Source organism: Fundidesulfovibrio putealis DSM 16056, assembly GCF_000429325.1.
In the GTDB taxonomy this organism is placed as follows: Bacteria; Desulfobacterota; Desulfovibrionia; order Desulfovibrionales; family Desulfovibrionaceae; genus Fundidesulfovibrio; species Fundidesulfovibrio putealis.
In genome coordinates this window covers 1-114,004 of record NZ_AUBQ01000017.1, presented here as the reverse complement: position 1 = coordinate 114,004, position 114,004 = coordinate 1, and the positions used below count along the sequence as shown (strand labels likewise).

The following is a 114,004-nucleotide window of genomic DNA, read 5'->3' as shown; positions in this document are numbered from 1 at the left end:
AGCGCCAGGTCGATCTGGGCCAGGGCCTGGTTGGTGAAGCTGTTGGACATGACGAAGCTGGGGTGGCCGGTGGCGCAGCCCAGGTTCACCAGACGGCCTTCGGCCAGCACCAGCACGCTGCGGCCCGACTTCAGGGTCCACTTGTCCACCAGGGGCTTGATCTCTTCCTTGGTGCAGCCGTTGTTGCCCTCAAGGTAGTGCATGGCGATTTCGGAGTCGAAGTGGCCGATGTTGCAGATGATGGCCCCTTCGCGCATCTTTTCCATGTGCGCGCCGGTGATGACGTCCGCGCAACCGGTGGCGGTGACGAAGATGTCGCCCTGGGTGCAGGCCTCGGCCATGGTGGTGACTTCGTAGCCTTCCATGGCGGCCTGGAGGGCACAGATGGGGTCGATCTCGGTGACGATCACGCGCGCGCCGTAGCCGCGCATGGAGCTGGCGCAGCCCTTGCCCACGTCGCCGTAACCGGCCACGACCACGACCTTGCCGGCCATCATCACGTCGGTGGCGCGCTTGATGCCGTCGGCCAGGGACTCGCGGCAGCCGTACAGGTTGTCGAACTTGGACTTGGTGACCGAGTCGTTGACGTTGATGGCCGGGAACAGCAGCTCGCCGTCCTTCATCATCTGGTACAGGCGGTGGACGCCGGTGGTGGTCTCCTCGGAGACGCCCTTGATCTTGGCGGCCCAGCCGGTGAAGCGGGTCTTGTCGGCGGCCACGGAGGCGGCGAGGCGCTCCAGGATGATGGCGAATTCCTTGTTGTCGGTGGCCTTGTCCAGGATGCTGGGGTCCTTCTCGGCCTTGACGCCGTGGTGGATGAACAGGGTGGCGTCGCCGCCGTCGTCCACGATCAGGTCGGGGCCGGAGCCGTCAGGCCAGGTCAGGGCCATCTCCGTGCACCACCAGTAGTCTTCCAGGGTCTCGCCCTTCCAGGCGAACACGGCGGCGGTTCCGGCCTTGGCGATGGCGGCGGCGGCGTGGTCCTGGGTAGAGTAGATGTTGCAGCTGGCCCAGCGCAGGTCCGCGCCCAGTTCGTACAGGGTCTCGATGAGCATGGCGGTCTGGATGGTCATGTGCAGGCTGCCGGCCACCTTCAGGCCCTTCAGGGGCTTTGACGGGCCGTACTTGGCGCGAACGGCCATGAGGCCGGGCATCTCGTTTTCGGAGATGATCATCTCCTTGCGGCCCCATTCGGCCTGGGACATGTCGGCGACTTTGTAGGGAAGGCTCAGATCAAGGGGCTTGATGGTCATGCGGTTTCCTCCGGGTTGGGCCTGCGGGCTACGTACAGCCCAAGTTTCAGGCCCAGTTTTACTGGTTTCGTGTCGATGGTGTGTACGGTGAATCCGGCCTGGGTGAGCCAGCCGGACAGTTCCTCGGGATCAAAGCCCAGCCAGCGGTCGCCGAAGCGCTCGCGCATCAGCTCGCTTGCGTGCTTGAGGTAGTCCACCACCACAAGCGTGCCGCCGGGGGCCACCACGCGCCGGGCTTCACGCAGCGCGGCGGCGGGGTCGGAAAGATGGTGCAGGGTAAGGCTCAATACCGCCGCCTGCACTTCGGCGTCGGCCAGGGGCAGGTGCTCGAGCTCCCCGACGCGAAGGCTCGCCCCGGCCAGGGCCACCTTGCGCCGGGCCAGCTCCAGCATGGCCGGAGAGGCGTCCACGCCGATCAGCCGCCCGGCCTTGGGGGCCACGGCGGCCAGAAGCTCGCCCGGCCCGCAGCCCAGGTCCGCCACGGCTTCGCTGTCGGGCAGCAATTCCAGAATCAGGGCGTCCAGGTCCACGTCGCCCAGCACCTCGCGGCGCATGGCGTGCCAGTCGGGAGCTATGGCGTTGAAGAAGCGCCGGGTCTCGCTGTTGCGGGCTTCCAGGGCCTCGCGGGCGCGCACGAGGTCTTCCGGGGGGCCGCAGTCGGCGATGTGCGGGGCCACGGCGTCCAGGAAGGCGGATTTCTCCGCACCATAAAACACCCACAGGCCGTCGCGTCTAGCGGAAAGAAGCCCGGACTCCACCAGGATGCGCAGATGGCGCGAGATGCGCGACTGGCCCATGTCCAGAACACCAACGATCTCGCCCACGTTCAGCTCGTAGCGCACCAGGATGCGCATGAGCCGAAGCCGCGTTTCATCCGCCAGGGCCTTGAAGGCCGCCAGGGGGACGCAGGGGCTCACGCGCGCCTCGAAGAAAGAATCCTGTCCGCCGCCAGCCCGCCCAGAAGCCCCCAGAAGGCCGAGCCGATGCCGAAGAAGCTCACGCCGGATACTGTAATGAGCAGCGTGACTAGCGCGGCCTCGCGGCGGTCGGCGTCCTCCATGGCCTGGGTCAGGCCCGAGGAGATCGCCCCGAACAGGGCAAGCCCCGACACCACGGAGATAAGCGCGCCCGGAAGCGCCGTGAACACGCCCACCAGGGCCGCGCCGAACACGCCCACCGCCAGGTAGCACGCGCCGCAGGCCACGCCCGCCACGTAGCGCTTGTCCGGGTCGGGGTGGGACTCCTGCCCGGTGCAGATGGCGGCGGTGATGGCCGCAAGGTTCACGCCGTGGCAGCCGAACGGAGCCAGCACCAGCGAGCACAGGCCGGTCAGCGTCACCATGGGGGTGGCCGGGGTGTCGTAGCCGCTGGCGCGCATCACGCCCAGGCCCGTGGCGTTCTGGCCGGTCATGGTCACCAGGAAGAGCGGCAGGCCAAGGCCGATCACCGCTCCTAAGCTGAACGAGGGCATGGTGAACACCGGCACGGCCAACGAGGCATCCACCGTGCTGAAATCAAGCCCGCCCGTGAGCCCGGCAGCCGCGAACCCCGCGCCCAGGGTGCACACCACGGAGTAGCGGGGAGTCAGGCGTTTGGCCGCCAGATACGTGGCGATCATCACGCCCGCCAGCAGCGGCGCGTTCTTCAGCCAGGCGAACACGTCCACCCCGAACTTGAACAGGATGCCCGCCAGCATGGCAGAGACGACGGGCTTGGGGATGCGGTCCATCATGGCCTGGAACAGGCCGCTGGCTCCGGTGACGGTGATGAGCGCGGCGGACACCACGAAGGCCCCGATGGCCTCGGGGTACGGATAGGCCGCCCAGCCAGCCGCCAGGAGCGCCACGCCCGGCGTGGACCAGGCCGTGATGACCGGCGCGCGGTAGCGAAGCGACAGGTAGATGCCCGTGAGCCCGCTGCCGATGGAGATGGCCCAGATCCAGCTGGAAAGCTCCTGGGGCGACAGCCCGGCCACCTTGGCGGCCTGGAAGATGATGGCCGCAGGGCCGCCGAAGGACACGGCCACCGCCACCAGTCCGGCGGTCAGGGCGGAGAGGGAAAAATCGCGCGGGAGCGAACGTGGTGCGGCTACGGCTTCCATGTATGTGTGCATCCTCATATCAAGATATGTTGATATGAGGAAATACTGAATCAGGAAAGTGAGGTCAAGCGGGAAATCATGCATTTGGAGATGATGCTGGGCTCCGCCCAGACCCGGCGGGCTCCGCCCTGCACCCGCTGGGGGAGAGGCCTCCCCCAGACCCGGCTTTCCGCTTCGCGTCGTGGGCGGTTGGTTGGGCTGAGATTGGGGCTGTGGGCTGGATGCTGTCCCGTTCGTGTCCTGGCGGGCGGGCTAGAACCGATTTGAAGACGATTCGTCGCCCGCCCGCCAGAACCCGACCGTGACAGCACCAAGCCCACAGCCATCGTCGAAGACGGCAATTTCAAGAATAAATAAGCCATGAAGCGCGGCTTTGCGCGCTTCAAGGCTCTCTTGCGAAATATCTGAACAGTAACGATGCTGCCCGCGAAGCTAATTGCAGGGTCCAGGGGGATCATCCCCCTGGCGGGTCCGGGCGGAGCCCGGCTCTTATCCTCTGGCCGCCTCTCCCCATGTAACATGACGAATTTGTAGCATGTTTCATTTTTGTGGTGCTGTTTGTGTTTGTGTCGACTGCTAATGTGCCGATATGATTCAAGTTAGCCTGTGGCAGGCTCTTTGCTCTGCATCGGCATGGCCACATTCGTACTCATCCACGGGGCCTTCACGGGAGGCTGGATCTGGCGGCGCACAGCCAGGGCGCTGACAAAGCTCGGCCACGAGGCGTTCCGCCCCACGCTGACCGGCTGCGGCGAGCGCTCGCACATGTTGCGCCCGGAGATATCGCTCTCCTGGCACGTGGAGGACGTGGCGCAGCTTCTTTTCCACGAGGACCTGGAACGGGCCATCCTGGTTGGGCACGGGTACGGCTCCATGATCGCCTCGGCGGTGGCGCACCGGCACGGCGGCAAAGTCGGCGGCGTGGTGCACCTGGACGGCGTGCTGCCGGAGCGCGGCGCATCGTTCCTGGATGTGGCCGGGCGGACAGGCATGAGGGGCGCGGGCAGGCAAAGCGGTTCGGACTGGCTGGTGCCCGCCCCGCCCGCCGAGAGCTTCGGGCTCACCTGCCGGGAGCTGGCGCGCTGGTTGTCGGTGCGGCTTCAGCCGTTTCCCCGGAGCTGCCTGACAGCGCCGTATCCCTACGGCAGGCGGGACAGGCAGCTGCCAGGCGTCTATCTGCGCACTGTGGGCACGGTATCGAACGCGGAGGAATCGGCGCTGAAGGCCCAGGCCGCCAAGGCGACGCTCATGAAGATGCGCGTGGCCGAATTGCAGACCGGGCCGCTGCCCATGGTCAGCAATCCGGGCCGCATGGCCAAGGTGCTCCAGGCGGCGGCGATGGAGATGGGACTTGGCTCGGACGGAGGAGGCTCAGGCGTCACGCCCAGGAAAAACGACCGCAGCTGCGCGCGACAGCAGGGCGACGCGTAACCACACGAGGAGTACCCGCATGAAACGCCTGGTCATTATTTTGTTCATATTGGCGGCAGTGGGACTGGCTTTCGGCACGGCGACCCGCTCGGAGGCGATTTCCCAGGATCCAGGTCGGCACGAGGCCCAGAAATACGAGGTCCAAAAGCCGTAAAGAGTAAAGAGTTGTTCAGCGGGGGGGATTCTGGTTAGATTGCGGGGAAGGGCGAGGCGCAAGGCCGCGCCCAGCCAACCCCCAACGCAAGGCCATACCCGCCATGGACGTAGCAGAAATCGGCAAAGCCCCCATCTCCGCGGCGCAGCCCGCCGGAGCCGACCCGTCATACGAGCCGGAGTTCGAGAAGCTCCAGGCAGAAATCGACAAGCTTTCCATGCCCACCATCGGCGGCCAGGGCATCGACTGGGAAAACGTCGCCAAGCTGGCCACCACCATCCTGACCACCAAGGGCAAGCACCTGCCCACCGCGGCCTACATGGCCGTGGCGCTCTTCAAGATGAACGCCATCCCCGGCATGGCCGACGGGGTGACGCTCCTCGCCGACATGACCACCACCTTCTGGGAGGACCTGTCCCCCCCGAAAAAACGCATGCGGGGTCGCGTGAACGCCCTGGTCTGGTATCGCGACCAGGTGCAGGCCTATTTCGACGCCTACAGCACCGACGCCGCCTTCCCCAAGGACGTGGTGGACCGTCTGGTGGGCGGGTTCAGCACCCTGGACGAGTTCATAGCCCAGAACGCCCCGGACGGGCCGGGCATGCGCGATCTGGCCGAGTTCGCCAAGCGGCTTCCGGTGGAAGCGCCTCCGCAGGAGGCCCAGCCGCAGCCGGAGCCCACGCCCGCAGCAGGCGGGCAGCCAGAGCAGGTGCAGACGGCTGGAGCCTCAGGGGCTTCGGCGAGTGCGCAGCCTCGTCCCGCAGCGCCTCCATCCGGCCCGGTATCGACCGATCCGGCGGTAAGCCTGGACGCCTGCCTGAGCCAGATGACCGGCACGGCAGCCCTGCTGCTGGCAGCCGACTGCGGCGACCCGCGCGCCTATACGCTGAACCGCCTGGGAGCGTGGCTCAAGGTGGACGGCCTGCCCCCGGCGGACAACGGCCAGACCATGATCCCCGCCCCGGACGAGAACATCAAGTCGTCCATTGCCCAGTTGGTGTCTGGCCGCCAGTTCGAGGAGGCCGCGCGCCGGGCCGAATCGCAGGTGCCGGTGTACTTGTTTTGGCTGGACCTCTCACGTCTGTCGGCCCAGGCCCTGGACTCGCTGGGGGCCAAGGGCGCGCCCGCCCTGGAGGCGCTCAAGTCCCAGACCGCGCTGTACGTGTCGCGCCTGAAGGGCATCGACAAGATGAGCTTCTCGGACGGGACACCCTTCGCTGACGCGGAGACCAAAACGTGGCTGAAGTCCATCGCCCTGGGGTCCGGGCAGTCCGTGGAGGCGGGGCCGTCGGATTCGCCGCTGGCCAAGGCCCTGGAAGAGGCCCAGGCCCTGTCCGCCCAGAAGAAATTCATGGAGGCCGTGACCCGTTTGCAGGAGGCGCTTCGCCAGTCGCGCTCCGGGCGGGAGCGCTTCGACGGCCTGATCGCCATGGCCGGGATGCTGTCCCAGTCGGGCAGGGCGGACCTGGCCGGACCAAACATCGAGGAGCTTCTTGATCTGGTGGGGCAGTACAAGCTGGAGCTGTGGGAGCCGGACACGGCGCTACGCGGCCTGCTGGCCGCCTACGACGTGCTCTCCGTGGACGCAAGCGAGGAGGGCAAGGCCCAGCTGCATCAGGTGCTGTCTCGCATCGCGCGGATAAATCCGGCGGCGGCCATGCGGGTGAGCGGGTAGGGCCGTAGCCGAGCGGTCGGCGCGGAGCTGACGATCCGGGGGGGGGCGGCAAGTGCGTGCTTCAGGCGCGAAAGGATCAAGCCACGAGAGTCCTGGCGGTGACGGCGTCAACAGGCGGGGCTTACATCAGGTGTTGTCCACCAGCACGGCCATGGGGGCCAGCTGCTTCAACACGGCGATGGCCCTGCCGAGTCCCTCCGGCGTGGGGAAGAGTGCACTCACACCGATGGCCTCGCCGGACTCTCCGAGAAAGTTGAACGCAAAATGTCCGTGTTCGTTGCGCTGCACAGCGTAGCGACCGTCTTCCATCACACCTCGCCGGAGCGTCTCGGCGTCTTCAATTGCCTTGCTTTTGCTTTTGCGGGGTTCGCATTCCAGGATGCAATCCCCGTCGTGCGTGGTGAACCGGAGTCGGTAAGTATCCGAATTCACCGCTTGAATAATCATTTTTGCAGACATAATCCGTCTCCACGTGCGAAATAATTCAGCTGTGCGCATGTCGGGCTGGTGTTTTCTATATATGGCTGATCTCGCCAAAGGTAAGGTAGGGTTCCCCCCGTTTTGATACGTGCCACGAGCAATTTAATGAACGCCAGAAAATGTCTGCCGTGCTCGGGATTGGCTTTCAGGCGAAATGGCGCTAGAAGATGTCAGCGATCCAGACGTGGGTCTCGTTTTTTAAAGATAATAATTACGGGTGTTTAAATAATGTCTGATTTCGTTCATCTGCATTGCCACACCGAATATTCCCTGCTGGACGGGGCGATCCGCATCGGCGACCTGATCAAGCGCGCCGGTGAGTTCGGCTGTCCGGCGGCGGCCATCACCGACCACGGCAACATGCACGGCGCGCTGGTCTTCTACGAATACTGCAAGAAGGCGGGCATCAAGCCCATCGTCGGCTGCGAGGTCTACGTGGCCAAGGGCAGCCGCAAGGACAAGAACGCCCGCTCCGTGCGCGACGCGGGCTATCATCTGGTGCTTTTGGCCCAGAACGCGGTGGGCTTTCGAAACCTGCTGAAGCTTTCCTCCGAATCCTACCTGAGCGGCTTCCACTACAAGCCGCGCGTGGACAAGGAGCTCCTGGCCGCCCACGGCGAGGGCATCATCGCCCTGTCCGCCTGCCTGAAGGGCGAGATCCATCAGGCGCTCCTGAAAGAGGGCATGGACGCGGCCCGGGACATGGCGCGCCAGTACATGACCCTCTTCCCCGACCGCCTGTACATGGAGCTCCAGGCCAACGACCTGCCCGAGCAGGCCCGCCTGAACGAGATGGTGCTCGAACTGGCCGACGAGATGAAGCTGCCCCTGGTGGCCACCAACGACTGCCACTACCTGAACGCCGACGACGCCAGCGCCCACGACGTGCTCTTGTGCATCCAGACCCAGGCCAAGGTGGACGACGAGAAGCGCATGCGCTTCACCACCCAGGAACTCTACTACAAATCGCCCGAGGAGATGGCCGCCGCCTTCGCCCACGTGCCCCAGGCCCTGGCCAACACCTGCGAGATCGCCAGCCGCGTCAACCTGGAGTTGGATCTCAAAACCTACCACTTCCCGGTCTACGAGGTGGCAGAGGGCAAATCCCTGGACGACGAGATGGCGGACATGGCCCGCCAGGGCCTCAAGGACCGCCTGGCCAAGCTGGGGCCGAAAACGCCGGAAGAAGAGAAGAAATACTGGGACCGCCTGGAATATGAGCTGGGCGTCATCAAGACCATGGGATTTCCGGGATATTTTCTCATCGTCCAGGATTTCATCAACTGGGCCAAGCGCCAGGGCATCCCCGTAGGGCCGGGGCGCGGTTCGGCCGCCGGTTCGCTGGTGGCCTTCGCGCTGCGCATCACCAACCTGGACCCGCTGCCCTACGACCTGCTGTTCGAGCGCTTCCTGAACATCGAACGTATCTCCATGCCTGATATCGACGTGGACTTCTGCGAGCGCCGCCGCACCGAAGTCATCCGCTACGTGTCCGAGCGCTACGGGCGCGACTCAGTGGCCCAGATCACCACCTTCGGAACCATGAAGGCCAAGGCCGTGGTGCGCGACGTTGGCCGCGCCCTGGGCATGACCTTCCCTGAGACCGACCGCATCGCCAAGCTCATCCCCGAAGATCTGAAGATGACCATTGACAAGGCCCTGGACAAAGAGCCGGAGCTCTCCGTGCTGGCCTCCCAGGACGCCAGGATCGGGCGGCTGATCGACGTGTCGCGCAGGCTGGAGGGGTTGTCGCGCCACGCCTCCACCCACGCGGCGGGCGTGGTCATCTCCGACAAGCCCATGACCGAGTACGTGCCGCTCTACCAGGGCAAGAACCAGGAAATAGTCACCCAGTGGGACATGAAGCGGGTTGAGAAGATCGGGCTCATCAAGTTCGACTTCCTGGGCCTTAAAACCATGACCGTGATCCAGGACGCCCTGGACATCATCCGGGAGATGGGCCACGAGCCGCCTGATCTCGACAACCTGCCCCTGACCGACGCGGCCACCTACGAGCTCTTCTCCAAGGGCGACACCGACGGCATCTTCCAGGTGGAATCCGACGGCATGCGCAAGTACCTGCGGCAGCTCAAACCCAACTGCTTCGAGGACATCATCGCCATGCTGGCCCTGTACCGCCCCGGCCCCCTGGGCTCGGGCATGGTGCAGGAGTTCATCGACCGCAAGCACGGGCTGGTGGAGGTCAAATACCCCCATCCGGACCTGGAGCCGGTGCTCAAGCCGACGTATGGCGTCATCGTGTACCAGGAACAGGTCATGCAGATCGCCCAGGTGCTCTCGGGCTATTCGCTGGGCGAAGGCGACCTGTTGCGCCGGGCCATGGGCAAGAAGAACGCCGAGGAGATGGCCACCCAGCGCAAGCGCTTCCTGGAGGGCACCGCCAGGAAGGACATCCCCGCCGACCAGGCCAACGAAATCTTCGACTTGATGGAGAAGTTCGCGGAGTACGGCTTCAACAAATCCCACTCCGCAGCCTACGCCCTCATCTCCTATCATACGGCCTTTCTGAAGACCCACTTCCCGGTGGCCTTCATGGCCGCGCTCATCACGTCGGACATCGAAAACCAGGACAAGGTCCTGAAATACATCTCCGACAGCTCGGACCGGGGCATCGAGGTGCTCCCCCCGGACGTGAACCTGTCCATGCGCCACTTCAGCGTGAAGGACGCCCAGATCGTCTACGGGCTGGCGGGCATCAAGAACGTGGGCGGCGAGGCCATAAACGAGATCGTGCGCGAGCGCGGGGAGAACGGACCTTACCTGAGCCTCGTGGACCTCACCTCCCGGGTGAACCTGCGCAAGGTGACCAAGCGGGTGCTGGAGTTCCTCATCAAGGCCGGGGCCATGGACTCCTTCGGCGCGCCGCGCGCCGCCCTGATGGCCGGGCTTGACCGGGCCGTGTCCCAGGGGCAGAAGCGCGCCGAGGAGCGAAACTCCGGGCAGCTCTCGCTCATGGCCCTGGCTCCGGTCCCCCAGAACAAGACCCCCGGCCTTGGCATGAGCTGCGAGGAGGCCTCGGTGCCCGAATGGGAGCACCAGGAGCTGATGGCCCGCGAGAAAGAGGCCCTGGGCTTCTATCTGACCAGCCATCCGCTGAAGTCCTTTATCCGCGACATGCGCCGCATGGGCATCAAGACCCTGTCCGAGTGCAAGGGATACGCGCCCGACTGCGAGGTGAAGGTGGCGGCCATCATCACCACCAAGAAGGAGCACATCACCAAGAAGGGCGACCGCATGGCCTTCTGCGGCCTGGAGGACATAGCGGGCGACGGCGAGGCCATCTTCTTCCCCGAGGCCTTCGCCAAATGCCGCGAGCTGCTCGAAGGCGACCAGCCCCTGCTGCTCACGGCCAAGATCGGCAAGGAGATGGAGGAGGCGGGCGACCACCCCGTGAAGCTGAAACTCATGGTGCAGTCCGCGCGGCCCCTGGGCGAGGCCGTGGCCGCCGGGGACGAGCCCGTGGAGGTGCGCGTGGAGGCCAACACCTGCACCACCCTTGCGGGACTCAAGGAAATCTTTCATAAGTACCCAGGTTCGGCCAAGGTCAGGCTGCGCCTGGTCTACGACGACCTGGAATGCCTGACTTCGCTCTCCGAAGAGCTGTGCGTGGGGCCGTGCCCGCAGTTCTGGCAGGCGGTGGACGACTGTCTGGCCAACGCCGGAAAGGCGACGGTATAAACAAGGATTACACAATTATGACGACAATACCTGCATCCGAGCGCAAACCCCTGCGCCGTGGCGTTTTCAAGCTGACGATAACGGACGAGTTCTCCTCCTCCCACTGCCTGCGCAACTACGACGGGCCGTGCGAGGCCCTGCACGGGCACAACTTCGTGGTGGAGGCCGTGTTCGAGGGCGAACGCCTGACCCAGGACACGGAAATGCTCATGGACTTCAAGGACTTGAAGGCCCATCTCAAGGCCGTTACCGACAAGCTGGACCACACCCACTTGAATAACGTCCCCTATTTCCAGCGTAGAAACCCCACCGCCGAGAACCTGGCCCGGTTCATCTACTGGGAACTGGGGAGGCTGATGGCCGGGCTGCCCGCCACGGTGTACGAGGTGAGCGTCTACGAAAAGTCCACCAGCAAGGCGACGTATTCCGAGGTCCTGTGAGGCTTATTCTCCAGCGCGTGTCCCAGGCGCACGTGGACGTGGCCGGGGAACGCGTGGCCGCCGTGGGGCCGGGGTTCCTGGTGCTGGCCGGGTTCGGCCCGCAGGACGGCCCGGACTCTCCGGATGCTCCCTGGTGGCGGGCCATGCTCGAAAAACTGGTCAAACTGCGGGTTTTTCCCGACGAGGCGGGCAAGATGAACGTGAGCCTCCTGGACGCCGGGGGCGAGGTGCTGCTCGTCTCCCAGTTCACGCTGTACGCCGACTGCCGCAAGGGCCTTCGCCCGTCGTTCTCCCAGGCCGCGCCGCCTGCGGTGGCGCAGGCCCTGTTCGACAAGCTCTGCGACGACGTGCAGGCCTTGCTTCCTGAAGGACGCGCGCAGCGCGGCGTGTTCGGGGCGGACATGGCCGTGGGGCTGGTGAACGCCGGGCCGGTGACCATCATGCTGGACAGTCGGGACTTCGCCTGATGGCAACACCCGAAGACATCCGCGTCCTGGTGGTGGACGACTCCAAAACCGTCCTTCGGCTCCTGACCTACATCCTGGGCAGCCACTACCGGCTGCACGCCGCAGAGGACGGGCAGGAGGCCATCGAGGCCCACGGCGCGTTCAAGCCGGACGTGATCATCCTGGACATGAACATGCCCGTGAAGTCGGGCCTCGAGGTCATGGCCCACGTACGCGGCACGGCCCAGGACCACGACGTGCAGATCATCGTGCTCACCGCGCAGGACACCAAGGCCCTCAAGGCCAAGGCCTTCGCCGCAGGAGCCAACGACTTTCTGGGCAAGCCCTTCGACCGCGAGGAGCTGCTGGCCCGCGTGGGCGCGGCCGCAAGGCAGGTGACCCTGACCCGCCGCCTGCGCCAGGCCTACGACCGCATCAGCCGCGAGATCGACCTTGTGGCCGGGTTGCAGCGCCGCCTGCTGCCGGACTGCTCGCCAGTGCTTGGCGAGACCACAGTGGAGTGCTTCTACCGCCCGTCAGGACGGGCCAGCGGCGACTACTACGACTTCTTCACCCTGCCCGACGGCTCCATCCGCGTGGTCATGGCCGACGTGTCCGGCCACGGCGCGCGGGCGGCCTTCCTCATGGCCGTGGTGCGCACGCTGGTGCGCGTGTCCAAGACGCACTATTTCTCGCTCTCGGAGATGCTCTCACTGGCCAGTCGGCATTTGTTGTCCTCCATCGGCGAGGAGCCCGACTTCGTCACCCTGGCCGCCGCCGACATCGACCCCGACGCCGGCACCATCACCTACGTCAACGCCGGGCACTGTCCCCCGCTGGTCTGGAGCGACGGCAAGCCCACCTGGCTGGACGCCACCGCCTCGGTGCTGGGTTTCTTCGACCAGGAGTTCACCACCAGGACCATCACCTTCGAGCGGCCCGCAGGCCTCTTCTTGTACACCGACGGCTGGTACGAATGGCGCGGCCTGGATCACCAGATGTTCGAACTGGAGAACTTCAAGATCCTGAGCGAAAAGCTCCTGGCCGAGAACCGCTTCTCCCTGGAGACGCTCCTGGAGAACCTCTGCGGAGAGCGCACCGGCCCCGTGTTCTCCGACGACGTCACCGCCCTGTGGGTCAGCGTCGGCAGCCCCCTCATCCGCATCTTCACCGCTCCGTCCTCCCCGTCGGCCAGCCGCAACCTGGCCAAGGACGCTGTGGCCGCCGTGGCCCGGTTCGTCTCGGACGAGGACACCCTCCACGACCTGGACATCGTGCTCACCGAGGCCTGCGCCAACGTCACCCGCCACGCCTACGCGGGCGGGGAGGGGCCTATGGAGGTCCGCCTGCGCCTCAATCCGGGGCGCTCCGTGGAGTTCGAGGTGGTGGACTGGGGCAAGGGCTTCGGCAATTCCATCTCCTTCGAGAACGCCCCCCCGGATTCCGAGTGCGGCCGGGGCATGTTCATCATCTGCAAGCTGTCGGACTCATGCGAACTCACCACACGCGGCAAGGAAAACGTGCTGCGTGTGGTCAAACAGATAAGGAAGGACCTGTGGAAAATCTGACCTGGACCCACGACGGCCCGTGCCTGACCGCCAGATACGTCGGCGAGATAACCATGGAAGTAACGCAGGACTTCAAGCACGCCGTGGAGAAGAACCTGGAGGACGCCAACGCCGCCACCCTGGTCCTGGACCTCTCCGAGGTCAGCTTCATGGACTCCTCCGGCATCGGCTTCCTGGTTGCCTGCAACACCCGGCTCCAGACCTCGGGCAGGACCCTGGTGCTCTTCAAGCCCAGCTCCCAGGTGAAAAAGACCCTGGGGCTTGTGCAGCTCATGCAGTTTTTCACGGTGGCCGAGTCCGACGAGGAGCTCGCGGCGCTCGCAGCCCAGGCCGCCAAGTGATCCCGCGTGGCTGAAGCCCCAAGGGTGCTGCTGATCACCAGCCGGTTCTTCCTGCTGGGCGAGATCATGACCGCCTTCGACCGCATGGGGGTCCGCTACCGCTACCTGGATACCGGCGGCGACGAACTCGGCCTGGACGAGTACCTGCGATCGCTCATCACCGCCATCAAGGAACTGCGCCCCCACTTTGCCCTGACCGTGAACCACCTGGGCGTGGACCACGAGGGGCTGCTCACCGGGCTTCTCTCCAAGCTGGACATCCCCCTGGCCTCCTGGTTCGTGGACAACCCGGCCCTGGCTCTGGCCCTCTATGCCAATCCGGCGGCCAAAAAGACGGCGGTCTTCACCTGGGACGCGGACAACCTGGAGCCGCTTGGCGCCCAGGGCTTCGACAACGTGTTCTATCTCCCCCTGGCTGCGGACGAGCGCCGCTTCGTCCCGCCTGACCGGCCCGCGCCGCCGGATCATCCCTGGCGCGCCAAGGTCAGCTTCGTGGGCAACTCCATGGTCGTAAAGACCGCCAAACGCCTGGAGTATGCCAATCCCGGCCCGCAACTGCTGGAAGCCCTGCCGACGCTGGCCGAGGCCTTCGGCCAGCATCCCGAGTGGAGCGTGCGGGCATTCATGGCCGGGCACTTCGCGCACCTCATGCCAGCCTTCGAGGCCCTGGCCACGCCGCAGCGCCAGCTGGCCTTCGAGACCGCCGTCATCTGGGAGTCAACACGGCAGTACCGCGCCCTCTGCCTGGGGCAGGTCATGGAATTTTCGCCCCTCATCGCCGGGGACGAGGGCTGGCTGCTCACCTTTCCCGACGAGGGGACGCGCTGGCGCAGACTTTCGGAACTGGCCTACTATGATGAATTACCGGGCTTTTATCCGCACAGCGATGTGAACTTCAACTGCACCAGCCTCCAGATGAAGGGCGCGGTGAACCAGCGCGTGTTCGACGTGCCCGCGTGCGGCGCGTTCCTGCTGACGGACCACCGCGCCCAGATGGAGCGCCTGTTCGAGCCGGGGCGCGAGGTGGCCGTGTATGGCGACCCGCAGGAGATCCCGGAGCTCGTGCGGCACTATCTGGCGCATCCCGAAGAACGGGCCAGGATCGCCCGGGCCGCCAGGAAGCGTGTGCTGGCCGAGCACACCTACGTCATCCGGATGGGGCAGCTGTTGGATGTGATGAAGAGGACGTTCGGGTGAAGCGTGAGACTGTTTCTGTAACTGTAGTGGTGTTGGAAGAGAAAGGCGGTCCGTATGGCGATTCTTGAATGGGACGACAGCATGGCTGTTGGCGTGTATCTGATTGACGAGCAGCACAAGGAACTCGTGGTGCTCATCAACAACATAGCCGAGGCGGTTCAATCCGGAGCCAGCGTCTCCGAGGTGTCCCGCTTCATCCGCCGATTCTACAACTATACCATCGTCCACTTTCAGACGGAAGAGTCCCTCATGGACCACAACAGCTACGCGGACTACTTCACACAGGTGCGCGAACACCTGGATTGCTCCACAAAGGCCCTGGAATTCCATCGGCGGTTCGTGGAGGAGGCCGAATTCGATCTGGTTGAATTTTTGGAATACATCGTGGGCTGGTTCAGGAGCCACACCACCGGTATCGACCAGGGCCTGACCGAGTATCTGGTGGAGCGCGGCCTGACCCACCTGGAAAAAAGCGGCAAGGCCTGAGCGACTCCCCATGCCCTGGCTGCTGGAGGAACTTCCCGAAACCCTGCGCACCGCCCTGGTTCACGGAACCGAGGGGGCGGGCCATCTGCGCGGTTGCGCGCGTCTGGCCGCGCAGGCCGGGCGTGCGCGCCTGTCGGGCGAACTTCTGCTGGCGGCCTGGGCGCAGTCGCCCCTGGACGCGGTGTTGGCCGGGGAAGCCGCGTCCCTGCCGGATATCCCTGCCTCCGTGCGGGGGGTGGCCGCCTTCGTGGCAGAAAATTCCCGCCCTCCGGTCAACCCGGGTGATCTGGGCTACTACCAACGCCTGGCCCAGCGCCGCGAGGCCGTAAAGATAGCCCATTATCTCGAACGGCAGCTGGAAGCCGATCCGGGCAACCTCTTCTGGGAGCGCCTCTCGCTCACCCATGCCCTGGACGCCGAAGACTGGGACGCCGCAGGGGCGGTCATCGCCCGCCTGCCAGAGCCCCTGGCCCGGCTGCTGGGCGGCGACGCGGCCATGATGCGCGGCGCGCCCGAGGCGGCCCTGGCCAACTACGCCCGCTGCGTCCGCCTCTGGGAATGCCCTGGCCTTACGGCGCGCCTGGGCCTGGCCTGCGTTGCCCTGGGCCAGCGCGCCGAGGCCGAGTCCTGGCTGCGCGCAGGGCTCACGCGCGAGCCCTGGCAGGTGCACGCCCTGCTGGCGCTCTACGATCTTCTCTTCGCCGGTCCCGGCCTGCGCTCGCTGCCCGAGGGCGAGACCGTGGTCCTGCTCTACACCTGGAACAAGGCCCGAGACATCGGCCTCACCCTGGAGAGCCTCGCGGCCAGCGAGTTGGGGCAGGCGCACATCATCGTGCTGGACAACGGCAGCACGGACGACACCGCGCAAGTGCTGGACTCCTGGGGCGGCAAGCTCGGGCCGGAACGCTTCTCGACAGTGAGCCTGCCCGTGAACGTGGGCGCTCCTGCCGCGCGCAACTGGCTTATGTCGCTTCCGGTGGTGAAACAGTCGCAGTGGACGGTGTTCCTGGACGACGACGTGTCCCTGCCGCCGGACTGGCTGGGGCTGCTGGGAGCGGCGGCAGGCCTGTATCCCCTGGCGGGAGTCTGGGGGGCGCGGGTGCGCGATTTTTCGCGCCCGGCGCACGTGCAGTCCGCCGACGTGTTCCTGGACGCCGCGTTCGGATCGATAGGGGCTCGCGACGCCGGGGAAGGGCGGCGCTTCAGCCTGAGCTCCTGCCATCACCAGACCCTGGACCGGGGGCAGTTCGCCTACGTGCGCCCCTGCGCCACGGTCACGGGCTGCTGCCACATGTTCCGCACGCGGACGCTGGCAGGGCAGGGCGGTTTCGACCTGCGCTATTCCCCCTCCCAGTACGACGACCTGGACCACGACATCCGGCTGCTGCTCTCGGGCCGCACGCCCGTCTACCAGGGGCATCTGGCCGTGGGACATTTCAAGTCCACAGGCAGCCAGGGCGGGGAGGGGCAGGCGCAGTATGGCGTGGGCTGGGCCAACCAGTACAAGCTCCACCAGAAATTCGACCAGGACACCTTCCGCCGGGCGGCTTCCGTGGCCGACCGCGCCGCCTGGGAGGACGCCCTGGCCAAATGGCGCGCTGTTGCGCCGCAGTGAGGGGCCGTCCGGGCATCTGCTCCCTTGTTTTTTCCCCCGCGAAGACACTACAAGGCCTGAACGCGAAGCGCCTCCAACATGACCAACAATCCTGCCCTCATACTCCAGATGCAGCGCATGGGAGACATCATCCTCTCCTTCCCGCTGTTCCTCTGGGCTGCGCGCACCGCGCCGGAGCGCCCCATCTGGGTGGTGGCCGAGCCTCATTTTTACGAGGAGTTGCTCCACGTCTCCCCGAAGGTCACCTATCTGCCCTGGACAGCCATCAAGGAGCTCTCCGCGCGGGAATACTCCATCATCGTGAACCTGAGCCACCGGCCTGAGGCCGCAGAGCTTGCCGGGAAACTCTCTGCGCGCTTGAAGTTCGGCCCGCTGAAGGACCCCCAGGGCCTGCATGTCAGCGGGCGCTGGCAGCTGTACCGGGCCGCGCTCACCGGCAACAACCGGCACAACCGTTTCCACTGGGCGGAGCTGAACGCCCTGGACTGCGTGGACAATGGCTGCTTTTCGGCCACCCATTTCGACACGCCGCGCATCCTGCCCTCCACCAACCAGGCCGTGGGGCTTTTCCTGGGGGCCAGCCAGGTGGAGAAGCGCCCGGACCCGCCGTTCTGGGCGGCCCTGGCCAAGGAACTGGAGCGCCGGGGCATGACCGTGGTGCTCATGGGCGGACCCGCCGAGGTTCCGCTTGGCGAGGAGGTGCGCCGCCTGCACGGCGGAAGGCTCCTGGACACCTGCGGCACCTTAAGCCTTCGCGAATTCATGGCCGTGGGACAGACGCTCTCGCTTCTGGTCACGCCGGACACCGGCCCCATGCATCTGGCCGCGTGGTCTGGCCTCCAGACCCTCAACCTGTCCATGGGGCCGGTGAACCCCTGGGAGACCGGGCCGTTCCAGCCCGGACACCACGTGCTTCGGGCCAGCATGTCCTGCCTGGACTGCTGGCACTGCCGCTTCGACCGCCCCCACTGCCGCGACCGCTTCGACCCGGCCCAGGTGGCCTATCTGGCCTGGCGTCTGGCCCGCCCAGGCGGCTCCCGGCGTTTCGCCGCACCGCCGGGCATGCGTCTGTACCGCACCGGGCGCACCCCGGAGGGTTTCTACGATCTGGTCCCGGTGGGACGCGCGGCCACGCGCGCCTCGGACTACCTGGGCGAGTGGTGGCGCGGCGTGTTCGGGGCCTTCTTCGGGCTCTGGGACGAGACCCGGCCACGCAGCACCTGGACGCGGCTGGCCGCGGAGCACCCACGTCTTGCGGCGGCCTTCAACCGGGCGCTATTGGAGCTGGCGCGGAGGGTGCGCGAATGCCTGGTGTCCTGCGCCGCGCCGGGCGAGGAGTTCTGGACCGGCGCTCCGCCCATGCTTCGTCCCCTGGCAGGCTACATCCATATGTCCTTTGAAAACGCGGACTTCTCCCGCGAGGCCTTTGCCGAGGGCCTGGGCATGATCGAGCGCGTACGCACCCTTACGGCCTGATCCGCGCCCTCTCATCCTCCCCATCTGGCGGGAGGAAAAAGCTGCCTGCCGCCTGATTATGCCAACTGCTCGATAATGCATGCTTTCGTCCTGGAACGACTCTTGAAGAACAGGGGCCGTCAGGAGGAAAAAGATGCAGATCCTTCCCAGTCAGAAATCCACTGCCGGATTCAATATCCTGGACAGTTTCCAGAGCAGCTTCTCTTCGAGCAAGGGCGGCGACCTTTTCGCTGACCTGCTCAAGTACAGCGCAACGACCTCCGCGTCCTTGCCGGCGCTTGCTCCAGCCTATGCCGACCCGTTGCAGATCGCCCCGAGTTCCTCCACGGTGTCCGCCTCGTCGGCCCGGCTGGAAGAGCCCTCCATGCCCGCAAGCCACGCCGACGATTCCCTGCGCAACGTCAAGATGAGCAGGGAAGATTATGCCGGGGTGCGCGATAAGCTCGAGCAGGCAGGCGTCTCCAAGGAGAAGCTCGAAGAGCTGGACAAGAAGGTCCAGAGCCCCGAAGGCATGACCTGGGGCCAGCTCATGCACTCGGTGCGCGAGGCGACCCTGGAAAAGATCAGCAAGCCCGCCGAGCTCACCGAAGAGGACAAGGCCGCGATCTCCTCGCTGCTCACGCGCATCGGGTTCGACCCCAAGCAGGCCGAAGAACTCACGGCGGGTCTTGCCAGCGGTCAGCCCGCAAAGGCCTTCGCCGCCGTTTCCGCCAAGCTCAAGGAGCTGGGCGCGGACCAGACGCTCTCCCTGTCCAAGGAGGAGATGGGAGCCCTGGCCAAGGCCCTGAAGCTCTCCGACAGCGCCAGCCAGCGCCTGATGGCCAAGTTCGGCTCCTCTGAAAAGGTGCAGCTGACTCCTGAGGGCATGCGCCAGGCGTTTCTTTCCGTGAAGGAAGAACTTTCCGGCCAGCTGACCCAGAGCAAGGACGCCCTGCAGTCGGTCCGCGACGCGCTGCACCCGGCCATGGAAAAGGCCCGCCAGCAGCTCGAAATCGCCAGGCAGGCCACGGACGGCCAGGTCGAGTCCTCCCAGGTGAAGCCGTCTTCGCTCCTGAAGGACCCCCAGGACCACGCCCAGGTGGGCAAGGACGCCCAAAACGGATCAGGCAAGGCCACCGGCGCCAACGCGCCCCAGGTGGACCCTGCCGTGGCGGCCAGGGACGCCCGCCAGCAGAATCAGCGCTTCACGGGCCAGGACGGCTCCGGCGCCCAGAACGGCTCCCAGCAGGGCAAGACCGCGCACGACAAGGCCGTGGGCGAGTTCACCGGCAAGCTGCGCGCGGAAGGCGAAGGGCATACCTTCGGCGATTCCCGCTTCGGCATCGGGCAGACCCTGGGCGCGGCGTCTGCGGCCCAGGCCAAGGGCGACGCCAGCCAGGTGCTCAAGGGCCAGAACACCCAGGTGCTCAGCCAGGTGGAGTCGGGAATCCTTCGCAATATGGGCCAGGGCGTTAAGCAGCTCACCCTCGAGCTGACCCCTGACAACCTGGGCAAGCTGAACGTCATGCTCACGGTGAAGGGCAAGGATGTCCAGGCCGTGATCAGGGCCGACAGCCCCGAGGCCGAGAAGGTTCTGGCCGAGAACCTCCAGCAGATCAAGCAGAGCCTGGAAAACCAGGGGCTTACCGTGTCCAAGATGGAAGTGCGCCCTGGCATCTCCCAGGATTCCAACCTGGGCCAGCAGTGGGCCGGAGCCGAGAAGCACAACCAGTCCCAGGACCGCCGCGACGCTCTGGAGCGTCTGCGCGCCTCTTCCCTGCTGGCCGATGTTGCCGGTGGAACCGGGTTGGCCCAGGGCATGCAGAACACGGGTGCTGAGGTAAAAATTTCCCAGGGCGGATTGGACATAATGGCCTAGGCCGCCCAGAGGTACCCCCATGAGCGTCTCATACACCGGAGCAAGCGCAGGACTGTTCGGCCAGGCCGAGTCACAGTACCAGGCGAACAAAACCTCGGGAAATCCGAGCCTGGGCAAGGATGCGTTCCTGAACCTTCTGGTCACCCAGATGAAGTATCAGGACCCCCTGAACCCCACCAGCGACAAGGAATTCCTGGCCCAGCTGGCGCAGTTCTCCAGCCTTGAGCAGCTCACCAACATCAACGCCAGCATGGACAAGCTGAACACCGCCACCACCCAGCAGCAGATGTTCTCCGCGGTGAGCTTCATCGGCAAGGAAGTGAAGGCCTCGGGCGACTCCCTCTCCAAGTCCGGAGAAACAGTCAGCAAGCTCTTTTACACCCTGCCCGAAGCGGCCACCAAGGTGTCCATCAACGTCATGGACGACAACGGCAACTTCGTGCGCACCGTGGAAGTCGGCGCCAAGGCTGCGGGAGAGCAGAGCTTCCAGTGGGACGGCAAGGACTGGAACGGCAAGTCACAGCCGGACGGCGTCTACCGGGTGGGCATCACCACGCAGAAGGCTGACGGCAAGTCCATGCTGGTGGACACCACAGTGACGGGCCTCATCTCGGGCGTGTCCAGCGAGAACGGCAAATTCCTGCTGACCACCAAGGACGGCAGGCAGGTATATTTCACGGACGTGAAGGGTGTGGTCACCCCCGGAACGTCCTCATAGGTAAAATTTTCCGGATTATCATCTCGGAGGTGGATCATGGGTCTTTCGACATCAATGTGGTCAGGCGTGACGGGCCTGCTCGCCCACGGCGACAAAATGGGCGTCATCGGCAACAACCTGGCCAACGTCAACACCGTCGGCTACAAGTCCGCGCGCATGGACTTTGAGGATCTGGTATACACCAACATTGGCACCGCCACAGGCACCCAGCAGCTGGGCCAAGGCGTGCGTGTAGAAGGCATCCTCTCCGACTTCACCCAGGGCGGTTTCGAGACCTCCAACGAGACCACCGACATGGCCATCTCCGGAATGGGCTTCTTCACCGTTCGCGACCGGGTCAACCTGTCCACGCACTACACCCGCGCGGGCAACTTCCGCTTCGACCGTGACGGCTTCCTGGTGGACCCCCACAACTTCGCCCTCCAGGGCTGGCAGGTGGACGCCGCCTCCCTGAGGGCCGCCCGAGCCACCGGAGCGGTGATAAACCAGGTGCCCATCAAGGGCTCCGTCACCGACGTGCGCCTGGACACCCTGGCCCTGGCCGCCCAGAACACCAACGCGGTGTCTCTGGTCTCCAACCTGGATCCCAGGACGGCCAGTAAGTCCAGCAGCACCACCAACCCGTTCTTCTCTCTCTATCAGAACTACAATTACAACCCCCTGCGCCCCGACGATCCGCCGCTTGCCGACACCTCCTTCGGGTTCCAGAACACCCTCAAGGTGTACGATCAGCGCGGCGGTGCGCACGACCTGACCGTCTACTTCGACAAGGTGTCGGACGTGGGCGGGCGCGAATACTGGGAGTACATGGTCACCACCACTCCCGGTCAGGACGGCCGCGTGTTCGATGTGAACGGCAACACCGTGAACATGGCCTCCAACTCCAAGGGCGGCGTGCTGATGCTCGGGACCCTGGTGTTCGACGACTCGGGCGGATTGCAGAACATGACCGCCTACACGCTGAACGCAAACAGCTATACCACTTCCGTCAGCAACCTGGGCAACTGGTCGCAGGCGCGCATATCGAGCTCCGGCTATCCGGTGTTCACCGCCAACTACAGAAGCGTTTCCGGCGGCAGCATCACCACGGCGTCCAACTCGGTGTCCATGTCCCTGAACCTGGGCATCCGCAACGGCAACACCACCTGGGCCAGCACTGCGACCACCGCCGACATGATCGGCTTCGCGCACCTGACCGATCCTGCGGAGCTGCAAGGGTTCGACACCGACACGCTGACCATCAACAACCTGCAAACCACCAACTACGAGGCGGCCTCCTCCACGCTGTTCGTCTCGCAGGACGGCTACCCCCCGGGAACGCTGCAAAGCGTGTCTGTCTCGGCCGACGGCGTGCTCACGGGCCGCTACTCCAACGGACAGGTGCAGGAACTCTACGTGGTGGCGCTCACGGACTTCGCGAGCCCCTGGGGACTCAAGCGAGACGGCGGCAACCTCTTCTCCCAGACCAGGGAGTCGGGCGACGCCCTGGTGGGCCGGGCCAACACCGGCAGACTCGGAGCCGTGGCCAGCAACTCGCTGGAAACCTCCAACGTGGACATGGCCCGCGAAATGGTCCAGATGATCCAGACCCAGCGCGGCTTCCAGGCCAACTCCAAGGTCATCACCACGGCAGATACAATGCTGTCGGAAGTCATCCAGCTGAAGCGTTAAGACTTACTCGGCTGAACTGAACTGAAAATGAAGCGCCGGATGCGAAAGCATCCGGCGCTTTTGTATGGGGATAGGGGCGTCATGATGAGGACAAGACGACAAGCCTGGAGCGCAGGCGGGTCAGGCCGTGGGGATGGTCCCTCCGTCGATGACGTACTCAGTGCCTGTGATTGATGCCGCTCGCGGCGAAACCAGGAACGTGATCAGGTCGGCAACCTCTTGGGGGCGGGCCGGGCGGCCAAGTGGAATACCGCCAAGGGATTCCATGATGATCTTTTTTCCGCCCTCGTAGTCTGTTCCTGCCTGATCCGCGAGGCGCTCCGCGAGACGGACGGCTGCTTCGGTCTCAATCCAGCCCGGAGAGACGCGCACCACCCGGATGCCCTTTGGCGTCACTTCCTTGGACAGACTCTTGCTGTAGGTTGAGAGCGCAGCCTTCGCCGCAGCGTAGGCGGTGGTCGATTCCGGCAGCGGCAGCTGACGTTGTATGGACGTGACGTGGATGATGACGCCAGATCCCTGGGCGATCATTGATGGGAGCAACGCCCTGTCGAGGCGCACCGCCGGCATCAGGTTCCGGTTGATCGCGGCCTCCCACTCACTGTCATTCAGGCTCGCGAAGCCGCCAGCGGGCGCGCTTGACCCTCCGAGGACATTGACGATGATGTCTATGCCGCCGAAACGGTCCAGCACGCAATCCGCCACGTCCTGGCACCCCTTGGCTGTTGTCAGATCAGCGGCGACATACATCACGCCATCGGGCGATACGTCGGGAACCGAACGCGCCGCTGCCGCGACTGTCACCCCGGCATTGCGCAAGGACTCGACGACGGCAGCACCCACGCCCATCGTCCCGCCCGTAACAAGCGCCCTGCGCCCTGCGAGATCCAGGTGGAAGCTCATAGGGTGATTTCCAGGGATGCGATCTTGCTGCCATCGAGACGAAAGAAGTATCGAAGATCAACGGGGCTGCCGGGGAAGTTGCCGGTCACCCGGCTGGTGACGATGGTAATGCCGTCCTTTTCGTCGCATGCGAATGGTGCGACGGTGTATGTGTATTTATTTGAAGAGTCTGTTTTCCATTGCTTTATGGCGGCAAGACCGTTGTAAGTGTGGCCTTCGTCCTTCACAACGGCGTTCTCGGTGAAGCACAGGGAGACAGCCTCGCTGTCACCTTTGTCCGCTTTAAAATAGGCGTCGATGGGTTCTGGTAGTTTGATAGACATGTGGATTGCTCCTTCGTGGATTATCGGATCGCCTTGTGCGATCGGAATTGATACGTAAGAAGGATAAGGCTATGTTCAGGGAAGAACAAGAACGCACTAAAAAGTAAGGTACACACTAAAGAGTATGGGAAAAAAATGGACACCCACCTCGGCCGCACATGCTGTCGGGCAGGCGCTCAAGATCCTCGAAGGGAAGTGGAAGATGGTGATCCTGTTTCATCTGTTCGGAGGGAATATGCTGCGATTCTCCGAACTTGAAAAGGCAATTCCTTCCATCACACAGAAGATGCTGATCCAGCAGCTACGCCAAATGGAAGTCGACGGAGTTGTCCGGCGTATTGTCCATCATCAGGTGCCGCCGAAAGTTGAATACGGTCTGACTGATTGGGGGCAGGCGCTTTGCCCGGTGCTCGATTCGCTGCTCAAATGGGCCGATCTGCGTGAGGAGCGCAGCGAGGACGACGCCTGATTACAGTCAATGAAGCCGTGGGATGCTTGTCGACAGTGCTGTAGCGGCGAGTCTTTCCAGCCTTTCGATTCAGCCACGGAATGGCTGGACGCGAACTCCCGTGGTGGATTCGGTCTGCAGGCCCCCGCCACCGCCAACTCTTTGAAACCTGGCCGGTTTCACCCGCATTTCAGCGCGGCAACTTTGACCCGCAGCGGCCAAAATAGGCGGAAAAAACAACCGTGCCAGTTTTAGTTAACTGATTTAATTGGTGTATTTTGTCTTGGCACGGATCAAGCAATAGGAGGTCAACAACAAGGAAAGTTGCCTTATCACACGGAGGTAATACCATGTCCCTGGTCATTAACCACAACCTTATGGCGATGAACGCCGCTCGGAACCTTGGCGATTCGTACGATCAGCTCGGCGTCTCCACCCGCCGACTGTCTTCGGGACTTCGCGTAGGAACCGCAGCTGACGACGCCGCCGGTCTGGCCATCCGCGAGCTCATGCGCGCGGACATCAGCTCCCTGAACCAAGGCGTGCGCAACGCCAACGACGCCATCTCCATGATCCAGACGGCGGACGGAGCGCTCGGCGTCATCGACGAGAAGCTCATCCGCATGAAGGAGCTGGCCACGCAGGCGGCCACGGGCACCTACACATCCGACCAGCGCCTGATCATCGACTCGGAATATCAGGCCATGGCCTCGGAAATCACCCGTATCGCTTCCGCCACGGACTTCAACGGAATCTATCTGCTGAACGGGAACCTTTCCAGCAACGTGCACAACGGCACGGGCCTGAATCCCATCGGCAAGATCAAGATCCACTTCGGCACCGGCAACTCCAGCGCCGAAGACTACTATTTCATCAACATCGGCACGTCCACGGCGTCGGCCTTCGGTCTGGGCCTCGGAGCGGCGGCCACCTCCCCCGGAGGCCGGGCCATCTCCACCCAGGCGCTTGCCCAGCAGGCACTGGACCAGATCAACAACGCCATCGTGTCCAAGGACAAGATTCGCGCGCAGCTCGGCGCCACCCAGAACCGGCTGCAAAATACCATCCAGAACCTGCAGATCCAGGCCGAAAACCTGCAATCCGCAGAGTCGCGAATCTCCGACGTGGACGTTGCGACCGAAATGACGCAGTTCGTGCGCCAGCAGATTCTCACCCAGTCTGCGGTTGCCATGCTCGCCCAGGCCAACAGCCTGCCGAAGATGGCCATGCAGCTGATCGGCGGCTAAACGCCGGCCTGATCTCTCTATGGACAGGACCAGGGAGGGGGGGGCGATGGTACGCCCCCACCCTGGCCTGCGTCAGGAAGGATTTTCCAGCATGTCCAGGGCAATCCGGGCGGCTGTCTGTTCAGCCTTCTTCACGCTGGGGCCTTTGGCCAGAAGCGTCTGACCGTCCGGCAGGGAAAGCTCCACCTCGAAGAGTTTCTCGTGCTCCGGCCCGGAACTGCCCAGCAGCCGGTAGATGGGCCGCGTGCGGTGGCAGCGCTGCGTCAGTTCCTGCAACCTGCTCTTGAAGTCGCGGGCCTTGGGCGGCTCCACGTCCTGGGGCCAGAACGGGGCGAACAGCCCAGACACCACCTGCTTGGCGGCCGCGTAGCCGCCGTCCAGAAAAACCGCTCCCAGAAGCGCCTCGAAAGCGTCGGACAAAAGCGAGTCGCGCATACGTCCGCCCTGGCTTTCTTCTCCCTTTCCCAATTTCACGTGCTCTTCCAGGCCAAGGTTCTTGGCCATCTCCGCGAGGCTCGGCATGCTCACCAGCCGGGCGCGCAGTTTTGTCAGAACACCTTCCGGCGCATCGGGAAAACGGGTGTACAAAACCTCGGAAACGGTCAGCTCGAGCACCGCATCACCCAGGAATTCCAGGCGTTCGTTGTGATCGCAGCTGCGCTCGTTGGCGAAGGAGCTGTGGGTCATGGCCATGTCCAGCAGCTTGACTTGGCGGAAGCTATAGGAAATAGCTTCCTGAAGGCTAGTGAACGCATCTTCCGTCATTACAATGCCTTCCTTCGGGGCCGCATGGAAAGAAACGACCAGTTGAAAGCGCTCTTTGATCCGCAGGCAGTTGCGGTCATAGGAGCATCGCGCACTCAGGGCAAGGTGGGGCATCTCGTGGTGTCCAACCTGCTTGCTGCGGGTTATCAGGGGAAAATTTTTCCGGTCAACCCCCACGGAGGAGAAATCCTGGGTTTGACCGTAACTTCTTCCATCGAAGGGCTGCCTCGCGGCCTGGACTTGGCCGTGATCTGCGTCCCCAGGGCCGAGGTCATCGAATCCCTGGAGCGCCTCGCGGCCATCGGGACACGCGCCGTGGTGATCATCACCGCAGGCTTCAAGGAAGTGGGGCGCAAGGGCTACTACCTCGAAGAGGAAGCCGCAAGCATTTGCCGCCGCCATTCCATGATAATGCTCGGCCCCAACTGCCTGGGCCTCGTGAACACCGCCAACGGACTGAACGCCACCTTTGCGGCGGGCAACCCCGAAAAGGGGTCCATCGCGTTCTTCTCCCAGTCCGGGGCGCTGTGCATCGCCATCCTGGACGCGGCCCTGGGCAAGGGCATCGGCTTCTCCAAGTTCGTGAGCCTGGGCAACAAGGCCGCCCTTGACGAGACCGACATGCTGCGCGCCCTGAAGGACGACCCGGACACCAAGGTCATCCTGGGCTACGTGGAGAACATCAACGACGGGCAGGCCTTCCTGCGCGCCGCTCAGGAAGCTACCATCGAGAAGCCGGTCATCATGATAAAGTCCGGCACCACTCCTGCGGGCGCGCGCGCCGCGTCCAGCCACACCGGGGCCATGGCCGGGGCCGAGGACGCCTACCAGGCGGCCTTCACCCAGTCGGGCATCATCCGGGTGCGCGGCGTGGAGGACATGTTCCATCTGGCCATGGCCTTCTCCACCCAGCCCACGCCCACAGGCCCCAACCTGTGCGTGGTGACCAACTCCGGCGGTCCTGGCATCCTGGCTGCGGACGCCGCCGAGCGCTCCAAGCTGAACATGGCCCCGCTGCGCGGCCAGACCGTGGACCAGCTCAAGGAATTTCTGCCCAACTACGCGGCGCTGTATAACCCGGTGGACATCATCGGAGACGCCGACGCCTCGCGTTTCTCCAAGGCGCTGGAGGTGGTGATCGCCGACCCCATGGTGCACATGGTGCTGGCGCTCCTGACGCCCACCCCCGCCGTGGACGTGGAGGCCGTGGCCCGCGCCGTGGCCGCACAGGCGGCGGTGTGCGGCAAGCCCGTGGTGGCTTGCTTCATGGGCGAATCCAAGGTGTCCGGGGCGCGCGAGATTCTGCGGCGCGCCCACGTTCCCTGCTACAACTATCCGGATTCCGCAGTGATGGCCCTGGACGCGCTGTTTCGCCACGCCGAGTGGAAAAAACGTCCCCTGCCCGTGGAAATCTGCTACATGTCCAACACGTTCCACGCGCGCGACGTGCTGGACCGGGCCAAGGCCAAGGGCTTCACGGAGCTCGTGGAGTTCCAGGCCCAGGACGTGCTGAAGGCCTACGGGCTGCCCGTTCCCAAGACCATCCTGGCGCGCACCTCGGACGAGGCGGCCCAGGCGGCCAAGTCCATCGGCTATCCGGTGGTGCTGAAGATCGCCTCGCCGCAGATCTCGCACAAGTCCGACGTGGGCGGCGTGGTGGTGGGCATCGACAACGAGGAGGACCTGCGCAAGGCCTTCCTGTCGGTCACCAACCGGGCCAAGCGCGTGAAGGAAGCCTACGTGATGGGCTGTCTGGTGCAGGAGATGGCTCCAAAAGGCTCGCGCGAGGTGTTCGCGGGGTTCAAGCGCGATCCGCAGTTCGGGCCGCTGGTGCTTTTCGGACTGGGCGGCGTGTACGTCGAGGTGTTGCGCGACGTGTCCGGGCGCCTGGCCCCGCTGTCGCTTCTGGACGTGGGGGAGATGGTGCGCGAGATCAAGAGCTACCCCATCCTGCGGGGAGTGCGCGGAGAGCCGCCGGTGGATTTCCGCGCCATCGAGGACGTTCTGCTGACGTTGTCGCAGATCGCGGTGGATTTTCCCGAAATCGAGGAATGCGATTTCAATCCGGTCATGGCCTATCCCGGAGGGGCGCTCGTGGTGGACGCCCGCTTCACTTTGGGCAAGCCCGTGGCCGAAGAGAGTTGATCACGGGGCATCAAACGGTCTACAATCGCGCTCTGAGCCGTCAGGCGGCACGTGTGCGGTAAAACTTCTAGGGCACAGGGTTGGGAGGAAGCCATGGCGGGCATCTACATAGGTTCCACATCGGGGTATTCCGGCAAGAACATGGTCACCATGGGCCTTGGGCTCAAGTTCCAGAAGGAAGGCTACCAGGTAGGCTATTACAAGCCCGTTGGAGCCATGCCCAAGGAAGTGGCCGGCAAACTCGGCGATGACGACGCGAACTTCGTCCAGGGCGTGCTCGGCCTGGAGGAGGACCCCGCAGAGGTCACGCCGGTGGTGGTCACCCAGGACTTCAAGGTCAAGGCCTTCTCCGGCCAATGCGAAGACCTCATGACCAAGATCTCGGCGGGCTACAAGAAGCTCTCCAAGGGCAAGGACGTGACGCTGGTGGCCGGTTCCGGCTCCATGTACTCCGGCAAGTACTGCGGCGTGGACGGCGTGAACGTGGTCAAGACCCTGGACATCCCGGCCATCGTCATCGACCGCTTCCAGAAAGAGCTCAACTACGACTATCTGGTGATCCTCAAGGAAGCCCTGGGCGACCACCTGATGGGCGTGGTGCTAAACGACATCACCCCCAACTTCCTGGACGAGGTGGAGTCGCTCATCGTGCCCTTCCTGAACCGAAGCGGCGTGAAGGTGCTGGGCGTCATCCCCAAGGACCCCCTCATGGGGGCCATCAAGGTGGCGGATCTGGCCGAAAAGCTGGGCGGCAAGGTGATCTCGGCCCAGCACAAGGCCGAGCGCATCGTGGAGAGCTTCCTCATCGGCACCATGCAGGTGGAGAACTTCCTCACCCACTTCCGCAAGAACAAGAACGCGGCGGTCATCGTGGGCGGCGACCGCTCCGACGTGCAGCTGGTGGCCCTGGAGGGCGACAGCCCCTGCCTGGTGCTCACCGGCAACCTGTATCCCAACGACATCATCCTCACCCGCTCCGAGGTGCTGGAGATCCCCATCATTGTGGTGCGCGACGACACCTTCTCCGTGGCCAAGAAGATGGAGACCATCCTGCAGCGCCACAAACTGCGCGACATCATAAAGATCAAGCAGGGCGCGCAGCTGGTGAGCTCCAACATCGACTTCGAGTACATCAAGAAGGCGCTGGCTCTGAAATAGCCCCGCCTGGACGAACCTGATTCACGGACGCCACCGCGCAAGCGGTGGCGTTTTTTGTTTGGCATGGGCGGATTGTTCATGGGATAACTACCGAAATAATCAATCATCCTGACGGGTACGACGAAGGAGCCACGACCATGCCGACAGCGCAATACGCCTGGATTTTCCTGATTCTCGCCGGACTTTTCGAGATAGGCTGGCCCGTTGGGCTGAAGATGGCGCAGACGCCGGGAAAGGTGCTGCCGGGGGTCGCTTTTGCCGTGTTCTGCATGGCTGTGAGCGGGGCGCTTTTGTGGCTCGCGCAGAAGTCCATCCCCATGGGTACGGCCTATGCGGTCTGGACGGGCATCGGCGCTGCCGGAACGTTCGTCCTTGGGCTGGCGCTGTACGGCGACCCGGCGAGCGTCATGCGCATCGTCGGCGTGCTCTTGATCATCGGCGGGGTGGTCACGCTGAAGATGGCGTCCTGAGTTGTGGTGGGAAATGTTCCTATCTGGGATGTACTTTGGATGTATGGCGCAATGTCCTGATTTGTGTTGAAATGAATAACCCAAGGAGATACGTTTAGGAGCACGAAGTTTATAGTGCAAATGCCACTTTGGAGGTCGAATTTGAAGAGAGCCCTTCCCATTCTGCTGTTTCTTGTCCTGGTGTCGAATGTGTCCTCCTCCTTGGCCTCGGAGGTGAAGATGGTCGGCGACTCCCGCGTCCACGCCACCTCCTTCACCCAAAGAAACTTCACCGGCTGGAACGCCAACGCCACCCAGACCGAGGACGCGTTCACCATCTGGCAGCGCTTTCGCCTGCGCACGGATTTCATCGCCAACGAGAACCTGAAATTCCGATTCAGCATGCGCGTCAACAACACCGCCTGGGGCAACGGCACCTACACCGTGGACAACCCGGCGGTCGCCATCCAGGTCTGGCAGGCCTATCTTCAGTTCAAGTGGCCCGGAACGGACGCCGAATTCATCGTCGGCTACCAGGACTGGGCCTTGCCGATCTCCTCCGACGCCATCTTCAATACCAACCCCGTGTTCGGCGGCACACGCTCGGCAGCGGCAGTGTTCAACGTGCCGGTGGCAAACGGGGTCAAGGTCGTGGGCGGGTTCAGCCGGTTCATCGATTCCAACAGGGACTTCGACCCTACCACCACCCAGGTTTCCGACGAGATCGACGGCTATTTCCTGACGCTCCCCATCACCCTGGAAGGTTTTTCAGCCACGCCCTGGGCCATGATCGGCGTGGTCGGGCGCGACGCCGATTTCCTCACCGGTATAGGCCTTGCCAACAGCAGCGTGGGCCAGACCCTGGCCAGCAACCTCCTGTCAGCCGGAACCGTGGTGGCCCCCCTTGGCTTCCGCAACAACCAGAACCTCTACTGGTGGGCTGGCGCGGCCCTCTCCCTGACCGCGCTCGATCCGTTCAAGTTCTACGCGGACGTGATGTACGGGCAGGGCAACGCCTCGGACAGGGGCAAGAACCTGCGCGGCGGCCTGTTCTTCGACGTGGCCGCCGAGTACACGGGGTTTGATTTCATGACCCCCCAGGTGGCCTTCTGGTATTCAACCGGCGAGGACAGCTCCACCACCAACGGCTCGGAGCGGATGCCTTCCGTGGTGGGTTACTGGGGACCGTCCACGTCGTTTCTCTTCGACAGCAGCCAAGCCTACAACCGCAGCGTCATGGGCGTGAACAACGTGGGCAACTGGGGCTTTTCCGCCTCGCTGAACAAGGTCTCCTTCATCCAGGATCTCACCCACCGCCTGACTTTCACCTTTGTTCGCGGCACCAACTCTCCCCGCGCCCTGCGCACCGCGAACCGGCTCACCGGCATGGGGGTCTACGTCCAGATGGGCCGGGACCTGACCACCGAAGAATACCTTGTGGCCGTCAACTTCGACCATCAGTACAACATCTACGAGAATCTCGCGCTGATCGTGGAGACCGGGTGGGCGCATGGAGATTTTCAGCAATCGGTGTGGGGACGCCGCCTCGTCCAGGCGAACAACAACGGCGACCCCATCAAGGTGGCGGTGGGCTTGCGCTACCAGTTCTAGCGCCGCTCATGGGCAGAGGCCGGTCGGGGGTTCCTGGCCGGCCTTTTTTTTGCCGGTAGAAGGGGGATGTCCGGGGGCAAGAATTTCCGGCGGGTGTAGCCGGGCGGTGTGTAGCGTGTGCGGGAGTGACGGAAATAAACAGGCGGAAAATTTCAGGTTACACAAAAATAAGTTCAAAATTTCCGAAACAGGGTCATGGCTGCTCGATGGCTCGATGGCTCGATGGCTCGATGGCTCGATGGCTCGATGGCTCGATGGCTCGATGGCTCGGCGTTCATGCCTGCGGCTGTCTGCCTGCCTGCTCCCTGCGTCCGTCGCCCTCTCTCGACTTCCCGGACGCGATCCCCGAAGGGATTGGAGCGTGTGGCATGCTTTTTTGCGGAGCGTGACGCTCTAGGCGGCCGTCTCGCCGCTGGAGGCGGTGGAGTAGTAGCTGCTGGCGGAGGAGCCGCTGCTGCTGGAACTGGACGTGCTGATGTTCATTCCGGACAGGACGCTGGACACCACGGACTCCATCACGCCCATGGGGCCGCCGCTGCCGCTCTGCTGCTGGCCCTTGAACTTCATTGCGGCACTCTGGGAAGAGTTCTGGGCGCCGCTGGGAGGGGCCTTGGGCTGGAGGCTGGACATGTCGCCGGTTTCGGCGGCCTCGGCCCACTGCGAGGACATGTCGCTCAGCGCGGAGGACTCACCCTCGTCCGAGGAGTTCTTGGCGGCTTCGGCCAGCTTGTCCGAGATTTCCTGGGCCGCTGCCTTGAACTTCTCCGGGTCGGACGTCTGGAGCTTGCTGAGCTGGCTCATCTGCTGGCCGCCCTTGGACACCTTGGCCTCGTCCAGGCCCTGGCCCTGTGCCAGAAGGCTGCTGGCCGAAGTGTTGGACGAGTAGGTCGTTCCGGAAATCAGGCTCGTGGCCGTGGATGAAGTGGTTATTCCTGAGATGCTCATTGCGTTATCCTCCTGTTGGGATGTGAAACACTGAAGCTCTTTTCGGCCCCTACCCGGATAAGTTTAGCTCTCTGCTTGCGGAACCCCTTGTGTTCATTAGTACTTTTCATGTGTGCCGAACTAAGGAGACGGTGCCACGTTCTGGCGGTGTTCCTCTGTGATTCAAGGCCCTTGTATTTTCTGTCAGGCAGCCTGCGCGGGTGATTTGTCAGGATTTAGGTAACAATTTGAAAAGGTTACAATAATTACAATACGGTAATGTTTAATTTTTCCGGATGTGTGCGGGAAAAATATGCCCACCTCCCATTTGGAGCTAATGCTCTGAATAAATTGATTTTACTCTCCACGGTGCAGGGAAGGTGCCCCGAAGGGGGCGGCCTATGAAAGGTTACACCAGGTAATATATTGAAATAGCAGGATAATTATGTATGGCGCGAAGGCGTCTCCCTTGCACTCCCCACGACAATGCCGGGCAGGCATGGCCGGGAGCCTCCATCCTCCTGGTCCCGATCATCCCAACAGGAGGACTTCCATGAGCATAAGCGGCATTACCAGTTATGGGCAGTTGTCCCAGCTCTCAAGCGTCTCTGGCCTGGAGCAGTACTGGAAAAACGACGACTCCACGACCTCGGGCGTCTCCAGCACCACCTCGGACAGCAGCAGCATGTCCCAGATGGGCCAGATGATGAGCCAACTCATGCAGCTGTCGTCCACGGACACGGATAAATTCAAAGAGGTGGCCCAGCAGATCGCCGACGATCTGGCCGAACAGGCCGAGAGCGCCACAACCATCGGGCAGAGCAACATGCTCACCCAGATGTCCGCGAATTTCGCCACGGCGGCGCAGACCGGCAGCATGGAGAGCCTGAAGCCCCAGGGGCCGCCCCCGTCGCCCCCATCCGAAGGTTCAAGCGGTTCCGGAGGCGGGGACGTCTTCAGCGCCATTAGCGACGCCATTGCCGAGAGCTTGTCCAACGCCGGGCTCAGCAGCGAGTCGTCCGCGTCCTACACTGGCGGAGACCAGATGAAGGTTTTGATGGACGAATTGACCAAGCTCCAGGAGAGCGACCCCGCAGCCTTCAAGGAAGTGGCCGCCCAGATCGCGGAGCAGCTCAGTTCGCAGTCCGGGCTGACCTCGGACAGCGGGGAGAGCAGCATGCTCTCGGACATGTCCACACGCTTCGCCGAGGCAGCGCAGAGCGGCAGCATGGACAGCCTCAGGCCGCAGGGCTCGCCGCCGCCTCCCCCTCCGCCGTCGGCCTCAGGCTCGGACTCCGGGAGCACGGAATACAGCGCATCCACCACGGCCAGCAGTAACCAGGAGCTGTTCGCCATGCTCCAGAACCTTATGGGCTCGACATCCTCGTCGCTCACAGACGCAACCTCCTGGAGCAGCTTCCTGGCTGCCCAGAACGCCTACCAGACGAGCCTGTGAGCTGACTCTTCAAGGAGCTTTCCGGATCGGCTGAGCCTTTCCCGGATGCGCCTTCCAGACTCGAATCGCGTCCCGGCCCGGGAGTTGGGAGACGCCGGGGCGCGATTCGGGCGCGGATAGGCCTCGCCAGGCGGCTCCGGCATGCGACGTGAGGCCGTCAGCGCTGAGTCAGCGCAAAGCCGGTGCCGGAGTCGATGCGCGTTGCCGCGCCGGAGCACATCAGGCAAGCGCTCTGGCAAGCATCCCGGCAAGCGGCTGCCTTTGCAGGCGCGCCATGAGATCGGACCGGAAGGTCCAGCCTGTGCTGTCCCTCCGGGTCAAGGCCCGGAGGTCGCGCTCCTGGCGTCCGGCGCCCTCTCAAGCTTCCCGGACGCACCCGCATGGGGCAGGAGCAACAGCAAAGGGGGATGCCCTCGGGCATCCCCCTTCTTTGTTTCAATTCCTGGATCGTGGCCGGATCATGTCCGGGCCGGGCCGGGCCGGGCCGGTCCGGGTCGAGGCAGGCAGGCAACTTCGGCGCTGTCTCAAGGGAACAGGCCAGGAGACGTCTAGGGCTTGTAGCCCGTGTCGGGTGCCAGCTCGCGCCCCTGGGCGGCGCGGCGGGCCAGTTCGTCGCAGCGCTCGTTCTCGGGATGTCCGGTGTGGCCGCGCACCCAGCTGAACTTCACTTTGTGTTTGGCCAGTAGACCGTCCAGCCGCACCCACAGGTCGCGGTTCTTCACGTCGGTCTTGGCGGCGGTCTTCCAGCCGTTGCGTTTCCACTTGGAGAGCCAGCCCTTCTCGATGGCGTCGCGCACGTACATGGAATCCGTAACCACCTGCGCGTCGCAAGTCTCGGTCAGGGATTCCAGCGCGGCGATCACGGCCAGGATCTCCATACGGTTGTTGGTGGTCAGCTTGTATCCGCCGGAAAGCTCCATGTTGTGGCCGTCGCAGGCCAGCACGGCGCCGTAGCCGCCGGGGCCGGGGTTGCCAAGGCAGGCGCCGTCGGTATGGATCAGCACGCTGCGAAGTCCCGCGCAATTGGGAGCGGCGGTTGAATCAGGTGGGGTCACGCAAAGCCTCCAGAATGGTGAGCACGCAGGCGTACAGCCCTTCGGGCCATGCGCCTGCGGCGAAGTAGGGCTGGAAGTAGTCGTTTGCCAGGCTTTGGGCAAGCCCGGCGGGCAGCGCCCGGGCCAGAAGCGGCGGAAGCTGCACGACTGCTTTTCCGGAGGCGGTGTCCAGGCCGATGAACAGCGTCTTGGAGTCTGGCTCGGGAGGCTGCACCGGCCCCGTGCGCACCTGCACCCGCAGCGTGATGCCGTAGGCCTCGCGCATGGCCTGGCCCGCGTCGCGCAGCAGGGCCAGGCGCTCGGGCGGCAGCTGCCCGGTCTCGTCAAAGATGGCGTCCTGAGACTTCAGGCGATGGGCCAGGTTCTCGAAGTGCCAGGAATAGGCCCAGACCGTGCCCAGCACCACCATGACCAGGAGCAGGATGCGCCATATGGCGCGAGGCAGGGCGCAGCGCGACGAGTGCGTGGCGAATTCGATGCGTTCGCCACCCAATTCGCCCGAATCGCCAGATTTTCCGGATCTGCCGGGCTCGTCCGAATCGCCGCCGCGCGTCAACGCAGCTCCTCCACCACGCCGTCCTCCATGTGGGCCACGCGCCCGCAGCGCTCGGCCAACCCCGGATCGTGCGTGACCAGCACCATGGTCGCACCGGACTCCTGCGCCAGGGAGAAGAGCATGTCCACCACCTTCTGTCCCGTGGCATGGTCCAGGTTGCCGGTGGGCTCGTCGGCCAGGATCAGGCGCGGCGAGGCCACCACGGCCCTGGCCAGGGCCACGCGCTGCTGCTCGCCGCCGGAGAGCTGGGCCGGGTAGTGCTTCACCCGGCCGCCCAGTCCCACGCGCTCGAGCGCCCTGGCCGCCAGATCGAAGGCGCCTTCGCGGCGGGCGAACTCCAGGGGCAGGGCCACGTTCTCCAGGGCGGTCATGGCCGGGGCCAGATGGAAGCTCTGGAACACGATGCCCACATTCTCCAGGCGGAATTTCGCCAGCTGGTCCTCGTCCATGCCGGTAAGCTCCTGCCCGGCCACGCGCACCGTGCCGGACGTAGCCCGCTCGAGGCCGGACATGAGCATGAGGAGCGTGGTCTTGCCAGCTCCGGAGGGACCCACCACGGCCAGGTGTTCGCCGGCCCCGGCCCGCAGGTTGGCCCCGCGCAGGATGTTGACCGGGCCTGCCTGGCTTTGTAGGGTCAGGGATACGTCACGAAGAACTATCATTTCGCTGTCCATGCGCTCATCATGGCACGAGAAAAGCGGGGATGGCAACGTGCTTCGAAAACTGGCCGGTATTGTGTTCCTTGTCCTTGTATTCTCTGGAGTTTCCATGACCGTTCACGCCGGACCTGGGCCTTTGCGCATCGCGGCCCTGGGCGACAGCCTCACCGCCGGATACGGCCTGAGGCCGAATGAGGCTTTCCCTGCCGTCCTCCAGCACGAACTGGCCGCGCGCGGCCACTCTGTCGAGATGATAAATTTCGGCATCTCCGGCGACACCACCGCCGGGGGCGTGTCTCGCGTGAGCGCGGTGATCCGGGCCAGGCCCGACGGCGTGATCCTGGAGCTCGGGGCCAACGACGCCCTGCGCGGCTTCGACCCCGCCCTGGCCGAAGCCAACCTGGACCGCATCATAAGCATGCTGCGCGCGGAGGGCATCCCGGTGATGCTGACGGGCATGCGGGCGGTCATGGGTATGGGCAAACGCTACGGCGAGGAGTTTGCGGCCATCTACCCCAGGCTGGCCGCCAAACACGGCCTGCGGCTCTATCCGTTCTTCCTTGAGGGCGTGGCCGGGGACCCCGCGCTCAACCTGCCGGACGGCCTGCACCCCACCGCGCAGGGCATCCGGGAGATCGTACGGCGCATCCTGCCGGACGTGGAGGCCTTCCTGAAGGACATTGCGGCCAGGAAGTAGACCAGGGAGGACGGTTTGTCGTCCCTGGGGCCTTGGCCCCGGGAGAATGATGCTTATCTCCCGGGTACAGATGAAGTTTGCCGCTGTGGACGTTCAGGCGCGGCAAATGCGGCTCCGGACGTCCCGGACGGGGGACGGCGCGTGCAAGTCGCGCGGATTTCCGATTTTATGACAGGTTTTTAAGTTGCCAAACCGTGGGGTCGCGCTTAGGTTCCCGCCACGGCAAAACGTTCGGCGCGCACGCGCAAGGAGAGGCTTATGGGCGCTTTTTCCATCTGGCATTGGGTCGTGGTTCTGGCAATCGTTCTTCTGCTCTTCGGACCCGGCCGCCTGGGCAATCTTGGGCGTGACCTGGGCAAGAGCATCAAGGAGTTCAAGGGCGCCATGAACGACAAGGACATCACCCCGGACAAGATCGACAGCCAGTCCACCCAGGCTTCGGCCACGGTGAACCAGTCCGAAAAGTCCAAAGTCTAGCCGGAATTTTCGGTCGATGCTAGGCCATTGCTTTTGTCATCTGCCCGGCGTCGGTCCCAAAAGCGAATCCTCCCTGTGGGATGCGGGCATCCACACGTGGGAGGATTTCCTTTGCGCGGCCAGCCCGCCCGTGAGCGCGGCCAAAGCCGCCTCCATGCGCCCGGGCCTTGAAGCCTCGCGCGAGGCCCTGGAGGCGGGCGAGGCCGACTGGTTCGCCGCGCGGCTGCGCACCGCAAATTCCTGGCGGCTCTTTCCGCATTTCCTGCCCCACGCGGGCTACCTGGACATCGAGACCGACGGCGAGCGCGACCCCGTGGTCACGGCCGTGGCCCTGTACCATCAGGGGCGGGTCACCACCTACGTGCACGGCCGCAACATGGCCGACCTGGAAGAGGACCTGGCCCGCGTGAAGGTGCTGGTGACCTTCAACGGCAAGTGCTTCGACGTCCCCATCATCGAGCGGGTGCTTGGCATGCGCTGTCCCAAGGCCCACGTGGACCTGCGCTTCGTGCTGAAGTCGCTGGGCGTTTCCGGGGGGCTCAAGGCCTGCGAGAAACGCTTCGGGCTGTCGCGGCGGGAGCTTGACGGCGTGGACGGCTGGAGCGCGGTGCTCCTGTGGCGAGAGTTCGAGCGCTCGCGCAGCGAGAACGTGCTGGAGACGCTCCTGGCCTACAACGTGGCCGACGTGTTGTCCCTGGAGGTGCTCATGGCGCACGCCCTGGATGAGCTTCTGCTGACCACCCCCTTTGCCGCCCGCAAGTCCGTGGCGATCCCGTCCATGGCGGAGAATCCCTTCGCAGCCGACCCGGACGTGGTGGAGATGGTGCGCGGCGTGGTGCAGCGGCCCTTCTACTAGACCAGAAAGAGCATTCCCACTGTTGTGTTGCTGCTGGATCATGGCAGCCCGGACGGCGTCGTCGAAAATCCGCCGGACGTGCTGATGCCATGTTTCCGACGGGCTCTTGAACGGCGGATGCCCCGGCCTACCAGTCCTTGTGGCGCTTCTCGAACTCGGTGAAGGCGTTGCTCTTGTCCTTGTTGCGCTTCTTCAATCCGTCCATGAGCGAGCCCCGGATGTCCTCCAGGTCCTCGGGAGTGTAGCGGGGCGGAGCGGTCCTGGCGGGTTCGGGAATTTCTTCAGTTTGTCCGAAAACAGGCCCGAAGCCCTTAAGCTGGCTTCCCGCCTCGATAACCGCGCCTGCGCCCTGTGGAGCGGCCTGCCCGGAACGTTCCAGGGTGTAACGAAGTTGCCTGATTTCATTGAGCATTTCTTTATTGACGGCGATAAGTTCCCGCAGAAGATCTTCCATGTGAGCGGCTCCGGACGGTCGGTTGGCGGTTGCCTTTTTCGTCGTGTGGCGTAAAATGCCTCCACAAGCCGAGAGGGTGCCCCCGTGTCAGGGGGCTGCCGTTTCAACCGTCTGATTTTGTTGATATGTTTGGTGTAGCGCTCCGCACCTGCAAGGTCTGGCGCGTTTGAAAGAGTGTAACACACGCGAGGCTGCGTCAAGCCCATCGTTTTCAGGAACCATCGCAGGATTTCATCATGATTTTCGCCTCTCGCCGCCATGCAGCTTCTTAGCCTCGAATTCGCAGCCTTTTTCCTGATCGTCCTGGCCCTGGCCTGGACCCTTCGTCCATATTCCACAGTGTTCCGTGCTCTTCTGCTGGCAGCGTCGTATATTTTTTATGCGGGCTTCCATGCCGGATTCGCGCTCCTGCTGCTGGGCGTCAGCCTTGCCACCTGGGGCACGGCCCTTGGCTTGGCGCATCTGGCCCGCGAGGAGGGCGGACAGCCGCCGTCCCGGAAGGCCAAGAGTCTTGTGGCCGCTTATCTGGCCGTGGTGCTGGGGGAGCTGTGCTTCTTCAAGTACTACGGGCTTGCGGCGGAACTTACAGGAGTGCTGCCGGAGCTGGCCATCGTCCTGCCCGTGGGCATCTCCTTCTTCACCTTCCAGGGCATCGGCTACGTGGTGGACGTGTACCGCCGCCCGGGCGAAGTCGTGCGCTCTCCCCTGGACGTGCTCCTGTTCATGGCCTTCTTCCCCACAGTACTCTCAGGGCCGATCCTGCGCGCCAGGGATTTCATCCCGCAGCTGCGCGCCGCCGCTCCGTCCTGGACCGACGCCAACCAGGCCTTCTGGCTGATCATCGTGGGGCTCTTCAAGAAGGTGGCCCTGTCCAGCTACATATCAGAGCACGTCACCCGCCAGCTGTTCAGCGCCCCGGACGACTTCTCAAGCCTCGGTGCGCTGGTGGGCGTGATGGGCTACAGCGCCCAGATCTACTGCGACTTCTCCGGCTACTCCGACCTGGCCCAGGGGCTGGCCGGGCTCATGGGGCTTCGCGTGCCCGACAACTTCAACCAGCCCTACAAGGCGCGCAACCTGCGCGAGTTCTGGCAGGGCTGGCACATAAGCCTGTCCACCTGGCTGCGCGACTACCTGTACATCCCGTTGGGCGGCAGCCGTTGCGGGCCGGTGCGGCGCAACCTGAACCTGCTCCTCACCATGGGGCTTGGCGGGCTGTGGCACGGAGCGAGCCTGACCTTCCTGGCCTGGGGCGCGCTGCACGGGGTGGGGCTCATGGTCACGCACGCGTTGGCCGGGCGCGTGGGCGCCACGCTCACGGGCTGGCAGGCGCGCGTTCGCGACGCCGCCTTCTGGGCCTGCACCTTCGGGTTCGTCACCCTGGCCTGGGTGTTCTTCGCTGCTCCGGATTTCGCCACCGCCTCCCAGGTGCTGGCGCGCATCGTCAGCTTTGATTCCGCAGGAACCGGGCCTACCGTGACCCTCACGGCGATCACCCTTGGAGTGATCGGCTTCCAGACATTCCGGCTGAACTGGCTGCGCACCTGTCCGGCGGGGCTGTCGCGCCTTCCGGCTCCGGCCATGGCCGCCGCCCTTGGAGTGCTTGGGGCCTTGATCGTTCGCATGGGACCCGACGGCGTGCTGCCGTTCATTTATTTTTCATTCTAGGCGAGAGGTGTTCGGTTCCATGAAAGGCGGACGCATCATAGCGATATACGCGGCAGCCCTGGCCATCGGGGTGCTCCTGCAGTTCGACCGGATAGAGCCCTGGCTGGCCGGAAAGTTCGCGGACGGCCTGCCCGAGGGGCTGGCCGCAGTGGTGAACGTCGGCGAGTCCCTGCATTCGGCCATGGGGCTCACCGGCATGGGACTGGCCCTGGACTGCTCCACCTCGGGCATGTTCGGCGGCACATACAAAAAAACCTACCGCTGCCACGAGGCAGCCCTGGTGGACGCAGCGCCTCCGGCCCCCTCGGGAGTGTCCCTGGCCTCTGCCTCTCTCGATGCGCCGACAGACTCCGGCCCGTCCGGGCAGCAGCCCGCCAAGGCCCAGCCCAAGCTGATCCCGCCCTGCAACGTGCTGGTGGTGGGCGACTCCCTGGCCGTCACCCTGGCCGTCAGCCTGGAGAAGGCCCTCAAGGAGTTCGACGGGCTGACCATGATTCCCAAGGGCAAGATCGCAAGCGGGCTCCAGAACCCCCAGTACTACAACTGGGAGCAGGCCCTGCGTCAGTTCATGGCCGAGTACGACCCCAAACTGGTGGTGGTGATGATGGGGGCCAACGACGCCAAGTACCTGAGCCTGGACCCGGAAGCCCCGGAACCGGCGGCCGCAGCCGACAAGCGCCGCGCCGCATACGAAGCCAGGCTAGCAAAATTTCTTTCAATCATGGACGAACGCGGCGTGACGTCGTATTGGATTGGTCTGCCCGTCATGGGCGACCAGGAACTCTCGGACAAGAGCCGCGCCCTGAACGCCATTGTGCGCGCGGCCTGCCAGGGTTCCTCCCATGGCCGTTTCCTCTCAACCTGGGAGCTCCTCGCGGGGCCGCAGGGCAGCTACGCCCAGCACATCCAGGACGCCGCTGGACACAGGGTCCGGGTGCGCGAGGGGGACAAGGTTCATTTCTCCACGGCGGGCGGAGACATCATCGTCAAGGCGTTCCTGCGTGACGTGGAAGAGGTCATCGAGCTTCGTCCCAAGGGGGCGAAACAGGTGGCCCAGGCCGCGCACGCGGCTCCGGTCAGCCCCCAGTAGGCTCTTCCGGCCTTGACGGCGGCCCCTTTTGGGGTCACACGGAGGCGCAATGCGTTTTTCATCCTTTTTCCGCAAGCTGTCGCTGGTTCTGGTTTGGGTGCTGCTGGGCGGGTGCGCCGGTCTGGACGGAGGCGAGAACTCGGCCTTCGCCAAGTCCAACCGCAAATCCCAGGCCCTGGCCGCCCTGGAGCGTCCCAAGCTTGGTCCCAAGGACCTTTTCTCCAACCGTCTGCCCCGCCGCCAGATAAACACCCTGGCCGTGGCCGGGGATTCCCTGTCCATCGGGCTGGCCTCGGAACTCGAGAAGAACCTGGCCTCGCGCCCCAAGTTGGGCTTTGCCAAGCTTGGCAAGGTCTCCTCCGGGCTTGCCCGCCCCGATTTCTTCGACTGGGACCGCCATATGGAGGATCTGGCCCGGCGCTATCGGCCAGACGCCGTGGTGGTCATGCTCGGCACAAACGACAACAAACACCTGCGCATGCAGGACGGTTCCCAGATTGCCTACGGCACGCCGGAGTGGAACCGGACCTACATGGGGCGCGTCCAGCGCATCGTGGACATCATCCGCGCCCACAATCCCACGGCCACGGTTTTCTGGATGGGCGCGCCCGTCATGGCCGACCCGGACTTGAGCCGCGACCTCAGGCACATCAACGCGCTGGTGCGCAAGGTGATGGCCGCCGGGCGCGACTGCCACTTCGTGGACACCTGGGCGCTGTTCGCAGATTCCAGCGGCGGCTTCGCCTTTTCCAAGCCCGACGTTGAGGCAGGGGCCACCTTGCGCGCCCGCGACGGCGTCCACCTGACCACCGCCGGGGCCCAGGCCCTGGCTGAGCGGTGCATGGCCGCCCTGGAGGCGCGAATCGACCTGGAGGCGTCCGCGCCCGGGGGCACTCCCGTGGCGGCCACAGGCTTCTAACCGACGAGGAACCCGCATATGAGACGTCTAATCCTGCTGGCAGCACTGGCCATCGCTCTATTCGCCGGTCCCCTGAACGAGTCGGCCCAGGCACGGCTTATCAAGGAGATGCAGGTCACCCGCAGCGGCAAGGTCGCCGTGGTCACCGATGGACAGGCCAGCGTCTACCGCCTGTTCCTGGCCAACAACAAGCTTATCGTCATCGGCGACCGCGAGTTCTTCCCGCCCGCCACCCGCGCCGCGCTGGACCAGGCCGTGGAACGCAAGCTGACCGTGGAGATCGTGGGCCAGATGCTCATCTTCAACGATCAGGCTCCGGTGTTCACGCTGCCGCTTGGCAAGCTGGACATCAAGGACCTGAACCCCACGTTCACGCCGTCCCCTGCGTCAACCGCATCGCCTGGAACTCCCTCCGCAGATTCCGGCGACGCCGCTCCCTTCAAGGACGCCAAGCTCAAGTTCAACGCCTCCGTGCCCCTGGGGCAGGCCCTCGACAACTACGCCTTCTTCTCGTCGCGTTCCTGGAAAGTGCTCGGGCCGGACAAGGCAGAGTTCCGGGGCGACATCGACCTCTCCAGCGTCACCGAGTTGGACAGCCGCTACGTGTCGCGGCTGCTCTCCAAGGACCTGCGCGAGACCTTCAAGTCGCTTACCTTTGTGGCCGTGGTCACCCTGCAAGGCGGCACGGCCAACTGCCCCGACCCGGCGGTGGAGGCCGTCTTCCAGGACGGCGTCAAGGACCGGCTGGTCTGGAAGGACCCGCCCAACTACTATTGGGACAAGATCTACCGCAACAAGAAGCTCACCGTGGACTACTTCCTGTCCAAGGCGGCGCTGAATCCCAAGTACGGCAAGGGTATGAGCCAGCCCGCCCAGTAGCCGTCCATTAAGCAGCACACGCACCAAACACACCCGAGGAGATAGCATGAAGAAGACCAAGGCCGCCCCGCAGGACAAGCAGCACGCCCAGCCGCCGCAGGGCATGGTTCTCAAACGCAATGCGGCCGTGTTCGCCGTGGCCATGCTTATGGCAGGCGTTTTCATGGGTTGGCAGGGCGCTGTGGTCGTCTTCAACCAGGACGCGCTGCAAGGCGGCAAGCCCGGCATGCAACAGTCTTCCGCGTCTCCCCAGATGCCCCCGGGCATGCCTGGCGGGATGCCCGGCCAGCAGGGCGGCAACCCCATGACATCGCCGCTCATGGCCCAGGCCAAGGCCATGGAAGACCAGGCCGCCAAATCGCCCAACGACCCCGTGGTATGGGCCAAGCTCGGCGACACCTACTTTGACGCGGAACTGCCCGAGCGCTCCGTCATGGCCTACCAGAAGTCCCTGGCCTTGAAACCCAACCAGCCCAATGTCTGGACCGACATGGGCGTGATGCTGCGCATGATGAACAAGACCGAGGACGCCCTGAAGGCATTCGAGCAGGCCGCGTCGCTCGACCCCAAGCACGAGCAGTCGCGCCTGAACATCGGCGTGGTGAAGCTCTTCGACCTGAAAGACACCCCCGGAGCGATCGTCGCCTGGAAAGGGCTGATCGCCGTAAACCCCGAGGCCAAGATGCCCGATGGCAAGCGCGTGGCCGACGCCCTGAAGGAAATCAGCAAGTAGCCGGGAAGCTGCCAGGGCTCCGCCCTGGACCCGCAAGGGCTCTGCCCTTGACCCGGCGGGCTCCGCCCTGCACCCGCCAGGGGGATGATCCCCCTGGACCCTCAGTGGGCTTCGCGTAACGTCCTGCTACGAATCAGTATTGAGCCAATAAAAAGACCTGAAGCGCGCAAAGCTGCGCTTCAGGTCTTTATTTTTCTTTGTCGTCTTCGGCGGGGGCTGGCGAGATCTACTGACTTGAATGCTTCTGACTTCCACCTGCTTCTCAGCATTCACTCGCGTTTCGTCGCGTAGAAAGTGCATTCTGCGCGGCTGAGCGTGCTTTCAGCAGGTGCTGGGGGTTGTCCCGGTCGGGGCCTTGCGGGCGGGCGACGAATCGTCTTCAAATCGGTTCTAGCCCGCCCGCAAGGACACGAACGGGACAGCCTCCAGCACCAACCCTGACAGCTCAATACTCCCGCAGACGACGCGAAGCGGAAAGCCGGGTCCAGGGGAGGCTTCTCCCCTGGCGGGTGCAGGGCGGAGCCCGCCGGGGTATGGGGCAGCGCCCCATCTCTCCCCTACATCTTATCTCTATCGACGATGGCGGCGGTCAATTCGGCTTCGCAGGCCAACTCACCGTTGACAGTGGCGCGGCCTTTCATGCGCCAGAGGCTGAGCTTCTGCTTGGCCTCGAAGCATTCCAGGGTCAGCTGGTCGCCGGGCACCACGGGCCGCCTGAACTTGGCATTGTTGATGCCGGTGAACATGAACAGCTTGTCGCCGAGCCCTTCGCGCGACAGGCCGAGCAGCAGTCCGCCAGCCTGGGCCATGGCTTCCAGGATGAGGACGCCTGGCATGATGGGCTTGTCCGGGAAGTGCCCCTGAAAGAAGGGCTCGTTGAATGTGACGTTCTTGATGGCGGTGAGGGAGGAGTCCTTCTCGTAGGCGAGGACGCGGTCCACCAGCAGGAACGGGTAGCGGTGCGGAAGGAGCTTGAGAATTTCGGTGACGGGTATGGGCAGTTGGGCCATGTCGCCTCCTGTAGGGTAAAAAAAAGGCGGCTCCCGGCAGGGAGCCGCCTGTTGATGAGCGTGTGACTATTTCGAGCGCTTGGCAGCGGCGTCGAAGTCCTTGGTGATGTCGGCGGTCACGTCGAGGCCGGCGCCGTAGTAGAGGGCGGCGCGCTTGTCGATGATGAGCGAGAAGCCGTTCTTCTTGGCGTAGTCGCCGACGACCTGGGTGAACACCTTGAACAGGGGCTCCATGAGCTTCTTCTGTTCGACGTCGAGCTGCTGGGCAAAGCCCTGCTGGTCTTCCATCATCTTACGGGCCTTGGTCTCCAGTTCGGACTGGGCCTTGGCGCGGGCTTCGGCGGACAGGGCGGCGCTCTTCTTCTGGTAATCCTCGCCGAGGCGCTTGATCTCTTCGTTCTGGCGCTGGATGTCGCGCTCCTTGCTTTCGACCTTGGCCTTGAGGTCAGCCATGGTCTTCTTGCCAACTTCGGAGTTCTGGAGAACTTCGTCGGAGCTCACGACGCCGACCTTGTCTGCGGCGTTGGCCAGGATGGGCATGGCGACGATAACGGTGGCAAGCAGCACATATTTCAGCACATTACGCATTTTTCTCATTCTCCTTGTGTATCCTGGCGGTTCGCGGTGCCAAGCCCAGGTCCTTCCCGGTGGCACGGCGATGCTCACATACCCTTTTGCAGTGAAAGTCAAGCCCTAGTTAGAACGTATTGCCCATGGTGAAGCCGATCTGGAACTTCTGCTGGTTGTTCTGGATGTTGTCCAGAGCGTAGCCGCCTTCGACCCGGATCAGGCCCATGGGCGAGAACCAGCGGATGCCAGCGCCGACGGACTTCATGAACGAGATGTCGAAACCGTCGCGCATGCGCCAGATGGAGTTACCGGCATCGAAGAAGCCCAGGCCGTAGACGCCGTACTGCTTGCTGATGGGGAAGATGTACTCCAGGTTGGCGAAGTAGGTGGTGTCGCCGCCGATACGCTCGCCGGTGCGGTGGTCCTTGGGGGAGATCTTGTCGGTCTCGTAGCCGCGGACGTTGCCGATGCCGCCCAGGTAGAAGCGTTCGAAGACGGGGATGTCGCCGAAGCCGTTCTGGAAGAGGAAGCCGGTCTGGGCGCGGGCGTGGAAGACCGTATCCCAGAACAGGGGGTAGTAGTAGTTGAAGGCGTAGTAGGTCTTGACGTAGCCCCGGTCGCCGCCGAGACCGGCGTATTCGAGGGAAAGCTCGTTGATGGTGCCCTTGGTGGGCTTGGTGCGGCTGTCGGTGGTGTCGCGCGAGGCGCCCACGATGACCGCGCTGGTCCAGTGGATGCCCTTGGATTCCTGGATGACGTAGGAGGCCAGGGGGTTGGTGTGGTACACGTCGTCGCGGGTGAGGCGGTAGTCGAAGCGAAGGTTGGTGTATTCGCCCAGGGGGTAGGCGAAGCGGAGCATGCCGCCCTGCGACTGCTTGTAGTAGTCCGAGTAGGCCCGGAAGGTGCTGAAGGCGTCCACGCCAGCGGAGAGCTGCGAGTCGTAGACGGCGGGGTTGGTGAAGGAGAGCACGAAGCGGTTGGTGATGCCCGAGAACATGCCCTGAAACTGCGCGCCGTAGCCCTTGCCGAAGAGGTTGCGCTCTTCGACGGAGCCGCCCACGAACACGGAGTCGTAGGTGGAGTAGCCGACGCCGGCGGAGATGGAGCCGGTGTTCTTGTCCTTGACCTTGACGCGGATGTCGACCTCGGCGGGGTTCTCGGTGGGGACGGTCTCCACGTCGACCTTCTCGAAGTAGTCCAGCTTGTTCAGGCGCTCGTTGGAGCGTTTGAGCTTGGTGCCGGAGAACAGGTCGCCGTCGGAGAGGCGCAGCTCGCGGCGGATGACGTTCTCGCGGGTGCGGTCGTTGCCTTCCACGGTGACGCGGCGGACGTAGACCTTCTGGCCCTTGCTCAGGATGTAGGTGACGTCGACGATCTTTTCGTCGCCGCGCTTCTGCATGTCGATGTCGGTCTCGGCGAACGCGTAGCCCATGTCGGAGTAGGCTTCGTTCAGCTTGGTCATGTCGTCGCGGACCATGGAGCGGTCGAAGTAGTCTTTCTTCTTGGAGGCGGCGTCCAGCTTGGAGAGCTCGCGCAGCTTGGCCTCGTCAAGCAGCAGATCGCCCTTGAAGCCCACGTTGCCCAGCTTGTAGCGGTCGCCTTCCTCCACCTGGATGGTGATGGTGATGCCGTCGTCGGCGATGTCCACCTGGGGCTGGCCCACGCGGGCGTCGATGAAGCCCCGGTTGGTGTAGTAGTTCTCGATGGCGGCGGAGTCGCGGTCGAGCAGCTCTTCCTTGAGGACGCCGGTCTGGAGCATCCAGGAGAGGAAGTTCTTCTCCTTGAGGCCCATCTGGTCTTTCAGATCGGAGGTGTCGACCTGCTTGACGCCCTGGAAGACGATCTTCTTGATGTAGAGCTTCTTGGCTTCCTTGATCACGATGTTCAGCCTGGCCAGACGCGGGTCGGTCTGCTCCAGCTTGTAGTCCACGGTGGTCTGGTAGTAGCCTTTCTTGCGGTAGAGCTCGCGGATTTTTTCCAGGTCGTCGGCCAGCACCTGCATGTTGAGCACCGAGCCTGCCTTGGTGCCCATGGCCTCCTGGATGTCGCTCTTCTTGATTTCGTCGTTGCCCACCACGCTGATGGCTTGGATGCGCGGCTTTTCCTTGACCACGAACACCACGCGCTTTCCGCCGCGCATGTCGTCCACGCGGATCTGCACGTCGTCGAAGTAGCCGAGTTCAACGAGTCGTTTCAGGTCCTCGTTGACGGTTTTGGAGTCGAAGGGGTCGCCCACCTGGGTCTTGACCTTGAGGAGCACCACGTCCTTTTCCAGGGCGTTGTTGCCTTCCACGTCAAGCTCCACGACCTTCATGCCGGAAGCGGAGGGGGCGACGTCGGGCTTGATCTTCTGGGCCAGCTCATCCACGGCGGAGGGCAGGGCCATGACGCCGGGACGGGTGACGACGATCGCTGCCGGTTCGTCGGAGCCGGAGGCGCTGACGGTCTTGGCGTCGATGGAGATGGCTTCGCCCACCTGGCTCACCGTGCCGAACACGGCCAGCGCCGCTCCGGCCTGCCGGGCGGCCTGCCGGGCTTCGGAAGCGGAAGTCACTTCCTTTTTGCCCTTCAAAGCTGAAGCGGCCGCGGCGGAATCCACCACGGCCACGCCCTGCTGTTTCAGGCGTTCGACCAAGAGCTGGCTGACGCTTTTGCGTAACGTTTCCTTGTCGCCGGGGGCGTTGACCGCGAAGGGCAACACCAGCACCTTGCCTGCGCCGGCCTGGGCGAAGGCCTGCCCGGTGAGGCACAGGAGCAGGGTGGCGAGAAAGGCGAGGGTCAGACCGGTACGCTTAGGGCCGCGCAGAGAGTTCTCCACCATGCAGTTCCATCCGTCGGCCCATGAGTCGGGCCAGGTTTTGGTTGTGGGTGACCACCACCAGAGTCATGCCAAGATCACCGTTGAGCGAGGCCAGCATTTCGCCGACACGCTCTCCGGTTGCTTCGTCGAGATTGCCTGTGGGTTCGTCCGCAAGCAGGACCTTCGGGTCCAGCAACACGGCACGGGCTATGGCGGCGCGCTGACGCTCCCCGCCGGACAGCGTTGTTACCCTGTGAAGCAACCTTTGTTCAAGCCCTAAAAGCACCAATGCGCGCCGGGCTTTCTCCAGTGCCTCGTCTTTGTCGATGCCTGCGATAAAGGCCGGCATCGCCACGTTTTCCAGGGTCGTGAATTCCGCCAGCAGATGGTGGAACTGGAACACGAACCCTATGTCGCGGTTGCGCAGCTGGGCCGCTTCGGCGGGGCGCAGCCTGGAGATGTCCTTGCCGTCGAACTCCACCGTGCCCCGGGTGGGCGTGTCGAGCGCCCCCAGCATGTGCAGCAGCGTGGACTTTCCTGAGCCGGAAGCGCCCAGGATCGCAAGGGATTCACCGGGGAGGATGTCCAGGTCGATGGAGCCCAGGATGCGCACGGGCTCTTCGGGACCGGCGTAGTCCTTGCCCAGGCCGCGAAGCGAGTACAGCGGCCTAGTCATGGCGCAGGGCCTCCACAGGTTTAAGAGAGGCGGCCTTGCTCGCCGGATACAGGGTCGAGAGAAAACAGAGCACGAAGGCCGTGGCCGCGATGATGGCCATGTCCGACCACACCAGCGCCACCGGCAGGGTGTCCATGGGGTAGACGCCCGGCGGCAGCTTGATGAACTGGAATTCTTTCAGCAGGAGCGCCACGGACACGCCGAGCGTGAGGCCCATGAGCGTTCCCACCGCGCCGATGATGCTGCCCTGGAGCAGGAAGATGCGCCGGATGGCGTCCGCCGTGGCGCCCATTGACATGAGTATCGCGATGTCGCGCGTTTTCTCCATCACCAGGAGCACAAGCGAGGTGATGATGGAGAACGACCCCACCAGCACGATCATCATGAGCACCACGAAGAGCCCCAGCTGTTCGAGTTTCAGCGCGGCGAAGATGTTGCCGTTCATGTCGATCCAGGTGCGGGCGTAGTAGGGCATGCCGCCCAGGGCCTTGACGATCTCGTTGGAGATTTCCGGGGCCTTGTCTGGGTCCTTCAGGCGCACGTCCAGGTACAGGACGGCGTCGGACTTGAAGCCGAGCATCTCCTGCGCCGCCGCCAGGGAGATGAAGGCCGAGGAGGAGTCGTACTCGAACATGTGGGTCTTGAAGATGCCTGCCACCTGGAAGATCTTCACCTTGGGGGTGAAGCCCACGGCCGAGCCGCGAAGCGACGGGGTGAGCACGTTCACCGTGGAGCCCACGGCCACGCCCAGGCGCGAGGCCAGCTCGGAGCCCAGGAGGATCGGCGGGACTTCGGACGCCCTGGACAGGGCTTGGTCGTCGCCCTCCACCATGTCCTTGTGCAGCGTCAGGACGTTTCGGGCGCTCGCCGGGTCGATGCCGCGCAGGATCACGCCCTTGGGCGCTCCCGCCTTGGAGAGCATCACCTCGGAGTACACCACCGGGGTGACGGCGGTGACGCCCTCGACATTGGCGACCTTCTCCATCTGGGCCGGATAGTTGCGCAGCGGAGCCCCGGCCACGCCGGTGATGACGTGGGAGGACAGGCCCAGGAGCTTGTCGCGAAACTCCGTGGAGAACCCGGTCATCACGGCCATGGTCACGATGAGCGCCGCCACTCCAAGGCCCACGCCCAATACGGACATGAGCGAGATCACCGAGATGAAGGAGTGCTCCCTCTTGGTGAGCAGATACCGGAGGGCGATGAACAGCTCGAATTTCATTCGGTCGCGACGCTCTCAGGTTTCAGCAGGGGGAACAGGATGACCTCGCGGATGGAGGCCGAGTCGGTCAGCAGCATGACCAGACGGTCGATGCCGATGCCCTGGCCTGCCGCCGGCGGCATGCCGTACTCCAGGGCGCGGACGTAGTCCTCGTCCATGTAATGGGCCTCGTCGTCGCCTGCGTCCTTTTCGGCCACCTGCTCCTCGAAGCGCAGGCGCTGGTCCACGGGGTCGTTCAGCTCCGAGAAGGCGTTGCCCATTTCGCGCCCGCAGATGAAGAGCTCGAAGCGGTCGGTCACGTCGGGGTTGGCCTCGTTGCGCCGGGACAGGGGCGAGATGTCCGTGGGGTAGCCGTAGATGAAGTGCGGCTGAATGAGCTTGGGCTCCACGAACAGGTCGAAGAGCTTGGCCTGGAGCTTGCCGAGCTTCTCGCCCTTGAGGACCTTCTCGCCGTGCTTGAGCACGTGGGCCTTGCAGGCTTCGTAGTCGGTGTAGATACCCGGGGACACGCCGCCGATTTTCTCCAGGGACTCGTGGAACTGCACGCGCTGCCAGGTGCCGGCGGTAAGGTCGATGTCCTGGCCCTGGTAGGTGATCTTTGTGGTTCCGCACACGTCCTGGGCCAGGGTGGCGTACATCTGTTCGGTCAGGTCCATGAGGTCGTCGAACCGGGCGTAGGCCCAGTAGAACTCGCACATGGTGAATTCCGGGTTGTGCCGGGTGGAGATGCCCTCGTTGCGGAAGTTGCGGCCTATCTCGTAGACCTTCTCGAAGCCGCCCACCAGGAGGCGCTTCAGGTACAGCTCCGGCGCGATGCGCATGTAGAGCTGGAGGTCCAGGGCGTTGTGGTGCGTCAGGAAGGGTTTGGCCGATGCGCCGCCGGGTATGGCCTGCATCATGGGCGTCTCCACCTCGACGAAGCCGCGCTCGTCCAGGAAGCGGCGCAGGCCGGAGACGATCCGGGTGCGTATCTTGAAAATCTCGGCGGTGCGCGGGGTGACGATCAGGTCCACGTAGCGCTGGCGGTAGCGGATCTCCATGTCCTTCAGGCCGTGGTACTTCTCCGGCAGGGGGCGCATGGACTTGGTGAGCAGGCGCACGGTGGAACTTGAAAGCGTCAGCTCGCCGGTCTTGGTGCGAAACAGCTTCCCGGTCACGCCGACCACGTCGCCGATGTCCAGCTTCTTGAAAAGGCCGTAGGCCGCCTCACCCATGTCTTCGCGGGCGGCGTAGCACTGGAGCCGGGCGGAGGCGTCCTGGATGTGGAAGAACGCCACCTTGCCGAAGGAGCGCATGGCCACGATCCGGCCTGCCACGGAGAAGACCCGGTCCAGGGCCTGGAGGGCTTCCTCGTCCAGGGCGTCGTGGTCCGTGAGGGTGTGCCCGAGGTCGTCGGTTTTGACGAAGTCGTTGGGATAGAGCGGGATTTCCGCGTCGAGGTACTGGCAGGCTTTGGCCACCCGGTTCTTGATGACCTCGTTGAGTTCATCGCGGTTGGCCAGGGCGTCGAGCAGGGGATGGAACCGCTCGACCTTATCCGATTTAACGGGCAGCTTGTACTCGCGCCGGCGAGGCTTGTCTTGGGATGCCAAAGGAACTCTCCGTGGTCGAAAAGAGGGACGAAAGGAATCGGCATGCCCTAAGTCAAAACCCTGGGAGCGTCAAGAAACGGAAAAATTTTGAAAAAAAATGGTTGACGCGAGGGGCCTGTTTTCATAAACCGTCTTTCCGCGACGCGAGGCGCCACAGCGCAACGTCAAGCGGGCACGGGAAACCGTGTCGGCCTTCTGTTCCCCGGTAGCTCAATCGGCAGAGCGTCTGACTGTTAATCAGAATGTTGGGTGTTCGAGTCACCCCCGGGGAGCCACGAGAATTCAAGGGTTCCAGACGTAACGTCTGGAACCCTTTTTCGGTTTGGGCTGTTGCAGGAGCCGTGTGCTCTGGGGTATTGAGACGATAGAGTCGCATGCCCCCCCTCATACAGGCTGGTCAGGCGCGCAGGCGCACAGGGAAGGCGATTTCTCATGGAAACGACGTCCCGCGAGGAGTTGGAAGCCGCGCTTGCGGCAGCCAGGGTTCGTATTGCCGAACTGGAGCTGGCCCTGGCCCGTGGCCCGCAAGCCGAATCCAGCCGTCCCCATGGCTTGGTCCCGGACCTGGGTCTGGATGCGCGCGAATCGCGCGTCATGCTCAATCAGGTGCTGGACGCCCTGCCGGTCAGGGTATTCTGGAAGGACGCCGACCTGAACTACCTGGGCTGCAACAAGCCATTCGCGGCCGACGCGGGGTTCGACTCCCCCGACGCCCTCATCGGCAAAAACGACTTCGAGATGGCCTGGACCGAACAAGCCGACGCCTACCGGGCCGACGACCGCGCAGTGCTGGCCAGCGGCATGGGCAAGCTCGGCTACGAAGAACCCCAGACCACTCCCGATGGAAATCAGATATGGCTGCGGACCACCAAGGTCCCCCTGTACGATGCCGACGGCGCAATACGGGGGGTACTCGGCGCGTACGAAGACATCACCCGCAGAAAGCGCATCGAACAGGCGCTTCGTGAAAGCGAGGAAAAGCACCGGGCCATCGTCACTGCCTTCTACGGCATGATCTACATCTGCTCCGCCGATTTCCGCATCACCTTCATGAATCAGGCGCTGATAGCGCTCCTGGGACGCGACGCAACCGGAGAAAACTGCCACAAGGCGCTGCATGGTCGGGATTCTGCCTGTCCCTGGTGTGTGAACGACCGGGTCATGAAGGGCGAAACCGTCCGCTGGGAGATGTTCAACGAGCAGTTCGGGCGTTGGTATTACAACGCCAACACCCCCATCTACCACGCCGACGGCACCACCTCCAAGCTGGCCCTGATCATAGACATCACCGAGCGCAAAATGGCGGAGCAGGCGCTCAAGGACAGCGAGGCCCGCTACCGTCGCCTGCTGGGTTCTGTGACCAGCTACATCTACACGGTCACGCTCGACGCGGGGGAGGCCGTCCGCACGATCCATGGCTCCGGGTGCGAGGCGGTAACCGGCTACACCGCCGAGGAATACGACGCGGACCCCTATCTCTGGCACAAGATGATCCACCCCGAAGACCGGGCGGCGGTCATGGACTGCTCCCTGCGGGCGCTCTCCGACGAGGGGGGGGCCGAGTTCGAGCACCGCATATTCCACAAGGACGGCAGCGTCCGCTGGATATCCACCACCCTCGTCCCCAGGCGGGACGCCTCTGGCAGCGTGGCCGCCTACGACGGCCTGATCGTGGACATCACGGAGCGCAAACGCATAAGGGACGAACTCCAGCGGGCCAAGGACGCCGCCGAGGCGGCCAGCAAGGCCAAGAGCGAGTTCATGGCCAACATGAGCCACGAGATCAGGACCCCCATGAACGCCATCCTGGGCCTGACCAAGCTGGTGCTGCGCCGTGACCTCTCCGACGAGCAGCGCGAGTTCCTCGAAGGCGTCATGGACGCAGGAGCCTCGCTCATGCAGATCATAAACGACGTGCTGGATTTTTCCAAAATCGAGGCAGGGCGGCTCGACCTGGAATCCGACCGTTTCGCGCTGCGTCCCCTGCTGGACAAGATCATGAAGAGCTTCGCCCATCAGGCCCAGAACAAAGGCGTGGCCTTGAAGCTCCACGTTGACGCGATAGTGCCGGACACGCTCCAGGGCGATCCCGGGCGCCTGCGCCAGGTTCTCGTGAACCTGGTGGGCAACGCCCTGAAGTTCACCCGGAAGGGGGTGGTGGAGCTGTCGGTCTGGCCGCAGCCGCCCGTCCAGGCCGAAGAGGGGGGCGAGGCCCGCGTGCAAATGACCCGCCTGCTGTTCATGGTGCGCGATACAGGCATAGGCATCGCCAAGGACAAGCTGGAGACCATCTTCGAGAGCTTCACCCAGGCGGATTCCTCCACCACCAAGCTTTTTGGCGGCACCGGGCTCGGGCTGGCCATCTCAAAGAAGCTCATCGGCATGATGCGCGGCGACATATGGGTGGAGAGCGAGCCGGACAAGGGCGCGACGTTCAAGTTCACGGCGGTGTTCGCGCTCCAGCCCTCGGGGGGCGATGCGTGCGGCACGGCCGCAGGGGCCGTTTCATCCGGAGCCGCCGGAATCGGGGGGAACATGCCTCTACGGATACTCGTGGCAGAGGACGACCGGATGAATCAGATGTTCGCCGAGACCTTCCTGAAGGATGCCGGGCATACTGTGGCCATCGCCGCCAACGGGAAGCAGGCCGTGGAGATGCTGGGCGCCGGGCGCTACGACCTGATCCTCATGGACATCTCCATGCCGGTGATGGACGGGCTGGAAGCCACCAGGATCATCAGGTCCTCCCGGTCGGGCGCGTTCGACCCGGACATCCCCATCGTGGCCATGACCGCCCACGCCCTGAAGGGCGACCGGGAGCGGTTCCTGGCTGCAGGTGCGAATGGCTACGTCGCCAAGCCGGTGGAGCTGGATGAACTGATTCGGGCAGTGGAACTGGCCATGAGCGGGGGAGCCCTGCCCCCCGACGCAGCGTGCGGGCCGCAACAAGCCGATACGGGATTGCCGGACCTGGACAGGGCGTGGGCAGCATCCCAGTTTGCGTCCAAGCCTGAGCTTCATGGCAATCTGGTGGAGGTCTTCAAGAGGGAACTGCCCCGGCGGGTTGCTGAAATACGGCAAGCCCTGATCGACAGGAACCATACACAGCTTGTGGAATCCGCCCACGCCCTCAAGGGGGCCTCCGGAGTGATCGGGGCGGCGGCGGTCCGGCAGTGCGCGCTGGACATCGAACAGGCGGGGAGGAGCATGAACCCCGCGCTGGCCGGGGAGTTCTTCCAGGGGCTGGAAGCCGCTTCGGCAAGGGTGATGGAACTGCTCCGGAAGGAATTTCCGTGACAGCCCGCCTGTCAGGGGCCTAGCGCCCAATCAGGCCAAAGGCCTCTTGTCTGGACGGCCTCTCCCTGGCAAAGGACCGTCATGCCTACCATCTATCTAGCCGGACCACTTTTTTCGCAAGCCGATCGGCAGTGGCACCGCGCCACGAAAGCCCGCATCGAGGTCGAGACCGGCCATACGGTCATCTGGCCCTTCGAGTTGTTCGACCAGGACGAGATCGCCAAATGGGGAGCGGACGCCCCGCGCGTCATCATGACAGACTGCCGGGACGCCCTGGCCGCCTGCGGCCTGGTGGTGGCCCTGCTCGACGGTCCCCAGGTGGACGACGGCACCGCCTGGGAGATCGGCTACGCCCACGCCAGGGGCATCCCCGTCGTCGGCGTCAGGACCGACTTCCGCCGGGCCGGAGACGTTCCGGGCGCGTGCGTCAACGCCATGATCCACGCCAGCTGCGAGGCCATCGTGCGCAGCGTGGACGAACTGGTGGATCTCCTGAAGGAAAGGCCCTGATTTCCCCTCCGGCACGCTCCCCGGCGTTTATCCCGCCGGGTACCCCACCGTCTGCGCCAGCGTGACCATCTGGTCCGCGCCGAGGTTCATTTCCCTGGCCAGGGCGGACTTGTCCGCGTTGGCCCGGACCACCGTAACCAGCCCCAGCGAGGCGCAGGCCAGGTAGACGTTCTGGAAGATGGACCCGGAGTCGCACCCTGCGACGAACATCCGTTCTTCAGGCGAGGCCTCGCTCATCTGCGCGAAATCGACCACATAAATGAGGTTCAGGGGAGCCGTGGCCACGAAGTCCTGCTTGCCGGTCAGCGCGCGCAGGTCCTTGCCAGAGACCGGGGCCAGGGCGTGGCGCTTGGCGTCGTAGCGGAACAGACCGGTCGGCATGGCCACATAGACGGCCATCTCCTGGCGGTTCTTCCAGGAGGGTGCGGTGCGCTTGTTCGAGCCATCGGTACGGTTGATGCCGAAGGCCGCCCACAGCAGGTCGGACAGGACCTGCGGCTCAAGGGCTTTGGGGGCGAAACGCCTGGTGGAGCGCCGCTCCATGAGGGCGTCCATGAGGGGCTTGCCGCCGGTGGTCCGGGGCGGGGGGAGAGGCATGTCCTGCGCCTGGGCCGAGGCCACGCCGGGGGGTGCCACGCTCGCGGCCAATACGGCGCTGGCGGCCAGGACGGCTCCTGTCTCGATGAATTCGCGGCGATTCATGGAATCCTCCTTGATTCAGGCGGAAGTGGAGTGTTCGCGCCTTACGCGGCGGGTTCGCGCGGCAGCAGGATGGAGAAGGTGGTCCCCTGGCCGGGTGCTGAACAAAAGCCGTCCCATCAACCGTGCATCACCGACCTTGCCGCTTGCACCAGGAACGTGCTGCGGGCCATCCCATGGGCCTTGGCGTAACGGTCGATGGAGACCAGATCGTCTTCCGGGATGGTGATGCTCACCTTCACCGCGCGGCGTGGGGCGACAGGCACATCCACCACAATGTAGGCCACCGCCCCGGCGGCGAACTCATGGCCTTGCACGGCGTCCAGGCTCGACGGCGCCGGGACGTTTTCCCCATTTTCAGCCAGCAGGGCGACATGCCCTGCCAGGGCCTCTTTGGCCATTGAAGCAGCTTCGTTCATGTCGCTTCCTGCGGTGATGCAACCAGGGAAGTCGGGAAAACTCACCCCGAAGTCGCTGTCAGCTTCCTTATGGATAATTCCGATATATGCGCTCATATCTTCTCCTCGCGATGCGTCCGCGAAAGCAGTTGATGCGAGCCAGGATGTAACACCTGGGCACGATACTGTTTTCAAAATCGCGACCCGCGCAGATTTACCCCCGACTGTTTTTCAACGCTTCTGATCGTGCCCAGGGGCAGGTCCTTTTTCGGGTGGGGCACAGTGACGATCCCCGGGCGGGTGCCGTGCTTGAAGTGCCAATGGCTCCCGGTGGTGCGCACATGCTTCCAACCCTCGGCTTCAAGTGCCTGGATCACGTCCCTGCTATTCATAGAAGAAAAATATATCCATACTTATCCACACCGTCAAGGTGGACGCGTTCCGTTGGCAGCGAGTCGCATGATAGCGATGGTGAGCGTGTTTCTAATGCAAGGGAGGACGTATCTCAGGAAGTATGCCTCTTCTGGAAAGCATCCGGGGAGTGGCGAGAATCAGAGAAGCCGATGGCCGCGTGGCTCAACCGCGCCCTAGTGACGCGGCTTTGAAATACATGAGCATGTTTATAAAAAGTCAATAGTTCTCTTGGTTTGTGCTTGTAAATTGTATGAACGTTATTTGAGGACGCCACACTAGGCGGCGGGTTCGCGCGGCAGCAGGATGGAGAAGGTGGTCCCCTGGCCGGGGGCTGAATCCACCAGCAGTTGTCCGCCGTGGTGTTCGCTGACGATGCTGTAGGACACGAACATGCCAAGTCCCGTGCCTTCGCCCGTGCCCTTGGTGGTAAAGAACGGCTCGAAGATGCGCTTGCGCACGGCTTCGTCCATGCCGGGGCCGTTGTCCTCCAGGTCCAGTCGCATGAAATCGCCTTCCGGCCGTATCCGTATGGACAGCCTGGGCGCGGCGGCCTGCGTGTTTGCGGACATGGCCTGCACGGCGTTCTTGAGGATGTTCAGGATGACCTGTCCGATCTTGGTGCGCGAGCAGGGCACCGGGAAGGATTGCGGGGAATAGTCCTTCCTGATGTCGATCTTTTTGAAATCATAGCGCTTGGCGAGGTCGTAGTCGCTGGAGACGATGCCCAGGACGTTCTCGGTGATGGCCGCGAGGTCGCATGGCTCTTTCCCTGATTCGCTCTTGCGGCTGAACTCCAGCATGTTCTTGACGATGGCCGCAGCCCGCTGCCCGGCCTCCCGGATGTCGCTTACCGCGTCCAGGATGCCCCTTTGGCGCATGTAGGCCGTCATGGCGTCGCGATCCAGGCCCAGCTCTTCGGCGGCCTGCCGGTTGGCGTCCAGGCTTTCGAAGAGGCGGCGATGCAGGTTCTGGGCGGACTGCATGACGATGCCCAGCGGATTGTTGATCTCGTGGGCCATTCCGGCGGCCAGCCCGCCAAGCGACATCATCTTTTCGGCCTGGACCACCATGTCCTGCATGCGCTTGAATTCCGTGATGTCGCGGACCACGCCGAGGATGAAGGCCCTGCCGGAGCTGTCGGTGTAGGGGGTTTTCCTGGTCAGGAAGTTGCGCATAGCTCCGGTGCTGTCGGGCAGGCATTCCTCGAAGAGGTCTTCGCGCCCGCTGTCCCTGACGGCCTCGTCCTTCACCCTGATGGCTAGGGCGTGTTCCTGCGGGAAGATATCGAAGTCCGTGAGCCCGACGACGTCCTGGGGTTTCCTGCCGAACAACAGCGCGGTCGAGTCGTTGGTCAGCACGTAGCGGTGCTCCGCGTCCTTCACGAAAATGGGGTCGGAGGTGCTGTTGATGACGTTCTGGAAAAAATCGCGGGACTGTTCCAGTTCCCGGGTGCGCTCGGCGACCATGCGGCTCAGGCGCTTGTTGAAGACCAGCAGGACCACGCCGCCCGCGGCCGCGAGCACCGCCATCGCGCCGGTGGCCGCCAGGAAGATGTTCACGGTAAGCCGGTCGCGCTCCTCCCTGGCCTGCTTGAATTCGGGATACAGAAGCCCCTCCATGTTGAAATCGGCGGGGAGCATGCCCAGGCGTTCGTAGGTCTGCGCGATGTGTTTCCAGCGCGACGGGTTCATGTGCCCGATCTCCACCATGTCGGGAAGAATCAGCTTGCGCATGGCCTCGGCCTCGAACAGCAGTTCCTGGCGGGATTTCGAGGTGGGATAGCGCGCCAGGATCAGGTTCGCGATCTCCTCGGGGTTGGCCATGGCATAGCGCCAGCCGTCGTTCACGGCGCGCAGGAAGGCTTCGACCCTGCGCGGATGCTCGGTTATTTCGGCCTCGGACGTGGTCAGGCAATCCCCGTAGAAGTCAACTGCATACTGGTTGGGGAAGATGACGCCTGGAGCGACCCCGCGCTGTTCCATGAGGAACGGTTCGTTGGTGAGGTAGGCGGACATGGCGTCCACTGTGCCGTTCACTAGGGCGTCGATGCTCCAGGTATGGGGGAGCACGGTGTAGTCCTTGGGGAAGACGCCCTCGTTGGCCAGCATGGCGTGGCATTCGGGGTCTGTGGGGTCGGTGAACATGATGCGCTTGCCCATCAGGGATTGCGGCGTGGTGAGGCCGCTGTCGCGCCGGGTCATGACGATGTTGGGGGAGTGCTGGAATATGGCCGCCAGAGCCACCACTTTCCGGCCTTTCTGGCGCTGGAGGAGTATGGCCGTGGAATCCACCGCGTACTCGGCCTGTCCGGTGAACAGGCGCTCGGAGGGCGTGAAGCCGGGAACGCCTTCGAGCAGCTCGACGCGCAGGCCCTCCCTGGCAAAGAAACCCTTTTCGATGGCGGCGTAATACCCGGCGAACTGGAACTGATGCTTCCACTTCAGTTGCAGTCGGATCAGAGACGTCTGGCCGTGGGAGGAGCTTTGAGAATTGGAAGCCTGCGCCGGGTGCAGGCAGAGCAGACAGGACAAGGCCAGCAGGAACGTGAACGAACCGGCGCGCGCCAGACGCCGCAGGGCCGGAGCGATCCCCTGAACAGGCCGGGAGTGTCGCGATGGAGGTTGTCCCCGGAACTTGTGAGAGCGTCTCATGGAGGTGTGCATTCACTGCCGGAGGCAATCGCCCTGATGTTCTGAAAGCATATGCATGCTATCAGCGTTGCATGTCGTGTTTGTCAAGAAATGGCTCAGGCAAGGCGTTGTGGATGCCTAGCCGTCAGCATCGGCGCGGACGGGCGCGGAAATCACTCCGGGAAACAGAATCAGCTGGGGATGCGAAAGCCGCACAGCCGGGCCGATGCGGCCGATTAGGGACAATCCGGCTGTCCGGCTGCCTGGAGCAGGGCTTTCTCAGGCGGTATTGGCGGGCAAGCCAGACTACTTCTTGAATTTGCCGAACAGTTTGCCCCTGGCCAGGATGTGTCCCTCCACGGCCAGCAGGAACTCCTGCTTGGTGGCGTTTTCGGGCAGATCCAGGGAGGCGTCCAGGGCGAACACTTCTATGACGTAGCGGCGCGTGAGTCCCGAGGGCGGGCAGGGGCCGGTGTAGCCCATCCTGCCGCCGGGTCCCGGCAGTTGCAGTCCCTCGCCTTTCATCTGGCGGGTGCGGGGTTGGTTCTCCGGAAGGTTGGCGAGGTTTCCGGGGAGGTTGTAGGCCATCCACAACGCTATGACCGATCGCGGGGAATCCTGCTCGGTCATGAGGATGGCCAGTGTCTTCGTCTCCGCCGGAGCTCCGCTTATGCTGAGGGGCGGGGAGTGGTCCCCTCCCTCGCATCCAGCCGACCGGGGCATCCTGTCGCCGTCCTTGAAGGCCGGGCTTGCCACGGTGAGGCTGGCCGCAAGCCCGGCCCCGCTCCAGAGGAGCAGGACCAGGGCCGCAGTGGCGAATGTGTGGAAAACTCGTGCCATGGGGCCGCCTTCAGCGCTCCATGCGCCAGGTGTAGGCCTTCACGGTGTTGGCCAGAAGCATGGCGATGGTCATGGGACCGATGCCGCCGGGCACGGGGGTGATGGCCGAGGCCAGATCCTTCACGGCCTCGAAGTCCACGTCGCCGCACAGGCCCTGCTCGGTGCGGTTGATGCCCACGTCCACCACGACGGCTCCGGGCTTGACCATCTCGCGGGTGACGAACTTCGGCCTGCCGATGGCTGCCACCAGGATGTCGGCGGAGCGGCACTCGCCCACGAGGTCGGGCGTGCGCGAATGGCAGATGGTCACGGTGGCGTTGGCCATGGGTTCCGCCCTGGCCAGCAGGAGGGCCATGGGCTTGCCCACGATGTTGGAGCGTCCGATGACCACGGCCTTCTTGCCTGCGCAGGAAATATCGTAATGCTTGAGCAGCTCCATGACGCCGGCGGGCGTGCAGGGCATCAGGCAGGGCAGCCCGATGCACAGCTTGCCCACGTTGACGGGGTGGAAACCGTCCACGTCCTTGTCGGGGTCCACCAGGGACTGCACGGCCAGAAGGTCCAGGTGGCGGGGCAGGGGGGCCTGCACCAGGATTCCGTCGATCTCGTCGTTGGCGCTCAGTTCGCGGACCAGCGCCTCCAGGGAGGACTGGGTGACGTCCGCGCCGATGCGGTGGGCGCTGGAGGTGATGCCCGCCTCGGCGCAGCCGCGCTCCTTGTTGCGGACGTAGACCTGGGAGGCGGGGTCATCGCCTACCAGGACCACCGCCAGATGCGGAGCGCGTCCGTGGATTTTTTTCAGTCGTTCGACATCGACCGCCAGGTTCTGGCGGATGGAGAGTGCGGTGGCCTTCCCGTCGAGAAGCTGCATGCCGGTATCCTCGGATGAAACAGAATATTCCGGGGCCGGACGGGAGGAATCGCGGCGGACCGGAAACGTCAGGATAGGATAAATGACCCGGCATTGCAAACCGGGGCGGAGGAACCGGCGCGCGGCCATGGCCGTCAAAGCGTGGCGGCGGGCCGCTGCTCTCCGGGGGGCTATGGGGAGCAATGATCACGGCGTGCACGGAGAGCGCAGACAGGGCGCTGGGGCTGCCGTGACATACGCGGGCTTCGGGCCGCCGGACAACCCGACGGGAGGGGCGGTTTCGGGTGTCCTGACTCAGCGCGCCTGGGCGAACTGGCCGGAGAGGCCTTCGGGGTGCAAGCCCAGGTTCACGCTTTTCAGCAAGTCGCGGCCCTGGGCGTCCGGCAGGGTCTGGACGTAGAATTCCAGGGACGCCTTGAAACCGGCCAGGGCTTCTTCGGGGGTTTCGCCCAGTCCATGGCAGCCGTTCACGCTGGGACAATGGGCAAAATATCCGACTTCGTTTCTGGTCAGGACGACGTGGTACGCACTGGTGCTCATTGCTGTATTCTCACTGCAGGAAAGTGTTCTTGATCCTCCTATGCGATAAACAGGGCGCGCTGTCCAGCGGCAGAGAGTGACGTTTCCGCGTCGCGGGAAAAAAAAGGCCGGGCCGGGGTATTCTCCCGGCCCGGCCTGATGTTTCGCGTCCGTTGGTTTCGTCACCACAAGTCGTCAGTGTTTCCGGGAGATTGTCTCCCGGGGCCGCAACGTTCGGCTTGCGTTCAAACAGGCCGGTCGACGAAAAGCGAACGCACTCCTGCTAACTTTCGATGGGCACGCGCGTGGGTTTGGCGTCCTCGGACTTGGGGATGGTGATCTTCAGGACGCCCTTGTCGAAGCTGGCGGACGCCTTGTCGGCCAGCACCCCGGCGGGCATGGCCAGGGAGCGCGTGAAGCTGCCGTAGCGGATCTCCCTCGCGAGCACGGTCTCGCCGTCCTTCTGCTCGTTGGTCTCTGTTTTGTGGCCCTGGATGGTCAGCACGCCGTTGTCCAGGGTCAGCTCCACGTCCTTGGGGTCCACGCCGGGCAGTTCGGCGCTCACCAGCACCTCGCCCCCGGTCTCCTTGACGTCCACCGAGGGAGTGATGTCCTTCATGTTCGCAAAACCCGAAAAGGGTTCGCGCATCATGCGTTCCATGGCCTCGAAGGGGGATGGGAACCTTCCGGCCGGGTCGCTTCTGCGCAGTGCGGGGAAGAGTTGTTCCAACATACGTACCTCCGTTTGAAGCGGGCCGCGCTGGGCGCTAGCCCATCTGGATGTCGATTTTTCGCGGCTGGGCTTTCTCGGCCTTGGGCAGGTGCAGCTCCAGCACGCCGTTCTTCACGTTGGCCTTGATGCTGGCCTTGTCCACGATGTGCGACAGGGTGAAGCCCCTGTAGTATTCGCCGTTGCCGAACTCCACATGGATCAGCTTCTCGCCGTCGGGCGTGGGGTAGGCGGTCCTGCCGGTCACCTTGATCTCGTCCTCGTTCAGGTCGATGATCAAGGATTCCTTGGAGACGCCCGGAATATCCATATAGATGTAGAAGCCGTCGGGGGTCTCCACGATGTCGGTGGCGGGCTTGGCGCGTGGCAGGCCCTTTTCCTCGGTCCTGGTTTCTTCGCTCATTGTCCTGTTCCTCCGCTATCAGGCGATGTCGATGGAGATTTTCTTGGGCTTGGACGACTCGGACTTGGGAATCACCACTTCCAGCAGGCCGTCCTTCATCTTGGCGCTCACGCGTTCGCGGTCGATGGGGGAGTGGATGTTCACCACCCGCTGGAACGCGCCGGTGGGGCGCTCCTGGCGGTAGTACTTGCCCTTGGCGGGCTGGCGTTCGCCCTTGACCACCAGCGACGACTCGGTGAGCGTCAGGTCGATCTCGGAGATGTCCATGCCTGGAAGTTCGCAGCGCACGGTGATGTTCTCCTGATCCTCGGAGATGTTCACGGGAGGATAGGCGTAGGGGCGCTGGGAGATGGACATGGAAGGCGACCAGAAAGCCTCGAAGATCCGGTCGAGCGGTGTCTGCTGTCCGAAGAACGGACTGAAGTCGATGACCATGCTTTTGTCCTCCTTTCTGCGTAGTTGCGTCTTGGAAGTTTACAATAATCACACACCGGAAGCGGTCAAGGCCCCCGGGAGAGAATGAACATCCTACTTCATATATGCTTCGGCCCGTTGACGGTCAACACCACTTCGGGCGCTGCCTCACGGGTGCCCGGAAAAGCCAATCGGGGGCCGGGCCTTGACAGAGCGGCGGCGCTGTTTAAGGTACTCGGTTGACTACACATTCCAGCAGGAGACCCGTCATGCCCCTCTATGAATACCAGTGCGCCGCGTGCGCCAACCGTTTCGAGGAACTGATGAGCGCCTCCGCCACCGAGGCCCCCGCGTGCCCAGTGTGCGGCAAGCCAGGAGCCGTGCGCATCCTGTCGCCGGTGTGCGGCCAGACCTCGGACAAGGGCGCGGCCACGCCCTTCGCCCCCGGCCCGTTCCCCACGGGGTGCACTCCGGGCGGCTTCTCCTGAGGCTAGTCAAGCCCTGCCGGTCGGGCAGGCCAGATGCATCAGGCGCAACCGTTCGCACCTAAAGAACCAAACAAAAGCAGAAGAGGTTGAGACATGTCCGAAAGCGAGAAGGTCACGAAGCGCGAGTTCAAGGCCGACATCGTCAAATTGCTCGATATCATTACGCATTCTGTCTACACCAATAAGGAGATCTTCCTTCGCGAGCTGATCTCCAACGCCTCCGACGCCCTGGAGAAGCTGCGCTTCAAGCAGAGCAGCGGCGTCGCCGTGGCCGATGCCGAGCTTCCCTTGGAAATCCGTATCACCACGGACAAGGAAAACGGCGTGCTGACCATCGCCGACTCCGGCATCGGCATGTCCGAGATCGAGCTGGTGGAGAACATCGGCTCCATCGCCCACTCCGGCTCCGAGGACTTCCTGAAGGCCCTGGGCTCCGACGCCTCCAAGGCCAGCTCCATCATCGGGCGCTTCGGCGTGGGCTTCTACTCGGTGTTCATGGTGGCGCGCCAGGTGGTGCTGACCACCAAGTCCGCCGAGCCCGAGGAGGCGGCCTGGGTCTGGGTGTCCGACGGCCTGGGCGGCTATGAGCTGATCCTGGCCGAGGGCGAGGTGACGCGCGGCTCCTCCCTGGAAATCCACCTGAAGGACGACGCCAAGGAATACGCCGATCCGGCGGTCATCAAGGACATCATCAACCGCCACTCCCACTTCATCTCGTTTCCCATCCTGGTGGACGGCGAGCGGGTGAACACCGTCCCGGCGGTGTGGCGCGAGCCCAAGACCTCCGTGACCGCCGAGCAGTACAAGGAGTTCTACACCTTCCTGACCCACGACCCCGAGGCTCCCATCGAGACCGTCCACATGAACGTGGACGCGCCGGTGCAGTTCTCGGCCCTGGTGTTCGTGCCCGCCAAGTCCGAAGAGTTCCTGGGCTTCCAGAAGCTCGAGCGCGGCCTGGACCTGTACGTGCGCCGGGTGCTCATAGCCAAGGACGCAACCGAGCTCCTGCCCGAGTACCTGCGCTTCTGCCGGGGCGTGGTGGACACCGAGGACCTGCCGCTGAACTTAAGCCGCGAGACCTTGCAGCAGAACGCCATGCTGCGCCGCATCGCCCAGGCCGTCACCAAGGAGATCCTCTCGCGGCTTCGCAAGAAGGCCGCCGCCGATCCCGAAGGCTACGCGGCCCTGTGGAAGGAGCACGCCAAGATCTTCAAGCTGGGCTACTCCGACTTCCTGAACCGCGAGGCCTACTCCGAACTGCTGCGCTTTGATTCCTCGGCCCTGGACGGCCCGGACAAGCTGACCAGCCTGGCCGATTACGTCACCCGCGCGAAAGATGGCCAGAAGACCGTCTACTATCTCTCGGGCACAAGCCGCGAGGCCCTGGACATGAACCCCCACCTGGAAATCTTCCGGCGCAAGGGCATCGAGGTACTCTACCTGTACGAGCCTGTGGACGAGTTCGTGCTGGAATCCATCGGCGACTTCAAGGAGTTCGCCTTCAAGTCCGCCGAGCAGGCCCAGGCCAAGGACCTGGCCAGCTTCGACGACGCCCCGGACGCGGGCGAGGCTCCGGCAGCGCTCACGCCCGAAGAGACCACCCTGTTCGAGGGGCTCCTGGCCCGCATGAAGGAAGTGCTGGGGGATCGCATCAAGGACGTGCGCGGTTCGCAGCGCCTGAAATCCAGCCCCTCCTGCCTGGTGGCCGCCGACGGGCAGATGAGCTCCCAGATGCAGCGACTCATGCGCATGATGAACAAGGACGAGTCGGCCCCCGAGAAGATCATGGAGCTGAACCCGGACCACGCCCTGACCAGGAACCTCATCGCCATCTACGGCGCCGATCCCAAGGACCCGTTCATCGATCAGGCCACGGAGCAGCTCTACGAGTCGGCGCTCTTGCTGGAGGGCTACCTGTCCGACCCCCACAAGATGGTGGGGCGCATAAACTCCATCCTGGAGCAGGCCAGCGGCTGGTACGCGGGCTTGAAGAAGGGGAGCTAGCGTCGCGTTTTTGAAAAACATGAAATGTTTTTCATAAACAGAATAAATGGTTTTCTTGGTTTAGGTTCATGAGTTGTTGAAGCAGGAATAGCCTCCGGCGGCCAAAGGGCTGCGCCCTTTGGAAACCCCAGTGGGGCAATGCCTTTGCCCGCAGCCGATCCGTTCGTGGGGTTGTCGCCGGGAAGCGTTGCATGAACTCTGACGGGTACAATTGGGACCGGAGCCGCGAGGCTCCGGTCCCTTTTTTTCGGGAGCGGGCCGCGAACGCGCCAAAGCCTCTTGGCACGGCGCGGCCTTCTCCTGTAGAATATACCCAACCACGGAGGTCTACATGGATATTTCCAAGGCAATCGCCGAGTTGAAGAAAAAGCCCGGCTTCACCGAGAAGGTGGGCATGTTGCTGGTGCACAACGGCGTGGTGCGCGGCACCCAGCGCCAGAGCGGCAAGCCCGTGGACCGGCTGGAGATCAAGCCGGACCTGGCAAAGATAGAGGCCATCTGCCAGGAGCTGTCCCAGCGGCCCGGCATCTTCTCGGTGACGGCCAAGGCCAACTCCGGCACGTTCGTTCCCGGAGACGACGTCCTGTTCATCATCGTCGCGGGCGACATCCGTGAGAACGTGGTGCCCACCCTGGCCGACGCCTTGAACCGCATCAAGGCCGAGGCCGTGGGCAAGGCCGAGCACCTCACTGTGGAGTAGACGGTCGGACGGCGTGCCCGCCTGGAACGTGTGCGAGCATTCTTCCGGGGCCGCTGCCCGGTTGCCTGTTTGGGACGAGGGGCGTCCTGGCCGTTCGCGGTGCAGTCGCGCCGGTGAACCAGGCAGCCCGTGAAAACCCACCCGAGCCCTCCGTCCGGCAGTCCGGCGCACGGAGGGCTTTTCCTGTCCTGCCGCCGGGGGGCGTCAGCACTCGAAGCAGGGCTTGATATCCAGGAGCGGCGAGCCGTTTCGCATGTCCACGCCCTGGAACACCAGGACTCCCTCGCTCACGGACACCACTTCCACCGCGCTCATGCCCAGGCGCGAGGGTCTGCGGGGCGAGCGCGTAGCGAAGACGCCGCGCGTGCGGCCGTCCTCGAGGGAGGTCGTGGTCAGTTCCACCGGTTTGGCCAGGTCGAACAGAAAGATCAGCCAGATCTTGCTGCATTCCTCAATCGTGGCCAGGCCCGGCGCGTATTCCGGGAACACCTCGGCCCGGCCCAGCACGTCCGCCGCCAGGGACGACTGGCGCGGGATGTCCTCCAGCTTGTCGTAAGGGGTGACGAGCGTGCCGATGCGGGGGAGCAGGTAGCCGGTATCGTCCATGGTTTCTCCTTGCCGGGGGGCGGTCATGTTCATATCCGCGCTGTGCGCCGTGCGGTCAGGAGCTCGGCCAGCCCGCCCGGCGCGTCTGGCGGCTGGCCCGGGTGTCCCGGCGTAGTAGCGGGTCTGGAGTGGCGTAGAGGCCCGTTTTCGGGAGTGCCGGAAATCTCTGGCCCTCCGGCCCGGATGCGTGGGGCCTGCCCTGAAGGCCGGGTCACTTCCCGCTTGCCTGCCGGGCAAACCCGCCTTATGTAAGCCGCGCCGGAGAGGCTCTTCTCCCTATTCTCACATTATCAAGGACAATGCATGGAAATCCTTTCCCAGTTCTTCTGGATGCTCGGGCACGTCAAGGAAACCCTGGAGATGATCGTCACCAACTACGGGGCCTGGGCCTATCTGGTGCTGTTTCTCATCATCTTCTGCGAGACGGGCCTTGTGGTGACCCCGTTTTTGCCGGGCGACTCCCTGCTGTTCATCGTGGGCGCGTTCTGCGGTGCGGGCAGCCTGGACCCGATTCTGACCACGGGCCTTCTGATGTCGGCGGCTGTGCTGGGCGACAACACCAACTACTGGATCGGGCGCACCGCCGGGCCTGCCGTGTTCAACCGGGAGGACAGCAGGCTCCTGAACAAGAAGCACCTGGAAAAGACCCACGCCTTCTACGAGAAACACGGCGGCAAGACCCTGGTGATCGCCCGGTTCATGCCCATCGTGCGCACCTTCGCGCCTTTCGTGGCCGGAATCGGCAAGATGACCTACACCAAGTTCCTGGCCTACTCCGTGGGCGGGGGCGTGCTGTGGATCGGCGGCCTGATCGGCCTTGGCTATCTGGTGGGGAACCTGCCCATCGTGGAGAAAAACTTCAACAAGGTGATCTACCTGATCATCCTTGTGTCCATCATGCCCGGCATCATCGAGTTCGTGAAGGCCAGGCGCGCGGCCGTGCGGGTGGCCCGCTAGCGCCGCCGCTCCCGGCAGACTTTCAAAACGTGAAAGGCCGTCCCTCGGGGCGGCCTTCTTCATTGGCGGAAACATCGTAGGGCAACGCGCGCGGTCATTCGTAGGAGAACCGGAACCCGCAGCCCGGCAGCACGTTGCGCCCCGTGAAGTAGAGATTCGTCGTGGGGTAGTTCGCGCAGAATTCAAGCCTGTTGGCGTAGTCCGCGCATCTGTTGTCCACGAGGCTGGAGCATTTGAACACCAGCGGACCGAAGCTGTCCTGCCCGGTGATGACGAAGCGCTCGTATCGCGGGTCTTTTGCGCAGGCTTCGCGCAATTGATATTCGGACTCGATGAACCCGCCGTCCACACTGATGCAGAGGCTCTCGCAGCATTTTCCGCATTGGAGGCAGCTTCCCGCGACCGCCAGCTGTTTGCGCCTGAACAGCGAATGCAGATACCTGAACGCTCCAAGAACAGTTTCGGGAGGAAACATATTCATGAAGATACTCCTTGTTCGTCTCAAGGGGTATTCGTGCCAGTGCAGAAGACGCGGCGCTGCTAAAGCCGCCTGTTCTGCCAGATCCTGCCGTTTTTCCCGCAAATAACGCGTGATGCAGTGTAAATCTCCGGCAGGGGAGATGTCCAGAGGGGGGCGCTGCTGACGCCAATCCCGCGTGTTATGCGGCCATCAGCCTGGCCGCTTCCTTCACGGCAGCCTCCACCAGCAGCGGACACGTGGACTTGAAGAGTCCCTGGCCCGCAGCCTGCGAGACGCCCGCGTCTGTTGCCATGTCGGTCCCCAGCAGGGCGGAGCAGTCGAGGTTTCCGAATTGGGAGCGCATTGCGACGACCAGCTCGCGCATCTTCGCCTTGGTGACGTCCGTGCCCTTGCCATCGCCGTCTGTTGTGCGCCCGAAGCGCATCCCCAGGGCCATCATGGCCCCGGTGACCGCGCCGCAGGTCAGCCCGTTCCACATGCCAGCCGCGAAGGGCGTGGTGATGCGCGTCACGGCCTCGGCGTCCATCCCGGCGTGTCCGGACAGGGACTCCAGCACCGCCTGGGTGCAGTTCCAGTGGGAGAGGAAGCGCTCCCTGGCGTAGGCGGCGGGGTCCGCGCCCGAGGGGAGCACGGCGGGCTGGGCTGCGCCCGCGCTGACGGATGGCGTCAGAAGGGGCAGGGCGGCTCCGGCGGCGGCAACGGCGACCGCGCCGCAGCAGGCTCCGGTCACGAACGAACGACGGTCGATGGGCATGCTCGGTGCTCCTCCAGTCCTGATGTCAGATGCGCATGGATGCCGACCGGACGCCGCACGGGCCGGGGAGCGAATCCCAGGTCACTGGCATATGGACGACGAGCGCTGCCTCCGCAACTCCTGGCCCTGTCGTGGGGTCGAAAAGTGGCGGCGGCCTTCCCCCGGAAAACAGGGGTGGGTTTGTCAGGATCGGGAAGCTAGGCGCTCAGGCGGGGTTTGTCCAGGCCGATGCTCTGGACCTATAGATCAGGTCGGGAAGGGTGTGGAAAAGGAAATACTTCGAGCGTGATTCCAGCGACAACTCCGGCTGGCGCGCCACCAGGCGCGGGTCTTCCAGCAGAAGCTCGTACACCCGCTCGTAGTGGCGGATCATGCGCTCCTCGGGCCAGTATTCGGCCAGCCAGCGCCGCCCCTGCACACCCAGTTCGCGGGTGAGTTCCGGCTGCGCCACCAGATGCTCCAGCACCTCCCCTGCGTCCTCCAGGCGGACGTTGACGAAGGGGTGCGTGTCGCTCCCCGAGAAGCGGCGCAGCAGCATGAGCGAGCGCTCGTCCAGGTAGGACAGCACGCACTTGCCCTGGGCCAGCCCCTCAAGGCCGGTCAGGTGGTAGCTGCCCGTGACCAGATCATCCACCACGATGCGGCTTGCGCGTTTCTCTTCCAGTGCCTGCGCCAAGGGCAGGCCGGTGACGATGCGCGTGGCGGCGCGCGTGCGCCTGCCCACGGCTTCGATCACGGCGGTGGCCTCGGGCATGCCCTTGGTGCTCCAGCGGTCGGCCCAGGCGCTGAAGTCCTTCGTGGGGCTGTAGAAGATGTCCCAGCGCGGGGTCTTGGAGGAGGGCAGGTAGGCGTCCTCGGTCTCGGGCACGAAATTGGGGACGATCATGGCCTTGGGGTAGAGGCGCTCGGGGTACTGGGCGATGGCCAGACAGGGGATGTCCTGAGCCAGGAGCTTTTCGGGCGTGATGCCCATGACCTCGGCCACCAGCGACGGCGCGGAGTGGAACTGGCGCACCACGCGCTTGCCAGCCTGGGCCAGGGCGCGGAAATCGATGCGGCCAAAGGCCTTGGAGTCGTAGTCCAGGTAGTTGTGCAGGTGGATGACGTCTGCGTCCCAGGCCAGGTCCAGGGCCTCCTGCGGTGATTCGGACAGCACGAGGTCGTGGTCGTAGAGGCCGAAGCGCTTGAGGTCCACCAGCCGGGCGTCCACGCCGGTGTGGCGGCGCAGGGCCTGCACCAGCCTGACGGGCATTCCCGCCAGGGGGGTGATGGAGAAGTGGAGGACTTTCATGGCTGGCGCGCAGCGCCCTGGAAGCAAGGCGCTGCGTGATGCGTGCGGTTGGCGTGGACCGCAGGTTTCCCGGCTGTCATGGGCCTTTGTCCGCGCCGGTTTCTGACGCGTGTTTAACGGCTCTGGGCCAGGGGCAGCTCGTCCACGATGCTCCCGCGAACGCTTAAGGCAGGGGCAAGCTGGTCCCACTGGACCAGATCCTCGTGGCGCACGGCGGCCACCAGGGTGCGGCCCAGCACGTCGTCCCAGTGCACGGGGCTGATGCCGTGTCCGGGGCATTTCACGGTGAGGTCGGCCTCGGCCAGGGTGTGCCCGGCGGGCAGGTCGCGGGCGAAGACAACGCTCTTGCGCAGCTTCACGGCAACCTTGCGCTCCGGTTCGGAGACTTCCTTGCGGCACACGGTCATGGCCGCTTCGGCCTCGCGGATAAGGCCAACCATCTGCGCAAACCCGGCAGGGTCCAGCGAGGCCTGATGGTCGGTGCCGCGCAGGGTGCGGTCCAGGGTGAAGTGGCGCTCCACCACGCAGGCGCCAAGCGCGGCAGCGGCGACGCTCGGCCCGATGCCCTGCTCGTGCCCGGAGTAGCCAACGGGCAGGCCGTAGCGCTTGGCCAGTTCGGCCATCACCGGCAGGCCCACGCACTCGTCGGGGCAGGGGTAGGTGGAGTTGCAGTGCAGAATGATGATCTTGTCATGGTAGCGGCGAAGCTCGGAAACGGCCAGGTCGATCTCTTCCAGGCTGCTCATGCCCGTGGAGAGGATCACGGGCAGTCCCGTGGCTCCTGCCTGTCGCAGCAGCGGCACGTTGACCAGGTCGGCGGAGCTGATCTTCAGCACCTCAACGCCCATGTCCAGAAGTTCGGCCAGGCTGACCTGGTCCCAGGCTGAGGCGAAGAAGACAAGCCCCAGCGACTCGGCAAGTTCCTTCAGCTCGACCATGTCCTCGATGGACAGTTCCAGGGCGAGGCGGTGCTCGCCGTAGGTTTTGCCGAAGCTGTTGGGGCCGCCGTAGGGCATCTGGAGGCCTTCGTCGGTGAACAGGGCGTTCATGTCGCGTTTCTGGAACTTGACGGCCTGGACCCCGGCCTTGGCGGCCTCATGGACCATCTGGCGGGCGATGGCCACATCCCCCTGGTGGTTGTTGCCGATTTCGGCGACCACGAAGCAGGGGCGTCCATGCCCGATGGCAACGCCGGACTTGAGCTGGATGGGGGGGGGCGTCTTCATAAGCGTATGATCTCCACGTTGTGCTGCCCGTAAAGCTCTCGAAGCTGCCCGTGAATTTCCTCCTGGCAACCGTAGGAGGTAATCACAACGGCCTGGGGCCGCAGGGAGTCGAGCACCACCGGCGGGGATATGACGTACCCGCCGAGAGTCTTTCCGGCCTTGGCCGGGTCGTTGTCCACCAGGGCCATCACCTCGAAGCCGCCGGTGGCGCGCAGGGCCTGGAGCACTATCTCGCAGGTCTCGGAGGCTCCGAACAGAACCAGCTTCACCAGGGAGCGGCTCTTCAGGTTGGCGAGCTTGTGGACGATGGCCGCCTTGAGGGCGGTGTAAATCTGCACCGTTTCCGACGAGAAACTGGAGAACATGGTCCTCCGGCGGGCTTCGCCCTCGTCAGTGAGCAGGTAGCGGAAACTTTTGCCGTTCACCCGTTCGAACTCGATGAGGTTCGTCTCCGCCATCTCTTTCAGGTACTGGTTCACCATGGCGCCTGAAAGGTTCGCGCGGCGGCCCAGCTCGTTCTGGCTCACCTGGCTGTCCTGGGCGAGGGTGTCCAGGATGGCCAGATAGCGCGCCGCCTTGCTTGGCCGGTAGTACGTTTTGTTCACCAGGAACATATGCCAGGACCACCGTTCGTTTGTAAGGTGAACGCGGACGGCAAGGCCGCAAAGCGCCGAACTTGCTTAAGGTACTTGCTTTCGCAAAGGATAACAAGATGTTGCCGCATTTCAAAATGTCCCGTCATTTCAGTGTGATGCCCAGTGAACCCCTGCTTCAACCATTCATCTCCTGAATGGATTATCGGCAGGACTTTCCCGGCGCTTTAGGCCTCCGGGGTCGAAATCACGCTAGCAACCTTCGTGCCGACGCCGTGTTGCGGCGCTTTTCGGGCTGATATTGCCGCTTGCCAGGCGCTTTCAGGGGGGGCGGGACGGGCGGGTATTCAATTTTTTGTCGCATGGCGCGCGCGGCGCGGGGCACGCGCGTGTTGCAATTGCTGGGCACTTGGGTATGAACCGGCCCGGAGGCTTCACGTGTCCACAACGCTTATCCAGATCAAGGACCTGAAAAAGTCCTTCCAGGGGCGCCCGGTGCTTACGGGCGTGGACCTGGACATCAAGGCGGGCGATCTCACCGCCGTCATCGGCAAGAGCGGCGAAGGAAAGAGCGTGCTGCTCAAGCACATCATGGGGCTTCTGCGGCCCGACTCCGGCGACGTCTGGTTCGAAGGCAAGGCCCTGGGGGACATGTCCAACACCGAGCGCCGGGGCCTGAAATCGGTGATGTCCTATATGTTCCAGGCAATGGCCCTGTTCGATTCGCTCTCCGTGTTCGACAACGTGGCCCTGCCGCTTCGCGAGAAGCTGCACCTGCCCGAGCCCCAGGTGCGCGAACGCGTGGAGCGGCTGCTCAAGGAACTGGAGCTGTCCCAGATGCCCGGCAAATTTCCGTCGCAGCTCTCGGGCGGCATGCAGAAGCGCGTGGCCCTGGCCAGGGCGCTGGTCACCGAGCCGCGCATCATCTTGTTCGACGAGCCCACCACGGGGCTTGATCCCATGCGCAAGTGGGGCGTGTTCAAACTGATAGACGAGTCGCGCCGGGCCTTCGGGTTCACGGCGGTGATGGTCAGCCATGACATCCCGGACGTGTTCTCCATCGCGGACACGGTGGCGCTCCTGGACGAGGGGCGCATCGAGTTTACGGGCACGGCCCAGGAGGCGCTCGCCTCGGATCACCCCACCATGCGGGCCTTCATGCCCGGCCTGGACGAAAACGGCAGGCCCGCCGGGATGGCGGAGACGGCGTAGGGAATATTCAGGAGCAGTCCAGGCTCGGTCAGGTGCCGGAATAGTGACGGTCCAGAAGGGTCAGCGCCTGCGTCTTTTCCCGGCCATAGCGCGAGAGCATGGCTCCGCGCCCCACCAGGGGGCTGTTGCCCCAGCAGCTCAGGCGTCTTTTGTACACTTCCTCGATCAGGGCCTTCTCGAAGTGCACCACGCGCCGCTCCTCCACGATGCGCCCCTTGATGGCCGTGACCGAGGCCACGAAGATGTCCGCCGCGCCGCCCGGCCCGTGCTGCACGGCGGCGCTCCAGAGCACCTCCCGGCTGGCCGGGGACAGGGCCGAAACATCCACGCCGGAGCGCGAGTAGATCTCCGCCACGGCGGGGCGGTAGTGCGTGGCCTGGATGAACTCGTATTGCAGCCGCTCGAAGCGCTTGGGATTCTCCGCCGCGATGCGCCGCCATTCGGCGGGAACCGAGCCGCCCGTGGAGCCGGTGTCCGCCGGGCCGCGCCCGGAGAGCCTCACGTGCAGGTCCGGGGCGCGGTCTTTCAAGTAGCGCAGGAAGTTTCCGAACGTGGGCGTGCCCGCCGCGATCTGGAAGGTGCCGTAGCTGGTTCCGGCGGAGGGCGTGTGCCCCACCGAGGCCGCCCCGTCCGTGCCCGACTCGAACCGCGCGGCCAGGGTGCCCGGCGTCGGCGTGTGCGCGGGCCGCGCTCCAGGGGGCTGTTGCGGTATGAAGCAGGCCATGGTGTAGGTGGGCGTGGGGCGCAGCACGGCCTTTGATTTTCCCCACAGGGTGGTCTCGGCCCGTCTGGCCCAGCCTTCGGGGACGTCGGGGCTGACCGAGGCCAGCGCCACGGGTTGGCGCACCGACTGCCAGTCGATGCTGGCGCGCACCTCGCCGGGGATGAGCGGATCGCCAAGGAACATGTCCCGGACGGCCTTGCGGGCCAAAGACGGGTTCAGCGCCGACACGGCCATGTCCGCCGCGCTGGAGCCGGTCGCGCGGGCGAGATCCGGCCAGGGGGGGCTCACGCAGAAGGCCTGCCAGACGCACAGCAGGTAACCCACGCCGGCGGACAGCAGCAGGCGTTTGCTCTGCGGGTCCAGGCGTGCGATCATGCGGGCCAGGCGGCTTTTGGCGCGGGTTGGATCGTCCATCGTGTGCGTTGGGGCGGGCGTTGGGTTTTCCTCGGGGGACCGCCCGCCATGTTGACTGCCATATACGATTTTGTGGAGAGTGGAAAGTGTCCCGCAAGTCCAAAAACTCTTCAGGCAAAGACTTTTTCAGACGCCTGCGCGACCCCAGGCTCTGGCTCATGCAGTTTCTGCCGGGGCTCGCAGTGACCGTCGCGCTGTCCTTCGTCCACTGGACCAGTCCCTCCTGGCTGGGGTTCCTGGACTACAAGGTCTACGACGTGCTGCTGCGGCAACGCCCCCGCCCGGTGCAGTCCGGCCACGTGGCCGTGATCGACCTGGACGAGAAGAGCCTGGCCGAAATCGGCCAGTGGCCCTGGCCGCGCCACCAGGTTGCCCTACTGCTGGGGCGGCTCAAGCAGTACGGCGTGCTGGCCGTGGGCATGGACGTCATCTTCGCGGAGCCGGACCAGACCTCGCCCGAGACCATCCGCAAAAAGCTCGCCTCGCTCGGCGTGAACATGGACTTCACCGGCCTGCCCGACGACCTGCGCGACAACGACAGGCTCCTGGCCAGGATGCTCGGGGCCGGACCGTACGTGCTGGGCTACTTCTTCACCTACCAGGCCAGCGACAGCGCCACCGCGCAGGCCTGCACGCTGCCGCCGCCGCGCCTTGCCGTGCGCCGCTCCCAGGACGCGGCGGGCGCGCCGCTCCTGCTGGCCCAGGCCTACTCCGCCGTGTGCCCGCTGCCGGAGCTGGCCGCGTCCGGAGGCTGGGCCGGGTTCTTCAACTCCTTTCCGGACCGCGACAACATCGTGCGCTGGGTGCCGCTGGCCGTATCCTACAACCAGACCGCCTTCCCGAGCCTCGCCGTGTCCACGCTGATGCGGGCTTTCGGCGACCAGGGCGCGGTGCTGAGCGTCTCGCCGGACGGCTACGGCGGGCAGGACATGGACATAACCCTGGATATGGGGGAGCTGGGCAAACGCAAGGTCCCCCTGGACCGGCGCGGGGGCCTGCTGCTCGACTATCGCGGCCCGGCCAGGACCTTCCCCTACATCTCGGCGGCGGACGTGATGCGCGGCGACGTGGCCGCAGCCGACCTGCGAGGCAAAATCGTGTTCTTGGGCACCTCCGCGCGCGGCCTCCAGGACATCCGGGCAACCCCCCTGGACCAGGAATTCCCCGGCGTGGAGGCCCACGCCACCATCGCGGACATGATCATCTCCGACAAATACCTGCGCCACCCCATCGACGCCTGGTACCTGGAACTGACGCTGCTGGCCGCGTTCGGGCTGGGGGTCACGGTGCTGCTCATGTTCACGCGCTCGCTCTGGGTGGGGGCCTTGAGCCTTCTGGCCGGGGGCGGCATGTGGTACGCCTCGGCCCTGTGCATGAACCGGCTGGACCTGTACGTGTCGCCGCTCACGCCGCTCATGGCCCTTGGCGTCAACTTCACGCTGCTCACGTTCCTGAAGTTCCTGAACGAGGAGCGCCAGAAGCGCTTCATCCAGGGGGCCTTCTCACACTATCTGTCCCCTGACGTGGTGTCCCAGATCGTGGACGAACCGGGCAAGCTGACCCTCACCGGCGAGGAAAAGGACGTGAGCATCCTGTTCTCGGACGTGCGCGGCTTCACCAGCATGTCGGAGAAGCTCTCGCCCACGCAGGTGGTGGCGCTGCTCCATGAATACCTGACCCCCATGACGCGCCTGGTCACCGGAAGCTTCGGCACCCTGGACAAGTTCATCGGCGACGCCATCATGGCCTTCTGGAACGCGCCCCTGGACGTGGCGGACCATCCGCGAAAGGCCGTGGAGACCGCACTCTCCATGCTGCGCGAGCTGGACACGCTCAATGTCGGGTTCCGGCTGCGCTACGGCTTCGAGATCCAGATCGGCATCGGCCTGCACCACGGCCCGGTGCGCGTGGGCAACTTCGGCTCCGAGGACCTGTTCGACTACACCATCATCGGCGACAACGTGAACCTGTGCTCGCGCCTTGAGGGCCTTACCAAGTATTACCACCAACGCGTGCTGGTGACGGGGGCCATACGCGACAGCGCGGGCGAGGGCTTCTTGTGGCAGGAGGTGGACCGGGTACGGGTGAAGGGCAAGCATGAGCCCGTGACCATCCACACCGTGCACGGGCTGGCTGCGGCTGTCTCGACGGAACTCGCGCAGGAGCTGGCCCGCTGGGATGCGGGGCTGGCCCTGTACCGTCAGGGGAATTTCCATGAGGCCCTGGCGCTGTTCGAGGCCCTGAAGGCCGACACCGGGCAGGACCTGTACGAACTCTACGCCAGCCGCTGCCGCACGCTGGAAGCCGCGCCGCCCGGCCCGGACTGGGACGGCGTGTTCGAGCACACCACAAAATAGGCCGCCATGGCCGCAAAGACGTAAAGACACGATAATGAAGCAAGCACGTGATACCGGTACCTCGTCAGCGCGCATTCAACAAACGCATGCCCCATCGAACAGGGGCTTCAAGTCCGCAGGGGAGAGCGTCCGTGCGCGCTGAAGACACCATCGTGGCCGTGGTCACCCCGCCGGGGCGCGGCGGTGTGGGCATCGTGCGCCTCTCCGGGCCGGACGCCCTTGCCATGGGGCAGCGCCTCTTCAGCTCACCCCGTACGGGTTTCGCAGGGTTCAAGCCCTACCGCCTGCATCACGGCACGCTCCTGGACGCCACGGGCCGCCACCTGGACGACGTGTTGGCCGCCTACATGCCCGGCCCCGGATCCTACACCGGCGAGGACGTGGTGGAGTTCAACTGCCACGGCTCCCCGGCCATCCTGCGCGCATTGGTGGGGGCCGCCCTGTCCCTGGGCGCGCGCCACGCCGCGCCGGGTGAGTTCACCAAGCGGGCCTTCCTGGCCGGGCGCATGGACCTGAGCCAAGCCCAGGCCGTGGCCGAACTGGTGGCGGCGGACACCCTGGCCGGGGCGGGGCTTGCACTGTCCCGGCTGGAAGGGCTCATGGCCCGGCGCGTGGGCGAGCTGCGCTCCCGGCTGGAGGGCCTTCGCATGAGCATCTGCCTCGCGGTGGATTTCCCCGAGGACGAGGGAGAGTGCCTGGACCCGCCGGGATTTCTCGCCGCGCTCGCCGAGGTCATGGACCACATGGGGCTTTTGATCGCGGCTCACGGTCGCGCCCGGCCCTTCCGCGAGGGGGAGCTGGCCGTGCTGGCCGGACCGGTGAACGCGGGCAAGTCAAGCCTCATGAACGCGCTCATCGGGCGCGAGCGGGCCATCGTCTGCGACGTGCCCGGCACCACGCGGGACTTCCTGGAAGAGCAGCTGGACCTGGACGGCCTGCCGGTGCGGCTGGTGGACACCGCCGGGCTGCGCGAAACCGACGACCCGGTGGAGCGCGAGGGGCTGTCGCGTTGCGCCCGCCTGCTGAGCGAGAGCCGGGCGGTGCTGCTGGTGGTGGACGGCTCCAAGGATTTCGACCCTTCAGAACTCTCCGGGGCGCTCTCCGGCGATTGCAGCATCGCCAGCCTGGACCCGGCCCGGACTCTGGCCGTGGTCAACAAGTGCGACTTGGCGCCTGCCGGACGCGACCCGGCGCATGTGTTGGCCGAAGCCGGATTCACGGTGCTTCGCGTGTCGGCCCGCACCGGCCATGGCCTGGAAGAGCTGTGCCGGACCCTGCGCGCGCGCCTTCTGGGCGCGGACGCCGCACTGCCCGAGTCGGAGCCCGTGCCCAACGACCGCGAGTGCGCCCTCCTGGCCCAGGCCCGCGAAGAGCTCTCCCTGCTGGCCGCAGACCTGGAAGCGGGCGTCCCTCCCGATCTTCTCGGGGTGCGCCTGGAGACGGCCTGCTCCCATCTGGCCTCCATCACCGGGGAGATCACTCCGGACGGCGTCCTGAACGCGGTGTTTGACGGATTCTGCATTGGGAAGTGAGGCTTGTTCGTGTTTTTAAGTTTCCTTTTGGCAGGCTCCAGTCTATACCAATCAAGAGGATTTCCGGAATGCAGGAACTAGCGGCGCGATACCTGGAGCATTTCTCCATCGATTTCGACGGTGGAGCGCGGGTCAGCCTGAAGAGCACTGCGCCGGAAGAACTCAAGGAACTTGATCGTGTAATCTGCGACCTGTTCGGACCGGACAAACAGGTCTGCGTGTACGAGGCCCTCTGCGTGGCTGCGGAAGCGGAATTGCCGCATTGCGCCGAGGTTGACGAAAAAGTCTGCCCCCTGGACCTCTATTTTGTAGTGGTTGATTTCCTGGGCGCGCAGGCTTTCCCAACATAATGGAGGCGCTTGATGCGATCTGTCGGCTCTTCGGCAAGAACTGTATTTTTCCTGATACTCTTTGTGTTCGGTCTGGCCTTTTCCTCTTTCGCCCAGGACGCCCCGGCTGCGCCTGACGCTGCGCCAGCCCCGGCCCAGCCCGCCAAGCCCGCGAAGCAGCCGGCCAAAGCAGCTGCCAAGCCCGCCGCCAAACCCGGTGAGGTCATGCCCCTGGACCAGCCTGCCGCGCCCGCCGATACGGCTGCGCCCGCTCCCGCCGCAGCGCCCGCACCCAAGGGCAAGGCCGCCCCGGCCCCCGCTGCTGACGGCGCCGCCCAGATCAGGCCTTCGAAGGGCATGGCCGTTCCCGCCAAGTCCAAGCTCAGCGGCGGCAAGCTGACCATCGGCGCGCTCCTGCCCCTCACCGGCCCCCAGGCGGCCCAGGGGCAGAGCTCCAAGGTCGCTCTTGAACTGGCCGCGTCCGACATCAACGCCTACCTGGCCGAGAACGGCTCCGCCGAACGCGTCAGCGTCCAGGTGGAAGACACCGCCTCCTCCGGCGCGAAAGCCCTGGAGCGCCTGAAGGCCCTGGCCGTGTCCGGGGTGCGCGTGGTGGTCGGCCCCTACACCGACAACGAAGTGGACGCCGTCCTCGATTTCGCCAACAAGAACAACATCATGCTCCTCTCGCAGGGCAGCGCAGGCCCCTATCTGGGCAAGTCCGACAACCTGCTGCGCTTCTCCCCCTCGGACGCCTATCAGGCCGAGGCCCTGGCCGTGCTGGCCTCCCAGGAAGGCTGCACGCAGCTCATCGCCATCTGGGAAGGCGACATGTACGGCGACGAGCTCATCACGCACATCAAGGGACAGTTCGCCAACCAGGGCGGGCAGGTTCTGGCCGGAACGCGTTTCCGCCCCGAAGTGACCCAGTTCACCAGCTACGTGGCCGACCTCAAGGCCCAGATCGACAAGCAGGTCAAGGACAAGAGCAAGCTGGCCGTGATCGTCGCCGCGCGCGGCACGCAGACCGCCGGAATCCTGCGCGAGGCCGCCAAGCTCGCCGGACTGGGCGACGCCAAGTGGTACGGCGGAGACGACTCCTCCCTGCGCGGCTCCGTCATCTCCGATCAGGCCGTTGCCCAGTTCGCAGCCAAGGTGCGCATGGCCTTCGCCCGCTACGGCGAGACCGGCACGACCCTCTATTCCGAGCTGGAAAAGCGCCTGGAAGACCGCCTGCAAGCCTTCGTGGATACCCAGGCCGTGGTCGCCTATGACGTCGTCTGGCTGGCCGCCTTCACGGCCATGGCCTCCGGCGAGGACGCCTCCGTGCTCAGGAAGGCCATCCCGGCTACCGCCGAGCGCTTCTACGGCGCGAGCGGCTGGCTGGCCCTCAACGAGTACGGCGACCGCCGCGAAGATTACGACTTCGACTTCTGGACCATCAGGAACATCGACGGCAAGTTCTATTGGATCAAGACCGCCCGCTATCAGTACGATCCGGGCAGCGTGAAGCAGCTCATCATCAACGCGCCCGAAAAAGAGTAGCCTCTCCAGGTTTCGCAACCAAGGCCCCGGAAACGAGAGTTTCCGGGGCCTTTTTCGTGTTGAGAGCCGGGCTCTGCCCGGACTCGCTGGGCTCCGCCCAGACCCGCCAGGGCTCTGCCCTGGACCCGGCAGGGGAGAAGCCTCCCCTGCACCCGGCTTGTAGCTTCGCGTCGTGTGCGGGTGTGTTGAGTTGGCTGGCGGCAGGGGCTGTCCCGTTCGTGTCCTGGCGGGCGGGCTGGAACCGATGTGAAGGCTGGGGCTGGGGGCTGTTCCGTCCACGCCAAGGGCGGCGGGCTAGAACCGATTGGAAGACGATTCGTCGCCCGCCGCCCTTGGCGCGTCCGTCACAACCCCCAGCCCCAGCCTTCACCGACGACGGCGATTTCCAGAAACAGAGCCCTGAAGCGCGGCTTTGCGCGCTTCAGGGCTCTATATTTTTCAGGAATCTACACCGTAGCAATACGTTACGCGAAGCGGATGCAGGGTCCAGGGGGATCATTCCCCTGGCGGGAGAGTGCAGAGAGGGCGGAGCCCTCTTTGCCCGCCGGAGGCCTCTCTTTCGCAGTAATCAGCGCGTCACGCCGCGTCCCCGCCTAATCCGACTTTTTCCCGCGTCCCTTGGGCTTTTTCGCAGCTCCCTTGGTCTGGCCGAAGTAGCCGCCTTTGCTCTTGGCCTTCCCGGCGGGCTTGCGGCCCCCGCCCGGCCTGGGTGCGTCGCCGTTGCGGGTCGGGCGGGGGGCGGTGAGCTTGCCGTGCTGCTTGCGCGGGAGCCCCTGCACGCCGCCGTCCTCGGCCAGCTTGAGGTTCACCTCCAGCCTGCCCAGCTGCACGTCGGTCAATTCCACTCGCACGGCCTGTCCCAGGCGGAAGCGGCGTCCGGTGTGCTGTCCGAGCAGCTCCTGGCGTTCGGGGAACAGGGCGTAGTAGTCGTCTGTCAGGGTGGAGAGGCGCACCATGCCCTCGGCCATCACCTGGGTCAGCTCCACCCAGAAGCCGAAGTCGGCCAGGGAGGAGATGACGCCGTCGAAGGTCTGGCCCACCTTGTCGCGCATGAAGAGCACGGTGATGCGCTTCAAGATTTCGCGCTCGGCTTCCATGGCCACGCGTTCGCGCTGGCTGATGTGCTCGCACACGGCCTGCATGCGCTTGGCGGGGACAGGGGCTTCCTGCTTGGCCAGCACGGCCTTCAGGCCCCGGTGCACCATGAGGTCTGCGTAGCGTCTGATGGGCGAGGTGAAGTGGCAGTAGCACTCGGAGGCCAGGCCGAAGTGCCCCTGGTTGGAGGTGTTGTACTTGGCCTGCATCATGGAGCGCAGCATGAGCCGGTTGGCCAGAAACTCCATCTCGGTGCCTTCCACCTGGGCCAAAAGGCTCTGGAGCGACTCGATGGAGGGCGTGGCCGGGAGCTTCAGGCCGATGTCCGTGCGCTTGAGCACGCCGAAGAGCGTTTCCAGCTTGTCCGGGTCGGGCTCGGGGTGGATGCGGTAGGGCAGGGGGGCTTTGTGGGCCGTGAGGAACCGGGCCACGGCCTCGTTGGCCGCGATCATGAACTCCTCGATGATCTGGTGGCCGAAGTGGCGCACGCGCGGGCGGATGTCCTCGGCCTCGCCCTGGAGGTTGAAGAGGATCTCCGGCTCGGGCAGGTCGAAGTCCAGGCTGCCGCGCTCGGAGCGGCGGGCGCGGATGGCGCGGGCCAGCTTCTCGGCGGTTTCCAGCATGGGCATCACGTGGGAGATGGCGGCGCGCTCGGCCTCGTCGCCAAGGAGCAGCGCCCGGTTCACCTGTGAGTAGGTCAGACGGGCTTTGCTCTGGATGACCGCCGGGTAGAAGCGGCTCTCGCCGGGGTGGCCGTCCTGGGAGTAGTCGGTCTCCACCACCATGGCCAGGCGGGCCACGCCGGGGTTCAGGCTGCACAGGCCGTTGGAGAGCGCTTCCGGGAACATGGGCTCCACGGACTGGGGGAAATAATAGGAGTTGCCGCGCTCCATGGCCTCGCGGTCCAGGGCGGAACCTTCGGGCACGTAATGTCCCACGTCCGCGATGGCCACCCACAGGCGGTAGCCCTTGCCTGCGGCCTCCACCAGGATGGCGTCGTCGAAGTCGCGCGCTTTCACGCCGTCGATGGTGACGAAGCCTGCGTCGCGCATGTCCTTGCGGCCCGCGAAGTCGGCCTCGCCGGGCACGGAGGGCAGCCCGGCGGCCTGGTCCAGGCAGGACTGCGGGAAGGGGCCTGGCACGCCGTGGTTCAGCTTGACCAGCCGCTCCTGCACGGAGACGTCGTTCTCGTTGCCCAGGGCCTCGATGAGCTCCCCTGCGTAGAGCTGCTCGTCGAGCTTCTCTCCGGCGGCCAGAGTGAGCACGTCGCCCAGGGTGGGGGCGTCCACGCCCGGCTCCAGCTCCAGGAGCAGGGCGTGCTTGTGGCGCGGGTCGGTGGGGCGGCACAGGTAGAACCCCTGGCGGATGCGGCGCTCCACGCGGCAGGGCAGGTGCGGGTTCTGGCGCTCCAGCACCCGGACCACGCGGCCCTCGCAGCTGGGGCCGCGCTGGCGCGTGACCACGATGGCCACGCGGTCGCCGTGCCATGCTTCACCGAAGTCGCGGGGGTTTATGAAGATGTCCTTGCGGCGCTTGTCGTCGCAGATGACGAAGCCCACGCCGGAGCGCTGAATCTCCAGGCGTCCCGTGACCATGTTCATGCTGTCGGGCAGGCCCCAGGCTCCCTTGAGGTTTATCAGGCGGCCCGCTTCCACAAGCTGGTCCAGCAGGTGGGTCACCTTGGCCTTATGCTGCTTGTAGCCGCCAAGGCCGTGCAGCACCTCCTTGAGGGTGAGGGGCTTTGCGCGTTCCTTGAACAGCCGCAGGATCGCGGCCTGGTCCATGGATGCCTCGGGGCGTTGTGATTTGTCTTTCTTTCCCATCAGGCGGTCTCCACCCGGTTGCGGCCATTGTTTTTGGCCTTGTATAGAGCTTTGTCCACCCTGTTGAGGAGCGATTCCAGCGATTCCCCTTCGGCCGATTCGGCCACGCCGAAGCTGCACGTAAGCTGCCCGGCCAGGGGAAAGGACGTCGATTCGATGTCCTCGCGCAGACGCTCCGCGAATTCCAGCGCATCAACGAGGGTGGTTACGGGCGTGAGGATCATGAACTCCTCGCCGCCCCAGCGTCCCAGCGTATCGGTGTCCCTGATGGCGCGCCTGACCAGCGCGGCCAGTTCCACCAGCACCAGGTCGCCCACGGTGTGGCCGTGGGTGTCGTTTATGTTCTTGAAGTGGTCGATGTCGAACATGATGAGGCTCATGGGCATCTTGTAGCGGCGGAAGCGCGCGTGCTCCGCGCTTATGTATTCGGCCAGCTTGAAGCGGTTGGACACGCCGGTGAGGCTGTCCGTGGTGGCCCGGTACAGGAGCTGGACCCTCTCGCGCTCCAGTGGCGTGATGTCCGTGAAGGTGACGATGTCGCGATCCAGGTCGCCGAACCGCCGGGCCGTCACCCAGAAGGTGTTCTCGGCCACGCACTCCTCGCCGGAGGCCGAGAAGCAGGCGGTGTGCTGATGGTCCGGGAGCATCCTGAGTTCCGAAATCCAGGAGAAGTCCGACAGGTGGTAGCGCACCCCGGCCACGTGGATTTCGTTCATCGCGCCGCGCGCTCCGGCGAACAGGGTCTCCAGGCTGTCCTGCCCGACGAATTGCAGGAAAGTCTGGTTGGCGTAGTCCACGTGTCCGTGCTCCGAGGAGATGATGAGGTGCGGGTTGATGTCCAGCAGATAGGACACCAGCTGGTTCCTGGCCTCTTCCTGGTTGCGTTGCAGCACGAAGCTGGCGTTCTTGAAGAGCACCGGGATCAGGGCGTCGGGGTCGATGGGCTTGGACACGTAGCCGTCGATGCCCACCTCGATTGCTTTCTGGAGGAAGTGCTCCTCGTTATGGGCGGTAACGGCGATGATCGGGGTGTCGGGCGATTCGGTCTTCATGATGGCGGCCATGGACAGTCCGTCCATGACGGGCATGTTGATGTCTGTCAGCACCATGTCGGGCTGGAGTTCCCGGAAGAGTCGCAGCGCCTCGGAGCCGTCCGCCGCAGGATGGACCACGTCCACCGTGCGCGAGAGCAGCCTGCCCAACTGCTCGCGGGTGAAGGCGTCGTCCTCCACCAGGAGCAGGCTGATTCGTGAAAGGGTTTCAGTGGGGGAGAGCGGGGCTTTTCTCAACGGCATGGGCTGTCGTCCTTTTGTACTGCTTCGGCGGGCGCCAGGGGAACGCTTACGGTGAACACCGCCCCGATTGCTCCGGAGCCGGTCCCGGAGTCGGAATTGAAGACGCCGAGGCGTCCCTGCATATGGTCTTCTATGATGCGCTTGGACATGTATAGCCCCAGTCCGGTACCTTTGTCCTGGGGTTTCGTGGTGAAATACGGCTCGAAGATGCGCGTCATGTTCTGCTCCGGGACGCCTCCGCCGTTGTCGGCGATGCTGATCTCGGCGAAGCCGTCGCGCTCGGCCACCGACACCCGGATGAAGCCGTGGCGGTTGCCCGAATTCAGGATTGCGTCGCGGGCGTTTGCCAGGAGGTTCAGGATCACCTGGGAGAACTCGCCCCGGTAGCCCAGGATGGTCGCAGGCAGGCCGAGGTCGCGCTCCACGCTGATGCCCGCCTGGATCAGGCTCGCTTCCATGAGGCTCAGGGCTTCCTTAACGGGGTCGCAGACCTGGAAAATGTTCTTCTCCTTGTCGGGTTTGAAGAAGTTCCTGAAGTCGTCGATGGTGCGCGACATGGCCGTCAGGATGTCGCGTCCCTGCGCGGCGTAGAGGTCGAATTCGGCTGTGTCGACCGTGCCGGCCTTGGCGTCGAAGGTCAGGTTTGCCATCAGGAGCCCCAGCGCGTTCAGGGGTTGGCGCCACTGATGGGCGATGTTTCCGATCATCTCCCCCATGGCCGCCAGCCTGGACTGCTGCATGAGCAGGACGTCCTTGCGGCGGTTTTCCTCGACGCCCTGGGCAACGCTGGTTTCAAGGCTGTTGCGGACGCTCCTCAGTTCTTCCATGGCCTGCCTGGACGAGGTGATGTCCTGGCGCAGCACCATGAGTCCGACGGTCCTGCCGCCGTGCACCAGGGTCTTCTTCAGCACTTCGAGCGTGGACTCGCTGCCGTCCTGGTGGCGGAAGGCCACGCAGTAGCGGACCTCGCCGACCTTCCAGGCCAGCTCGTCGGTCTCCAGCACCGTGGAGTTGATGAACCCTGCGTTCGGTGAGAGGGCCTTGATGTCGGTGACGGTTTTGCCCATCAGGGCTGCGGCGTCCAGGCCCGTCGCGTCCTGCATGGCTTGGTTTGCCACCAGCCAGCGCCCTGCGGTGTCCTGGAAGCAGACCTGGTTGGGGATGGCCTGGATCAGGGCGTTCAGGCGCTGCTCGCTCTCGATGCGGGCGTTGCGCTCCCTGGCCCGCTCGGCGGAGTCCATGGCCAGCGCGGCCACGCAGGCGCAGGCGAAAGCCGCGATGTGCAGCAGGGCGGCCAGGGGGAAGGCCGCGCCGCCAAGGCTCGCCCCCCCCTCGCCGGGGGAGCTCGCGGAGACCAGCAGGCCGGAGAGCGTCAGCGCCGCGCACAGGGCGAGCATCACGCGCTTGCCGGGGACAAAATCAGAAAAGATCATAGGTGGTTCCGCCCGCTAAGAATACTTCATTTCCTGGATGCCACAAATCGGCTAGGCATCAAAGAGAAAATGCGTGCCCGTGTGCAGCAGGCTTTGTCTGCAGGGACCGCAGGCGTACGGGCGGCCAGGTGGCCGTTCCGGACGGATGGCGCGGCGAGCGTATGGCGGTTCATGGCGCACGCAGTCCATGACCGGGAACGTAGTGCAGAGGAGACATGAAGTGCATACCGACAAGCTTCTCGTGGTTCAGGCCCCGGTGACGGATCAGCGCCTGCCCACCCGGCGCATCCTTCAGGAGCGCGGCGAGCTGGCCCTGATCGAGGACGGGCCGGAGTTCAACCATCTGGCCTGCTTCACGCTGCTGCCTGGGCCAGGGTTTTACCGTGGCGGGCATATCCACCGCACCAAAACCGAGCATTTCTACGTGCTGCGCGGGCGCGGGGTGCTCCTCTGGACGGACCCCGCATTGGGCGCGCGCGGGCGCACCGAAGTGGGAGCCGGGGACAAGGTGACCATTCTGCCCGGCCTGGGGCATCGTTTCGAGGCCCTGGAGGAACTGATCGTGGTGGAATATTATCGGGGAGTCCACGACCCGGCGGACGACTCGGTTTTCGACGATTTTTCCTGACCCCTCAGGCCGGAACGAGGGCGGACGAGTTTGAAAACGTCCGCCCCTTCTTCGCGACAGCGCTTGCCATGATCGCGCAACCCGGCCCATGCGACCGGACAAGGACCTGCGGCTCCAGCCGGTGCGAGGCGGGTCGCCTTGATGGCGCATGTCTCCCCCGGGCAATGGCGTCCACGCCAGCAAGCGCCCGCTCCCTGACCCCTTCACCGTGCGCGACGTGTCGCGACATGCTGCGCTGACCTCTTTCTCGGGGCTCCCGCCTTGCCCCCGGCTTCTCCTGGCCTCATTCGGGGTAAAACGTCATCAATTCGGCATTTCCGTGACCGGCTGATCTCATCCAGTGGGCATTTGTTACGACGTTTCATCGAAGTAGGCTGAATGCTTTGGAAAATTAATATTGTGAAATGTTTCCCGCTGGATGCGTCGATACGCAAATATTGATAAAGAACAAAGGCTATGTCGTTTTCGGGCTAGGCGTCGGCCTGTACGTGGCGACGCCGTATATAATGCACTATTTTAATGGATTAGGGAAACTCGTAGGCGTGCCGGGGGATTGGAGAGATGGTCTCTGCCTGTTTCCCTCCGTTGCCGGGATGGCCCCGATATCGTTACGAATGCGAAATGGTAATGTTTAGTATCTGTCCTGTCTATTTACTGTGGGGGAGTGATGGGAATACGCAATAAGATGTTCATGCCCTTTGTCGCGACTATCGTGATCCTGGGTGGCGCGTGCCTCTGGATGCTCAGGAGCTCCCTGGAGGAAGTGGAGGAGAAATTCGTCTCCCAGATTGTCGGAGGCAAAGCCGGAGAGGTGGAGAGCGCCATTGCCAACGTCTCCCGTCTGGCCCTGGAGCAGGCGGTTCTCTTCTCCCAGATGCAGGGGGTGACCGACGCCTTCGAGGAAGCCCTCTCCGGAAACATCTCCGACGAGAAGGACCCCGCCGCGCAGCGCGCCCGCGAACGCATCCGCGCCGAGCTGGCCGGGGCGCTCAAGGGCTTCTCCGACAACATGGGCGGGCGCAAGGTCCAGCTGCACTACCACCTCCCCAACGCCCGCAGCCTGGTGCGCCTGTGGCGCGACAAGCAGGTGACGCGCGACGGCCAGAAGCTGGACGTCTCCGACGACATTTCAAAATTCCGCCCCACGGTCCTGGACGTGAACCGCTCCGGCAAGGCGGTGATGGGCATCGAGCTCGGCGAGGGCGGGTTTGCCATCCGTGGCGTGGCTCCGGTGAAGAACGCGGCAGGCAAGCAGCTCGGCTCCGTGGAAATCCTCACGGACTTCGACCCCATCCTGCAAGGGGCGTCCGGCAGCGGCACGCGGCTTTTGCTGTTCATGAACTCCGAGTTCCTGAACATTACCGCCTCGCTACGCGACCCGGCCAAGAACCCCGTGATGGACAACAAATTCGTGCTGGTGTCCGGGCTCAAGGAGAAGGAGGCCCTGAAGCTTGTGACCTCCCAGTTTCTGGCTGAGGGCCAGAAGGGCCTGGCCATGGCCCGGCACGGCGACGTGGCCCTGGGCGCGTTCCCCATCAAGGACTACAAGGGCGCGCAGACCGGCGTCATGGTTGCGGCCATCGACACCTCGGCGGAGAGCGGCCTGATCGACCGGGCCAAGTACACCCTGGCCGGGCTGCTGCTGGCGCTTCTGACCGTGCCTACCATCATCGCGAGCCTAGCCTTCGCGCGCTACGTGGCCCGCCCCATGGAGCTGATGGTGCAGAAGATCAAGGACATCACCGAGGACAAGGCGGACCTCACCGCCAAGCTCCCCGAGGATTCCAGGGACGAGATGGCGAGCCTGGCCAGCTGGTTCAACCAGCTCATGGTCAAGCTTTCGCGCCTGATCGCACTCAACCAGGCCGTGCTGGATTCCGTGCCCGACCCGCTGTTCGTGGTGGGCGAGGACATGCGCGTCAAGATGGCCAACAAGGCCACCGCCGTGTTTGCCGGGCGTCCGCAGAATGAGCTCATGGGCGTCTCGTGCAGCGACATCTTCAAGACCGGAGTCTGCCGCACCGGAAACTGCCCCATCGACATGGGCAAGAGGGGCATCCCGGTGGCGGAGGACACCCGCATCCAGTGCAGCAAGGACGGCAAGAGGGTGGTGATAAAGCCCTACGTGCAGTCCATCACCGACGCCGAAGGACACCTGCTGGGGTATCTGGAGCTCGCCCAGGACATCACCGCCGTGGTGGACCGCGAGGACGAGCTGGAGGACCATCTGGCCAAGCTTCGCGCCGTGAACCAGGAGATCACCGCCGTCTCGGGAGAGATCACAGGGTCTCTGAGCGTTATCGCCCGGCAGGTGGAAGAAGTGAACGGAGGGGCTGGCGTGCAGCAGCGCCGCGTGGAGGAGACCATGGCCTCCATGTCCCAGATGACCTCAGCCGCCCATGACGTGGCCAGGAGCGCCCAGGCTGCGGCCACCCAGGCCCAGGAGGCCAGGGACACCGCCCGCGAGGGCGAGGCCATGGTGCGCAAGGCCACGGAGGTGATCCATGAAGTCAGGAACCAGACCGAACAGCTGCGCGCCAACATGGCGGGCCTCGGGCAGCGAGCCCAGGACATCGGACGAATCCTGACCGTCATCTCTGACATCGCGGACCAGACCAACCTGCTGGCGCTGAACGCGGCCATCGAGGCCGCCCGGGCCGGCGACGCCGGTCGCGGCTTCGCCGTGGTGGCCGACGAAGTGCGAAAGCTCGCCGAGAAGACCATGCAGGCCACCGGCGAGGTCACCCAGGTGATCACCGCCATCCAGGAAGAGACCCGCAGGAACCAGGGCGTCACCGAACAGGCCGCGCGAACCGTGGACGAAGCGACGGAGCTCTCGGGCCGCTCCGGCGAGACGCTGCACAGGATTGTCGGGCTGGTGGAGAACACCGCCGGACAGGTGCAGACCATCGCCGCCGCAGCCGAAGAGCAGTCCGCAGTGAGCGAACACATCAGCAAGGCCCTGGACGACGTCAACGAGGTGTCGCTCAACACGGCCAGGGGCATGGACGAATCCGCCAGCTCCCTGGCGGAACTGAGCACCCTGGCTGGCCGCCTGCGGGCCGTGACGTCCTCCACCACTCTCGTGTAAATGATTTCGGCCCGCGAGCGCCCCGGCATTGCATCCGGGGCGCTCGCGGGCCGTTTCGATCAGGTCTCGTTTCCTGGCAGGCGCTTGGGCCTATCGGTCAATCCTGCCCGATTCACGTCGTCTGACAGTCCAGGCCTCTTAACGCAGCGCCTTCTGTCCTGCGTCCCCCGATTTCAGCTCCTCGATAAGATTGCCCAGGATCTGCGCCTGTCCGGCCATCTCCTCCACGGCTGCGGCCGATTGCCGCATGGCCTCGGAGGTGATGGTGGAGATGCGGTTCACGTCGTCGATGGAACGGTTGATCTCTTCGCTGGCGGCAGACTGCTCTTCAGCTGCTGTGGCGATGGAGCGCACCTGGTCGGCCACGCGTTCCACCAGTTCGACGATGTTCCCAAGCGCCTCGCCGGACTGGTTGGCCATGCGGGTGGCCTCCTCGATGAGGCGGGCCGAGGTCTCCACGTTCTGGATGTTCAACTTCGCGCCGGTCTGGATGCCCTCGATGGCCGCGCCCACTTCGCGGGTGGCCTGCATGGTCTTCTCGGCGAGCTTTCGCACCTCGTCGGCCACCACGGCGAAGCCGCGTCCGGCGTCGCCGGCCCGGGCAGCCTCGATGGCGGCGTTCAGCGCCAGCAGGTTGGTCTGGTCCGCGATGTCGTTGATGACGGTCATGACCTGGCTTATGCCCTGGGCCTGCTTACCCAGGTTGTCCATGTCGGCCTTCAGGGAGAGGGCCTGGTTCATCACGTGCCCGATTCCCTCGACCACCTTGCCGACAACGCCAGCCCCGTCCTCGGCCTTGTTCTTGGCCTCCATGGCGGTGTCGGCCGCCTGGGAGGAGTTCCTGGCCACCTCGAGGACGGTGGCGTTCATCTCTTCCATGGCGGTGGCGGCCTCGTCGGTGCGCACCGCCTGCTCCTGCGAGCCCCGGCTGGCTTCGTTCACCTGGGCGGTCAGCTCTTCCGAGGCCGTGGACACGATGGCCACCACGCCTTCCAGGCTGGCCGCCGCCGCGAGCATGCCCTCGGTCTTGGCGCGCTCGGCCTGCTGCTTGGCCTCTTCGGCCTCCTGCGTGGCCTTGCGGGCCAGTTCGGTCTGGTGTTCAGCCTCGCGGGTCTTGGCCTCGGAGGTCTTTATCATCTCCTTGAGTTTGTCCACCATGACCCGCAGCGAGTCGGACAGCGTGCCCAGTTCGTCCTGGCGATCCGTGACGAGCTTACGGTTCAGGTCGCCCTCGGCAACGGCTTCGGCAAAGGCCACGTTGGACTTGAGATCCTTGACGATGCTGCGCACGATAAGAAAGATCACCAGGTTCACCAGGATGATGCCGACGCCGCCGAAGAGCAGGGTGGTGTTGCGCACCGCGCCGGAGGCCCTGGCGATGTCCTCGCTGTTGACGGTGACGGCCACGGTCCATCCGGTGGTCTTCTCCCGTATGAAGATGGCCGATTTGGGCACGCCGTTGAACTCGTACTCCACCACGCCCTTGTCCTGGGACAGCATCTTCTTGCCCCAGTCGGTCTCGCTGACGTTGTACTTCATGATGAGCGCATTGTCGGGATGGCTGAAGACCAGTCCGGCCCTGGTGGTCATGAAGGCGTAACCGGTCTGGCCGATTTTCACCGGTGTGATCATGTCTGCGGTGAACTTGGCCAGATCCACGCGCGCGTATATCACGCCCAGCACCTTGTCCCCGGATTTCACAGGCGCGGCCACGATGAACACGGGTTTTCCCGTGACGCGGCTGATGAGCGGCTCGGAGATGCTGGCCTTTCCGGACATGGCCTGTTTGAAATAGTCCCGGTCGGCCAGGCTGCCTCCGGTGGCGGAGTCGGACTCGCTGCTGAGGACGGTTTCACCCTTGGTGTTCAGGAGGTTCACGCCCTGGATGGATTCCTCGAAGTTGCCGAGTTCCTTCAACGCCTTGACGCCCGCCGTCTTAAGCGCCTCGTCCGCTGCGGGGGCGGCCAGGAATTCCTGCAAGGCCCGGTTCTGGCTCTGCATGACCACCGCGCCGCGAATGTCCTCCACGAACATGGTCATGCCTTTGCTGACGCTGTCCGCCACATTGCGGGACGCACTCTGGAGTTCGGTCCAGATCTCCTCGGCCGCCTTGCGGTAGGAGAACACACTGGCAAGCCCGATGCTTATGATGACGATGGCGATGGTAGGGAGAAGCAACTTGCTTTGAATATTGAGTTTCATGGAGAGTCCATCCTTATGGTGGTATATATAATCGCCGCTTGAGGCGTCATTGTTTGCAACGACGACTCAAACGTACATTCCGTTCAGTGGGGAAGCCTCAAAAGACGTTACGGCGCGAAACGGCGGGGGAAGCGGCCAATCCGGAAGGAGACTGGCTGAAGGCATGCTCCGAAATATTTATTTACACTACCCATATACTGTTTGGAATGCAAAGGAGATTGGTGCGCTGCAGCCGGTGCGTCAGGGCGGCGACGCTCCCTGAAGATGGGGCTTTTGGGCCTTTTTCCTGGCAGACCCTTGACCTCGGGGCATCAAGGAGGCACTCCCAGGCGGGAACGATTCCCGCAGAGGAGCACCATGTTTACGCCACAGTTCTTGCGCCCCGCATATTTTGCCGTTCTGTCCCTGGTTTTGGTCCTGGGAGCCTGTAGCCCCAAAACCCCGGATATAGCCTTTCAGCCCAAGGCCAAATGGGGCGAGGCCAAAAAACCGCTGGATGATCTTCGGGAGCTGCCGCAGGACGCAGCGGCGTATATCGACAAGGCAAAAGCAGAGCAACCCTTACTTTCAGCCGAAGCCGCCAAGTTGCGTTCAGAGGTCTATCTGGAGCGCCTCTTCGCGCCCTGGCGCGGCGGAGGAAACGGCGCGTACGCCCGCAAGAGCGCCATGCGTTCCCTGTCCGCGTATTCCAGGAACCTGGGCTACGACGAATCCGGCCAGCCGCGCACCAAGGCCTGGGCCGACCGGATCGTCCAGAACGCCAACCTGCGCTATTTCGCCAATGCACGCCGTCCGGCCATCGCGGTGGCCAACACCAACCTGCGCGCCATCCCGACCATGGACAACCGTTTCGGCACCCCCGGCAAGCCGGGGCAGGGCTATCCGTTCGACATCCTCCAGGTTTCCGCCCTGTGGCTGGGAACCCCCATGCTGGTGGACCACGTGAGCCGCGACGGAGCCTGGGCGCTGGTGGAGACCGCCATCGCGCCGGGCTGGGTGCGCACCGACGAGCTGGCCTACGTGGACGACGCCTTCATCGCCCAGTACCACTCGCGCCCGTTCGCGGCCTTCGTCGCAGAGGACGTGCCGCTGCTGCCCGGACCCGGCAAGGGCCTACGGGCTGGCGTGGGGACCGTTCTGCCCGTGGAGGACTCCGACGGCGTCCGCCTAAAGATCATGGTCCCGGCCCTTGGGGTTGGCGGACGCGCCGAAACGCGCCCGGTCTGGCTGACCCAGGGGCAGGCGGCGCTCATGCCGCTTACGGCCACCCCGGTCAACGTGGCGCGCACCGCCAACCAGATGATGGGCCAGGCCTACGGCTGGGGCGGCCTGGACGGCAAGCGCGACTGCTCGGCCGCCACCCGCGACCTGCTGGCCCCGTTCGGGCTGTGGCTGCCCCGCAACTCGGCCGCCCAGGCCAAGTCCGGCTCCTTCATATCCCTTGAGGGCATGACGCCCGAGGAGAAGGAACAGGTCATCCTGAAAAACGGCGTGCCCTACGCCACCCTCATCTGGATGCCTGGGCACATCCTGCTTTATATCGGCCAGTACAAAGGGCATCCCATAGCCTTCCACAACGTGTGGGGCATGCGCACCCTGGAGCCCGACGGCACGGAGGGGCGCAAGGTGGTCGGCAAGGCCGTGGTCACCACGCTGCGCCTTGGCGAGATCTATCCCGAGGTCGGGCCGGGGCGCATCATGCTGAACCGCGTGAAGGGGATCACCCTTGTGGCCCCAGGCAACGGCAAGGACGGATTCGAGCCCGAAGGCGAGGCGCCGGAGGACGGGCAGTAGGCGTTGCCCCCGGCTCTCTCAACGAGTAGCTCCCGGTAATGACAAGGCCGCCCCCGCGCATTCGCGGAGGCGGCCTTTGCTGTTTGTGGGAGATTGTCCGGCTACAGGAAAGAGTCGTCCTCGATGATGAGGCGTCGAAACTCGTCAGCCGGGACACGCCCGGTCCGCAGGCATGCCACGATGTGGCGGAACACCGCGCCGCCGCGCTCACGGCCCGGCTCAATGAAGTAGGAGTGCCCCTTGGGCATGTCGTAGAGCGTGTTCACGTCGTCGCAGTCGATGGCGAACACGTTGTCGGGAACACCGGCCATGTCCTCGGGGCCGGTGTGGCCAAGCCGCCGCGAGGCGATGGAGTTCCTGACGTTTGCGATCTTGCTGGAACGCAGGGCCAGGTCGTCCGAGGCGTAATACACCACCACGTTTCTGGAGCTCTGGCAGATGAAGACGCCGTCCTTGTCCTTCTGGAGCGTCTCGTTCACCACGTCGGCGGCAGCCATGAAGATGTTGCGGAAGACGAAGGGAATCCTTCCGGAGAGCGACATGGCCCAGTCCAGCAGCGCCCCCCGCAGCACCCGGTTGCCCATGGAGTGGCTCAGCACGTTGATCCGCTTCAGGCAGGGGGCGTCGTCGCCGCCCTTCTCCTGCCAGGCCAGGAACTTGGAGAGCGCCCTGGAAAAGGCGGTGCTGCTGGCGTCGGCGGCGACCTGGTCGTCGTAGTAGTCCTTGATGATGCCGGAGTCGTTGTCGCAGGGCCAGATGATGGGGACTATTTCCATCTTGAGGCCCGATTCCTCGCAGGCCTTGCCCAACTGTTTGACGCGAGGGAAAATATCCTCTTCGGGGAGATTGCTGAAGCCATGGATGTAGAACAAAATCTGGTCCGCCTTGGAAGCGCGCAGCTTGTTCAGGAACGCCGTGGACCCGATCTCCTTGTACACGGGGGTCCCGGAGGCATCGAAGGCCGGCGGATCAGTGCGGGAGCAGAAGAAGATCGACTGGAGAGCGTTGTTGTCGTCCAGGTCGAAGGTGACGGACCTGCCGGGGACGGTGTGTTGGCCTTCGTGGAACACCCTGTTGGTCACAAAGAGCATGATGACCTCCTATGCGGCTAATAGGTTCAGCGCATGGGACAGTACTGCTCCGCATCGCCTCCTGCGACATGTCGCATGGGCGAGTTGTTTTCGCAAGGGTACGCCGGAGTGAAACGAGCGATTCGAAATAATTTACATGAGTCTATATAAAGCGTTCGACAGGGATGCTCAGGGAGCGGGGGTCCAGGCAACTCTCGATGTCCACGCCGCCCCGGGCTGACGTGGGCGTGTCCGAGAGATCCAGCATGACCGGCAGTTGCGGGACGAGCTTCCTGGAGAAGGACACCTTCACCAGCGGGCGCGCCGGGCTCTCTGGCCGGGCCTCCACCACCACGCCGCAGGTCTGGTCCGTGAGCCGCACGAACGACCCCGGCGGATAGATCCCGAAGCACTCCACGAACTTCTCCAGAAGCCCCGGATGGAAGCTCTCGTTACGCCAGGAGAACATGGCCTTGAGGGATTCGTGCGGGGTGAAGGCCTTCTTGTAGGCGCGGTCGCTGGTGAGCGCGTCGAAGATGTCCACGATGGTCAGGATGCGTGAGAAGGGGTCCTTCTCCTCCACGGTGAGCTGCCTGGGGTAGCCTTTGCCGTCGGAGCGCTCGTGGTGGTGCAGCACGCCCAGCAGGATGTCCTCGCTGATGCCCGGATGGCCTTTCAACAACTCGTAGCCGATGAGGCTGTGGTGCTTCATCACCTCGAACTCGCGCTCGGAGAGCCGCCCGGGCTTATTCAGTATTTCCAGGGGTATCTTGAACTTGCCCACGTCGTGATAGAGCCCCGAGAAAGCCAGCCTGCGCAGTTCCTGCTGCCCCATCCCCAGGTACTTGCCGAAGATCAGAGCCAGAAGGGACACGTTCAGGCTGTGGCGGAAGGTGTAGTCGTCGTAGTGGTGGAGCTTGCTCAGGAGCACCATGTGCGCCGGGTTTTCCTCCACACCGGTCATCAGGGTGTCCACCGCGTCAAAGGATTGGGTGAAGTCCACAGTGAAGCCCTGGCGGACCTTCTGCATCACGTCCATGGCGTGGTTCAGGCAGGATGAGTACGCCTTGCGGGCGGCCTCGCGGTCCTGTCGGCTGAAAGGATGATTCGGGGCTTTGGGGGGCTGGAGCGACGACTTGGCGGCATCAATTGTGAGAGACGTTATGCCGAGCGCCTTGAACTGGTCGATCTGGGTCTGGGAGTGGACGTAATCGCGCGGATGGCAGAGCGGGTTGGCCAGGGTGCCGTCGCCGTACGCCTCTACGAACATTCCCACCTGGAGTTGGTTCAGAGGTATTTGTTTGAGCATTGTATTGGTATTTATATCGTATAGATTCGCAGTAGCACGGCAGTTCAGGTTCGGTAAAGTCGCAAGGTGGGGATTCCCTGCCTTTTGAAGAAAGTTCGGCGTTTGCTGGTGAGACTGTAGGCATAAATCTCCACGTCGCCTCTGTCTTTGCCCTGGAAACGCTCCGTCATTGATTTCGCGTGCCTCCCCCAGAGGTCCTGCTGCGCGGTCAGGAGGCGATTCAGGCCATGTATCCGTAACCGTTTTCCACGGTAGACACCGGGGACGCAGGCGCATTCACAATAGATTAATATCATGAAATGAGAGTGTTACAACTTGACATCAAAAGTTGAATCGTGATGCAGTCTATATTCATTTCATCTGGGTTTGTTCTTGGATTGGAAGGGGCGACAACGTCCTGGTTTTGCTACACATGCGGCAACAATCATGCGGGCGGGGGCTGGCATGTTTGTTGTTTTGGTCAATCTTTCAAAGGGGATGAAAGATGAAGAATATGCGTCTTGGCGTCAAGATCGGCGTCGGATTCGGGCTCGTGCTGGCCCTGGCATGCGTGCTCGGAATCATGGCAATCGTGAACATGGGGAGTGCCCAGCAGAGTGCGGAGCACATGAAGAGCGAGTACGTTCCTGAAGTTGGCATCGCCAACAACCTGGAGCGCCACGTTCTTCAGGCCGTGAGCGCCATGCGCGGCTACTCGTACACCTCGGACAACACGTTTTTCGAGGAAGCCCGCAAAGAGATGGCCGAGATACGTAAGTATCTGGCCGAGGCCAAGACCCTGGCCGAAAAGTATCCCCGCTTGGTGAAGCTTCGTGACGGCGTGGCTGCCGGGTTAACGAAGTTCGCCGAGTACGAGAAACTGGCCGCCGACACCAAGACGCTTCTTGACGGCGAGGTCAAGGACAGGGCCGAGCGCATCAAGGACGCGACCACCGCCCTCGCGCTGGTCGCGCAGTACCAGAAAAGCCAGGACGACAGCATGCGTTCCGAGATCGCCAAGGGGGCGAGCAAGGAAGAGATGCTCGAGCGCCATCAGAAGCTCAGCCTGATCACCGATCTGGTGGAAACCGTCGCCGACATCCGTATCAAGGTGCTGACCGGGGACGTCAGCGACGACCTGAAGCTCTACGAGGCCGCAAAAGCCCATTTTTCACAAGTCGAATCAGAGCTCCTGAAGCTTCGGGCGATCACCCATCAGGCGGTCAACCAGAAGGCCCTGGACGACATAAAGGCCGCCATGGGGCTGTATAAAGCCATGGTGGACAAGCAGATCGCCAATACGAAAGCCAAGGTCGAGCTGAACAAGAAGCGCCAGGCTTCGGGCCTGGAGATTTCGGAGATTGCCAAGCAGATCGCCCAGGCCGGCATGAACCAGGTGGGGCAACTGGCCGACAAATCCGACCACGATCTCGAATCAGCAGAGACCATGATGATCGCCGGGCTGGTATGCGCCATCATTCTGGGCGTGATCATCGCGCTGCTCATCACCAGGGCCATCACCGGTCCGGTGCGCCAGGGCGTCGCTTTCGCCAGGACCGTGGCCGGCGGCGACTACAGCAAGACCCTGCATATAGATCAGAAGGACGAGATCGGCGAGCTGGCCGTCAGCCTGAACACCATGGTGGAAAGTCTGAAGGAGAAGATCGCCGAGGCCAACCACAAGTCCGAGGAGGCCGCCCGCCAAGCCGAGAACGCCAACGTCGCCATGGCCGAGGCCGAGGAGTCGCGCAAGCGCACCGACGAGGCCATGGAGAGCATGCTCCGGGTGGCGGCTGAACTCCAACAGGTGTCCGAAGTGCTCACGAGCGCGTCCGAAGAACTGTCCGCGCAGGTGGAGCAGTCCAGCCGGGGAGCGGAGAACCAGGCCCAGCGGGTGGCCGAGACCGCCACGGCCATGGAGGAGATGAACGCCACGGTGCTGGAAGTGGCGCGCAACGCCTCCCAGGCCGCACAGTCCTCCGAGACCGCCAAGCACAAGGCCGAGGAAGGCTCGAAGGTGGTCGGCGACGTGGTGAAGGGCATCCACGAGGTGGAGAGCCAGGCGCTGGAGCTCAAACGGGAGATGGGAACGCTTGGCGCGCAGGCCGAGGGCATCGGGCAGATCATGAACGTTATTTCGGACATCGCGGACCAGACCAACCTGCTGGCCCTGAACGCGGCCATCGAGGCCGCCCGCGCGGGCGAGGCCGGGCGAGGCTTCGCCGTGGTGGCCGACGAGGTGAGAAAGCTCGCGGAAAAGACCATGACCGCCACCAAGGAGGTCGGGGACGCCATCACCGGCATCCAGCAGGGCACAAGGACCAACATCGGCAACGTGGAGCGCGCGGTGCGCACCATCGGCGACGCCACCGCCCTGGCCACCAGGTCCGGCGAGGCCCTGGCGCAGATCGTCACCATGGTGGACTCGGCGGCCGACCAGGTGCGCTCCATCGCGGCGGCCTCCGAGCAGCAGTCCGCTGCCAGCGAGGAGATCAACCGCTCCATCGAAGAGGTGAGCACCATCTCTTCCGAAACTTCCCAGGCCATGAACCAGGCGGCCCAGGCCGTGAGCCAGCTGGCCCAGCAGGCCGTGGTGCTCCAGGGGCTGATCGGAACCATGCAGGGCGGCGGGAGTTCCTCCAGGGCGCTCTCCGGCGGCGTGAAGGCCCTGGGGCGGAGGGCGTAAACGCGGCCTGAGCCTTCCGTGTTCAGGATCTGCGCCGCTGCCGGGCAGGACGCCTCAATCGTTGAACGACATGTCCCCGGACAGATGAGAATCTGTCCGGGGACTTTTTTGCGCGATGCTTTCCGCACAGGCTGCTCGCGGATTTAATCCTGGGAGCGTGTCCGGAGCTTCAGCAGGCGCACTTGTACAGGTCCCAGGTCTGCATGAAGGCCCGGTCGAAGGAGCGCTTCTCCATGGCGTCGCGGGCGGCGCGGCTCATGCGCAGCCTGCGCGGTTCGTCGCGCACCAGCTCTTCCATGGCCGAGGCCAGCCCGGAAGCGTCCGCGCTCTCCACCACCAGGCCGGTGCGGCCGTGGTCAACGTTCTCCTGCGGTCCGCCCTGGGCGGTGACGATCACCGGCAGGCCCGAGGCCTGGGCCTCCAGCACCACGTTGCCGAAGGTGTCGGTGGTGCTGGGGAACACGAACAGGTCGCAGGAGGCGTACAGGCTGGCCAGTTCGTCGCCCTGGACGTAGCCCGTGAACACCGCCCCCCTGCCTGCGAGGCTGTCCTTCATCTCAGTCGCATACGGGCCGTCCCCGGTGATGACCAGGTTCGCGCCGGGATGTGCGCGGCGCAGGCGCAGGAAGGCGTCGGCCAGCAGGTGCAGGTTCTTCTCCCGCGAGATGCGTCCCACGTACAGGAGGTTCGGGCCTGATTCCAGGCCGTAGCGTTTCAGTACGCCGTTTCGTTTGGCCGGGGTGAAGCGTTCGATGTCCACGCCGCGCGTGAACAGGGTGATCTTCTCGGGAGAGATGCCCCTGGCGGCAAGCTCGTCCCCGGTGGCCTGCGAGGGCACGAACACTTTGTCCATCTGGTTGTAATACCAGAGCATGTACTTCCACATCAGCTCTTCCATGGCGTCGTCCCCGGTGAGCACCTTGGCGTACTGCGGGAAGGCGGTGTGGTAGGTGCCGTAGATGGGCAATTTCAGAATGCGCGAGATGCCCAGCGCCGCCAGGCCGATGGGGCCGGGCGTGGCCGAGTGCAGGTGGGTGAAGCCCTGCTCGTAGACGTACTCCAGCATCTCCAGAAAGGGCGGGTAGTGGAAGGTCTGGCCCGGGTACTCTGGCAGCTCGCAGCTGCCGATGGGCGCGAACTGCCTGACGCCCGGCATGTCCTCCCCGCCGCCGCAGGCGCAGGTGACCACGCGCAGCTCCTTGCCGTGCTTGTGAGCCATGTTCACCTGCATCTTCAGGGTCAGGGCCACGCCGTTCACATCGTGGAAGGTGTCGGTGAAGTGCCCGACCTTGATCTGCTTGTCGGCGGGTTCGCCGCGAAGCGCCGCGTGGGCCTCGCGGGCCAGGACGCGGTCCTTGGTGAACACGGTGTAGGCCACGAAGTAGGGGGCCAGCACGGTATAGAGAGCGCCCGCCGCGCCCAGTCCGTTGAAGATGTCGAAGACGTTGGCTCCGCTGAGCTGGTTCATCAGGCGGTCGCCGAAGCCGGAGAGCACCTTATTGGAGGCCCGGGTGACGAAGCGGAACCACTCGTCCTCCAGGGGGCCGCAGCCCTGCGTTCCGCTCTTGGCCAGGGCGTAGAGGGCCTTGTCCTCGTGGATCAGGGCCTCGGCCTCGTGGCGCAGGATGTCCGGCAGGGAGTCCGAGGCGGGCTTTCGCGAGCGGCGCTTCACGGAGGTCAGAAGCGATTGCAGGGTGAAGATCATGCCGGTTTTGCGCTGGGCTTCCCCGGAGAGGAAGCGGTCCATGAAGGTGAGGAACACGTCCTTCTCCACATAGCGGCCCAGGCTGAACTTGGCCTTATAGAACTGGTAGGCGATGGAGTAGAGGTTGTGGGCCATGGCCTTGGGGGAGGCGGTGCGCCCGCCGGGCCTGGAGAAGCCCGCGTCGATGCCCTCAAGGAACTCTTTCAGGGTGGAGACGCCCTGCACCACGGTGTGCATGCTGGCGATGTTCAGGGAGCTGTGGTCGTCGGAGCCGCCGGTGATGCTCTTTATCCAGGGGGTGGTCCCGAAAGGTTCGATGCCGTGACGCTCGGCGAGCCTTTCGATGTCCGCCGGGGTGAGGCGCGCCAGGATGTCCTTGAGGATGTCGTTCTGGTAGGCGTCGCGGGTGCCGTTCATCTCGAAGTTGGAGAACAGGAGCAGCATGCGCTCGAAGTGCCAGGGGGTGAGCTTGTCGTTCACGCCGAACAGCGGGTGGGCCAGCACGTGGGTGATCTTCTTTTCGCGCAGGTAGGGCACCAGCTCGTAGATGTTTTCCCGGACCTTCTGGATGTCGCGGTGGATGGCCTCGTCGATGTCAAGGGCCAGCACGTGGGCCTTGCACCCGTCCTCGGGGAAGTAGCAGGTGATCTCCTCGCTGATGAAGGCTCCGGGCAGGTGGGCGATCTCCAGAGCGCCGTCGATGGTGTTGTGGTCGCTTATGGTGACCAGCTTCATGCCGCGCTGCCTGGCGATGTCGTACAGTCGTTTGGGCTCGGTGAAGCTTTCAGGGCAGCCGAGCTTCTGGAGAAACCACTGCGAGGGCCGCGTGGAATATTTTGAATGGACGTGGATGTCGATCTTCATGGAGTGGCCTCCTCTCTGGGTCTGGAAATGAAAAATCGGCCTGCTGGGGCCGATCCGGTGGCGACTGAAGACGGGGAACCCGACAGGGCGTCGCAGGGGGCAGATGTGCCCATGTTCATCGGGCTGCCCTCTTCAAGATGCTGCGGTAGTCCATGCCTGTGTCCCCTCGTGTTTCAAGGGGCCTAGCACGAGGAGCGCGGCGTGGTGTTACGCTGCCCGGATGATTGGGTGACGTATGGAGACGGGAATGTGACCGGACGAAGGCGCGTCCGCGCGGATTATCTGGTGAGGGCTGCCTGCTCGTTGGCGAAGAAGACGTAGTTCCCGGCGATGCCGCCGCTGCCTTGGCCTCCGGCGGTGGGGGGCTTGGCTGCGGTGAACATGGTGCTGTAGCCGAAGGTCACGAAGTAGCCGCCGGAAGGCTGGCCGCCGTGCTTGAGCGGAAGGTCCACGGGGAATCCGGCTGCCGGGATCTTCTGTGTGGGGTACTTTTTCGTGCTTGTGGCCAGCACGTTGCCGTGCTCGTCGCAGAGGTAGGCGCTGATGGAAAGGTTCTCCACCGTGTCGGCCCAAAGCGGGATGTTTTCCTTGATGGGCCAGGCCGTCCCCTTCACCTCGAGACCTTTGTCGCTGGCCAGGGTCTGGAATTCGAAGTGCATGAACTTGGCGTAGAGCTTCTGGGAGCCGCCGTCCTGCCAGGGTTTGAGCTGGAGGTGGGAGGCGCTCAGTTTGGCGCAGCCCGTAAGGCCCAGGAGCACCAGGGTTGCCAGGAGCGTGAGCCGGACGATGGGAGATACGGCAGTGCGAGACATGCTTGGGCGATACTCTGAAACAGAGGCTGGTGGCAAGCGCGCCGTTTTCCGGACTGCGGGCGCAAAAATGGCGGCCGGGACAAGTCCCGGCCGCCTGCGAGGCTCTTGAGCTTAGGTACGAGTCCTAGAACTTGTACTGCAGGCCGACGGACACCATGAAGGCGTCGCCGTTCTTGGCCTGGTTGACCATCTGGCGTCCCCACACGGAACGCTCGAAGTCGCCGTGGGACCAGCCGAAGTTGGCCAGGGCGTTCAGGTTCTCGTAGATGGCGTAGGTGTTGTCGAGGTTGATGCCCATGACGTACTCGTTCGTGGTCAGGTCGCGGCCCATCTGGTAGAAGGCGCCGGAGCCCAGGATGGCGTTGGCGGTGCGCAGGCCACGGGAGGAGTTGTTGCCCTTCACGAAGGTGAAGGTCAGGCGATGGGTCAGGTCCTGCATGAAGCTCATCTTGTTCAGCGAGGCGGAGAAGCCCCAGGAGCCGACAGCGTTCACGCCCATGTTGGAGGCCATGAAGACCTGGTCGTTGTCGAACAGGAAGGAGGTGCTGGGACCCCAGGACGAAGCGATCTGGGGCAGGCGCTCGGAGCCGTTGCGCAGGGAGTCGTCTTCACCAGTGGACCACCAGAAGGCGATCTGGGGGGTGAGCATGTCCAGGCCGGTGTATTCGGCGGCAACGTCGAAGAAGAAGCCGGCGCGGCGGTTCTTGGCGCGGTCGCTGCCGTTGCCTTCGCCGTAGATGGCGTCGGCGTAGAACTTGAAGGGATCAAGGGCGGTCACTTCGAAGGCGCTGCCCACCCACCAGTACACGTTCTGCGCGTTGCGCAGGGTGGTGGGGGCCAGGGCGAAGGTGCCGGCGGACATCAGGTTCTGGGCCAGGCTGGCATTGTAGAAGCCAGCGCCGCCGGAAGCGGTGCCCGCGTAGTTGGCGTTGCGGCCGACAACGGCCAGCATGCCCCAGGGGGTGGCGGAGAAGCCGTCCAGGGTGATGGGCAGGCTCAGGTAGTAACCGTCGAACTCGTCGGGCACCTGGGTGGTGGTGGGGTCGAAGTCGCGGTTGGTGTCCAGGAAGCGGATGAAGCCGCCGACGACGGACACGGTGTCCTTCATCAGGGGGATGTTCACGATGGCGCCAGCCACTTCGGTGTCCAGCACGATGGAGCTGCCGGCGAAGAAGGAGCTGTGGGCCACGGTGAAGGGCTGACGGCCCAGGGTGAACTCGACATCGGTGTTGGGCCACTTGAACTGCAGGTAAGCCTGATACACGTCGATGGACACGGCCGGGTTGTCAACGCGGTAGGTGCCGTTGCCCCAGGGGGTGTTGTTGACGCGGATGCCCAGGCGGAACTTCAGGTTCTCGTTGGCGATGAAGTCGGTGCGCAGGCGGAAGCGCTGCCAGATGGTGAAGGGGTCGCTGGTCTGGGTGCCGTCGCCGGTCCAGCCGGTGTAGTTGGGCTTCTGGAACCAGGTTCCGTGGATACGGGCGTCGCCGGTCATCTTCACTTCGGTGGCGGCCTGAGCGGCCACGGCGCCGAGAGCGAAGCTGACGAGCAAGGCCAAAAGCATAAGACGTTTCATGGGATTCCTCCTCCTCGTGTTGTCTGCGTATTGCCTCTGCCGGTAATGGGCATGGCCAGGGAGGGGTGTTGCCGCGTCCGTGCGGATTTCTTTAAGGAAAACCTGAGAACAGCCCCACCATGCCCGCATCGGTTGCGAAGGAAATCCAGTGCTTGGCGAACGCTGGTGAGGTTGCCGACCAATGCGGAAAAACCTCTCTTCGTAACACGACTGCAATGTGTGTAAAGTGAAACATTTTTCATGGCAAGGCAAATGTTTTCACTTTTTTGTAATAAATTGACGAAAAATGACTTGGTACGCAATGGGTCAGGCTAATCATTCCAGGTTGATAGTGGATTGTGTCGCCCTGCGCAGCATTTTCCCGTCTGGTGAAAAGGGAAATAAATGATTTTGAATTTCACTGTCAACTGGAGATGGGGAATCGACGGAAGAAGGCGCACTGGCCCAGAAGATCCAAGGCTGGATTGCTGAATAGCCGACGGAGGAGGGAGGGGCAGGCAGGTTGCGACCGGGCAGCGTACTAAGGGCGCAGGAGCGGCAAGCGTAGCTCTGTCAGCCTGGAATGAATCGATTAAGGTGTCAGAACTTCCTCATGCGTCTTGGCCGCCCGACATCGGGGGCCGCTCTCATGGCGCGTGCGCCAGGAGAACGGCTCAACGGCCATGCGTCAAGGCGTCGGCGTCAGTGCGAGGCCGGGAGCTCCCTGCGGTGCCCGAACCTGATGAAGCGAGCCTCATATGCTTTCTTTTCGGGGCAGCAGTTGGGGCATCCCTCATAAAGGAGGAGGCAGTCGGCATCGAGGCTTCCCGCCGGTATCCCCATCCAGAGCAGGTCTTCGCTGGGGTTGGCGAGCCAGAGCACCGGAGCCTTGCATCGGCTGCACTCGGCGTAAAGAAGCGAAGGATCAAAACGAACGGAAGGAGCGGGCATGGTTCACCTCCGGGAGACGAGTGGGAGGGCTGCTTTTTCTGTAGTATGGTCCTTGCCACGGTAAAATAAGGCTGTAAAGGGCCAAATGGGGCAATATTGGGGGCGAAACCCGTAGCGTGCGGAATTCATGTGCAAAAGCCCTCGCGAAAAATCGCGAGGGCTTTTGCGGGCGAGACGGGACTCATTGCGCGGACTGGAGCGGGGGGACTCCGGGAGGCCGCAGGGGCCTGCTGCCGCGCCGAGGGGAGAAACAGAGATGCGGTCCGAAAGAGGGATTAGTCCTTCTTGCGGCGTTCCCAGAGGCGCATGTCCTGCATTTTCTTGCGGCGGGCACGCTGGAGTTCCTTGCAGACCAGGGGGAGGTCCTTGGCGTAGCCCCATTTGGCGCGGTATTCGTCCGGGGTCAGTCCGTATTTGGCCAGGTGGCGCTTGGTGATGACCTTCATGGACTTGCCGCTTTCCATGCAGATGATGGTCTTCTCGCGGATGGCCTTCTTGGGATCCAGGGGCTTGCCGGATGCGTCTTCTGCGGCAACGGGCGCGGAAGGCAGGGAGGCGCCCTGCATGACGGCTTTGAGGCCGAGCACAAGGTTGGAAACCATGGTTACGATCTCCTGAGCGGTCATAACCCTTACTTTTGCCTGCGCCCTGACAATCTCCAGGGATTCTTTCAAATAGTCGTCCATGAGGTCTCCTTCAATTCCGGGTACAGCAGTCTACTATAGGTAGCGGAGGGAATCTTAGCTATTTCACATTATTTGTAAATAGAAATTTTAATTTTACATTGGCTTTTGAAAAGAGAACATGACAAAGAGTTTAGAAAAGGGGTCTTCCCGCATGGGGATGCCGAATTAGGATGGATAACTGGTTGGGGCAATATCGGAAAATACAGGCCCCTGTCCGATTCGCACTCCCATGTCGCGCAAAAGGTTCAATTGGCCCTGGCTGCGAACCCCTCTCGCGGCCGGAAGCATGAGCAGGTTGGCCGCGAAGCTGCTGAAATCCTGGATGTCGCGCAGCGATTGCGGATCACCCGGCAGGGCCAGCGCATCCAGAGGGTCCAGGCGCAGCACGTCGGCGGGCAGCCGTTCGACGATCAGGGCCGGGATCGTCTGGAGGTTTATGATGTCCACGCCAAGGCGGAATCCCAGGCGTTTGAAGCGGACGAACTGCTGCATGGCGGCGAACCCCAGCCTGGGGAACAGGGCGTCCTCGAAAAACAGGCATATGTTGGACGTGCCGGAGCGCGTTCTGGCGAAGGTTGAGGCCAGGGCTTCGGGGTAGGTCGGGTCGGAGAGCTCGTTCTCGCCAAGGCTGACGCAGACGAACGCTTCAGGCGCAAGCGAGCCCCGGATGCTCTCCAGCACTCCGGCCAATGTCTCGGGCTTGACGCAGGAGCCTGCCGCGAGGCCTGCGAAGCTCAGTTCGATTCCCGCCAGCGCGCGGTTCTCCAGTTCGTAGAGAGGGCGCAGGAAAACATCGCGGCTGCGCAGGTTGGTCAGGGGGCCGAAGGGGCGGGGAAGGCTGTTCATGCTACGTGTATATCAAGAATTGTGCCCATCGTTTAAGTTCTTGTATTTCAGCGTATTGGAGAGGCGTGTCAATCTGTGGGATTGTTTCCAGTCCTGTATGCGGTGAACGCCTGTCCCGTCAATAGGACTTTGTCCTGATAACGGGACTCATTCCCGTCGGCTTCACGACAGCACCCGGATACTATAGGAGGGGCCTCGCTCACCCATTAAGACGATGCACGCACGGAGGAAAAAGTTACGGTGCCGGGCCAAAAACACGGATCAAGCACGCGGTTCCACATTCATACTTTGGGCTGCAAGATCAATCAGTACGAATCCCAGGCCGTCCGCGAACGCTGGGAAGAGCGGGGCTGGCGGGAGGCAGGCGGCGCAGGGCTGGCTGACGTGGTGCTGGTGCACACCTGTGCGGTGACGTCCGGGGCAGTGGCGGACAGCCGCCGCGCGGTCAGCCGCCTGGTGCGCGCCGCTCCCGGAGCGAGGGTGCTGGTGACGGGGTGCGCCTCCCAGGTTGAAGCCGGGGCCTTTGCGGCCATTCCCGGCGTGGAGGTCGTGGTGCCGCAATCCGCCAAGCCAGGCCTCGGGGCATGGTCGCCGGGGTGCGTCCTGCCGGACGTCGCCGATGCTGCCGCGCCCACGCGGGGCTCCTGGCCGGACTTCTCCATCAGCCGTTTCCGGCGGGCCCGCCCGATCCTGAAGGTCCAGGACGGCTGCTCGCACTGCTGCACCTACTGCATCGTCCCACGGGCGCGCGGCCCGGCCCGGTCACGCCCCTATGAGGACATCCTGGGCGAGGCCCGCCTGCTCCTGGATTCAGGACACCGGGAACTTATCCTCTCCGGGATCAATCTCGGGCAGTACGAGTTCGACGGCGGCGGCGATTTCTGGACCCTGCTGGCCCGCCTGGAGGCCGATCTTTCACCGCAATGGGCCGGGGCGGCCCGGCTGCGCCTGTCGTCGCTGGACCCCGGCATGCTGGGCGCGCCAGCGCTTAAGGTGCTGGCCGCTTCGCGCATGACCTGTCCGCACCTGCATCTCTCCATGCAGAGCGGCGACCCGGGCGTGCTGGCCGCCATGGGGCGGGCGCATTACCAGCCCCGTTCCGTGCTGGATTTTCTGGGCGAAGTGCGAACCTTCTGGCCGCACGCCGCCCTGGGAGCGGACATCCTGACCGGTTTCCCGGGCGAGTCCGAATCCGCCTTCCAGGCCACGCGGGAGTTTTGCCTGACTGCCCGCCTGGGGTACGCCCACGTGTTCGCGTTTTCGAGACGCCCCGGCACGCTGGCCGCCAAGGCTGCCGGGCAGCTCGGCAAGGAGGAGAAAAAACGCCGCGCGGCGATCCTGCGGGATGATCTGGAGCGCCTGGAACGTGCGTATCTGGAGGAAATCGCCGGCCTGGCGCACCTCGTGATGGCCGTGGAGGGGGAACAGGCCCTGAACGGTTCAAGCGAATATTATGTGGAGTGCAGGCTGGAGCGCCCCTCGCCCGTTCCCTGGGGAGGGCTCCTGCCCGTGCGTCCCCTGGGCGTGCGGGACGGGGCGCTGCTGGTGGAGCCCGCCTGACGTCCGGCGAATCAATTTTGGCGCGCACGCTTCGCGACACTTTACGAAGGCGGGGCGGAAGCGCTATCCTGACCGACGCGCAGCGCAGGGGCGAGCCTCTCGCGCCGCGCGTTCTGCCCTGAAACGACACATCAACCGCGACGCGCGCCGACCCGGCAAGCGCAAGCGGACTGCGAGACACCCATGCCCAAGAGTATGACCGGCTTCGGCCGCTCCATCACCGAGAATTCCTACGCCAGCGTGGTCTGGGAGGCCCGTTCGGTCAACAGCCGCTATCTGGACCTCAAGTGGCGTCTGCCCCTTTTCCTGCGCGCCAGCGAACCCGACCTGGAGAAGGTCGTGCGCCGCTTTGCGGACCGGGGCCGCCTGGAAGTGTCCTGCAACTTCCAGCCGCACCGCGCCGAAGTGCTGGACATCTCCCTCAACAAGCCCCTGGCCCAGGCCATGCTCCGCTCCGTGGCCGACCTGGCGACGGACATGGGCCACGAGTTCACCCCGGACTACACCCGTCTGATGACCATCTCCCACCTGTGGCAGGAGGGCATGAAGGACGCTCCGCCGGAGCTCATGGAAGCGCTGACCTCCGGTCTGGCCCAGGCCCTCGAGGACCTGAACGTGGCCAGGGACCGCGAGGGCGGCCTCCTGGCCCAGGACATCCTGCGCCGCCTGGAGAAGCTGGCGGTCTGGCACGGCGAGATCAAGAAGCTGGCCCCCAAGGTGAAGGAAGAGAAGTTCCAGGCCCTGCGCACCCGCCTGACCTCCGTTCTGGAAAAGCTCGGCGTGGAGCCCTCTGAAGAGCGCATCCTCCAGGAGCTGGCGGTGATGACCGACAAGCTCGACGTCACCGAGGAGCTCACCCGCCTGGGCTTCCACCTGGACCAGATCAAGGAACTGCTGGGCCAGAAGGGCGACGTGGGCAAGCGCCTGGACTTCCTGATGCAGGAGGCCTTCCGCGAGATCAACACCTGCGGCAACAAGGCCCAGTCCATCGAGGTCAGCCGCATCGTGGTGGAGTTCAAGGGCGAACTGGAAAAGTGCCGCGAGCAGGTTCAGAACATCGAGTAGGGGAAGAGCGTGCAGAAGACAGGACTGCTCAACATCGGCTTCGGCAACTACGTGGTGAACTCGCGCGTGGTGGCCATCGTGAACCCTGCGTCCTCGCCCATGCGCCGCCTGCGCGAGGACGCCAAGGAGTCCCGCCTGTTGGTGGACGCCACCCAGGGACGCAAGACCCGCTCCATCATCGTGGCGGATTCGGGCCACGTGATCCTCTCCGCCATCCAGGCGGAGACCATCTCGCAACGCTTCAGCCAGGACGAGGACGATGAAACCAAGTAAGCGCCTGGGCCTCGCCCTGGTGATCACCGCCCCCTCGGGCGCGGGCAAGAGTACCCTCATCAAGAGGCTCCTGGCCGAATTCCCCCAGGCCGGGTTCTCCATCTCCTGCACCACCCGCGCGCCCAGGCCCGGCGACAGGCCGGGCGTCGACTACGAGTTCTTGAGCGTGGAGGAGTTCAAGGCGCGCATCGCGAAGGGCCACTTCGCCGAGTGGGCCGAGGTGTACGGCAACTACTACGGAACGCAGAAGCAGGCCGTGCTGGACATGCTGGCCGCCGGGCGCGACGTGCTCTTCGACATCGACGTGCAGGGAGCCAAGGCCCTGAAAGAAAACCTTGGCTTCGGCAACACCGTGTTCATCCTGCCTCCCTCGCGCCAGGAGCTTGAAAGACGCCTGACCGGACGCGGCTCCGACTCGCCGGAGACCATCGCCAGGCGTCTGGCCGACGCCAGAAACGAAGTGGCGCAGGCCGGTTGGTTCAACCACATAGTGGTCAACGACAACCTGGACACTGCGTACGACGAACTGCGCGCCGTGTATCTGGCGCAGCGGTCGCATCCGGACCTGCATCCCGGGCTGGTGGAGTCCGTGGTGGGCACCTGGGAGTAGGGAGCCGTTTTCAGGCGACTCTTGCGTCTGTGAACTGTTCAGGGTAGATAGGGACGTGGTGTAAGGCGTGTTGTGCCAGAGGCTCGCCTGATGGGAGTCCAGAATCGCACTGATGGTTCGGAGTCCTTTGCATGAATGAATCTGACAATCCGGATACTGCATCCAACTCCCTGAAATCCTCCGACCGCGCGCGGGAGAGGATTAAAGGCATTTTTTCGACCCAGTCCATCCAGAAGGTCGGCACCGGCACCACCACGCGCAAGACCATCCAGAAAACCTACTGGTTCGTGGACGAACTTGAGGAGAACCTGCTGGAAATCCAGCCTCTCAACAAGAACTACATCCCCTCCGGCCCCAAGCGGAAGATCACCATTGAGGATCTGCTGGCCAAATTTGCGCCGGAACCAGAGTTTTACATCTCCACGGTGTATCCCAAGCTCCAGGAGCTGAGCCGCACCATCCAGAAGGGCGAACGCCACCGCGAGAAGGGCGAGGTGTTCAGCGCGGAGATGGAGTTCAACCAGGCCCTCAAGGTGGACGAGGAAAACGTCAAGGCCAACTTCGGCCTGGGCCTGACCTACCTGGACCGGGGCGAAGCCCACAAGGCCAACGACATCTTCGAGCGCCTGGTGCGCCTGGACGCGGCCTTCCAGCCCGAGCACAAGCACCTCTTCAACGATTTCGGCATCAGCCTGCGCAAGAACAAGATGCTCGACCAGTCCCTGGACTACTACCGCAAGGCCGAAAGCCTCACCGAGTCCGATGAGAACCTCATGTACAACATCGCCCGGGCCTACTTCGACAAGCAGGAAGCCCGCGAGTGCCTGGAATACCTGAAAAAGGCCCTGGCGCTCAACCCGATGCTGAACGAAGCCCGGCGCTTCGTGAAATACCTCGTGGACCAGAACCAGATCTCCATCGACCTGCCCGGCGTGCGCGACCTGCTGCCTGCGGAATCCACGCCCGGCTCACCCGGTTCCGCCTGAGAGCGTCCATGAGCCAAGAGCACGGCCAGCAATTTCTCCTCGCCCTGCCCGGACTCCGGCATGACCTGCCCTATTCACCGGCCCTGCTCACCACCCTCTACAGCCAGACCGGCCAGACATCCTCCACGCCCCTGGAGGAGATCGCCGACACCCTCAGCCGCGACCAGGGGCTCACGGCCAAGGTGCTCACCATGGCCAACTCCGCCTTTTACGGCCTGCAGCAGGAGGTGACCACCGTGCCCCGCGCCATCGCCGTGCTGGGGCTGAACGAGGTGCGCTCCCTGGTGCTGGCCGTGGGCGTGAAGGCCCTGACCCAGCACAAGAACTTCCCCAAGGAATTCGGCGTGAGCGGCTACTGGCAGCATCAGCTCTCTGTGGCCATCATCGCCCGCCATCTGGCGCCGCTCATGGGCAGCGTGGACGCGGACAACCTCTTCACCGCCGGAGTGCTGCACGACCTGGGCAAGCTGCTCACCGCGTTGCACCGCTCCGACGACTGGCGCGCCATCGACGCCCTCACCCGCGAGCAGCGCGTGTCCTACTCCGAGGCCGAGGAGGACTACTGGGGCATCGAGCATGGGGTGCTTGGGTCCATGGTCCTCGGGGCCTGGAATCTGCCCGAGGACATCACCGAGCCGGTCAACTGGCACCACGCGCCCATGCATTCGCCCAATCACCGGCGCGAAGCCCTGGTGCTCTGCGTGGCCGACGCCATGGCCCATGTGGTGGCGGAACCGGAAGCCTTCGTGCACTGTCCCTGGCGGGACGTGCTGGGTAAATTTCATCTGAGCGATTCCGACATGCTGGAACAGGTCAAAGCCCTGCTGTTGCAACACGATCCGGGCCTCTTCGCCGCCGGGCTCGCCGCCTAGAGTCGCGTCCTTGAAAAACATGAACATGTTTTGCAAGGATAAAAATAATAATTCCAAATTATTATCTTCATAATAAATGCGCATTTATTTGAGGACGCCACACTAGCGCGCCAACCTGCGACCCTGCCGAACGCCCTTTCCGAATCCGCGCCTGCGCGGGCCTGCCAGGCCGCGCCATCGGCGGACAGTTCTTCAAGGAGTATTTCGTGCGAAAAATCTGGCGTTCCCGCGCCGCAACCCCTGCGCCCCCCGTACTGCAAGACTGGGCCGCCAGCCTGAGCGTTTCCCCGCGTCTGGCAGAGCTCCTCTGGAACAGGGGCCTCTCCACCCCGGAGGCCATGGACTTCTTTCTCTGTCCCGGCCTTCGCCACCTCATGCCGCCTGGGGACATCCCCGGCCTCACCCAGGCAGCCGAGGCCGTGGCCGCAGCCCTGACCTCTGGAAAGCGTCTGACCATCTGGGGCGACTACGACGTGGACGGCGTCACCTCCACGGCGCTGCTCTCCGATTTCTTCGCTCGGCGCGGCTTCAGCGTGGGCCATTACATCCCAGCACGCCTGGACGAGGGTTACGGCCTGAGCATCCCAGGCCTCGAGAAACTGGCCGAATCCGGCACGGACATGGTGCTCACCGTGGACTGCGGCGTCACCGCCGTGGCCGAGGCCAAACGCGCCCGCGAGCTTGGGCTCTCGCTGGTCATCACCGACCACCACCTGCCAGGACCGGAACTCCCCGACGCCGTGGCCCTGGCCAACCCCAAGCTCGCAGACAACGAAGGGCGCGACCTGGCAGGCGTCGGCGTGGCCTTCTTCCTGGCCGCCGCCCTCAACCGGATGCTGCCGGGCGAGCATATCGACGTGCGCCAGTTCCTGGATCTGGCCGCCATGGGCACGTTGGCGGACGTGGTCAGCCTGACCGGGCAGAACCGCATCATCGTGAAAAACGGCCTGCTGCTCCTGGCGGACGCGGCCCGGCCCGGCATCTTCGCCCTGAAGGAAGCCTCGAACTATTACCCCAAGGCCCCGCTCGAAGCCACCCAGGTCACCTTCGGCCTGGCCCCGCGCATAAACGCCGCAGGACGCCTGAACCGCGCCGAGGAGGCCCTGGCCCTGCTCCTGGCACCCGATCTGGACACCGCGCGCCCCCTGGCCAAGGCCCTCGACGAGCTGAACGTCCAGCGCCGCGCCGAGGAGGACGCCATCTCCGGCGAGGCTCTGACCCAGGCGCAGGCCCAGTCCGGCAACCCCGCCATGGTGCTGCACGCGCCGCACTGGCACCAAGGCGTCATCGGCATCGTGGCCTCGCGCGTGGTGGACGCCCACTATCGGCCAACGCTCATCATTACGGCGGACAACGGCAAGCTCAAGGGCTCCGGGCGCTCCATCCCCGAGGTGGACCTGCACGCCGCCCTTTCCGCCTGCCAGGAGCATCTGCTCGGTTTCGGCGGGCATCATCAGGCAGCGGGGTTAAGTCTCGCGCCCGAAAACCTCGACGCCCTGCGCGCCGACTTCCTGAAAGCCGTGGCCGAACAACTGGGCACGACCTCCCCTTCCCCCACGCTGCGCCTCGACGGCGAGCTCTCCTTCAAGGACATTCATCAGGAACTCCTCAAGGAGCTTACGCTGCTCGGACCCTTCGGCTGCGGCAACCCCGAACCCGTGTTCAGCTCGCCGCCCCTGGACGTGAAAGGCCGCCGCGTGTTCGGGGCCAACCACGTGATTCTTGAAGTGCGCGACCCCGACGCCGCCGTGACGCTGCGCGCCAAGGCCTGGCGCATGGCCGAGGAGATCGGGGCCGACGTCACGGGTCGCAAGCTGACCCTGGCCTTCACGCCGCGTCTGGACACCTACAATGGCCTTGCCAGCATCGAGCTTCGCGTCAAAGACTGGGCCGCCGTGGAGAAGAAGGCCGCCAAGGCGGGATGA

98 protein-coding genes and 1 tRNA gene (1 of these 99 cut by a window edge) are annotated in these 114,004 nt (G+C 64.2%); 53 read left to right on the top strand and 46 right to left on the bottom strand.

What is annotated here, in order from left to right:
• The 3 genes in view from ahcY to G453_RS0114990 are tightly spaced (each overlapping or abutting the next) and all read right to left on the bottom strand, a layout consistent with a single transcriptional unit that may run on beyond the window.
• Positions 1-1,253, bottom strand: partial view of an adenosylhomocysteinase gene (ahcY, locus tag G453_RS0115000; RefSeq protein WP_027191708.1) — the 5' portion only. 172 nt of this gene lie to the left of the window's left edge; 1,253 of the gene's 1,425 nt are visible here — the first part of the coding sequence; the start codon lies at positions 1,251-1,253; its stop codon lies off the left edge, out of view.
• Entirely contained in the window at positions 1,250-2,170 is a 921-nt protein-coding gene (locus G453_RS0114995) for an ArsR/SmtB family transcription factor (protein ID WP_027191707.1), read from the bottom strand. Before G453_RS0114995 ends, ahcY begins: the two co-directional genes overlap by 4 nt.
• Positions 2,167-3,354: a benzoate/H(+) symporter BenE family transporter gene (locus G453_RS0114990; protein WP_027191706.1), complete on the bottom strand. Its 1,188-nt coding sequence runs from the start codon at positions 3,352-3,354 to the stop codon at positions 2,167-2,169. Before G453_RS0114990 ends, G453_RS0114995 begins: the two co-directional genes overlap by 4 nt.
• 633 nt (positions 3,355-3,987) lie before the next feature.
• Between G453_RS0114990 and G453_RS26520 the strand changes: the two genes are divergently transcribed.
• The 3 genes from G453_RS26520 (at position 3,988) to tssA (ending at position 6,614) form a co-directional block, all read left to right on the top strand.
• Complete coding sequence (locus G453_RS26520; RefSeq protein WP_156920954.1) at positions 3,988-4,785, top strand: alpha/beta fold hydrolase; 798 nt, start codon at positions 3,988-3,990, stop codon at positions 4,783-4,785.
• Positions 4,786-4,804: 19 nt separating this feature from the next.
• Positions 4,805-4,939 (top strand): hypothetical protein, encoded by a 135-nt coding sequence (locus G453_RS29035; RefSeq protein WP_268870787.1) that lies wholly within the window; start codon positions 4,805-4,807, stop codon positions 4,937-4,939.
• Positions 4,940-5,042: 103 nt separating this feature from the next.
• The gene (gene tssA / locus G453_RS0114975) at positions 5,043-6,614 is read left to right on the top strand and encodes a type VI secretion system protein TssA (RefSeq protein WP_027191705.1); all 1,572 of its coding nucleotides are present in this window, start codon (positions 5,043-5,045) and stop codon (positions 6,612-6,614) included.
• Between the two features lie 126 nt (positions 6,615-6,740).
• On the opposite strand, the gene G453_RS28080 is transcribed toward tssA, so the two are convergent.
• Positions 6,741-6,923, bottom strand: a complete 183-nt coding sequence (locus tag G453_RS28080) for a YegP family protein (protein WP_156920953.1) — start codon at positions 6,921-6,923, stop codon at positions 6,741-6,743.
• A 399-nt stretch (positions 6,924-7,322) separates the two neighbouring features.
• Here G453_RS28080 and dnaE point away from each other — a divergent pair, with 399 nt between their 5' ends.
• The 12 genes from dnaE (at position 7,323) to G453_RS0114905 (ending at position 22,609) form a co-directional block, all read left to right on the top strand.
• The gene (gene dnaE / locus G453_RS24395) at positions 7,323-10,793 is read left to right on the top strand and encodes a DNA polymerase III subunit alpha (RefSeq protein ID WP_051272478.1); all 3,471 of its coding nucleotides are present in this window, start codon (positions 7,323-7,325) and stop codon (positions 10,791-10,793) included.
• 17 nt (positions 10,794-10,810) lie between these two features.
• Entirely contained in the window at positions 10,811-11,233 is a 423-nt protein-coding gene (gene queD, locus G453_RS0114960) for a 6-carboxytetrahydropterin synthase QueD (protein WP_051272477.1), read from the top strand.
• Entirely contained in the window at positions 11,230-11,700 is a 471-nt protein-coding gene (dtd, locus tag G453_RS0114955; RefSeq protein ID WP_027191702.1) for a D-aminoacyl-tRNA deacylase, read from the top strand. Before queD ends, dtd begins: the two co-directional genes overlap by 4 nt.
• The gene (locus G453_RS27325; protein ID WP_084502389.1) at positions 11,700-13,247 is read left to right on the top strand and encodes a SpoIIE family protein phosphatase; all 1,548 of its coding nucleotides are present in this window, start codon (positions 11,700-11,702) and stop codon (positions 13,245-13,247) included. The genes dtd and G453_RS27325 overlap by 1 nt, the downstream gene beginning before the upstream one ends.
• Entirely contained in the window at positions 13,235-13,588 is a 354-nt protein-coding gene (locus G453_RS0114940; protein ID WP_027191700.1) for an STAS domain-containing protein, read from the top strand. Before G453_RS27325 ends, G453_RS0114940 begins: the two co-directional genes overlap by 13 nt.
• Before the next feature lie 6 nt (positions 13,589-13,594).
• Complete coding sequence (locus tag G453_RS0114935; protein ID WP_027191699.1) at positions 13,595-14,785, top strand: CgeB family protein; 1,191 nt, start codon at positions 13,595-13,597, stop codon at positions 14,783-14,785.
• A gap of 54 nt (positions 14,786-14,839) precedes the next feature.
• Positions 14,840-15,271 carry a bacteriohemerythrin gene (locus G453_RS24385; protein WP_043645959.1) on the top strand — a complete coding sequence of 144 codons (432 nt, stop codon included), beginning with the start codon at positions 14,840-14,842 and terminating at the stop codon, positions 15,269-15,271.
• A 10-nt stretch (positions 15,272-15,281) separates the two neighbouring features.
• Positions 15,282-16,886, top strand: a complete 1,605-nt coding sequence (locus tag G453_RS24380; protein ID WP_051272476.1) for a glycosyltransferase — start codon at positions 15,282-15,284, stop codon at positions 16,884-16,886.
• Positions 16,887-16,964: 78 nt separating this feature from the next.
• Positions 16,965-18,362 (top strand): glycosyltransferase family 9 protein, encoded by a 1,398-nt coding sequence (locus G453_RS0114920; protein ID WP_027191698.1) that lies wholly within the window; start codon positions 16,965-16,967, stop codon positions 18,360-18,362.
• Between the two features lie 133 nt (positions 18,363-18,495).
• Entirely contained in the window at positions 18,496-20,220 is a 1,725-nt protein-coding gene (locus G453_RS0114915) for a flagellar hook-length control protein FliK (RefSeq protein WP_027191697.1), read from the top strand.
• Between the two features lie 19 nt (positions 20,221-20,239).
• Entirely contained in the window at positions 20,240-20,938 is a 699-nt protein-coding gene (locus tag G453_RS0114910) for a flagellar hook assembly protein FlgD (RefSeq protein WP_043645956.1), read from the top strand.
• Positions 20,939-20,974: 36 nt separating this feature from the next.
• Positions 20,975-22,609: a flagellar hook protein FlgE gene (locus tag G453_RS0114905; RefSeq protein ID WP_027191695.1), complete on the top strand. Its 1,635-nt coding sequence runs from the start codon at positions 20,975-20,977 to the stop codon at positions 22,607-22,609.
• Positions 22,610-22,729: 120 nt separating this feature from the next.
• Here G453_RS0114905 and G453_RS0114900 read toward each other — a convergent pair whose 3' ends face one another.
• Positions 22,730-23,512, bottom strand: coding sequence for an SDR family oxidoreductase (locus tag G453_RS0114900; RefSeq protein ID WP_027191694.1), 783 nt, complete (start codon positions 23,510-23,512; stop codon positions 22,730-22,732).
• Entirely contained in the window at positions 23,509-23,835 is a 327-nt protein-coding gene (locus tag G453_RS0114895) for a nuclear transport factor 2 family protein (protein ID WP_027191693.1), read from the bottom strand. The genes G453_RS0114900 and G453_RS0114895 overlap by 4 nt, the downstream gene beginning before the upstream one ends.
• 124 nt (positions 23,836-23,959) lie before the next feature.
• On the opposite strand from G453_RS0114895, the gene G453_RS0114890 reads away from it, so the two are divergent.
• Both G453_RS0114890 and G453_RS0114885 read left to right on the top strand, forming a co-directional pair.
• On the top strand, positions 23,960-24,304 hold the full coding sequence (locus G453_RS0114890) for a winged helix-turn-helix transcriptional regulator (RefSeq protein WP_027191692.1): 345 nt from the start codon (positions 23,960-23,962) through the stop codon (positions 24,302-24,304).
• Positions 24,305-24,633: 329 nt separating this feature from the next.
• Entirely contained in the window at positions 24,634-25,530 is an 897-nt protein-coding gene (locus G453_RS0114885; RefSeq protein WP_027191691.1) for a flagellin N-terminal helical domain-containing protein, read from the top strand.
• Positions 25,531-25,602: 72 nt separating this feature from the next.
• Here the strand turns inward: G453_RS0114885 and rnc are convergent, their stop codons facing one another.
• Positions 25,603-26,295, bottom strand: a complete 693-nt coding sequence (gene rnc / locus G453_RS0114880; RefSeq protein WP_027191690.1) for a ribonuclease III — start codon at positions 26,293-26,295, stop codon at positions 25,603-25,605.
• 24 nt (positions 26,296-26,319) lie between these two features.
• Here rnc and G453_RS0114875 point away from each other — a divergent pair, with 24 nt between their 5' ends.
• The 4 genes from G453_RS0114875 (at position 26,320) to G453_RS0114860 (ending at position 31,658) form a co-directional block, all read left to right on the top strand.
• Positions 26,320-28,440, top strand: a complete 2,121-nt coding sequence (locus G453_RS0114875) for an acetate--CoA ligase family protein (RefSeq protein WP_027191689.1) — start codon at positions 26,320-26,322, stop codon at positions 28,438-28,440.
• Between the two features lie 93 nt (positions 28,441-28,533).
• A complete protein-coding gene (locus G453_RS0114870; protein ID WP_027191688.1) occupies positions 28,534-29,598 on the top strand; it encodes a phosphotransacetylase family protein in 1,065 nt (354 codons plus the stop codon).
• A gap of 137 nt (positions 29,599-29,735) precedes the next feature.
• Positions 29,736-30,068, top strand: coding sequence for a DMT family transporter (locus tag G453_RS0114865; RefSeq protein WP_027191687.1), 333 nt, complete (start codon positions 29,736-29,738; stop codon positions 30,066-30,068).
• Positions 30,069-30,209: 141 nt separating this feature from the next.
• Complete coding sequence (locus G453_RS0114860; protein WP_027191686.1) at positions 30,210-31,658, top strand: outer membrane homotrimeric porin; 1,449 nt, start codon at positions 30,210-30,212, stop codon at positions 31,656-31,658.
• Positions 31,659-32,051: 393 nt separating this feature from the next.
• Here the strand turns inward: G453_RS0114860 and G453_RS24375 are convergent, their stop codons facing one another.
• A complete protein-coding gene (locus G453_RS24375) occupies positions 32,052-32,603 on the bottom strand; it encodes a hypothetical protein (protein WP_051272475.1) in 552 nt (183 codons plus the stop codon).
• A gap of 532 nt (positions 32,604-33,135) precedes the next feature.
• Here G453_RS24375 and G453_RS26515 point away from each other — a divergent pair.
• The gene (locus G453_RS26515) at positions 33,136-34,038 is read left to right on the top strand and encodes a hypothetical protein (protein WP_156920951.1); all 903 of its coding nucleotides are present in this window, start codon (positions 33,136-33,138) and stop codon (positions 34,036-34,038) included.
• A 548-nt stretch (positions 34,039-34,586) separates the two neighbouring features.
• Here G453_RS26515 and rnhA read toward each other — a convergent pair.
• Genes rnhA through G453_RS0114835 form a run of 3 tightly spaced genes read right to left on the bottom strand, consistent with a single transcriptional unit; the run spans position 34,587 to position 36,311 of the window.
• The gene (gene rnhA, locus G453_RS0114845; protein ID WP_027191685.1) at positions 34,587-35,042 is read right to left on the bottom strand and encodes a ribonuclease HI; all 456 of its coding nucleotides are present in this window, start codon (positions 35,040-35,042) and stop codon (positions 34,587-34,589) included.
• 37 nt (positions 35,043-35,079) lie between these two features.
• Positions 35,080-35,649: a TPM domain-containing protein gene (locus G453_RS24360; RefSeq protein WP_043645954.1), complete on the bottom strand. Its 570-nt coding sequence runs from the start codon at positions 35,647-35,649 to the stop codon at positions 35,080-35,082.
• Entirely contained in the window at positions 35,646-36,311 is a 666-nt protein-coding gene (locus G453_RS0114835; protein WP_156920950.1) for an ABC transporter ATP-binding protein, read from the bottom strand. The genes G453_RS24360 and G453_RS0114835 overlap by 4 nt, the downstream gene beginning before the upstream one ends.
• A 106-nt stretch (positions 36,312-36,417) precedes the next feature.
• Here G453_RS0114835 and G453_RS0114830 point away from each other — a divergent pair, with 106 nt between their 5' ends.
• The 3 genes from G453_RS0114830 (at position 36,418) to G453_RS0114815 (ending at position 38,338) form a co-directional block, all read left to right on the top strand.
• A complete protein-coding gene (locus G453_RS0114830; protein WP_027191683.1) occupies positions 36,418-37,005 on the top strand; it encodes an arylesterase in 588 nt (195 codons plus the stop codon).
• 258 nt (positions 37,006-37,263) lie between these two features.
• Complete coding sequence (gene tatA, locus G453_RS24355) at positions 37,264-37,482, top strand: twin-arginine translocase TatA/TatE family subunit (protein WP_043645952.1); 219 nt, start codon at positions 37,264-37,266, stop codon at positions 37,480-37,482.
• Between the two features lie 16 nt (positions 37,483-37,498).
• The gene (locus tag G453_RS0114815) at positions 37,499-38,338 is read left to right on the top strand and encodes a ribonuclease H-like domain-containing protein (RefSeq protein WP_027191682.1); all 840 of its coding nucleotides are present in this window, start codon (positions 37,499-37,501) and stop codon (positions 38,336-38,338) included.
• A gap of 127 nt (positions 38,339-38,465) precedes the next feature.
• On the opposite strand, the gene G453_RS0114810 is transcribed toward G453_RS0114815, so the two are convergent.
• Positions 38,466-38,792 (bottom strand): hypothetical protein, encoded by a 327-nt coding sequence (locus G453_RS0114810; RefSeq protein WP_027191681.1) that lies wholly within the window; start codon positions 38,790-38,792, stop codon positions 38,466-38,468.
• Between the two features lie 258 nt (positions 38,793-39,050).
• On the opposite strand from G453_RS0114810, the gene G453_RS0114805 reads away from it, so the two are divergent.
• Genes G453_RS0114805 through G453_RS26505 form a run of 5 tightly spaced genes read left to right on the top strand, consistent with a single transcriptional unit; the run spans position 39,051 to position 44,081 of the window.
• Positions 39,051-40,460, top strand: a complete 1,410-nt coding sequence (locus G453_RS0114805; protein ID WP_027191680.1) for an MBOAT family O-acyltransferase — start codon at positions 39,051-39,053, stop codon at positions 40,458-40,460.
• 19 nt (positions 40,461-40,479) lie between these two features.
• Complete coding sequence (locus G453_RS26510) at positions 40,480-41,550, top strand: DUF459 domain-containing protein (RefSeq protein ID WP_156920948.1); 1,071 nt, start codon at positions 40,480-40,482, stop codon at positions 41,548-41,550.
• Positions 41,551-41,599: 49 nt separating this feature from the next.
• Positions 41,600-42,469 carry an SGNH/GDSL hydrolase family protein gene (locus G453_RS24345; protein WP_051272471.1) on the top strand — a complete coding sequence of 290 codons (870 nt, stop codon included), beginning with the start codon at positions 41,600-41,602 and terminating at the stop codon, positions 42,467-42,469.
• Between the two features lie 18 nt (positions 42,470-42,487).
• A complete protein-coding gene (locus tag G453_RS0114790; RefSeq protein WP_027191679.1) occupies positions 42,488-43,348 on the top strand; it encodes a hypothetical protein in 861 nt (286 codons plus the stop codon).
• 46 nt (positions 43,349-43,394) lie between these two features.
• Positions 43,395-44,081, top strand: coding sequence for a tetratricopeptide repeat protein (locus tag G453_RS26505; protein WP_027191678.1), 687 nt, complete (start codon positions 43,395-43,397; stop codon positions 44,079-44,081).
• A 557-nt stretch (positions 44,082-44,638) separates the two neighbouring features.
• Here G453_RS26505 and fabZ read toward each other — a convergent pair.
• The 6 genes from fabZ to lysS all read right to left on the bottom strand — a co-directional run bounded on the left by fabZ (position 44,639) and on the right by lysS (position 51,951).
• Complete coding sequence (gene fabZ, locus G453_RS0114780) at positions 44,639-45,091, bottom strand: 3-hydroxyacyl-ACP dehydratase FabZ (protein ID WP_027191677.1); 453 nt, start codon at positions 45,089-45,091, stop codon at positions 44,639-44,641.
• Positions 45,092-45,157: 66 nt separating this feature from the next.
• Positions 45,158-45,679 carry an OmpH family outer membrane protein gene (locus G453_RS0114775; protein WP_051272470.1) on the bottom strand — a complete coding sequence of 174 codons (522 nt, stop codon included), beginning with the start codon at positions 45,677-45,679 and terminating at the stop codon, positions 45,158-45,160.
• Positions 45,680-45,788: 109 nt separating this feature from the next.
• Positions 45,789-48,482: an outer membrane protein assembly factor BamA gene (gene bamA, locus G453_RS0114770; protein WP_027191675.1), complete on the bottom strand. Its 2,694-nt coding sequence runs from the start codon at positions 48,480-48,482 to the stop codon at positions 45,789-45,791.
• Positions 48,454-49,137, bottom strand: a complete 684-nt coding sequence (locus tag G453_RS0114765) for an ABC transporter ATP-binding protein (RefSeq protein ID WP_027191674.1) — start codon at positions 49,135-49,137, stop codon at positions 48,454-48,456. The genes bamA and G453_RS0114765 overlap by 29 nt, the downstream gene beginning before the upstream one ends.
• The gene (locus G453_RS0114760; RefSeq protein ID WP_027191673.1) at positions 49,130-50,359 is read right to left on the bottom strand and encodes an ABC transporter permease; all 1,230 of its coding nucleotides are present in this window, start codon (positions 50,357-50,359) and stop codon (positions 49,130-49,132) included. The genes G453_RS0114765 and G453_RS0114760 overlap by 8 nt, the downstream gene beginning before the upstream one ends.
• Entirely contained in the window at positions 50,356-51,951 is a 1,596-nt protein-coding gene (gene lysS, locus G453_RS0114755) for a lysine--tRNA ligase (RefSeq protein ID WP_027191672.1), read from the bottom strand. Before lysS ends, G453_RS0114760 begins: the two co-directional genes overlap by 4 nt.
• A gap of 199 nt (positions 51,952-52,150) precedes the next feature.
• Here lysS and G453_RS0114750 point away from each other — a divergent pair.
• The 3 genes from G453_RS0114750 to G453_RS0114740 all read left to right on the top strand — a co-directional run bounded on the left by G453_RS0114750 (position 52,151) and on the right by G453_RS0114740 (position 55,758).
• Positions 52,151-52,226: transfer RNA gene (locus G453_RS0114750), tRNA-Asn, on the top strand.
• Positions 52,227-52,383: 157 nt separating this feature from the next.
• Positions 52,384-55,248: a PAS domain S-box protein gene (locus G453_RS26500; protein ID WP_051272469.1), complete on the top strand. Its 2,865-nt coding sequence runs from the start codon at positions 52,384-52,386 to the stop codon at positions 55,246-55,248.
• Between the two features lie 81 nt (positions 55,249-55,329).
• Positions 55,330-55,758 (top strand): nucleoside 2-deoxyribosyltransferase, encoded by a 429-nt coding sequence (locus tag G453_RS0114740; protein ID WP_027191671.1) that lies wholly within the window; start codon positions 55,330-55,332, stop codon positions 55,756-55,758.
• Positions 55,759-55,785: 27 nt separating this feature from the next.
• On the opposite strand, the gene G453_RS0114735 is transcribed toward G453_RS0114740, so the two are convergent.
• The 10 genes from G453_RS0114735 to G453_RS0114690 form a co-directional block, all read right to left on the bottom strand.
• On the bottom strand, positions 55,786-56,460 hold the full coding sequence (locus tag G453_RS0114735; protein ID WP_027191670.1) for a nitroreductase family protein: 675 nt from the start codon (positions 56,458-56,460) through the stop codon (positions 55,786-55,788).
• Positions 56,461-56,576: 116 nt separating this feature from the next.
• Positions 56,577-56,972 (bottom strand): type II toxin-antitoxin system HicB family antitoxin, encoded by a 396-nt coding sequence (locus G453_RS0114730; protein ID WP_027191669.1) that lies wholly within the window; start codon positions 56,970-56,972, stop codon positions 56,577-56,579.
• Positions 56,973-57,046: 74 nt separating this feature from the next.
• Positions 57,047-57,247 carry a type II toxin-antitoxin system HicA family toxin gene (locus G453_RS27320; protein WP_084502386.1) on the bottom strand — a complete coding sequence of 67 codons (201 nt, stop codon included), beginning with the start codon at positions 57,245-57,247 and terminating at the stop codon, positions 57,047-57,049.
• A gap of 297 nt (positions 57,248-57,544) precedes the next feature.
• Positions 57,545-59,920, bottom strand: coding sequence for an ABC transporter substrate-binding protein (locus G453_RS26495; RefSeq protein ID WP_169725343.1), 2,376 nt, complete (start codon positions 59,918-59,920; stop codon positions 57,545-57,547).
• Between the two features lie 285 nt (positions 59,921-60,205).
• The gene (locus G453_RS0114715) at positions 60,206-60,739 is read right to left on the bottom strand and encodes a YbhB/YbcL family Raf kinase inhibitor-like protein (RefSeq protein WP_051272467.1); all 534 of its coding nucleotides are present in this window, start codon (positions 60,737-60,739) and stop codon (positions 60,206-60,208) included.
• Between the two features lie 10 nt (positions 60,740-60,749).
• Positions 60,750-61,610 (bottom strand): bifunctional methylenetetrahydrofolate dehydrogenase/methenyltetrahydrofolate cyclohydrolase FolD, encoded by an 861-nt coding sequence (folD, locus tag G453_RS0114710; RefSeq protein WP_027191667.1) that lies wholly within the window; start codon positions 61,608-61,610, stop codon positions 60,750-60,752.
• A gap of 294 nt (positions 61,611-61,904) precedes the next feature.
• A complete protein-coding gene (locus tag G453_RS24320) occupies positions 61,905-62,150 on the bottom strand; it encodes a type II toxin-antitoxin system HicB family antitoxin (protein ID WP_043645949.1) in 246 nt (81 codons plus the stop codon).
• A 262-nt stretch (positions 62,151-62,412) separates the two neighbouring features.
• Positions 62,413-62,862, bottom strand: a complete 450-nt coding sequence (locus G453_RS0114700; RefSeq protein ID WP_027191666.1) for an Hsp20/alpha crystallin family protein — start codon at positions 62,860-62,862, stop codon at positions 62,413-62,415.
• 34 nt (positions 62,863-62,896) lie between these two features.
• The gene (locus tag G453_RS0114695; RefSeq protein ID WP_027191665.1) at positions 62,897-63,262 is read right to left on the bottom strand and encodes an Hsp20/alpha crystallin family protein; all 366 of its coding nucleotides are present in this window, start codon (positions 63,260-63,262) and stop codon (positions 62,897-62,899) included.
• An 18-nt stretch (positions 63,263-63,280) separates the two neighbouring features.
• On the bottom strand, positions 63,281-63,697 hold the full coding sequence (locus G453_RS0114690) for an Hsp20/alpha crystallin family protein (protein ID WP_027191664.1): 417 nt from the start codon (positions 63,695-63,697) through the stop codon (positions 63,281-63,283).
• Positions 63,698-63,945: 248 nt separating this feature from the next.
• Here G453_RS0114690 and G453_RS24315 point away from each other — a divergent pair, with 248 nt between their 5' ends.
• From G453_RS24315 to G453_RS0114675, 3 genes are all read left to right on the top strand, one after another.
• Complete coding sequence (locus G453_RS24315; RefSeq protein ID WP_043645947.1) at positions 63,946-64,164, top strand: FmdB family zinc ribbon protein; 219 nt, start codon at positions 63,946-63,948, stop codon at positions 64,162-64,164.
• Between the two features lie 93 nt (positions 64,165-64,257).
• On the top strand, positions 64,258-66,168 hold the full coding sequence (gene htpG, locus G453_RS0114680) for a molecular chaperone HtpG (RefSeq protein WP_027191663.1): 1,911 nt from the start codon (positions 64,258-64,260) through the stop codon (positions 66,166-66,168).
• A 331-nt stretch (positions 66,169-66,499) separates the two neighbouring features.
• Positions 66,500-66,868, top strand: a complete 369-nt coding sequence (locus tag G453_RS0114675; RefSeq protein WP_027191662.1) for a molybdenum cofactor biosynthesis protein MoaE — start codon at positions 66,500-66,502, stop codon at positions 66,866-66,868.
• 204 nt (positions 66,869-67,072) lie between these two features.
• Here the strand turns inward: G453_RS0114675 and G453_RS24310 are convergent, their stop codons facing one another.
• On the bottom strand, positions 67,073-67,474 hold the full coding sequence (locus tag G453_RS24310; RefSeq protein WP_051272466.1) for an SAM-dependent methyltransferase: 402 nt from the start codon (positions 67,472-67,474) through the stop codon (positions 67,073-67,075).
• A 303-nt stretch (positions 67,475-67,777) separates the two neighbouring features.
• On the opposite strand from G453_RS24310, the gene G453_RS0114665 reads away from it, so the two are divergent.
• On the top strand, positions 67,778-68,431 hold the full coding sequence (locus G453_RS0114665) for a DedA family protein (protein ID WP_027191661.1): 654 nt from the start codon (positions 67,778-67,780) through the stop codon (positions 68,429-68,431).
• A 94-nt stretch (positions 68,432-68,525) separates the two neighbouring features.
• Here the strand turns inward: G453_RS0114665 and G453_RS0114660 are convergent, their stop codons facing one another.
• The 5 genes from G453_RS0114660 to G453_RS0114640 all read right to left on the bottom strand — a co-directional run bounded on the left by G453_RS0114660 (position 68,526) and on the right by G453_RS0114640 (position 72,797).
• Positions 68,526-68,912, bottom strand: coding sequence for a YkgJ family cysteine cluster protein (locus G453_RS0114660; protein ID WP_027191660.1), 387 nt, complete (start codon positions 68,910-68,912; stop codon positions 68,526-68,528).
• A 178-nt stretch (positions 68,913-69,090) separates the two neighbouring features.
• The gene (locus tag G453_RS0114655; protein WP_027191659.1) at positions 69,091-69,666 is read right to left on the bottom strand and encodes a C-GCAxxG-C-C family protein; all 576 of its coding nucleotides are present in this window, start codon (positions 69,664-69,666) and stop codon (positions 69,091-69,093) included.
• Between the two features lie 205 nt (positions 69,667-69,871).
• On the bottom strand, positions 69,872-70,957 hold the full coding sequence (locus G453_RS24305; RefSeq protein WP_043645945.1) for a glycosyltransferase family protein: 1,086 nt from the start codon (positions 70,955-70,957) through the stop codon (positions 69,872-69,874).
• Between the two features lie 113 nt (positions 70,958-71,070).
• Positions 71,071-72,183: an N-acetylneuraminate synthase family protein gene (locus tag G453_RS0114645; RefSeq protein WP_027191658.1), complete on the bottom strand. Its 1,113-nt coding sequence runs from the start codon at positions 72,181-72,183 to the stop codon at positions 71,071-71,073.
• On the bottom strand, positions 72,180-72,797 hold the full coding sequence (locus G453_RS0114640) for a winged helix-turn-helix domain-containing protein (protein ID WP_027191657.1): 618 nt from the start codon (positions 72,795-72,797) through the stop codon (positions 72,180-72,182). Before G453_RS0114640 ends, G453_RS0114645 begins: the two co-directional genes overlap by 4 nt.
• Before the next feature lie 417 nt (positions 72,798-73,214).
• On the opposite strand from G453_RS0114640, the gene G453_RS0114635 reads away from it, so the two are divergent.
• On the top strand, positions 73,215-73,988 hold the full coding sequence (locus G453_RS0114635) for an ABC transporter ATP-binding protein (RefSeq protein ID WP_027191656.1): 774 nt from the start codon (positions 73,215-73,217) through the stop codon (positions 73,986-73,988).
• 28 nt (positions 73,989-74,016) lie between these two features.
• Here the strand turns inward: G453_RS0114635 and G453_RS26490 are convergent, their stop codons facing one another.
• Positions 74,017-75,126: a VgrG-related protein gene (locus G453_RS26490; RefSeq protein ID WP_051272465.1), complete on the bottom strand. Its 1,110-nt coding sequence runs from the start codon at positions 75,124-75,126 to the stop codon at positions 74,017-74,019.
• 86 nt (positions 75,127-75,212) lie between these two features.
• On the opposite strand from G453_RS26490, the gene G453_RS0114625 reads away from it, so the two are divergent.
• The 4 genes from G453_RS0114625 (at position 75,213) to G453_RS24290 (ending at position 80,889) form a co-directional block, all read left to right on the top strand.
• Entirely contained in the window at positions 75,213-77,483 is a 2,271-nt protein-coding gene (locus G453_RS0114625) for a CHASE2 domain-containing protein (protein WP_051272464.1), read from the top strand.
• Positions 77,484-77,614: 131 nt separating this feature from the next.
• Positions 77,615-79,015, top strand: a complete 1,401-nt coding sequence (gene mnmE, locus G453_RS0114620) for a tRNA uridine-5-carboxymethylaminomethyl(34) synthesis GTPase MnmE (RefSeq protein ID WP_027191654.1) — start codon at positions 77,615-77,617, stop codon at positions 79,013-79,015.
• A 68-nt stretch (positions 79,016-79,083) separates the two neighbouring features.
• A complete protein-coding gene (locus G453_RS24295; protein WP_043645943.1) occupies positions 79,084-79,365 on the top strand; it encodes a hypothetical protein in 282 nt (93 codons plus the stop codon).
• Positions 79,366-79,377: 12 nt separating this feature from the next.
• Positions 79,378-80,889, top strand: coding sequence for an ABC transporter substrate-binding protein (locus tag G453_RS24290; RefSeq protein WP_084502381.1), 1,512 nt, complete (start codon positions 79,378-79,380; stop codon positions 80,887-80,889).
• 593 nt (positions 80,890-81,482) lie between these two features.
• On the opposite strand, the gene rnr is transcribed toward G453_RS24290, so the two are convergent.
• Genes rnr through G453_RS26485 form a run of 3 tightly spaced genes read right to left on the bottom strand, consistent with a single transcriptional unit; the run spans position 81,483 to position 86,535 of the window.
• Complete coding sequence (gene rnr, locus G453_RS24285; protein ID WP_084502379.1) at positions 81,483-83,807, bottom strand: ribonuclease R; 2,325 nt, start codon at positions 83,805-83,807, stop codon at positions 81,483-81,485.
• Positions 83,807-85,102: a diguanylate cyclase gene (locus G453_RS0114600; RefSeq protein ID WP_027191653.1), complete on the bottom strand. Its 1,296-nt coding sequence runs from the start codon at positions 85,100-85,102 to the stop codon at positions 83,807-83,809. Before G453_RS0114600 ends, rnr begins: the two co-directional genes overlap by 1 nt.
• Positions 85,093-86,535 (bottom strand): PAS domain-containing sensor histidine kinase, encoded by a 1,443-nt coding sequence (locus G453_RS26485; RefSeq protein ID WP_051272461.1) that lies wholly within the window; start codon positions 86,533-86,535, stop codon positions 85,093-85,095. Before G453_RS26485 ends, G453_RS0114600 begins: the two co-directional genes overlap by 10 nt.
• A gap of 220 nt (positions 86,536-86,755) precedes the next feature.
• Here G453_RS26485 and G453_RS0114590 point away from each other — a divergent pair, with 220 nt between their 5' ends.
• The gene (locus tag G453_RS0114590) at positions 86,756-87,163 is read left to right on the top strand and encodes a cupin domain-containing protein (RefSeq protein ID WP_027191652.1); all 408 of its coding nucleotides are present in this window, start codon (positions 86,756-86,758) and stop codon (positions 87,161-87,163) included.
• 667 nt (positions 87,164-87,830) lie between these two features.
• Positions 87,831-90,254: a methyl-accepting chemotaxis protein gene (locus G453_RS0114585; protein ID WP_027191651.1), complete on the top strand. Its 2,424-nt coding sequence runs from the start codon at positions 87,831-87,833 to the stop codon at positions 90,252-90,254.
• Between the two features lie 138 nt (positions 90,255-90,392).
• On the opposite strand, the gene G453_RS0114580 is transcribed toward G453_RS0114585, so the two are convergent.
• Positions 90,393-92,456 carry a methyl-accepting chemotaxis protein gene (locus G453_RS0114580; RefSeq protein ID WP_027191650.1) on the bottom strand — a complete coding sequence of 688 codons (2,064 nt, stop codon included), beginning with the start codon at positions 92,454-92,456 and terminating at the stop codon, positions 90,393-90,395.
• A gap of 357 nt (positions 92,457-92,813) precedes the next feature.
• Between G453_RS0114580 and G453_RS24275 the strand changes: the two genes are divergently transcribed.
• Positions 92,814-94,250: an SH3 domain-containing C40 family peptidase gene (locus tag G453_RS24275; RefSeq protein WP_051272459.1), complete on the top strand. Its 1,437-nt coding sequence runs from the start codon at positions 92,814-92,816 to the stop codon at positions 94,248-94,250.
• A 101-nt stretch (positions 94,251-94,351) separates the two neighbouring features.
• Here the strand turns inward: G453_RS24275 and G453_RS0114570 are convergent, their stop codons facing one another.
• Positions 94,352-95,341, bottom strand: coding sequence for an alpha/beta hydrolase (locus G453_RS0114570; RefSeq protein WP_027191649.1), 990 nt, complete (start codon positions 95,339-95,341; stop codon positions 94,352-94,354).
• Between the two features lie 142 nt (positions 95,342-95,483).
• A complete protein-coding gene (locus G453_RS24270) occupies positions 95,484-96,629 on the bottom strand; it encodes an HD-GYP domain-containing protein (RefSeq protein WP_268870786.1) in 1,146 nt (381 codons plus the stop codon).
• 484 nt (positions 96,630-97,113) lie between these two features.
• Between G453_RS24270 and G453_RS0114560 the strand changes: the two genes are divergently transcribed.
• Positions 97,114-99,294, top strand: coding sequence for a HAMP domain-containing methyl-accepting chemotaxis protein (locus tag G453_RS0114560; protein WP_027191648.1), 2,181 nt, complete (start codon positions 97,114-97,116; stop codon positions 99,292-99,294).
• A 169-nt stretch (positions 99,295-99,463) separates the two neighbouring features.
• Here the strand turns inward: G453_RS0114560 and G453_RS0114555 are convergent, their stop codons facing one another.
• The 5 genes from G453_RS0114555 to G453_RS0114530 all read right to left on the bottom strand — a co-directional run bounded on the left by G453_RS0114555 (position 99,464) and on the right by G453_RS0114530 (position 106,713).
• Positions 99,464-101,863 (bottom strand): glycosyltransferase, encoded by a 2,400-nt coding sequence (locus G453_RS0114555; protein ID WP_027191647.1) that lies wholly within the window; start codon positions 101,861-101,863, stop codon positions 99,464-99,466.
• Between the two features lie 278 nt (positions 101,864-102,141).
• On the bottom strand, positions 102,142-102,675 hold the full coding sequence (locus G453_RS26480; protein WP_156920946.1) for a hypothetical protein: 534 nt from the start codon (positions 102,673-102,675) through the stop codon (positions 102,142-102,144).
• A gap of 124 nt (positions 102,676-102,799) precedes the next feature.
• The gene (locus G453_RS0114545; RefSeq protein WP_027191646.1) at positions 102,800-104,251 is read right to left on the bottom strand and encodes an outer membrane homotrimeric porin; all 1,452 of its coding nucleotides are present in this window, start codon (positions 104,249-104,251) and stop codon (positions 102,800-102,802) included.
• 1,205 nt (positions 104,252-105,456) lie between these two features.
• Entirely contained in the window at positions 105,457-105,867 is a 411-nt protein-coding gene (locus G453_RS0114535; RefSeq protein ID WP_027191645.1) for a MucR family transcriptional regulator, read from the bottom strand.
• A gap of 165 nt (positions 105,868-106,032) precedes the next feature.
• Positions 106,033-106,713, bottom strand: coding sequence for an EAL domain-containing protein (locus G453_RS0114530; RefSeq protein WP_027191644.1), 681 nt, complete (start codon positions 106,711-106,713; stop codon positions 106,033-106,035).
• Positions 106,714-106,953: 240 nt separating this feature from the next.
• Between G453_RS0114530 and G453_RS0114525 the strand changes: the two genes are divergently transcribed.
• The 7 genes from G453_RS0114525 to recJ all read left to right on the top strand — a co-directional run bounded on the left by G453_RS0114525 (position 106,954) and on the right by recJ (position 114,004).
• Positions 106,954-108,273 (top strand): MiaB/RimO family radical SAM methylthiotransferase, encoded by a 1,320-nt coding sequence (locus tag G453_RS0114525; RefSeq protein ID WP_027191643.1) that lies wholly within the window; start codon positions 106,954-106,956, stop codon positions 108,271-108,273.
• Between the two features lie 183 nt (positions 108,274-108,456).
• The gene (locus G453_RS0114520; RefSeq protein ID WP_027191642.1) at positions 108,457-109,338 is read left to right on the top strand and encodes a YicC/YloC family endoribonuclease; all 882 of its coding nucleotides are present in this window, start codon (positions 108,457-108,459) and stop codon (positions 109,336-109,338) included.
• 9 nt (positions 109,339-109,347) lie between these two features.
• Entirely contained in the window at positions 109,348-109,611 is a 264-nt protein-coding gene (locus G453_RS28620) for a DUF370 domain-containing protein (RefSeq protein WP_027191641.1), read from the top strand.
• Complete coding sequence (gene gmk / locus G453_RS0114510; protein ID WP_027191640.1) at positions 109,598-110,221, top strand: guanylate kinase; 624 nt, start codon at positions 109,598-109,600, stop codon at positions 110,219-110,221. Before G453_RS28620 ends, gmk begins: the two co-directional genes overlap by 14 nt.
• 131 nt (positions 110,222-110,352) lie before the next feature.
• A complete protein-coding gene (locus G453_RS24255; RefSeq protein WP_084502373.1) occupies positions 110,353-111,207 on the top strand; it encodes a tetratricopeptide repeat protein in 855 nt (284 codons plus the stop codon).
• An 8-nt stretch (positions 111,208-111,215) separates the two neighbouring features.
• Complete coding sequence (locus G453_RS0114500) at positions 111,216-112,079, top strand: HDOD domain-containing protein (protein ID WP_027191639.1); 864 nt, start codon at positions 111,216-111,218, stop codon at positions 112,077-112,079.
• 206 nt (positions 112,080-112,285) lie between these two features.
• Positions 112,286-114,004: a single-stranded-DNA-specific exonuclease RecJ gene (recJ, locus tag G453_RS24250; RefSeq protein ID WP_051272456.1), complete on the top strand. Its 1,719-nt coding sequence runs from the start codon at positions 112,286-112,288 to the stop codon at positions 114,002-114,004.

Bases quoted from the DNA above. Each gene is read 5' to 3' on its own strand.
- G453_RS0114990 (WP_027191706.1), bottom strand. From the start codon at position 3,354: ATGGAAGCCGTAGCCGCACCACGTTCGCTCCCGCGCGATTTTTCCCTC.
- G453_RS26520 (WP_156920954.1), top strand. From the start codon at position 3,988: ATGGCCACATTCGTACTCATCCACGGGGCCTTCACGGGAGGCTGGATC.
- G453_RS29035 (WP_268870787.1), top strand. From the start codon at position 4,805: ATGAAACGCCTGGTCATTATTTTGTTCATATTGGCGGCAGTGGGACTG.
- tssA (WP_027191705.1), top strand. From the start codon at position 5,043: ATGGACGTAGCAGAAATCGGCAAAGCCCCCATCTCCGCGGCGCAGCCC.
- G453_RS28080 (WP_156920953.1), bottom strand. From the start codon at position 6,923: ATGGAAGACGGTCGCTACGCTGTGCAGCGCAACGAACACGGACATTTT.
- dnaE (WP_051272478.1), top strand. From the start codon at position 7,323: ATGTCTGATTTCGTTCATCTGCATTGCCACACCGAATATTCCCTGCTG.
- queD (WP_051272477.1), top strand. From the start codon at position 10,811: ATGACGACAATACCTGCATCCGAGCGCAAACCCCTGCGCCGTGGCGTT.
- G453_RS27325 (WP_084502389.1), top strand. From the start codon at position 11,700: ATGGCAACACCCGAAGACATCCGCGTCCTGGTGGTGGACGACTCCAAA.
- G453_RS24385 (WP_043645959.1), top strand. From the start codon at position 14,840: ATGGCGATTCTTGAATGGGACGACAGCATGGCTGTTGGCGTGTATCTG.
- G453_RS24380 (WP_051272476.1), top strand. From the start codon at position 15,282: ATGCCCTGGCTGCTGGAGGAACTTCCCGAAACCCTGCGCACCGCCCTG.
- G453_RS0114920 (WP_027191698.1), top strand. From the start codon at position 16,965: ATGACCAACAATCCTGCCCTCATACTCCAGATGCAGCGCATGGGAGAC.
- G453_RS0114915 (WP_027191697.1), top strand. From the start codon at position 18,496: ATGCAGATCCTTCCCAGTCAGAAATCCACTGCCGGATTCAATATCCTG.
- G453_RS0114910 (WP_043645956.1), top strand. From the start codon at position 20,240: ATGAGCGTCTCATACACCGGAGCAAGCGCAGGACTGTTCGGCCAGGCC.
- G453_RS0114905 (WP_027191695.1), top strand. From the start codon at position 20,975: ATGGGTCTTTCGACATCAATGTGGTCAGGCGTGACGGGCCTGCTCGCC.
- G453_RS0114900 (WP_027191694.1), bottom strand. From the start codon at position 23,512: ATGAGCTTCCACCTGGATCTCGCAGGGCGCAGGGCGCTTGTTACGGGC.
- G453_RS0114895 (WP_027191693.1), bottom strand. From the start codon at position 23,835: ATGTCTATCAAACTACCAGAACCCATCGACGCCTATTTTAAAGCGGAC.
- G453_RS0114890 (WP_027191692.1), top strand. From the start codon at position 23,960: ATGGGAAAAAAATGGACACCCACCTCGGCCGCACATGCTGTCGGGCAG.
- G453_RS0114885 (WP_027191691.1), top strand. From the start codon at position 24,634: ATGTCCCTGGTCATTAACCACAACCTTATGGCGATGAACGCCGCTCGG.
- rnc (WP_027191690.1), bottom strand. From the start codon at position 26,295: ATGACGGAAGATGCGTTCACTAGCCTTCAGGAAGCTATTTCCTATAGC.
- G453_RS0114875 (WP_027191689.1), top strand. From the start codon at position 26,320: ATGGAAAGAAACGACCAGTTGAAAGCGCTCTTTGATCCGCAGGCAGTT.
- G453_RS0114870 (WP_027191688.1), top strand. From the start codon at position 28,534: ATGGCGGGCATCTACATAGGTTCCACATCGGGGTATTCCGGCAAGAAC.
- G453_RS0114865 (WP_027191687.1), top strand. From the start codon at position 29,736: ATGCCGACAGCGCAATACGCCTGGATTTTCCTGATTCTCGCCGGACTT.
- G453_RS24375 (WP_051272475.1), bottom strand. From the start codon at position 32,603: ATGAGCATCTCAGGAATAACCACTTCATCCACGGCCACGAGCCTGATT.
- G453_RS26515 (WP_156920951.1), top strand. From the start codon at position 33,136: ATGAGCATAAGCGGCATTACCAGTTATGGGCAGTTGTCCCAGCTCTCA.
- G453_RS0114835 (WP_156920950.1), bottom strand. From the start codon at position 36,311: ATGATAGTTCTTCGTGACGTATCCCTGACCCTACAAAGCCAGGCAGGC.
- G453_RS0114830 (WP_027191683.1), top strand. From the start codon at position 36,418: ATGACCGTTCACGCCGGACCTGGGCCTTTGCGCATCGCGGCCCTGGGC.
- tatA (WP_043645952.1), top strand. From the start codon at position 37,264: ATGGGCGCTTTTTCCATCTGGCATTGGGTCGTGGTTCTGGCAATCGTT.
- G453_RS0114815 (WP_027191682.1), top strand. From the start codon at position 37,499: ATGCTAGGCCATTGCTTTTGTCATCTGCCCGGCGTCGGTCCCAAAAGC.
- G453_RS0114810 (WP_027191681.1), bottom strand. From the start codon at position 38,792: ATGGAAGATCTTCTGCGGGAACTTATCGCCGTCAATAAAGAAATGCTC.
- G453_RS0114805 (WP_027191680.1), top strand. From the start codon at position 39,051: ATGCAGCTTCTTAGCCTCGAATTCGCAGCCTTTTTCCTGATCGTCCTG.
- G453_RS26510 (WP_156920948.1), top strand. From the start codon at position 40,480: ATGAAAGGCGGACGCATCATAGCGATATACGCGGCAGCCCTGGCCATC.
- G453_RS24345 (WP_051272471.1), top strand. From the start codon at position 41,600: ATGCGTTTTTCATCCTTTTTCCGCAAGCTGTCGCTGGTTCTGGTTTGG.
- G453_RS0114790 (WP_027191679.1), top strand. From the start codon at position 42,488: ATGAGACGTCTAATCCTGCTGGCAGCACTGGCCATCGCTCTATTCGCC.
- G453_RS26505 (WP_027191678.1), top strand. From the start codon at position 43,395: ATGAAGAAGACCAAGGCCGCCCCGCAGGACAAGCAGCACGCCCAGCCG.
- fabZ (WP_027191677.1), bottom strand. From the start codon at position 45,091: ATGGCCCAACTGCCCATACCCGTCACCGAAATTCTCAAGCTCCTTCCG.
- G453_RS0114775 (WP_051272470.1), bottom strand. From the start codon at position 45,679: ATGCGTAATGTGCTGAAATATGTGCTGCTTGCCACCGTTATCGTCGCC.
- bamA (WP_027191675.1), bottom strand. From the start codon at position 48,482: ATGGTGGAGAACTCTCTGCGCGGCCCTAAGCGTACCGGTCTGACCCTC.
- G453_RS0114765 (WP_027191674.1), bottom strand. From the start codon at position 49,137: ATGACTAGGCCGCTGTACTCGCTTCGCGGCCTGGGCAAGGACTACGCC.
- G453_RS0114760 (WP_027191673.1), bottom strand. From the start codon at position 50,359: ATGAAATTCGAGCTGTTCATCGCCCTCCGGTATCTGCTCACCAAGAGG.
- G453_RS26500 (WP_051272469.1), top strand. From the start codon at position 52,384: ATGGAAACGACGTCCCGCGAGGAGTTGGAAGCCGCGCTTGCGGCAGCC.
- G453_RS0114740 (WP_027191671.1), top strand. From the start codon at position 55,330: ATGCCTACCATCTATCTAGCCGGACCACTTTTTTCGCAAGCCGATCGG.
- G453_RS0114735 (WP_027191670.1), bottom strand. From the start codon at position 56,460: ATGAATCGCCGCGAATTCATCGAGACAGGAGCCGTCCTGGCCGCCAGC.
- G453_RS0114730 (WP_027191669.1), bottom strand. From the start codon at position 56,972: ATGAGCGCATATATCGGAATTATCCATAAGGAAGCTGACAGCGACTTC.
- G453_RS27320 (WP_084502386.1), bottom strand. From the start codon at position 57,247: ATGAATAGCAGGGACGTGATCCAGGCACTTGAAGCCGAGGGTTGGAAG.
- G453_RS26495 (WP_169725343.1), bottom strand. From the start codon at position 59,920: ATGAGACGCTCTCACAAGTTCCGGGGACAACCTCCATCGCGACACTCC.
- G453_RS0114715 (WP_051272467.1), bottom strand. From the start codon at position 60,739: ATGGCACGAGTTTTCCACACATTCGCCACTGCGGCCCTGGTCCTGCTC.
- folD (WP_027191667.1), bottom strand. From the start codon at position 61,610: ATGCAGCTTCTCGACGGGAAGGCCACCGCACTCTCCATCCGCCAGAAC.
- G453_RS24320 (WP_043645949.1), bottom strand. From the start codon at position 62,150: ATGAGCACCAGTGCGTACCACGTCGTCCTGACCAGAAACGAAGTCGGA.
- G453_RS0114700 (WP_027191666.1), bottom strand. From the start codon at position 62,862: ATGTTGGAACAACTCTTCCCCGCACTGCGCAGAAGCGACCCGGCCGGA.
- G453_RS0114695 (WP_027191665.1), bottom strand. From the start codon at position 63,262: ATGAGCGAAGAAACCAGGACCGAGGAAAAGGGCCTGCCACGCGCCAAG.
- G453_RS0114690 (WP_027191664.1), bottom strand. From the start codon at position 63,697: ATGGTCATCGACTTCAGTCCGTTCTTCGGACAGCAGACACCGCTCGAC.
- G453_RS24315 (WP_043645947.1), top strand. From the start codon at position 63,946: ATGCCCCTCTATGAATACCAGTGCGCCGCGTGCGCCAACCGTTTCGAG.
- htpG (WP_027191663.1), top strand. From the start codon at position 64,258: ATGTCCGAAAGCGAGAAGGTCACGAAGCGCGAGTTCAAGGCCGACATC.
- G453_RS0114675 (WP_027191662.1), top strand. From the start codon at position 66,500: ATGGATATTTCCAAGGCAATCGCCGAGTTGAAGAAAAAGCCCGGCTTC.
- G453_RS24310 (WP_051272466.1), bottom strand. From the start codon at position 67,474: ATGGACGATACCGGCTACCTGCTCCCCCGCATCGGCACGCTCGTCACC.
- G453_RS0114665 (WP_027191661.1), top strand. From the start codon at position 67,778: ATGGAAATCCTTTCCCAGTTCTTCTGGATGCTCGGGCACGTCAAGGAA.
- G453_RS0114660 (WP_027191660.1), bottom strand. From the start codon at position 68,912: ATGAATATGTTTCCTCCCGAAACTGTTCTTGGAGCGTTCAGGTATCTG.
- G453_RS0114655 (WP_027191659.1), bottom strand. From the start codon at position 69,666: ATGCCCATCGACCGTCGTTCGTTCGTGACCGGAGCCTGCTGCGGCGCG.
- G453_RS24305 (WP_043645945.1), bottom strand. From the start codon at position 70,957: ATGAAAGTCCTCCACTTCTCCATCACCCCCCTGGCGGGAATGCCCGTC.
- G453_RS0114645 (WP_027191658.1), bottom strand. From the start codon at position 72,183: ATGAAGACGCCCCCCCCCATCCAGCTCAAGTCCGGCGTTGCCATCGGG.
- G453_RS0114640 (WP_027191657.1), bottom strand. From the start codon at position 72,797: ATGTTCCTGGTGAACAAAACGTACTACCGGCCAAGCAAGGCGGCGCGC.
- G453_RS26490 (WP_051272465.1), bottom strand. From the start codon at position 75,126: ATGGACGATCCAACCCGCGCCAAAAGCCGCCTGGCCCGCATGATCGCA.
- G453_RS24295 (WP_043645943.1), top strand. From the start codon at position 79,084: ATGCAGGAACTAGCGGCGCGATACCTGGAGCATTTCTCCATCGATTTC.
- G453_RS24290 (WP_084502381.1), top strand. From the start codon at position 79,378: ATGCGATCTGTCGGCTCTTCGGCAAGAACTGTATTTTTCCTGATACTC.
- rnr (WP_084502379.1), bottom strand. From the start codon at position 83,807: ATGGGAAAGAAAGACAAATCACAACGCCCCGAGGCATCCATGGACCAG.
- G453_RS0114600 (WP_027191653.1), bottom strand. From the start codon at position 85,102: ATGCCGTTGAGAAAAGCCCCGCTCTCCCCCACTGAAACCCTTTCACGA.
- G453_RS26485 (WP_051272461.1), bottom strand. From the start codon at position 86,535: ATGATCTTTTCTGATTTTGTCCCCGGCAAGCGCGTGATGCTCGCCCTG.
- G453_RS0114585 (WP_027191651.1), top strand. From the start codon at position 87,831: ATGGGAATACGCAATAAGATGTTCATGCCCTTTGTCGCGACTATCGTG.
- G453_RS0114580 (WP_027191650.1), bottom strand. From the start codon at position 92,456: ATGAAACTCAATATTCAAAGCAAGTTGCTTCTCCCTACCATCGCCATC.
- G453_RS24275 (WP_051272459.1), top strand. From the start codon at position 92,814: ATGTTTACGCCACAGTTCTTGCGCCCCGCATATTTTGCCGTTCTGTCC.
- G453_RS0114570 (WP_027191649.1), bottom strand. From the start codon at position 95,341: ATGCTCTTTGTGACCAACAGGGTGTTCCACGAAGGCCAACACACCGTC.
- G453_RS24270 (WP_268870786.1), bottom strand. From the start codon at position 96,629: ATGCTCAAACAAATACCTCTGAACCAACTCCAGGTGGGAATGTTCGTA.
- G453_RS0114560 (WP_027191648.1), top strand. From the start codon at position 97,114: ATGAAGAATATGCGTCTTGGCGTCAAGATCGGCGTCGGATTCGGGCTC.
- G453_RS0114555 (WP_027191647.1), bottom strand. From the start codon at position 101,863: ATGAAGATCGACATCCACGTCCATTCAAAATATTCCACGCGGCCCTCG.
- G453_RS26480 (WP_156920946.1), bottom strand. From the start codon at position 102,675: ATGTCTCGCACTGCCGTATCTCCCATCGTCCGGCTCACGCTCCTGGCA.
- G453_RS0114545 (WP_027191646.1), bottom strand. From the start codon at position 104,251: ATGAAACGTCTTATGCTTTTGGCCTTGCTCGTCAGCTTCGCTCTCGGC.
- G453_RS0114535 (WP_027191645.1), bottom strand. From the start codon at position 105,867: ATGGACGACTATTTGAAAGAATCCCTGGAGATTGTCAGGGCGCAGGCA.
- G453_RS0114530 (WP_027191644.1), bottom strand. From the start codon at position 106,713: ATGAACAGCCTTCCCCGCCCCTTCGGCCCCCTGACCAACCTGCGCAGC.
- G453_RS0114520 (WP_027191642.1), top strand. From the start codon at position 108,457: ATGCCCAAGAGTATGACCGGCTTCGGCCGCTCCATCACCGAGAATTCC.
- gmk (WP_027191640.1), top strand. From the start codon at position 109,598: ATGAAACCAAGTAAGCGCCTGGGCCTCGCCCTGGTGATCACCGCCCCC.
- G453_RS24255 (WP_084502373.1), top strand. From the start codon at position 110,353: ATGAATGAATCTGACAATCCGGATACTGCATCCAACTCCCTGAAATCC.
- G453_RS0114500 (WP_027191639.1), top strand. From the start codon at position 111,216: ATGAGCCAAGAGCACGGCCAGCAATTTCTCCTCGCCCTGCCCGGACTC.